Here is a 115,343-nt window from a genome sequence, read left to right on the forward strand (position 1 = left end):
GTAAATGTGCGGCAATCGCCTCTTCGTAAAACCGGTTTGCCTGACCCGGCAATTTGATTTCGCCGTGCAGCGGTTTGTCCGAAACACATAGCAAAGTGCCATAGGGAACGCGGAAACGATAACCCTGCGCCGCAATCGTGGCGGATTCCATGTCGATGGCAATCGCACGGCTTTGTGAGAAACGCAGCGCGGATGCGGAATAGCGCAGTTCCCAATTGCGGTCATCTGTCGTGACAACAGTGCCGGTGCGCATCCGCCGCTTGAGGTCCGCGCCGCTGGTGCCAGAGACATCTTCCGCCGCGCTTGCCAAGGCTTGTTGCACTTCGGCGATGGGTGGGATGGGAATTTCGGGCGGCAGGACTTCATCCAAAATATGGTCATCGCGCAAATAGGCGTGGGCGAGCACATAATCGCCAATCCGCTGCGTCTCGCGAAGGCCGCCGCAATGGCCAATCATCAACCAAGCTTCCGGCCGAAGTACTGCCAAATGGTCGCAAATCGTTTTGGCATTGGACGGACCAACGCCGATATTTACCAAGGTGATACCCGAACGATCTGGCGCGATCAGGTGATAAGCGGGCATCTGGTGCCGCCGCCATGTGCTGTCGGCGATAAGCTGCGCCGCATTGTCTGTCGGCTGATCCACATATAGGCCACCGGCACCAGACAATGCGGTGTAACGGCCATTGCCAACCTGCGTGCATGCCCAACTGACAAATTCATCCACATAACGGTGGTAGTTGGTGAACAGGATATAATGCTGCACATGCTCGGCAGGTGCGCCGGTATAGTGCCGCAAACGGGCCAAGGAAAAATCGGTGCGCAGGCCGTCAAATAATGCGAGTGGCGAACTGCTGTTACCCTTTACGCGCAATAGGCCATCGGCGATTTCATCGCCAATATCAGCCAATTCCGTTGTTGGAAAATGACGGGCTAACTCGTTCGGACTAATGGTTCCTAATTCAAGATCGGCCGAACCATCCAACACATAAGGGAAGGGGATTTCCTGCTTGCTGCGGCCAACCGAAATTTCGAGCTCATATTGCTCATTCAATAGGTCGAGCTGCTCGCCAATATAATCGGCAAAAAGTTCGGGCTTGGTAAAGGTGGTCCGGAACGTACCGATCTTCTCCAGCTTGCCAAATGCGAGGTTCGATTTGGTCTCGCGCGTCTTGCCGGCATAAGTGATGACGAGTTCGGGATAGCAGAAGTCATTGCGTGCACGCTGCTCTGCGCTTGGCGGCGTTCTGTCCTTCAAATAACCCGCAAGCGCGGATTGAAGGCGTTTTACCGAAGCTTCATATTCAGTAACGAGTTGATTAATGATGTTTTGAGATTGTTCACTAGGCATAAGCACGCTTCACCGAATTTGACCATTTTGGCAACAAAAAAGGGAGGGTAACCCCTCCCTTTCATCTAGCATTTAGTCAGACTTTAGTAAAAATCAGAGCTGTCCCAACATATATTCAGCCGAACTCACGTTGAAATCGCCCGGTGCTTCGACATTGACTTGCTCAACCACGCCATCGTTGACGACAAGCGAGAAACGCTGGCCGCGCTTGCCCATGCCAAATGCGCTGCCGTCCATTTCTAATCCGAGCGCAGCCGCGAAATCGCCATTGCCGTCTGCGAGCATAGTGATAGCGTCTGAGCCGCTCGCCTTATTCCAAGCGCCCAAAACAAATGCATCGTTCACAGCCGTGCAAGCGATTTCGTCTATCCCCTTGGCAGAAAGTTCGTCGGACTTTTCGACAAAGCCGGGAAGGTGGCGTGCCGAGCATGTTGGCGTGAATGCGCCTGGGACAGAGAATAATGCAACGCGGCGTCCAGCGAAATATTCTGCAGCCTGAACAGGCTGGGGGCCTTCCGCGGTTGCCTTGACCAATTTAACGTCAGGGATTTTGTCGCCGATAGAGATGCTCATGAGAAATTTCCTTTAGGAAGAAAGAATGTTGCAGCTTCATCCGTGACCAACTGAGCCAAGTCAAGCGGGGGGATGTTCAACGATTGATTTTCTGAGGTAAATTACAAGCTTCAGGGTGTGTTTTGCCTAAAAATCCCACCTTATGGCATATCATATAAAGCAATCTTTATATTTGATTTCGCCAAAATCCGTCGCTATGACGTGCATCATCTAAAACCTCCCGGAGAATAAGCCTGTGGCTTTTAACGATTATGTCATTGCCGATATCGGCGAGGCCGATTTTGGCCGTAAAGAAATCAATATTGCCGAAACCGAAATGCCTGGCCTGATGGCATTGCGTGAAGAATTTGTTGCGTCACAGCCTTTGAAGGGTGCGCGCATTGTTGGTTCTTTGCACATGACGATTCAAACCGCAGTTCTGATCGAAACGCTGACGGCGCTTGGCGCGGACGTGCGTTGGGCGACGTGTAACATCTTTTCGACCCAAGACCATGCCGCTGCTGCCATTGCGGCGCAGAACATTCCAGTGTTCGCAGTAAAGGGCGAAAGCCTTGCCGATTATTGGGACTATGTCGGCCGCATCTTCGATTGGGGTGATGAGACCACGGCCAACATCATCCTTGACGATGGCGGCGACGCAACGATGTTCGCATTGTGGGGCGCAAAGCTTGAGCGCGGCGAAAGCTTTGGTGAGCCAGAGAATGAAGAAGAAGTCGAATTCCAGCGCGCGCTGAAGGCATTTGTTGCCAAAAAGCCCGGCTATTTGACGCAAACGGTCAAGAATTTGAAGGGCGTTTCGGAAGAAACCACCACCGGCGTTCACCGCTTGTACGAAATCGCGAAGAAGGGTGAACTGCCTTTCCCCGCCATTAACGTCAATGATAGCGTGACTAAGTCGAAGTTCGACAATCTGTATGGCTGCAAGGAATCGCTCGTCGACGCCATTCGTCGCGCCACAGACGTCATGCTCGCGGGTAAAGTTGCTTGCGTCGCTGGCTTTGGCGATGTCGGCAAGGGATCGGCCCAGTCGCTCCGCAATGGAGGCGCGCGGGTTATGGTCACGGAAATCGATCCGATCTGCGCATTGCAGGCCGCGATGGAGGGCTTTGAAGTTGTGACTATGGAAGAAGCCGTGCAACGCGCGGACATCTTCTGCACAGCAACCGGCAATGCTGACGTTATCACGGCCGAGCATATGATGAACATGAAACCCATGAGCATCGTGTGCAATATCGGTCACTTTGACAGCGAAATTCAGATTTCGGCTTTATCCAATTATAGCTGGAACGAAGTGAAGCCAGGAACCGATCTCGTGCAGTTCCCGGACGGAAAGCAGATCATTGTTCTTGCGAAGGGACGCCTGGTCAATCTGGGTTGTGCAACCGGACATCCAAGCTTTGTGATGTCGGCAAGCTTTACCAACCAAGTGCTCGCCCAAATCGAGCTATGGACTAACGGCGACAAGTATAAGAACGAAGTCTATGTTCTGCCAAAGCATCTCGACGAGAAGGTTGCGACACTGCATCTCGAAAAGCTTGGCGTGAAGCTAACCAAGCTGACGGACAAGCAAGCGGGATATATTGGCGTATCGACCGAAGGTCCGTTCAAGCCAGACCATTATCGTTATTAATCGCATTTCATAATGTGATAAAAAGAGAGCCTGCTGCGGAAACGTGGCAGGCTTTTTTCGTTGCGTGTACCCAGCATTTGGGCATTTCATAGGTCCTGACCCTAATGACAAGTGATGGCGCTGTGGCCCATGAATCACGCTTTGGCACGGCAGATAATTGAATTGCGTGGTGGCACTTTTCATTTTCATTCTGCAAAGGGTAAGAAAACCACAATCATCATGGCGCTACCAAAGAAATGATTATTACAAACGACGAAGATATGCGCGCTTTCGGTCATGCGCTCGCCCAAAATTTACAGCGTTCAGATTGGGTCGCGATTAACGGTCCGCTGGGTGCGGGCAAAACCGTGTTATGCGCGGGGATATTGGCGGGCCTTGGTTTTAAGGGCGAAGTCGCCAGCCCATCTTATGCCATCGTGCATAGTTATGAACCGCCAGATGTTTTGGTTGCCGTTGCCCATGTCGATTTGTATCGCCTCGATGATGCGGATGAATTGGATGAATTGGGGCTGGCGGAGGAACGCAGTGAACGCATCACGCTTGTTGAGTGGGCCGAACGCTTTGGGGACGCCTATGTGGTCCCGAGCCATATAATCGACATAACGCCGCAAGCGGACGGAAGCCGCATATTGACTTTGAAAATGGATACGGATGACACAATTAACTAACATGGCACCGCCCGCAGGATTGGACGAATTTCTGCGATTGCATGGTTGGGAAGGCGCAATAGTGGCGCCGGTTGCGGGCGATGCATCTTTCCGTCGTTATTTCCGCGTGGAGTCCGCGACGCGCGGCAAGGCGATTTTGATGGACGCGCCGCCACCGCATGAGGACCCGCGTCCTTTCATACATATCGCACAATATTTGAACGGGCATCAGTTCCGCGCACCCGAAATCTTCGCCACCGACCTGACCCGCGGACTGTTGCTGATAGAAGATTTTGGCGACCGGCGGATGCGGGAGCATCTGGACGAAAATCCCGAAGATGAGGCGGCGGTCTATCGCGCGGCTATCGATGCGATTGTCCGGTTGGCGCAGACGCCTGCGGTGCAAGCGCAGCCTTATGACATGGCGACGTACATGCGCGAAGTGCAGCTTTTGTCGGAATGGTACATGCCGGCGATGGGTATATCGTTTGACGCAAGCGCATTTGATCAGCTTTGGACCGACGCGCTGGCCCCGCTTGCGGATTATCAGAAAGTCACTGTGCTGCGCGATTACCATGCTGAAAACATCATGCTGCTGGACGATGGTCAACAGGGAATAATTGATTTTCAGGACGCTTTGGTCGGACATCCGGCCTATGATTTAGTGTCCTTGCTGCAAGATGCACGGCGCGACGTTTCGCCTGCGTTGGAAGCCGAGATGCTGGCTTATTATCATGCTGTGGCAAAACCCGGTGCTGATTTTGACGCGCATTACGCCTTGCTGGGTGCGCAGCGGAATACCAAGATTATCGGTATCTTCACGCGTCTATGGAAACGCGATGGCAAGGAACGGTATTTATCTTTCTTGCCGCGCATGTGGGCGCTGCTGGAACGCGATTTGGCCCATCCAGACCTTGCGCCTGTCAAACTTTGGTTCGACACGTTTATTCCTTCGGACGTGCGCCATAAATTGCCGACGGAATTGAATATCGATGGTTAAGCATGTGGATACAGCGATGATCATGGCGGCGGGCAAGGGGACGCGGATGATGCCCCTGACCGCGGACCGGCCAAAGCCCCTGATCGAAGTGGGCGGTGTTGCATTGCTGGACCATGTGCTTGATCATTTGCGCGATGCTGGTGTCGGCAAAATCGTCGTAAACGTGCATTATCTTGCACAACAAGTGGAACAGTATTTGGCCGTTTCAGCGGCGGATTTGGATGTGCGCATTTCCGATGAGCGCGCGTTGTTGCGCGACACAGGGGGCGGCTTGGTGCACGCGTTGCCGCTCATTTCCGATGATCCCTTCATTTGCGTCAACGCCGACAATTGGTGGACCAATGCGGGCGACAATGCGATCTCGCAGCTTATGGCGCATTGGGATGATGCCCGCATGGATGTACTCATGCTCCTCATTCCGTTGGAGACTGCGTATAATAGCCAAGGCATTGGTGACTTTAATATGGATGCAGATGGCCGACTGTCACGTCGTCAAGGTGATGCGCCTGCATCTTATGTGTGGACCGGTATTCAAATGCTGTCGAAGCGCCTCATTGTCGATGCGCCTGCAGACGTGTTCTCAACCAATATATTCTGGGATCGTGCAATAGCCCAAGGCCGTTGCATGGGTATCGTGCATGACGGCCTGTGGTTCGATGTCGGCTATCCAGCGGCAATAGCGGCAACCGAAGCGAAATTGGCAGAACAATATGGCGGATAAAGGCTCCGCGCCCCGCGCTCATGTGTTCAATGTACCGCTGGGTAATGACCTATGCGATGTAACCGCGCAATGGATATTGCAGTCCGCTGGCGCAGACCCGCTGGCGATTAGTAACAACATACTCCTCTTGCCGAATAACCGCGCGATTAAGGCCATGACGGAGGCTTTTGTGCGGCAGGCGGCGCCGGGTATGCTTTTGCCGCGTATGGTTGCCGTGGGTGACATGCAGATGGACGAAGCCTTAGGCCCGATGCTTGACCCCATAGAGATGGGTAGCACGATATGGCCATCTATCGCGCCCTTTGAACGGCTGATGTTGTTGGCGAAGCTCGTCAAAGACTATCAGCCCGGTGATGCGCCGCTTTCGCCTGCGGAAGCATTACGACTTGCGCGCAAATTGGCAGAATTGATCGATGCGCTTGAGGTTGATCTGGTCGACTTTGCCGCTTTCGCAGATATTAAAGTTGAGGCTGATTTGGCCGGACATTGGCAAGATGCTTATGCGCGGCTTTTGCAGATATTGCCTGCCTATCGGGCGGCTTTAACCGCGCGCCAATTGCTGGGGCCAGCAGAACGTCGGAACCATTTGTTGGCGGCGCTTGAGCAGCGTTTAGCGCAAAATGCCGGTGAAGCTCCGATCATAGCGGTGGGGATTACAACCTCTGCAAAGGCTGTCGCCCGCGTGCTGCGCCGTGTCGCACTTATACCAAACGGGCACGTCATCTTGCCGGGCGTGGATATTGATATGCCGGATGCGCGATGGGACAATCTATCGCCACCCAATTTGGATAACCCAAGCTTTGGCCGCCGTCATAATGTCGAGGTGCATCCGCAGTTTCATTTGAAACATTTACTGGAACTCATGGGCATAGATCGCAGCGAGATTACGGTTCTCCCAACCGCTAAGTCGGTACCAGAAGCCACAACGATTTCGGAGATATTCTGCCTTCCAGAACATAGCGTATATTGGCAGGAACTGCCACCGGAGCGCAAAAGCCTTCCGCATGCTAAATGGTTGGAGGCGGAAGATAGCGCCCAAGAAGCCAAGGCCATTGCGGTGCGTATTCGTGGGGCGTTGGAAACCGCGCAAAAGCGGGTTGCGCTGATTACCCCAGATCGCGAATTGGCGGTGCGGGTCGCTGGGCAGTTACGCCGCTGGGGTATAGAGGTTGACGACAGCGCGGGTATACCCTTGCTGCAAACACCGCCGGGCACGCTTGCGCTGGCGCTGGTAGACGCGATTTGGAGCCGATTTTCCGCGTCGAGCATCTTGGCCATTGCCAAGCATCCTTTGGTATTTGCCGGTACGCAAAGGCTCGACTGGTTGGACCATGTGCGGCAGCTTGATCTTGCATTGCGGGGCACAGCTACTGGCATTGGGCTTGCGGCGATCACGCGGCGGTTGGAGACAGCGCGCAAACCAAATGAAGCGCTTATCGCGTGGTGGTCTGGCGTTGTCACCATGTTGGCACCGCTAGAGAATGCCGATGGCCAGTCATTTGAATATGTTCTTGCGACACTGCGCGATGTGGCCACGGCGCTTACCGATGGTGGCATCTGGCGGGGCGCAAGTGGCCGCGAACTGGCACGCAATTGGGAGGAGATCAGTTCGAGCAATCTGTCGACGCTTGGCCGTATCGATACAACCGGCTTGGTTGGGACGTTTAAGGAAATTTTCTCCGGCGCGGTTGTTCGTCCGCCTTATGGTGGGCATCCGCGCGTCGCGATTTACGGCCTGTTGGAGGCGCGGCTACAACAGGCAGACTTACTGATTTGTTCCGGCTTGAACGAAGGCACATGGCCACAAATCGCGCAGCCTGATCCATGGTTGGCCCCCGCTATCCGACGGCACCTGAAACTGCCAACCTTGGATAGAAATATTGGCCTATCGGCGCATGATTTGGCGACGGCCTTGGGGGCGCAAGAGGTGTTGCTGACCCGCGCGCGGCGGGATCGTGGCGGGCCAACGGTGGCGTCGCGCTTTCTGTTACGGATCAAAGCGCTGATGGGAAAGGCGCTTGCGGTTGATGATGCATTATTGGACTGTGCCGATGCGCTGGATCGTCCTGCCGAAAAGGAACCGTTCGCTACGCGGCCAGTGCCAATGCCAAATGCAAAACAGCGTTTGGTTTCCTTGTCCGTTACCGATTTCGATCAGTTGAAATCTGACCCTTATTCCTTTTACGCTAAGCGTATTCTGGGGCTGCCCGTGTTGGAAAAGGTTGATGCCGAACCCAGTTTTGCGTGGCGCGGGAGCCTCGTCCACGACATATTGGAAAAATGGTTCACCCACGACGCTTGCGCGGTTGATAAGCTTGTTGCACGCGCCGATGCCTTGCTGGCGCAGGAAGCGAGCGATCCCTTGCTGCGCACATTATGGCAGCCACGTATTGCCGCTGGGTTGCGCTGGGTGGCCGAAGAAACCAAGCGCCTAATGACCGAACAAGGTCGCGTCGTGGCGGTTGCCGAGCAACCCGGCACTGTCCATCTCAAAGGTATCGCCGTCAAAGGGCGGGTGGACCGTATTGATCGAACCGCAGATGGCGACTTGGTTATCATTGATTATAAAACCGGATCACCACCAACGGCCAAGCAAGTTAAGGCGGGCTTCGCGCTACAACTGGGCCTCATCGGTTACATGGCGGAAGAGCTGGCCATCAAAGGCGTGTCAGGCGAAGCGAGCCATTTCGAATATTGGAGCCTTGCCAAAAACAAGGAAGCTTTCGGCCATATTGTTATGCCGACAAGCACACGTACAGGCGATAAAAAACCTGATCGCAATGAATTCATTGCCTTTGCGGTTGAACACGCGGAAGCGGCGATTGGTAAATGGATATTGGGTGACGCGCCCTTTACCGCAAAGCTGCACCCCGAATTCGCTCTTTATGGCGATTATGACCAATTGATGCGCTTGCAGGAATGGAATGGGCGTCAGGCAATAATCGAGGACGCGGCATGAGTGCAGAACCTAAAAAGCTGCATCCCTTAATCTCCGCGCAAGCCAGCGCTGTTGTTCCGCGCGACAATATTTGGCTTAGCGCATCGGCTGGTACGGGTAAAACGCAAGTGCTGACGGCGCGTGTCATCCGGCTGTTGTTGGAAAATGATGTTGAGCCGGAAAATCTGCTGTGCATCACATTTACGAAGGCTGGCGCGTCCGAAATGGCGGACCGCATCAATCAGCTTTTGGCGACATGGGTGCAGATGGACGGCACCGCGCTAGGTAACGACCTAAAAGCAATTGGTGCAGATTTTGGTCCCGAGGCGCGCAGAAAAGCACGGCAATTGTTCGCAAAGGTTCTGGATGCGCCCGGCGGTGGGTTGCAGATTTTGACCATCCACAGCTTCTGCCAATCCTTGCTTGGTAGCTTTCCAGAAGAGGCTGGCCTTGTGCCGGGGTTCAAGCCGGTTGAGGGGCGCGAGCAGCGCGAATTGCTCGACGCGGCGCTCGCGAATTTGGTTTTGGATGCCGAAGCGCGTGGTGACGGCAGGATGATTGCCAATTTGCAGGAACTGAGCGTCAACATGGGCGAGGAAGCGGCGCTGCGCTTCTTGCATCGCACCGCGGCGGCCCCTGATGTGATGGCCGGTATCCCCGATGATGCAGGGGCCGTGGTCTGGGCGCGGCGCTTGGCGGATGTCAGCTTTTCCGGATCCGTTGAGGATATGTTAGCGGCCGCGTTTGCTGACGAACACATTCCGCGCGCGGACCTGCAATCCATTATCGACGCCAATCTTTCATGGGGCAAAAATAAAGCCGATAGCCGTGGTGGCAAGCGTGCGGCGGTGCTTCAAAACTGGTTGTCCCGTTCTCCGGCAGAGCGGGCAGTTTTATTCGCGGATCTTCATGGTTGTTGGTCAACGAAGGACGGCGAAGTGCAGAATGCGTCCAAGAACTTTACCCCACTGACGGATGAATATGCCGCGCAAGCGTTGGCGCTGTTCGAATGGACCAACCAGTTGATGGGGCAGGTGGTGCGCGCGCAATATGCCGACAGGCTGGCGCGGGCCTTGTTGGTCGGCAAGGAATTTGCGGCGCAATATGGCAAAGCGAAGCACGCGCTGGGCGCGGTCGATTTCGATGACATGATCCGGCGCACGGCGGCGTTGCTGCAACATGGCCAGATGGCAGATTGGGTGCGGTTTAAGCTCGATCGGCAGATCGACCATATATTGGTTGATGAAGCGCAGGACACCAACGCCGCGCAGTGGGAGATTATTGGCTCACTCACGGGAGATTTTTACAGTGGTATGGGCGTGAAGCCCGACAAGATACGCACTTTATTTTCCGTGGGCGACTTCAAACAAGCCATTTACGGGTTCCAAGGGACCGCGCCGGAACGCTATGAAGCCGCAGGTGTATCTTTTGCCGACCGTATTGGTAAATCGGGGGCTGCGTTGAGCCGTCTTAGTCTATCGCAAAGTTTCCGTTCAACGCCGCCAATCCTTGAATTCGTTAATGCTGTTATCGATGAAGCGGGGCCTGAAAGTTTCGGAATAAACGGTGAAATCGCGGAGCATTATAGCGACAAGCCGCACATTGGCATGGTCGAGCTGTTGGAACCCATTTCCGCCAAACCCAATGGGCAGGATGACAGCAGTTCGGACGAAGAAGAGGATTGGTTCAGCGATGAAAAACGCGCACTGGCCGAGAAGCTCGCGGACCATGTCAAAGCGCTGATTGACGCAAAACCTTGGCTCGTCAGCAAAAATCGTCCCCTTGAGCCCGGCGATATCCTGTTTCTATTGCGCAGCCGTGGTGACATGGCGTCGATGCTGGTGGCGCAATTGCATGAACGCAATGTGCCCGTTGCAGGTATCGACCGGCTTCGTTTGTTGCAGCCTTTGGTGGTGCAAGATTTGCTGGCCGCCATCAAATTTGTGCTGCAACCCAATGATGATTTTAGTCTGGCCTGTGTGTTGGTTTCACCCATCATTGGTTGGTCGCAGGAAACGTTGCTCCAATATGGCTATGTCGGCGACCGCAAGGGCAGCCTGTGGCAGCATATTCGTGACCGGCCAGAGCTTGAACCGCACATCGCCCTGCTGCGCGATATGCTTGCGATGGCCGATTTCACGACGGTTTATCATTTCCTGGAACAGATATTGTCCGGCCCCATCGGCGCGCGGCGTAAGTTCACCGCGCGTCTGGGCAGTGAGGTTTTGGTTCCTATTGAAGAGATGCTGAATTCCGCGTTGCAATTTGAACAGCAACATAGCGGGGGCTTGCAAAAATTCCTTGCATGGTTCGACCGGGGTGACACCGAAATCAAGCGCGAGGGCGACAGCAGTAGCAAAGAGGTCAGGATTATGACCGTCCATGGCGCAAAGGGGTTGCAAGCCCCAGTTGTCATTTTGGCGGATGTGACATCTGACCCGACCAAGAAACCAGACCAGTCTGCCGAGCTGTTGATGGATGAGGGGCAGCGCATACCCTTGTTACCTATCCGCAAGGCGGAACAATCGGGGCAGTTGCTGGAAACCGTTCAGCGGCAAAAGACCCGTGAACTGCAAGAGCATAAACGCTTGCTCTACGTCGCGATCACGCGCGCAGAGGAACGGCTGATTATGGCCGGATCTTTGGGCATCAGCCGCAAGGGAGAGGCGCCCGCCGAAAGCTGGTGCGCGCTGTTGCAACGGGGCATGACAGCGCTTGGGTGCGATTGGGAAGATGATGCTCGCTGGGGCAAGGTGCTACGCCATGTTGGGCAACATGGGGCCTCCCTGACGCCGCCAGAAGACAGCCCTACTGCCTCTACGCAAACGCAAGCGCCCGTTGTGATGCCCGATTGGCTTTTTGCCCCAGCGCCAGAGGAGCGTCGCCCGCCGCGTCCTTTAGTCCCGTCGCGCCTGAACGATGATGATTATGGCGATGCACCAGCGATTTCCGCCATGCGCAAGGCCGCCGAGCGCGGCAAGTTGATCCACGCTTTGCTCGAACGCATCATGGATGAGACATCTCTGCAAAAAGCGGAGCAATGGCTAAATGCGCAGACACTGGATCATGCCATTGATGAGGGCCAGCTTATCGCTGAGGTGCGGGAAATCATCACCAACCCGCAATGGGCACCTTTCTTTAGCACGTCCGCACGTGCGGAGGTCCCATTGGTCGCTGTGGTAGGCGAAATGGTAATCAATGGCCGGATTGACCGGCTGTTGGTGGAACCAGGTCTGGTGCGTGCCATTGATTTCAAAACGGGTCGGCAGGTGCCGCAGGATGAAAGCGGCGTGCCCGCCCCGCATTTGCGGCAAATGGCACATTATCGTGCCGCATTGCAGACGATTTTCCCCGCGTCGCGTGTTGAAGTGTCGCTGCTATTCACTTATGCGCCGCGTTTCATCACGCTTTCAGACGACATCTTGGCCCCTTATTACCCGGCCTCTTGACGCTTCAAGCAAAACTATTGCGCATGGTCCTTGTCAGCCCTTGGCGGCAGGAATACATGGGGCACAACAAAGGAGATTGAAATGGCTACCAAAACCGTAGGCGATAATGATTTCGCCGCAACTGTGCTTGCATCAGGCAAACCCGTATTGGTCGATTTTTGGGCCGAATGGTGCGGCCCATGCAAGATGATTGGCCCAAGCCTCGAAGAAATCAGTGATGAGCTTGCTGGGCAAGTTGAGATTGTGAAGCTGAACATTGATGATCATCCTGACACGCCTGCCAAATATGGCGTGCGCGGGATACCCACGATGATCCTTTTCAAGGGTGGCGAAATTGCCGATACCAAAGTCGGCGCCGCTCCTAAGGCACAATTGAAAAGCTGGCTCGAAGCCGCGCTTTAGGGTCAGAACCACTTAAATACACCTCCGCGGTTTGAGGCCATTTTGTTCAGTGCAAGGCGGCAAAGCGCAGGCTTAGTGGTTCTAAGTCTAGCTTTGCCAACGCGGCAATGGACAAAATAGATCAAATCCGAAGGACGTCAAAATGGCCTAGATCTCGAAATAAAATGCCCTTGCAGGCAGAATAACTGCCTGCGGCGGACATTTTCCTTCGATATCTTTGCCATTTTGACGCCGCGAAGGTGGATTTAAGTGGTCCTAACCCTAACTGCGATAATCGGCGTTGATGCTTATGTAGCCGTGGGTCAGGTCGCACGTCCACACTGTGGCGTGCCCCGACCCAAGGCCCAGATCAACGCCTATTTCGATTTCCTTTTGCTTTAGGTGACGCGCCACGGGCGCTTCATCATAATCGGCCACCGCCAGTCCGTTGCGCGCGACCAAGGTCGAACCAAAACGGATGGAAAGCGTGTCACGATTTGCAGGCTCACCGGCCTTGCCAACAGCCATCACGACGCGGCCCCAATTGGCATCCTCACCCGCTATCGCCGTTTTGACCAAGGGTGAATTGGCAATCGCCAAGCCGACGCGCCGCGCGCTGTCATTGCTGGCGGCCCCCGTAACCTGAATTTCGATGAATTTCTGCGCCCCTTCGCCATCGCGCACCACAAGATGCGCTAATTGGCGGCAGACATCGCTCAGCGCGGCGGCAAAGGCGTCTGCACCGGCATCATCATATGATGTTAGCTGCATATTACCTGCTTGGCCTGTGGCAAAAGCAAGCACAGTGTCGCTGGTGGAGGTGTCGCTATCCACGGTAATGCAGCTAAAGCTTGATTTATTGGCGGCAGACAAAAGCTGCTGCAAAAACGCCGCGTCGACGGCCGCGTCAGTGAATATATATCCCAACATGGTGGCCATGTCGGGTGCAATCATACCCGAACCCTTGATTATGCCGACAATCTGAACCTTACGACCATCGACCATCGCGCTGGCGGTTGCGCCCTTGGCGAAGGTATCGGTGGTGCCAATGCCATGCGTGATATCTGCCCAACTGCATGGTGCCGCGCCAAAAGCCGCTTCAAGACCGGCCTGCGCCTTGTCGATAGGCAAAGGCACGCCAATAACGCCTGTCGAAGACACGAATATCTCGGTCACATCGCAGCTCAAATGCGCTGCAACCTGCCCAACAATAACGTCCACCGCATCTTTGCCCCGCTGCCCTGTGAAAGCGTTGCTGTTGCCCGCATTCACCACCAACGCACGCGCAAGGCCATGCCGCAAATGCGCGCGGCATAGGTCGACCTCAGCCGAACAGCATAAATTTTGCGTGGTTACACCCGCAACCGTTGTGCCCGCATCGAACCGAACATAGCTCAGGTCACAGCGGTCCCATTCCTTATACCCTGCGCGGGCAACATAGGGCGTTGCACCCGCGATATCGGGCATGATAGGAAAAGATATGGCGAGTGGAGAAGTGCTAGACAAGTATCTGTAACCTTGTGATATTCTTAGAAATCTTCGGAGGGTATTTAAATGTTACATTTCGTTTATCTGTTGGCCGCAATTGGCGCAACCGGCAATGCATTCTAAACAGCGCGCTTCGGGATAGACGCGCAGCCTTTGTATCCCTATATGCTGTGTAGCACCTCATAAGGCAGAATATGCGTTTACTGATTTATCTACTGGCGATGATGAGCGGATTTTCCGCTGCGGAGGCGGCGCGTCCGGTATCCTCTGCGTCTGCATCGGTGGATACGGCGGTTGCGCAGGCTTATGTTGCCGCTGCTGCGTTTGAGGTTGTTTCTGTTTCTGAACCCGTGGTGCGTGAGACAGCGAAGGCGCGGGTTTCCCTTGCGCCAGCCATTGGTGAAGCGCGCCTGGTGGCTGTTTCGCCCGATACGCCGATTGATCGGCACGATATCATTTTAGGTTAGGCTTTTTGCACCCTTTTGGGTGCGTTCAACAGCGACCTACCGCGCGCCGATTGTGCGCGTTTCCAATATATTTTGAAGGAATTATCCATGCTCGGCGGATTTGCCAAAGCCATATTCGGGTCATCGAACGACCGTTACGTTAAATCGATTATGAAGATCGTTGATAAGATCAACGCGCTTGAAGTCGACATCGCCGCCATGGATGATGACCGACTGAAAGGTCAAACGCAGTTGTTCCGCGACCGTCTGGCCGCGGGTGAAACGCTAGACGATATCCTGCCAGAGGCGTTTGCCACTGTGCGTGAAGCGTCAAAGCGCGTGATGGGTATGCGCCATTTCGATGTACAAATGGTCGGCGGCATTGTGCTGCATCGCGGCGAAATCGCTGAAATGCGCACAGGCGAGGGTAAAACATTAACCGAAACATTGGCATGCTACCTCAACGCGCTTGAGGGCAAGGGCGTCCATGTTGTGACCGTGAACGACTATCTGGCCCGCCGTGATGCGGAATGGATGGGCAAGATTTACGGCTTCCTTGGCCTGACCACGGGCGTTGTCGTTCCCAATATTTCCGAATATGAACGCCGTGACGCGTATAATTGCGACATAACTTATGCGACCAACAACGAGCTTGGTTTCGATTATTTGCGCGACAATATGAAATATGAGCGCGCACAAATGGTGCAGCGTCCATTCAACTTCGCGATTGTCGATGAAGTCGATTCTATCTTGGTAGATGAAGCGCGGACTCCCTTGATTATTTCGGGTCCCACCGACGATAAATCCGAACTCTATATGCAGGTGCACTCAGTGGTTCTGCAGCTAGACGACGGCGATTATGAAAAAGACGAGAAGAGCCGCAACGTCACCTTGACCGAAGATGGCACCGAAAAGGTGGAGCGCTTGCTTGAAGATGCTGGCTTGCTCACAGGCTCTAATCTGTATGATTATGAAAATACCTTGGTCGTGCACCATCTCGACCAAGCGCTAAAAGCCAATGTGATGTTCAAGCGTGACATTGATTACATCGTCAAGGATGACAAGGTCATCATTATTGACGAATTCACTGGGCGCATGATGGACGGACGTCGCTGGTCAAACGGCTTGCACCAAGCGGTGGAGGCCAAAGAAGGCGTCACGATTGAGCCGGAAAACCAGACACTGGCGACCATCACGTTCCAAAATTATTTCCGTATGTATCCCAAATTGTCCGGCATGACGGGCACCGCGGCCACCGAGGCCGGCGAATTTCATGAAATCTACAAGTTAAACGTCGTCGAAATCCCGACCAATTTGCCTGTGCAGCGTGTGGATGAGGACGACCAATTCTACAAAAACACCCAAGATAAATTCGGGGCGATCGCCAAAACGATCAAAGAGGCGAATGATCGCGGTCAGCCTGTTTTGGTCGGAACGGTATCGATTGAAAAATCCGAGCTGCTTGCCGAATTTTTGGAAAAGGAAGGCGTCAAGCACAGCGTCCTGAATGCCCGCTTCCATGAAAGCGAAGCGCATATTGTGGCGCAAGCGGGGCGTTTAGGCAGCGTTACCATCGCCACCAACATGGCGGGTCGCGGCACCGATATTCAGCTGGGCGGCAATTTCGAATTCCGGTTGGACGATGAATTGCGCGACATGCCCGAAGGTCCGGAGCGCGATGCCACTATCGAAGCGTTAAAAGCCGAAATTGCGGCAGAAAAAGCAAAGGTTATCGAAGCCGGTGGATTGTTTGTCCTTGCGACAGAACGCCATGAAAGCCGTCGTATTGATAATCAGTTGCGCGGCCGTTCGGGACGCCAAGGTGACCCAGGGCTCTCGCGCTTCTATCTGTCGCTAGACGATGATCTTTTGCGCATTTTTGGCAGCGAAACGTTGTTCTCCAAAATGATGAACTCCAGCCTTGAAGACGGAGAGGCAATTGGCGGCAAGTGGCTGTCAAAAGCTATCGAAACCGCGCAGAAAAAGGTCGAGGCGCGCAATTATGATATCCGCAAGCAGTTGGTTGAATATGACAATGTCATGAATGACCAGCGCAAGGTCATTTACGAACAACGCAGTGATATCATGGATGCCGAAGCCGTCGATGACATCATTGAGGATATGCTCAACGATACGGTGAACAATATTGTTGGTGATCACTGCCCCGAAGGGACCTATCCCGAGCAATGGAATGTCGAAGGCCTTAAGCAGAAATGCGCTGAAGTGCTTGGTCTCGCGCCCGATATCGATAGCTGGCTTCAGGAAGACGGTCTTGAACCCGAAATGATCGAAACCCGCATTGCCGAATTGGCGGGGGTACGATTCAAGGCGAAGGGCGCTGCGTTAGATGAAACCATCTGGCGTCAGGTTGAAAAAAGCATCTTGCTGCAAACGCTCGACCATCATTGGAAAGAGCATTTGTCGACGCTCGATGCCTTGCGTCAGGTAATTTATCTGCGCGCTTATGCACAGAAAAACCCCGTCAACGAATATAAGCAAGAAGCCTTTGGCCTGTTTGAACGCATGTTGTCGGCGATCCGCGAAGGCGTGACCAAAACCATTGCCACCAATGACTTCCGCGCTGAGGAAGAATTTGTTCCGCAAGATTTACCCGAACTACCCGACTTCCTAACAACGCATATCGACCCGTTGACGGGTGCAGATAATAATGACGACAATGACGGCGCTTCTCTTGGGTTGGTAACAACAAAAATACAGCGTCCAGAAATGCTATCTGCGGGCACTGACCCTTATGCTGGCGACCCTGATCTGCGCCGCAATGACCCATGCCCTTGTGGTTCGGGGCAGAAATATAAGCACTGTCACGGCGCTTATTGATAATCTGATGGGGGGAGGGCGAAGATGATCTGGTTGGCCAGCCTCTTTGCTCTTGTCGCCTTTGTATATGCATCGGTTGGCTTTGGCGGCGGCTCCACCTACACGGCGCTGCTTGCCTTATGGGGCGTGGATTACCGTCTAATTCCGGTGATTGCACTCGTCTGCAATATAATCGTCGTGACCGGCGGCAGCATTCGGTTTGCGCGTGCAGGCTTGGTGTCTTGGCGGCAAGTTCTACCTTTACTCTTGGTATCCGCACCGCTCGCCTTTGCAGGCGGGCTGGTGCCGCTGAAACAAGTTGTGTTTCTGACGATATTGGGTTGCACATTATTGGCGTCTGCAATCGCCCTTTTCCTCCAAGCGGACAAGATGACGCCGCGCACCGTTCCCAAGCCATTCTTGTTGGCGCTTTCGGGCGGCGTGGGCTTACTGGCGGGGCTGTCGGGTATTGGTGGCGGCATATTCATGGCGCCGGTCTTGCACCTGATCCGCTGGGCAGAACCGCGCCGGATTGCCGCTTTTGCGTCGCTCTACATATTGATTAACTCAGCAGCCGGTTTGTTGGGCCAAATATTGAAATCAGGGGCGCAATCGCTTGCGGAGCCCGCGCTGCAATATGGTTTGTTGCTCGGCGCGGTATTGGTGGGCGGACAATTGGGCAGTCTGTTCGGCATGCGCTATCTGTCCCCACGCTTGTTGCGTGTGCTGACGGCGATATTGGTGGGCTATGCCGCACTCCGTCTGCTCTGGCAGGCGCATGGGCCGTTTTAGCGTCTGACAAGCCAGAGATGGCACCCCAAGAGGATGCTTTGGGGGCAGTGGGTGAATTTGGGCACGCTTGTTGAGTGAAGCGAGCCGTGAATTCGGTCAATCCAGAACCAACATGTTTTTAGAGCGCACGATCCGCTTCGTAAGGCAAATTGCCATCGCTTCCTGACCGCCGACTTGTTCAATGAGCCCATTCAGTTGTTCGCTTGCGCTGTGCGCCGCGAGGTCCTGGGCTCTGGCGAACATCCAGAGCATGTGTGGCGCGCTGCCGCGCTTCATCGTCACACCGCGCCAAGGATATTCGACCTTACCGACATTTGGGTGCACTTGTGGCTGACCCGATTTCGAGACCAAATCGCCAGTCTGCTGGTGCGCGGCCCATGCATTGAAGCAGTCGGCATCAGCTTTCAATCCGGGCGTCCAGTCAGCAAAGACAATTTTGAGGACAGCGATGAGGCTTTCGGGAACTGTATCCTTGTCGCAATACTCCTCGCCATAGCCAGGATATTCGCCGTCGCTAATCGGCGCAGCATTCATCCGTTCCGTCCAGCGATATAGATTAGGTGCTTTTGTTTTCATCAGCATGGCCGGAACAGGATCGCGGCCGAGATGCGCGAATAATGGCGCCATCATGCCAAAGTCCCCGCGACACGGCCTGCCGCCCAGCAGATAAGGGTGATGCTGAAAATGATTATCCAGTGCATCGATGAGCGCCAGATAGGTATCTTCCATCGCAGCGAAGACCTCTGGTACAACACCAAGGTTGGGCAAGAAGCCGGCAAAAAACGTCATCGTCTGCGCCGCAGCTTCGCGTCGTGTGGCACGATCAACACCCGCAGCCAGCGCGCGCCCGAATTCAGCACGCAAGAATGTCTCCTGCTCACTACGGTAGGACCAGCGATAGTGCATCGCCAGCGGCAGTAGATATTCAGAACCAAATGCGTCAAAAATCAACGACACCCATTGTTGCACAGGCGATTGAGGTTCGAGCAATGGCTCAGCATGGCGCTGCTCCAGAAAATCGATGATATCGCCACTGTCCTGGATAATCTCACCCTTGTCCGTTTCCAGCACGGGGACAACAAAATGGCCGACTGCAGGCAGTATCCTGCTGCCAAACTCTGGATCGGAAGGATATCGCTCACGAAAAGGCAGGCCCTTTTTGATCAGATAGGATCGTGCTTTGCCCGAATAAAGAGAATGGGCCGAGCCCCATAATGTGTATGTCATCGTCAAACCCTAATGGATAAAAATCTTGGGTTCAACAGGCTGGATCAAACAGCTGACATGAGCGAGCATCCAAACTATATACGAGCCATGAGATAAGGAATAACAAATAAGTCATTCAATGCCATAAAAGGCATTAATGGCTCCCCGGGAGGGATTCGAACCCCCGACCAATTGATTAACAGTCAACTGCTCTACCACTGAGCTACCAGGGAACAGCCCGATATTCTCGGGCAGAGGCGCGCCTATAGCAGCGCTTTTTTGCTTTTGGCAAGCACCCATTGCCCGTTCAGACAATAAATTGTTCCATCGCAATGCGGTCATCCAAAGCATGCTCCGGATCGAACAACAAAGTGAGCGCGCGGTTGCGGTCCAAGGCGACTTCGACCTGTGCAATATCGCGGATTTCGCGTTGGTCCGCGACGGCGCTAACCGGCCTTTTGCTCGCGTCTAATATATTGATTCGGATGACATAGCGGTCCGGCAATATTGCGCCTTTCCAACGTCGCGGCCGAAATGGGCTGATCGGCGTCAATGCGAGCAGAGACGAATCCAAAGGCAAAATGGGGCCATTGGCGGATAAATTATATGCGGTGGACCCAGCCGGCGTTGAAACCAATATGCCGTCGCAGATAAGTTCAGGGATAACGGCCCTGCCGTTGACGGAAATCTCTAGCTTGGCCGCCTGACGCGTCTCGCGCAGCAGCGACACTTCGTTAATGGCGGGTAAAGTGAATTTTTGGCCACTGATTGTGGTGATCTCCGCCGTCAATGGACGAACCGAAAAGGACTTAGCGCGTTGCAACCGTCCGGGAAGGTCATGCACGTCCCAACCATTCATCAAAAAGCCAATGGTGCCGCGGTTCATGCCATAAGCGGGAATGTCGCGGCGGCTTTCCAACAATTGGTGCAAGACCTGAAGCATGTGGCCGTCGCCTCCAAGCACGATGACGGCATCGGCGCTGTCGAGCGGCACAAATTCATGCACTTCGCGCAAAAGTGCTTCGGCTTCACGTGCTTGCGGGGTTGCCGATGAGATGATCGCAAGTTGCATATGTGTGTTCATCCACCTGTTGCGTTCATATGCCGCGCAAGCCGCAAATCGGGCTGCGCAAGCTGGGTTTCGAATTCATGGCGTTGGGGTTTAAGCCGCAAAGCCTTTTGAAGCAAATAATCGACATCGGCCAGCGTGTCCGTGCGCAGCGCTTTGCGCAAATCGACGTGGAGTTCTGAGCCGAGACACATGTAAATCTTGCCATCGGTGGTCAGACGGATCCGGTTGCAATGATCGCAGAAATTATGGCTCATGGGTGTAATGAGACCCAAGCGAAGGCCCAATGGTTCGACGCGCCAATAGCGGGCAGGGCCAGCGCTTTTATGGGCTAAAGGAAGCAGAGTGTAGCGCGCACGAAGTGGCGCCGTGAAGTCATCGAGCGAAATAAAGCTCTCTTCGCGTTCCAAAATACCAGCACCCAAGGGCATGGTTTCTATCAACGTAAGATCAAGCTTATGTTCGGCGCAGAAATGCGCCATTGGCAAAAGCGCGTCTTCGTTCTGCTGCTTCAGCGCGACCATGTTGATTTTGACATCCATGCCGTGCGCGCGCGCTGCGTGGATGCCAGCCAGCACCGTATCAAGATCGCCACCGCGGCTGATGCGGCGACAGGCGTCTGCGTCGAGCGTGTCGAGGCTGACATTTATTCTTTTCACGCCCGCCGCCGCGAGCAAGGGGGCAAATTGCTCCAGCCTACTGCCATTGGTCGTCATGGTCAGTTCCTCGAGCCTACCATCGCGAACATGCTGACCCAGCGCTTCAATTAAGACATGGATGTCGCGCCGTACAAGTGGTTCGCCGCCGGTAAGGCGGATTTTGCGGATGCCATGCGCGATGAACCGTTCGACCAGAAGCATGATTTCGTCATAGGTCAGCAGGTCGCGATGTGGCAGAAAGCTTTGCTGTTCCGGCATGCAATAGGTGCACCGAAAATTGCAACGGTCGGTCACCGATATTCGTAAATAGTCGATATTGCGTCCGAAACCGTCGATCATTTTTGCGATGTAAGCGCAAAACCCTGCGGACGAAAGCTGAATCCAACAGAGGCTATATGCGGGCAAGATTATGCGTCGCGCATGGCATTTGCCGCCAAGCGCTCCGACGTTTGCGCTGATGCAGGGCTTAGCTCGATTTGCGCGCCAGACTGGCGAGGCCACGTGACAGTTGCAAACACCCGTTGAGCCGTGCCGCAGGGTCGCCCCAAACGCGGTTAATCACCAGCTTGCTATCGGGGCGCAACTTCGCCGTTTGGCCAAGCTTGTCGACATAAGCGAGCAAGCCCGCCACATTGGGCGGCGTATCCTGATGGAAGCTCACCAATGTTCCGCGCGCGCCGACCTCAATTTTGGCGACCTGCGCGATGAGTGCGTTTTGCTTAATCTGGATAAGCTTAAGCAGATTTTGCGTGGGTTCCGGAATTGGACCAAAGCGGTCCGTCATTTCCGCAGCGAAGCCTTCGACGTCCTGACCTTCTTCGAGATCGTTCAAACGGCGATATAGCGCCATGCGAACCGACAGGTCGGGCACATAGTCGTCCGGAATGAGGATGGGCGCATCGATGGTGATTTGCGGCGAGAATCCACCACGCGGTTTCGCCAGTCCTTGCGCGCCAGCACGGGCTTCCAAAATCGCTTCTTCCAGCATCGATTGATACAATTCAAAGCCGACCTCTTTGATATGGCCGGATTGTTCGTCACCCACCAAATTGCCTGCGCCGCGAATGTCGAGGTCATGGCTTGCAAGCTGGAAACCTGCGCCCAGGCTATCGAGGTCGCCCAGCACTTTCAGACGTTTCTCCGCTGTTTCCGTAAGCACACGGTTCGGCTCGTGCGTCAGATAGGCATAAGCGCGCGTTTTGGAGCGTCCCACACGGCCGCGAAGTTGATATAATTGCGCAAGTCCGAAACGGTCGGCACGGTGGATGATCAAGGTGTTGGCGCTTGGAATGTCGAGGCCGCTTTCGACAATGGTCGTTGAAAGCAGAACGTCGTACCGCTTTTCATAAAAAGCGCTCATCCGTTCCTCGACTTGGGTGGGCGACATTTGGCCATGCGCGGTGACATATTTCACCTCGGGTATTTCGGTACGCAGAAATTCCTCAATCTCGGTCAAATCGGTAATGCGCGGCACAACGAAGAAGCTTTGCCCGCCGCGATAATGTTCGCGCAGTAAGGCTTCCCGCAGCACAACGGGATCCCAAGGCATAACATATGTCCGCACGGCCAGACGGTCGACAGGCGGGGTTTGAATGACCGACAGTTCACGCAAGCCCGACATCGCCATTTGCAATGTGCGCGGGATGGGTGTCGCGGTGAGCGTGAGCATATGCACGTCGGTCTTGAGCGCCTTCAACTGCTCTTTATGATTAACGCCAAAGCGCTGCTCTTCGTCCACGATGACAAGGCCAAGGCGCTTGAACGCGAGCGATTTTGCCAGCACGGCATGCGTTCCGATCACAATGTCCACGGTCCCATCGGCAAGGCCCTCACGCGTTTGCGTGGCCTCTGCCGCCGGCACAAGCCGCGACAGGCGACCCAGTTTCAAAGGCAAATCACGGAAACGCTCGGCGAAATTCGCATAATGCTGCCGCGCCAGCAACGTGGTCGGCGCAATAACCGCGACCTGAAGACCCGCCATCGCTGCGGCAAAAGCGGCACGCATCGCGACCTCAGTTTTTCCAAAGCCAACATCGCCGCAGACCAGACGGTCCATGGGTTTGCCAGCCGATAGGTCCTGAAGCACTTCTTCGATAACGCGGAGCTGATCTTCGGTTTCCTCATAAGGAAAACGATCGACGAAGCTCGCATAAGCAGGGCCGTCCACCTCAATAACCGAACCCGCCCGCAATGCGCGTTCGGCAGCGGTCTTAAGCAATTCGCCGGCAATGGCACGGATACGTTCTTTCAGCTTTGACTTGCGCCGCTGCCATGCTTCGCCGCCCAATTTGTCGAGCGCGACATGTTCGCTGTCTGAACCATAACGCGACAGCACATCGATATTTTCAACCGGGACATATAATTTGTCGCCGCCCGAATAGGTCAGCGCTACACAGTCATGTGGGCTGTTACCGACAGGGATGGAAATCAAGCCATCATAGCGCCCGATACCATGGTCTTGGTGTACCACAAGGTCACCGGGCGTCAGCGCGGCCAATTCAGCGAGGAAAGCGTCCGCCGACTTGCGCCGTTTCTGACGCCGCACCAAACGGTCGCCAAGCATATCTTGCTCGCTAAGGACAACCAGATCGGGTGTGGTGTAGCCGTGGTCGAGCGGCAGGACGACGATTGCGGTTTGACCGGGCGCGACGCCCAAGGCCTGCTGCCAACTGTCGACTGCGACAAGCGTGGGGGCCTTATGGTCGGCCAGCAGGCCTTTCAATCGTTCGCGCGCGCCCACCGAGTAGCTGGCGATGATGGTTTTGGTTTTGGCGGTATGCAGCGATTTAAGGTGCGCGGCTACCGCTTCATACACATTCGCCTTTTGCGCCCGTTCCGGCGCAAAATCGCGCGCGGCACCAATGCCAAAGTCGATGATACTTGCCGAGTCCGGCTGTGCAAAGGGTGTGACGAGATGCGCCGCGTTATCCGCGAATAATTTCTCAAGCGCATCCCCGCTTAGGTATAGCATTTCGGGCGGGAGCGGACGATAGCTGCCGGGCTCTGCCGCCTGTGCTTTTACCCGGTTTTCGTGATAGTCGGTGATGGAATCGAGCCGCGACTGCCCCGCGGCAATTGCACCACTGTCACGGATAACGAGTGCGTCCGCGCCAACATGGTCGAATATCGTCGCCATGCGCTCTTCGAACAAAGGCAACCAATGGTCCATGCCGGACAGTCTGCGGCCTTCGGAGACCGCTTGATATAATGGGTCGCCCGTTGCGGTGACGCCAAATCGTTCGCGATAACCGACACGGAAGCGTTTAATCGCCTCTTCATCCATTAAAGCTTCGACGGCAGGTAAGATGTCGAAATGTTCGACCTGATCAATGCTGCGTTGGTCTGCTGGATTAAAGCGGCGGATGCTTTCAATTTCATCGCCAAAGAAATCGAGGCGAAGGCCGACTTCGCTTCCGGCGGGAAACAGATCGACAATGCTGCCACGTATCGCGAATTCGCCAGCGTCGGCGACGGTGTCGACGCGGAAATAGCCGTTGGATTGCAGCAACGACGCAAGCCGTTCGCGGCTAATCTCACGGCCAGCGGCTAATCGCTCGCCCGTTTGCCGAATACGAAATGGCGTCACATATTTTTGAATAACCGCGCCGATGGTCGTAACCACAAGCTGCTTCTTTTTCGCAGGTTGCTGCAGCGCTTGCAGCGTCGACATACGCTGTGATGTGACCGCGACGGATGGCGAGGCGCGGTCGTAAGGCAGGCAATCCCATCCGGGTAAAATGAGAATTTCGATTTCAGGCGCAAAAAAGGGCACCGCATCGGCAATGGCGCGCATCGCCGATTCATCGGGCGCAATATAGAGCGCGCGCGTTTTCGCCGCTCGCGTCAGGTCCGCCAACAATAATGGCGCAAAGCCATTGGGAACCGACGCCAGCGTCAGCGCTTGGCGGCTGTTTATGATACGTTGCAGGTCAATCATGACTTATGGGTGCTTAGCCCTTCGGGAAGGACAATGAAATCCAGCTGCATCAACTGGTCTATTAACGGGCCAGCAAAAGCAGGGTCGGGCTCCGCCGTGCCAAGCGCCCATGCCATGATGTCGACATCCTGTTCCTCCAGCAGCCGTTCGAACCACGCATATTCCGCTTCGCCCCATTCGGCGGAACAATGATCGAAAAATCCACCGACCATAGCGTCGGCCTCACGCGTGCCACGGTGGTGCGCGCGATAATGCAGTTTGCGACGATAGGGGTCAGCGTCCATGGCGCGCGTCCTTTAAGCTTGTGGTGGAATATGAATATCGGGTTATAAGCGGCCCTAATCATGCGCCCCGATATACTCAATCCGTTATTTACAGACATACGTGCCCTAAAGGGGGTCGGTCCTGGTCTTGCCAAGCCGTTAGAGCGGCTTGGGTTGGAGCGGGTGAAGGATGTGCTGTACCATTTTCCCAACAGTTGGACCTATCGCAAGTCTGTGTCCTGTTTGGATGCGGCCGATGTGGGCCAAAACATCATTCTAACCGTTACAGTCATGGATCATCGGGGCGGCAATAGTCCGCGCGCGCCATTACGCATCTTCGCGGCGGACGCGGAACGCAATTACATCACGCTGACCTTTTTTGGTCGGAATGGCGGATGGGCGCGAAAACAGCTTCCTGTTGGGGAAAAACGCATCATATCGGGCAAATTGGACCATTATGGGGACGAGCTTCAGATGGTGCATCCCGACCATATTGTTCCCCTCGACAGTGACTCTTCGCCGGGCTTGGCCGAACCGATTTATCCGCTGTCCGATGGGCTGACAAACAAGCGTATGGGCCAATTAGCGGCGACATCGTTACAAGCTGTGCCGGATTTGGCGGAGTGGATTGAACCGACCTTGTTATCCAGTCGAGGATGGTCAAGTTGGTCGAAGTCTATCAACCTACTACACAACAAGGATGACCAAGACGCGCGGGATAGGCTGGCTTATGATGAGCTATTCAGCAACCAACTTGCGATGCGTTTAATCCGTGCGGCGATGGATAAACGCGCCGCGGTGCCGATATGCGGCGACGGGTCTTTGGTGTCAAAATTAGCATTGCCCTTTGCGCTTACAGGGGCGCAGCAGCGCGCGATTGCGGATATTGAGGGCGACCTTGCGCAGTCGCGGCCCATGCTCCGCTTACTGCAAGGGGATGTCGGCGCCGGCAAGACGATGGTCGCATTAATGGCGCTTTTGCGCGGTGTTGAGGCAGGGATGCAGTCGGCAATGCTCGCCCCCACTGAAATTTTGGCGCGGCAACATTATGCCAGTCTGCAAAAATTACTTTCGGGGCTGCCGATTAACATCGCGATTCTTACGGGGCGCGAAAAGGGCAGTCTGCGTGAGGCAACTTTGATGGGTTTGGCCGACGGATCTATCCACATCTTGGTCGGGACACATGCGATATTTCAGGAAGCGGTGACCTATAAGGCGCTTGCGGTCGCCGTGATTGATGAACAGCACCGCTTTGGTGTTTCGCAAAGGCTGATGCTGTCCCGCAAGGGCAGGGGTGTTCCGCATTTGCTGGTTATGACCGCAACACCAATCCCGCGCAGCCTTGCGCTCGCGGCTTATGGCGAAATGGATAGTTCGATTCTCGACGAGCTTCCTCCAGGTCGTACGCCGGTCGAAACCCGCGTGATGTCACAGGACCGGCTATCGGAGCTCGTCGATGGCGTCGCACGGCATCTTGCCGCTGGGAAACAAGCATTTTGGGTGTGCCCATTGGTGGAGGAAAGCGACAAAAGTGACCTTGCCGCTGCCGAACAACGTGCTGAACAGTTGCGTTTGCGCTTTGGTGATCAGGTCGCGTTGGTGCACGGACGGATGCGCGGGCCTGAAAAAGACGCGGTCATGGAACGTTTCGTTGCGGGAGAAACCCGCTTGTTGGTTGCCACAACGGTAATTGAAGTTGGCGTTGATGTTCCAAACGCGAGCCTCATGGTGATTGAGGCAGCAGACCGTTTTGGCCTCGCGCAACTCCACCAATTGCGCGGGCGCGTTGGCCGTGGATCGGAAAAATCCGTCTGCATATTGGTACGCAGCACGCAAATTGGGGAAACAGCTCGTGCGCGCTTGGCGTTGGTGCGTGAGACAAATGACGGTTTTCGAATAGCTGAGGAAGATTTGAAATTGCGCGGTGCGGGCGAATTGCTGGGCACACGGCAGTCCGGAGAAAATCCATTCCGCGTCGCAACGCCCGAACAGGTCCGCGCGCTGATTGGCGTCGCTGCCGATGACGCGCGCCTGCTGCTTGATCGCGATGGCGGGCTTGATGGCGCACGCGGCCAAGCGGCGCGGGTGGCGCTTTATTTGTTTGAACGAGACGCAGGCGTAGCGACGTTGCGCGGCGGTTAGCAGCCGTGTCTTATACGAAATTGATTAACCCGTGTTTCTTCTTTCCTGCTGAGATTTTGACTGGCCCCGCCTGCGTCGGGATGACCGCGTCTTCGTCTGTCACTGCATCACCATCGACACGCGCGCCGCCGCCTTGAATCATCCGGCGTGCTTCTTTCTTTGACGTAACGAAGTTAAGGGCAACCAACGCATCAATGACGGAAATTTCACCCGACGCGTCAAAGCTTGGCAAATCGCCGCCGGATGCGCCTTCTTCAAATGTTTTCCGCGCGGTTTCTGCGGCAAGTATCGCCGCTTCGGCGCCACGGCACAATTCGGTCGCGGCGTTTGCCAAGGCAATCTTCGCCACATTGATTTCCGAACCCCCCAGCGATTCAAGTCGCTGTATTTCGTCAATCGGCAAATCGGTAAACAAGCGCAAAAAGCGGCCAACATCGCGGTCGTCGGTGTTCCGCCAGAATTGCCAATAATCATAATCGGGCAATTGATCACGGTTTAACCAAATCGCGCCAGACACCGACTTACCCATTTTTGAACCGTCGGCCTTAGTAATCAGCGGGGTTGTTAGACCAAACACCTCCGCACCATCCATTCTACGGGCGAGTTCCATGCCGTTGATGATGTTGCCCCATTGGTCCGACCCGCCCATTTGCAGGCGAACGCCCATTGTCTTGCTCAAGTGGCGAAAGTCATAGCCTTGCAAGATCATATAGTTGAATTCGAGGAAGGTCATCGGCTGTTCACGCTCTAGGCGCAGTTTCACCGAATCAAATGTCAGCATGCGGTTGATGGTAAAATGCGTGCCAACCTGCTGCAGCAGTTCAATATAACCCAGCTGCCCCAACCAATCATGGTTGTTGACCATTACGGCGTCAGTGGGGCCGTCGCCAAATGTTAGAAATTTCTCGAACGCTGTTCGTATCGAAAGGATATTCGCTTCGATCGTGTCGTCGGTCAGCATTTTGCGGACTTCGTCCTTGCCCGTCGGGTCGCCAATCCGCGTTGTCCCGCCGCCCATAACCACCACTGGTTTGTGCCCGGCCTGCTGCAAGCGACGCAGCAGCATGATCGAGACAAGATTGCCGACATGAAGCGATGGCGCCGTCGCGTCGAAGCCTATATAGCCAGGCACAATCGCTTGTGATGCCAATGCGTCCAGCGCCGGAGCGTCGGTTGTTTGGTGAATATAGCCACGTGCATCGAGCAGGCGGAGGAGATCGGATTTATAAGCGGTCATAACGCGTTTGCGCCTAGCATGGAGTTTCGACATTGGCCAATATTTCAATGACTGAAGTGCCTTTGATTTGTCACGCCCAATCAGATTCGGGCGGCATTGAGGAAATTGGCGTCACCATTACGCATGTGGAAAACGGCGAACTTATATTGGCTTATCGCGTATCTGGCGAAGTCAGCGCACTAAAAATTCCGGTCCAATCAAATCCAGGTCGCATGGAAGGGTTATGGAAAAATACATGTTTTGAGATATTTATAGGAAATTTTGAAGATGATGGTTATTTAGAATTTAATTTTTCGCCATCGCGCCAATGGGCTGCATATCAATTTGCCGGCTATCGTTCGGACATGGATGATTTGGACACAAAAGCTCCAATCATCACAGTAGCGCAAATGGCCGATGCGCTTACGCTTATCGCGACGATCATGTTACCCGATGCGTGGCAGGGGCGCAGCCTGCGGGCAGGCATAAGCGCAGTTATTGCTACGAAAACTGGTGATATTTCTTATTGGGCTGCAGCGCACTCCGCGGGCAAGCCGGATTTTCATCATAAGGATTGCTTTGCCCTGCAACTGTAGGCACGAAGCGCTACATGAAATTTGGAATTGATCGCCTTCTGGCAGAACCCGATCTGCGCGCGCCCTTGAAAGGCAAGCGCGTTGCTTTGTTGGCGCACCCCGCATCCGTTACGGCGGACCTTACGCATTCGCTTGATGCTCTCGCGGCGTTAAGGGACATCAATGTTACGGCCGCCTTTGGTCCCCAACATGGCCTGCGCGGTGACAAGCAGGACAATATGATGGAATCTCCGGATTTCATGGATCCTACGCACAAAATACCCGTATTCAGCCTATATGGTGAAGTGCGTCGTCCAACCGCAGATTCTATGGAGACTTTCGATGTCCTCCTCATTGATCTGCAGGATCTGGGTTGCCGCATTTACACGTTTATCACCACATTACTTTACATGCTGGAGGCTGCTGCTGTGCATGGAAAGTCAGTTTGGGTACTGGACCGCCCAAACCCCGCCGGACGCCCTGTAGAAGGCCTTACGCTTCGTTTGGGATGGGAAAGCTTTGTCGGGGCAGGGCCTATGCCTATGCGGCATGGTCTGACACTGGGCGAGATGGGGAAATGGTTCATCGATCATTATAAGATTGATGTCGACTATCGCGTGATCGCAATGGAGGGCTATGCTCCGGAAGCTGCCCCAGGGTTCGGTTGGTCTGCGGACCGGCTATGGATTAACCCAAGCCCCAATGCGGCTAATGTCAATATGGCGCGGGCTTATGCGGGAACCGTTTTGCTTGAAGGCACGACCTTGTCCGAGGGCAGGGGCACTACGCGTCCGCTCGAGATATTCGGCGCACCTGATATAGATGCGCGCGCCGTCATCGCTGAAATGCAAAGCTTCGCACCTTCATGGCTGAAAGGCTGCAGCTTGCGCGAAATCTGGTTTGAACCGACATTCCACAAGCATGTACACCAGCTTTGCCATGGCGTGCATATCCATGCTGAAGGAACGGGTTACGACCATCAAGCCTTCCGGCCTTGGCGCCTGCAGACATTGGCGTTCAAGGCTATCCGGCGATTGTATCCGGACTATGATCTTTGGCGCGATTTTCCATATGAGTATGAACTGGGCAAGCTAGCCATTGATGTCATCAATGGCGGACCAGCTTTACGCGAATGGGTTGATGCTGCAGACAGTACACCAGAAGAATTTGACGCCTTATCGTCTGTCGATGAGCTTGCTTGGATCGAAGAACGGCGAAAACATTTGCTATATTAATGCCCGTGCTTGCGGCTGAGTTCGCGCATTGCGTCATCTAAGCCTTCGAGCGTGAGCGGATACATGCGGTCGTTCATCAGTTCCTTGATGATCTTCGTCGACTGTGAATAACCCCATTGCTTTTCCGGCACGGGGTTCAGCCAAACGGTCGCAGGATAGGTGCTGGTGATACGGTTCATCCAAACCGCGCCTGATTCTTCGTTGAAATGTTCAACCGAACCGCCCGGATGCGTGATCTCATAAGGGCTCATGGAGGCATCGCCGACCATCACTACCTTATAATCATGTGGGAATTTGTGCAGCACGTCCCACATTTGTGTGCGTTCGCTAAAACGGCGCTTATTGTCTTTCCACACGCCTTCATAAGGACAGTTGTGGAAATAGAAAAATTCTAGGTTTTTGAATTCACTAGTGGCCGCACTAAATAATTCTTCGCAAAGTTTGATGAACGGATCCATCGAGCCGCCAACGTCCAACATCAACAGCACTTTGATGGCATTGCGGCGTTCAGGCCGCATTTTGATGTCTAGCCAACCTTGGCGCGCAGTGCCATTGATTGTGCCGTCAATATCCAGCTCTTCCACCGCACCATCGCGGGCAAAGCGGCGTAGGCGGCGCATTGCGATTTTGATGTTCCGTGTGCCCAATTCCTTGGTGTTATCAAGGTTTTGAAACTCGCGCTTGTCCCAGACCTTCACTGCGCGCTTGTGCTTCGACTCGCCGCCAATTCGCACGCCTTCGGGGTGGTAGCCAGAATTGCCATAAGGCGATGTCCCGCCAGTGCCGACCCATTTATTACCACCTTGATGGCGCTTTTCCTGTTCTTCGAGGCGCTTTTTCAACGTCTCCATGAGCTCGTCCCAACTGCCCATTTTCTCAATCTTCGCCATTTCTTCGGGCGAGAGATATTTTTCGGCAATGGCCTTCAACCAATCCGCAGGGACATCGACGGGATTTTGTCCATATTCCGTAAAGACGCCTTTGAACACTTTACCAAAAACTTGGTCAAAACGGTCAAGCAACGCTTCATCTTTCACAAGTGTCGCGCGCGCCAGATAATAAAACTCTTCTGGGCTTTGGCCAATCACGTCAGCATCTAACGCCGCAAGCAGTGCCAGATGTTCCTTCAGTGATGCCGAGATGCCGGCAGACCGCAACTCTTCCATGAATGAGAAAAACATCGGCTGGATCCTGTCTATAGTGACCGATTAGGTTTTTGGCGAACGAGCGATTCTAGAGGTAAAAAGCCAGCGGACGAATTCTAGCTGTTGGGGCGGCGGGCCATGAATGCAAGCCGTTCAAACAACATGATGTCCTGCTCATTTTTGAGCAGCGCGCCGTGCAAAGGCGGGATGGCCTTGGTCGGATCGCGCGATTGAAGAACATCCAATGGCATATCTTCGTGTAGCAGTAGCTTCAACCAATCGAGCAATTCGCTTGTGCTTGGCTTTTTCTTTAGGCCCGGCACATCCCGAACCTCATAGAAAATGTCCATTGCCTTTGAAACGAGCATTTTTTGAATGCCGGGAAAGTGGACATCGATAATTGACTGCATCGTCGCACGATCGGGAAATTTGATATAATGGAAGAAACAACGGCGCAGAAACGCGTCCGGTAGTTCTTTTTCATTGTTGGATGTGATGATGACGATGGGGCGCTCGACCGCTTTGACGGTCTCTTGCGTTTCGTAAACGAAAAATTCCATACGATCGAGCTCTTGCAACAAATCGTTCGGAAATTCGATGTCGGCCTTATCGATTTCGTCGATTAACAGCACGGGCAATTGGGGGGCGGTAAAGGCCTCCCACAATTTTCCCTTTTTGATATAATTTTTGATGTCATGCACACGCTCATCGCCCAATTGGCTGTCGCGTAGACGAGCAACGGCATCATATTCGTAAAGGCCTTGATGCGCCTTGGTCGTGGATTTGATATTCCATTCGATGAGTGGCGCACCCAGCGCGGTCGCTATTTCCTGAGCAAGAACGGTTTTGCCGGTGCCGGGCTCACCCTTGACCAGCAAAGGCCGACGCAATTTTGTGGCGGCGTTAACGGCGACCTTCAGGTCATCAGTGGCGACGTAATTATCGGTGCCTTCAAAGCGCATGGACGAACCCTTTTTGTTAATCGAACGATTAATTCGTTAAGTGGGCTCATCATTATATGCAACAGGATACTGCGCGACAATATATCCAGCCTGATGCCCGATGATGGCGCGAAGCAGGATATACAAAAAACGGGCCCTATCCTGAGAGTAGGAAAGGGCCCAGTTTTGCATGATTGTTTAGGGATTATTGGTCCAGGAAGCTCCGCATTTTGCGGCTGCGGCTTGGATGCTTAAGCTTGCGCAACGCCTTAGCTTCAATCTGGCGTATGCGCTCACGCGTCACGCTGAACTGCTGACCGACTTCTTCAAGCGTGTGGTCGGTGTTCATGCCAATACCAAAGCGCATACGCAGGACGCGCTCTTCGCGTGGGGTCAGGGACGCCAGAACGCGTGTCACTGTTTCCTTCAAATTGGCTTGAATTGCGGCATCCACCGGAATGATCGCATTTTTGTCTTCGATGAAATCGCCCAAATGGCTGTCTTCTTCGTCGCCAATCGGTGTTTCAAGGCTGATAGGTTCCTTGGCGATTTTCATCACCTTGCGCACTTTTTCAAGCGGCATGGAAAGGCGTTCAGCCATTTCTTCTGGTGTAGGCTCGCGGCCCTGTTCGTGCAGGAACTGGCGGCTTGTGCGCACCAGTTTGTTGATCGTTTCGATCATGTGCACAGGGATACGGATGGTCCGTGCCTGGTCGGCAATCGAGCGGGTTATTGCCTGACGAATCCACCAAGTTGCGTAAGTGCTGAACTTGTAGCCACGGCGATATTCAAACTTATCGACCGCTTTCATAAGGCCGATATTGCCTTCTTGAATAAGGTCGAGGAACTGCAAACCACGGTTGGTGTATTTTTTGGCAATGGAAATCACGAGGCGCAAATTCGCCTCAACCATTTCCTTTTTCGCGATGCGCGCTTCGCGTTCGCCCTTTTGCACCATGTTCACGATACGACGGAATTCGCCAAGTGACATGCCGGTATTGGCGGCGATGTCGGCTATCTCGCTGCGGATGCGCTCAACGCTTTCAGCTTCGTTTGTTGCGAAAGCAGTCCATTTCTTGTCGATGTTAGCCACTTCGGCGAGCCAATTTTCATCCAGCTCATGACCCATATAGCTGTCGAGGAACGCCTTGCGGGGAACCTTGTGCCGTTCGGCCAAACGCAGCATCTGACCACCAAGGGCGGTCAGGCGGCGATTGAATGAATATAATTGATCGACGAGATATTCGATCTTGTTCGCGTGGAATTGAACGCTTTCAACTTCTGCGGTCAATTCTTCACGCAATTTGTGATATTTGTTTTCCGACGCTGTGGAAAAATCTTCACCGGCGTTCAGCGCGCGCATACGCTCAAGCTGAATGTTTGAGAATTTCTTGAACAGCGACGTGATTTTGGCGAAGCGCTCAAGCGCTGCGGGCTTCAACGCCTCTTCCATTTGCGCGAGGCTGAGGGTGTTATCTTCTTCCTCTTCCTCGACAGGACGCGAGCGCCGCTCCGTCAGATCTTCATCATCGTCGCTAGCCGCTTCAGGTTCGTCGTCGACTTCATCTTCCTCTTTATAGGAAGGGCCAGCTGTCTTCTCGCTGATTTCACCATCGCCTTCTTCTTCGCCATCTTCGGTCAGCGATTCTGGGGCGGGCTCTTTCGAAAGCATGGCATCGAGGTCAAGAATTTCGCGCAACTGCATTTCGCCGTCATTGAGCGCATTGGACCAGTCTATGATAGCGTGGAACGTGATCGGGCTTTCGCACAAGCCCAAAATCATAGTGTCGCGACCCGACTCAATTCGCTTGGCAATAGCGATTTCGCCTTCGCGTGACAGCAATTCCACCGCGCCCATTTCCCGCAAATACATGCGGACTGGGTCATCAGTACGTTCGCCCGTGCCTGTTTTCTTAGTTGTGTTTGTCAGCGAGCGGGGATCATTTTCAGAAATATTGTCGATGGTTTCGACTTCTTCCTCGGCATCGTCCTCGCTGTCGTCGCCAGCTTCGTCATTCTCGACGATTTGCACGCCCATGTCGTTAATCGCCGACATGACATCTTCAATTTGTTCGGATGACATCTGATCCTGCGGTAGGGCCGCATTCAGTTCATCATATGTCAGGAAACCCCGGCGCTTAGCTTTAGCGAGCAGTTTTTTTACAGTCGCATCATTCAGGTCAATCAGCGGTGCATCACCGTTTTCGCCGATATCGTCTTCGTTCTCATTTGCGCGACTTGCCAAAATAATTCCCCGATAAACTTACAAACTATCCGTATCACGCCGAAAAAATTCGATGATACGGTCGTCAAATGCCTTTTTCTCGTGTCGCAACCTTTGCTGTTCAGCAAAAGTCTCTTCAGTCATCTCTGAACTCGCCAACTGCGTAGCGCGTTCCAGAGCTTCTTCCAGCGCTGGGCGCTGCTTCATAAGCCTGATTGCTTCACCCAAATCTTTTGAAGCGCTGGACAATCCATCGCTCCCTGTTCCGAACTCTCCGCGGTTAAAGGCGAAAACCTTACCGTTGCTGTGGAGTAGTCCCGAAGCGACATTATACAACTTCTCGCCCAATATGGTAATTAGCCCCTCGGTATCAAGCGTTTCTTTGCCAAAAGATTCGTTGAGCATTGCATTGAGCAAAGCTGCATGATTCGGGTCCGGCGGAACAAAGTCGCTCAGCGCCTCATAATGTTGGGAAATAAGGGAAGGATGGCGCAGTAACGCTGCCAATACACCCTGGATAAGAAAGTCCGAATCTTTGGCATTGAAGCTTTTTGTTTCTGCGCCCGGCGGTAAAATTTGCGGCTTGCCCCACACGGGCTTGCGTCCGCGCACGAAGGTTGTGGGTGGCGTAAATGACGCGCGTGGTCGCTGCGCGAAGAGATTGTCGAACCGTTCGCGAAAGGCATCGGCATAATGGCGACGAATTTCCCCGTCCGCGATATTTGCCATATGTGCCCCCAGGCGCTGTTTAAGCCCCGCACGGTCCTCTGGTGTGTCTAGTGAGCCAGCAGACATTTCTGCCCTCCATAGCCTTTCTACGAGCGGCTGAGAGGATTCTAAGAGTACTGTAAGCGCCGCGGGGCCAGATGCCTTCACAAGGTCGTCGGGATCTTGTCCTTCCGGTAAGGTCACAAACTGAAGACTATGGCCGGGCTTTAACAATGGAAGGGCGCGTAAAGCTGCACGCATGGCTGCTTTTTGACCTGCAGAGTCACCGTCAAAACACAATAAAGGCTTTTCGGTCATCCGCCACAGCATCTGGATTTGCTGTTCGGTTAATGCTGTTCCTAGGGGCGCCACGGCGTCGGCAAAGCCCGCCTGCGCAAGGGCAATGACGTCCATATAGCCTTCGACGACAATTACGCGGCCTGTCTGGCGCGAAGCTGGCGAACATTTGTCGAGATTGTAGAGCGTGCGGCCCTTGTCGAACAACGGCGTGTCGGGTGAATTCAGATATTTCGGTTCGCCTTCACCTAAAATCCGCCCACCAAAGGCAATCACCCGGCCACGTGGATCGCGGATCGGGATCATTAATCGTCCACGAAAACGGTCATAGGGCGCCTTGCCATCGACCGAGATGAGCAATCCAGCCTCAATTAACATCGGGTCGCCAAATTGCTTTAACGCGGTTTTTAAACCCGTACGGTTGTCGGGCGCTAGGCCGAAGCCAAAGTCGCGGATCGTTTGTTCCGTAAATCCACGTTGCTTCAGATATCCGCGTGCAGCGGAACCCTCAACACCAAGCAATTGTGTAACAAACCAGTCCTGCGCCGCCGTCATGACGTCATATAGGCTATTTGCCTTCTCGGCCCGCTGGGCTGCCTTCGGATCCGGGGCAGGGACTTCCATCCCGGCCTCTGCCGCCAGCTCCTTTATCGCATCCATGAAAGACAGGCCGCGCTGGTCGGTCATCCAACGAATGGCATCACCATGCGCGGAACAGCCAAAACAATGGTAAAAACCTTTTTCGTCGTTGATCGTGAAACTAGGCGATTTTTCGTTATGGAACGGACAGCAGGCCTTAAACTCGCGGCCAGCCTTTGTGACCTTAACGGTGCGGCCAATCAACGCAGAAAGCGTAATCCGCGCGCGTAATTCGTCCAACCATTGCGGGGTAAGTGCCACCTTAACCCAACGCGGCCTTCACCAAAGCACTGGCCTTGCTCATGTCGAGTTGTGGGCCATGACGCTCCTTCAGGACGGCCATGACGCGGCCCATGTCTTTCAAGCTTTCTGCGCCAAGCTCTGCCTTGATGCCTTCGATCGCCGCGCTGGTTTCCGCATCGCTAAGCTGTGCAGGAAGAAAATCCTCAATAATTGCCAGCTCAGCAGCCTCAACTGCCGCAAGCTCGGCACGACCACCTTGCTCATATAAGGCTATCGATTCGCGGCGTTGCTTGATCATTTTCTGCATAACCTCAACCACCATCGCGTCATCATCGGGCTGCTGCGATGCAGTGCGAAGCTCTATGTCGCGGTCTTTGATCTTGGCGAGGATCAGGCGGACGGCGGCTAAGCGATCTTTATCGCCGGCTTTCATTGCGGTGATTTGGGCGGCTTTTATGGTGTCACGAATCATATATGGTTCCGATTTTTGATATTAAATGCCGTTAGACGAACATCCAAATTCCGTCACCCTGAAACAAGTTGAGTGTGACGGTTGAAAACGCATTGTATGAAACATTCCACAGCTTTCTCGATTTCCGCATTGACGCTATGGCTCACCATCTCTAGGCGCGATGCCTTAGCGACATTGCTGTAATCTGTTTATCAGGAGCGACCCCATCATGGCCGACCCCAACTCTTCGCGCGCGCCTTCTGGAGCGACGGGGGTATTGGTTTTGGCGTCCGGGGAAATCATCTGGGGCCAGGGCTTTGGCGCTGAGGGGCAAGCCGTTGGAGAAGTCTGCTTCAACACCGCGATGACGGGTTATCAAGAGGTAATGACTGACCCGTCTTACGCTGGACAAATCATTAACTTCACATTTCCGCATATTGGTAATGTTGGCACGAACGCCGAAGATGTAGAGGCGTTGAACCCGCATGCCTTGGGCGCGATTGTCCGGCAAGATGTGACGGACCCGTCCAATTTTCGGAGCACCCAGCATTTCGATGCATGGATGAAGGCCAATGGCCGCATCGGGATCTCTGGCGTGGACACACGCGCAATGACGCGGCTGATCCGCATTGCGGGCGCGCCAAACGCTGTGATTGCGCATTCCGCCAGTGGCGATTTTGATGTGACCGCTATGTTGGCGCAGGCAAATGCTTGGGCCGGATTAGAAGGCATGGATCTCGCCAAGGATGTAACGACGTTTCAAACTTATGGTTGGGATCAAGGGCTTTGGAAGCTGGGTGCAGGCTATGCAACGCCAGCCAATGGCCGCAAAAAAGTTGTCGCCATTGATTATGGCATCAAACACAACATCCTACGCAACCTTGTTGACGTAGGTTTCGACGTGACCGTGGTGTCGGCCACCGCAACTTTCGAAGAAATCATCTCCCACGCGCCCGATGGATTGTTCTTGTCCAATGGACCCGGCGATCCTGCGGCAACTGGTGTATATGCCGTGCCGGTAATCCAAAAATGGTTGGAAACCAAAAAACCTTTATTCGGCATTTGCTTGGGGCATCAAATGCTTGGCCTCGCGGTCGGCGCGAAGACCGAGAAGATGCATCAGGGCCATCGTGGCGCGAACCATCCGGTCAAGCGCCTCAGCGACGGCGCGGTTGAAATCACGAGTATGAACCACGGCTTTGCTGTGGACGCAGATACCTTGCCCGCCAATGCAAAGGCAACGCATATCAGCCTCTTCGACGGGAGCAATTGCGGTTTCGAACTCGCGGACCAGCCAGCCTTTAGTGTCCAATATCATCCCGAAGCCTCACCCGGCCCGCAGGACAGCCATTATCTGTTCGAAAAATTCGCGGGGATGATGGGATGATCGCTCCGAATGTTCCACAAAAATGGGAATATAAAGCTGTTCATCATGTGGGAGTTTTATCGAATAGCATCTTGGCTACGGCCTGTATTCTCAAGCGACAGGTAGTCTAATGCCCAAACGCACTGACATCAAATCCATCCTCATCATCGGCGCCGGCCCCATCATCATCGGGCAGGCGTGCGAGTTTGATTATTCGGGGACGCAAGCTTGCAAAGCGTTGCGCGAAGAGGGCTATCGCATCATCCTCGTCAATTCCAATCCGGCGACGATTATGACCGATCCGGATATGGCAGATGCGACCTATGTTGAGCCGATTACGCCCGAAATCGTAGCCAAGATCATAGAAAAAGAACGTCCCGACGCGGTGTTGCCGACCATGGGCGGGCAGACCGCGTTGAACGTGGCTTTGGCATTGTTCAACGATGGCACGCTGGCGAAATATGGGGTCGAAATGATCGGCGCGGATGCAGAAGCCATCGACAAGGCCGAGGACCGGATCAAATTCCGCGACGCGATGACCAAAATTGGTCTGGAATCGGCGCGTTCAGGCATCGCCCATTCGATGGATGAGGCTTTGGAGGTGCTTGAGCGCACGGGCCTGCCATCAATCATTCGCCCCAGCTTCACCATGGGCGGCACCGGCGGCGGAATTGCGTATAACCGCGACGAATTTATCAAGATCGTCACCGGCGGACTGGATGCGTCGCCAACCACTGAAGTGTTGATTGAAGAATCTCTGCTCGGTTGGAAAGAATATGAGATGGAGGTTGTCCGCGACCGCGCTGACAACGCCATCATCATCTGCTCCATTGAAAATGTCGACCCGATGGGCGTGCATACCGGCGATTCCATTACCGTTGCTCCCGCATTGACGCTGACCGACAAAGAATATCAGATCATGCGCAATGCGAGCATCGCGTGCTTGCGTGAAATTGGTGTAGAAACAGGTGGTTCGAACGTACAGTTCGCAGTCAATCCGAAGGATGGCCGTCTTATCGTCATTGAAATGAACCCGCGCGTCTCGCGTTCCTCGGCGCTGGCGTCAAAGGCGACGGGTTTTCCTATCGCCAAGGTTGCGGCAAAGCTGGCCGTTGGTTTCACGCTCGATGAAATAACCAACGACATCACTGGCGCAACGCCAGCATCGTTTGAACCAACGATTGATTATGTCGTAACCAAAATCCCGCGCTTCGCCTTTGAAAAGTTCAAAGGGGCCGAACCATTGCTGCATACCGCTATGAAATCGGTAGGCGAAGTGATGGCGATAGGCCGCAATATCCACGAAAGCATGCAGAAGGCGCTTCGTGGCCTTGAGACTGGCTTGTCGGGCTTTAATTATATCGATGCTTTGCGCGGCGCATCTCAGGACGAATTGTCTGCCGAACTAAGTCGTGCAACACCCGACCGCTTACTGGTCGCGGCACAAGCGTTGCGTGAAGGCATGACCGTCGCCGAAATTCACGCAATCGCGAAGTTTGATCCATGGTTCCTCGAACGGCTACAAGAAATCATCGCCGCCGAGAATGACGTTAAGACCAATGGCCTGCCTAATAATGCCGACGCGCTGCGCCGTTTGAAGGCCATGGGCTTCTCAGACAAAAGGCTTGCCTATCTTGCGGTGGAATCGGTCAATATGCGGCCGGGTATGGAAACGGCAGTCCGCCGTGGTTCTGGTATTGCGATGCAGGCTGCCCGCGCAATGGCAGGCGCCGTGACCGAGGACGAAGTGCGCGCGTTGCGCCACAAATTGGACGTCCGTCCGGTGTTCAAGCGCATCGACACCTGTGCTGCGGAATTTGAGGCAAAAACGCCGTATATGTATTCCACGTATGAGGCGCCAAGCTTTGGCGCGCCGGAATGTGAGAGCCAGCCAAGCAATCGCGAGAAAATCCTTATCCTGGGCGGTGGGCCAAACCGTATTGGGCAGGGGATTGAGTTTGATTATTGCTGTGTCCATGCCTGCTTCGCGCTTGCGGATGCTGGCTATGAAACAATCATGGTCAACTGCAACCCCGAAACAGTGTCGACGGACTATGATACGTCCGATCGCTTGTATTTCGAGCCTCTAACTGCCGAGGATGTTCTCGAAATTCTGCATGTCGAACAACAAAATGGCACACTAAAAGGTGTTATCGTTCAGTTCGGCGGGCAAACGCCGCTAAATTTGGCGAAGGCACTTGAGGCGGCAGGCATTCCTATTTTGGGAACGTCACCCGATGCCATTGACTTGGCCGAAGACCGGGAGCGTTTTGCCGCGTTGGTCAATAAATTGAAGCTCAAGCAGCCCGAAAACGGCATCGCGCGCAGTCGCGATGAGGCGATCAAGGTCGCAGAAAATATTGGCTATCCTGTACTGATGCGACCGTCTTACGTGCTGGGTGGTCGCGCGATGGAAATCGTCGATACGCAAGCGCAACTGGAAAATTATATCCAGACGGCAGTTATCGTATCCGGAGATTCGCCCGTTTTGATCGACAGCTATCTGCGCGATGCGATTGAGGTCGATGTTGATGCTTTATGCGATGGCGACGAAGTTGTTGTTGCGGGTATCTTGCAACATATCGAAGAAGCTGGCGTTCATAGTGGCGACTCAGCGTGCACAATTCCGCCATATAGCCTACCTGCCAGTATCATTACGGAAATCCGTCGTCAGACTGAATTACTGGCGATTAACCTGCATGTGCGCGGCTTGATGAACATCCAGTTCGCCGTGAAAGACGGCGAAGTTTACCTGATTGAAGTTAATCCTCGGGCGAGCCGCACCGTGCCCTTCGTTGCGAAAGCCATCGGCGCGCCCATCGCGAAGATCGCCGCGCGCGTTATGGCAGGCGAAATGTTGAAGGACTTGCCGCCCATCAATCTTGATATTGATTATATAGCGGTGAAAGAGGCGGTATTCCCGTTTGATCGCTTCCCTGGTGTTGATCCCGTGCTGTCGCCTGAAATGAAGTCAACGGGTGAAGTTATGGGCATTGATCGTGATTTTGCGACGGCCTTTGCCAAATCGCAAATCGGCGCGCGTATGCCTCCTCCGATGAGCGGGAAGCTATTTGTATCCGTGAAAGACACGGACAAGCCAGTGATTGTTCCGGCGGTCCGTCAAGCTATCGCATGTGGCTTTACCGTCTGTGCAACTGGCGGCACTGCCGACTATTTGCTGGCACAGGGTATAGAGGTCGAACGCGTAAACAAGGTCGCCCAAGGTCGTCCACACATCGTTGACAAGATTAAAGATGGCGAAATTCAGCTTATCTTTAACACGACGGAAGGTTGGCAAAGCTTGAAAGACAGCGAAGAAATTCGCCGTTCAGCGTTGGCTGGCAAGGTTTCGCAATATACGACTGCTGCGGGAAGTGTTGCGGTTGCACAGGCAATTGCCGCGCTGCAACAACGGCAACTTGAAGTTCGGCCACTTCAAGACTATTATTAATAAGAGCAGTATCTTTCCCAGACAACTGAACTGCATATCGGACGGGTGGTATCCGCCTTTACGGTCGGGATATTTTTGTGACGAAGGGTTTTTGCCTGATGGCGAGTTTTGAGAAATATCCGATGTTGGCCGAAGGCTATGAAAAGCTGACGAGTGACCTGAAGCGCCTTCGTGACGAGCGTCCGTTGATTGTGGAAGCAATCGAGGAAGCGCGTGCGCATGGCGATTTATCGGAAAATGCCGAATATCACGCTGCAAAAGAACGCCAGGGGCAGGTTGAGGCCGCGATTTCGGAAATCGAGGACAAGATTGGCCGTGCACAGATTATTGACCCTTCGACGCTGTCGGGCGATAAAATCGTCTTTGGTGCGACTGTCACATTGCTAGATGAAAATGATAAGCCCGTGCGTTATCAGCTTGTTGGTGAAACCGAAGCGGACGCAAAAGCTGGTCGCATTTCGTATAATTCGCCATTGGGTCGCGCCCTGATTGGTCGCGTCGTTGAGGATGAAGTCGAATTAACGGTGCCATCCGGCGACAAATATTATCTTGTATCGAAAATCGAGTTTATCTGATCATGCGCTTCGGTGGGAAGCGCCTAACGACCTGACATGCAGTTTCCGCGTGGCCCTGTTACCAATGCATTGGTTGCCATCAATTTGGCGATTGCTGCAATATTGTTGGTTCCATCTTGGTGGCAATATGCGGTGATATCGGGCGGACTATTCCCCATCCGCCTCATCAGCTCTAGTGCTGCATTTGCCGATATTGGTTTCCTTGTGCCTGCGTTTTTAACGCCCCTTTCGGCGGCATTCCTGCATGGCGGTGTCGCGCATGTGGTGATGAACATGCTGATGCTTTTGCTTATTGGTAAGATGGTGGAGCGTGTATTGGGTAGTAGGCTCTATCTCGCCCTCTACATCGGATCGGCATATATTGCAGCAGCTATGGAGTGCCTCGCGTCAGTCATGGCTTGGCCTATGTCCGTGGACATGATGGCGCCAGCTATTGGCGCAAGCGGGGCGATTTCTGGTGTTATTGGCACTTATGTGCTGCTTTTTCCGAACAAAAAACCGAAAGCTTGGGGAGCAATTCCTGCAGAATATGCCAGGCCATTGCAGCTAACCATTGCTTGGGTAGGGTTAAATCTCGCGCTTGGTTTTGTTGGGCCTGGTTTGGGAATATCTATCGCAATATGGTCACATATTGGCGGGTTTGTTGCCGGATTATTCTTAGCGAGGCCATTATTGTTGTGGCGGTATCGGCACGCCTAATCGACGTTGCGTGCCGTTATCAGCTTTCCGGTTGTAAAAGCTTGTGCAAATGCACCACAACATATTTCATTTCGGCATCATCCACCGTACGCTGGGCCGCCCCGCGCCATGCTTCCTCAGCACTTGCATAATCGGGAAACATCCCGACGATGTCTAAATTTTCGAGATCAGTAAATTTTAACGTTTGCGGGTTGTCAACGCGTCCACCAAAAACGAGATGTAATTTCGTATCGCTCAAACGACTATCCTTAATTCTTTTCTTTAGCTGCTTCTGTAGCGGCCTGACCGGCAGCCTTTACAGCGAGAGCAGCCTTGCTGACAAGCTCTCTGAACTGCGCACGCAATGTGTCTCCATTTAGCCCAAGCGTATCGACTTGGCTCATACCGGCAACCTTTGCCGCTTCTGCTATCTTGCGGGCTTTTTTGTTCAATTTCTTGCCTGCTTTACCCAAGACTTTTGTCTCACGTTCGGTCCCTGGTAAAAGTGCACCGACGATCGCACCGATAGCAATTCCGCCCATTATGATTGCTAGTGGGTTTTTATCCACTCCTTCTTTCGTTTTTGCTTTTGCTTGGCGTGCAATTGCCTTCGATTGATCTATTCCGATAACGGCAGCATCTTGACCTCTTTTAACTGCTACCGAAGCTTTTTTACGTGCCGCAGCGCTTGCCTGTGAGGTTTTTGTTTTCGCGCTATCAGCTGCAGATGTGATGGTGTCGCCAATCTTGCTCATATATCGTTCCTATATTATTTGCTGGGGGGCGTTTTGGTTTTACTGTTTCGCAGCTTTGAAATCCAACGCGAAATCGGTCCGCGAGCCGCAATCAATATGGCGCTTACTCCAATGGCGCCAATGATTGGGGCATTTTTTTTTGCAATTTGAACTGTCTCGTCTGCGAACTGCTTGGCTTGGGTAGATTGGCGTTTGACAAACCGTCGAAGTTGATTGTGTGGATGAAGAATATTGCGCGTGACTGCCAAGCTGTCCTTGAACTTACGCCGCAAATACCGCCGCTCAGCGTCGGACAGGATCACGCTTTCTCTGTCGGTGACAACAGGCTCTTCAGGCAACATCGTCGACATTTTTTGGCATTTCCGGGAAGTAAACTTTCCGCATCCATCTTCGGGCCATTGCGGCGAAAACGATGCCGATCATCGCAAAGCTTATGGTGACAAGCAAAGTTGCCGCCAATGGACCAATTAACGGAGAAAGAGTAAGAACCAGTCCTAGCACCAGCGCAATGGATGCCCCGCTAAATGCGAAAGCCGCGATAGCTCCATAGCGGAATGACCAGCGAAATACGTGGCGCGTGTAAGCTAATCGCGACCGGTGATAGTGCATCTCTGCCTTCACCATCGCACGCAGATCCTCCATCACCAACGCAATCTGTTCGCTCGCGCTTGGTTCAATCGTTGGCGTTAGGTCTTCTAACGCTTCCAGCTGTGGCTCTTCAATCTTCATCATGCCTGCTTATCGGCCATTGGCGGCAATTTGCAATGCCGCCTGTGTTGGTATTCAAGCGTCTTTGCCACCCGAACGGACGAGCCTTGCTAAAACAAAGCCGATTGCAGCGGCGGCACCAATAGCGACGGCAGGGCTTTTGCGGATAAATTGCCGTGCATCTTCTGCCAACGCATCGACATCCTTGGCGTCCATCTTGCCAGCAAAGCCTTCAACCATGTCGGCTGCGCTGCGTGCATAGTCGCCATATTGCTTACCTACATTCTCGTCGATGGTACCAGCGCTATCACGGATAAGCTTGCCGATGCTGCCAACTGCCTCAGTGGCGCGATCTTTACCTTTGGTTGCTGCCGCGCGGACACTTTCGGTGGCTTGGGCTTTAAAGTCATTCATGTCGGATTTGACTTTCGATTTGACATTATCATTCTTGCCTTTGGCTGGCTGTACCTTGGCGACTGCCTTTGGTGCAGGGGATTTCGCTTTGGAAGGCTTGGCGACAGCCTTTGGTGCTGCTGATTTAGATGCTGCTTTCTTAGCGACTGCGGGCTTTTCGGTCTCGGCCATAAGAATGACTCCTTTTGAACAACTGGGGCAAAATAAATGGACTTGCTAAGGATGGATATTTGTATTGCGGGTGCCTTAGTCAACTATAGCACCGCAAATTTAGTTTTAAAATCGATATGTCGGTGCATCGTTGCCAAATCCCGATCACGAGGATAGATGCGCTGACATAACTCCTCACACGTACAAACGGACCCTAGTTATGACCGCTATCCTCGATATTCATGCACGCCAGATCCTCGACAGCCGCGGAAACCCAACGGTTGAAGTGGATGTTGTGTTGGAGGACGGCAGCTTCGGTCGTGCAGCGGTCCCATCGGGAGCGTCTACGGGCGCGTATGAAGCTGTCGAAAAACGTGACGGCGATATGTCCAAATATATGGGGAAGGGCGTGCTTCAGGCGATTGAGGCTGTTAACGGCTCCATTTTTGAGGCGCTGGTTGAACTGGACGCTGAGGATCAAGAAAATATCGACGCGGTCATGATTGACCTCGATGGCACCGATAATAAATCGAACTTGGGCGCGAATGCGATATTGGGTGTCAGCCTTGCGGTAGCAAAAGCTGCTGCCGACGCACGTGGATTGCCGCTGTATCGCTATGTAGGCGGTGTAAATGCCCATGTTCTACCAGTGCCGATGATGAATATCATTAACGGCGGTGAACATGCCGACAACCCGATTGATTTTCAGGAATTCATGGTCATGCCGGTCGGCGCTGGCTCCATTGCGGAAGCTGTTCGCTGGGGTTCCGAAATATTCCATACGCTGAAGAAGGGTCTGCACGAGAAGGGACTAGCAACCTCGGTAGGCGACGAAGGTGGTTTTGCCCCTAATTTGGCATCAACTCGTGATGCGCTGGATTTCATCATGGCATCGATTGAAAAGGCTGGGTTCAAGGCAGGCGAAGATGTGGTTTTAGCCCTGGATTGCGCCGCAACCGAGTTTTTCCGTCACGGTAAATATGAAATATCAGGTGAGGGGCTTTCGCTGACGCCGCACCAAATGGCCGATTATCTTGCAGCGCTTTGTAAGGACTATCCAATCCTATCGATTGAGGACGGCATGAGCGAAGATGATTTTGAGGGTTGGAAAGCAATCACCGACAAAATCGGCCAAGAGGTGCAATTGGTGGGTGATGATTTGTTCGTCACTAATCCGGAGCGCCTGTCGATGGGTATCGGCAAGGGGCTTGCAAATTCCTTGCTCGTTAAAGTCAATCAGATCGGTACTTTGACCGAAACATTGGCGGCCGTTTCTATGGCACATCGTGCGTCCTACACAGCCGTTATGTCGCATCGTTCGGGGGAGACAGAGGACGCGACGATTGCCGATCTAGCCGTAGCAACCAATTGCGGTCAGATTAAAACGGGAAGCCTAGCGCGTTCTGACCGGTTGGCAAAATATAACCAGCTGATCCGCATCGAAGAAGAGCTTGGTGCATCGGCGATCTATGCTGGTCGGGATATTTTCCGCTGACCCTGATTTCCTTGCCAACTCGTGTAAAATATGATTCAGTCTGATCATGGTTCGAGGGAATAAAAAACCGGAATATATGAAATCGGTTGTCGGACCTGCTCTGGGGCTTCTGGCGTTGCTCGGAATTGCATCATACGCTTTGTTGGGCCCGACGGGTATCATCGCGTGGACCGACTATCGCGCGGCATTAAGCGAGCGCAAAATTGAGCTGGCAAAGTTACAGAAAGAACGGGACGCTTTGCGTAATCGACAACTCCTGTTGGACCGAGACAATGTAGACCCGGATCTTGCAGGTGAGCTCATGCGCAAAGAATTGAACGTTGTCGCCCCTGATGAAGTTGTCGTTCCGTTAAAGTAAGTCACTGGCCGCCAAATGAATAGCTATGCAGTGCTTTTCGACACGGAAAAGCGCTTTTCAGCTTTGCCGAATTTGGCTAGGCGCCATTCCAAGCGCAAATAAAAATTCCAACAAAGGAAATGATTTTGGCCACCACCCCAGCGAAAAAATCTGCTTCCAAGAAGGCAAGCGTCAGCGAAGACGCCGCACGCGCCAATCGGGAGCGTCCAACCGAACCGGTGCCGTATAAAGCGACCAAGGAAGAGCTTTTAAAGTTCTACCGAGATATGCTGTTGATCCGACGGTTTGAGGAGAAGGCGGGGCAGCTGTACGGTCTGGGTCTGATAGGTGGCTTTTGCCATTTGTATATCGGACAAGAAGCCGTTGCGATTGGACTTCAATCTGCTCTTACACCGGGTAAGGATAGTGTTATTACTGGGTATCGCGACCATGGCCATATGCTGGCTTATGGTATCGACCCAAATGTCATTATGGCCGAACTGACTGGCCGCGCCGCTGGAATATCAAAAGGCAAGGGCGGTTCGATGCACATGTTTTCGACCGAGCATAAATTTTACGGCGGACATGGTATTGTTGGAGCGCAAGTATCGCTCGGCGCTGGGCTTGCGTTTGGACATAAATATACCAATGATGGTGGCGTGTGCCTCGCTTATTTTGGCGACGGGGCATCTAATCAGGGGCAGGTGTATGAAAGCTTCAACATGGCGGAGCTTTGGAAACTGCCCATTATCTTCGTGATTGAAAATAACCAATATGCCATGGGCACTAGCGTTAACCGAGCCTCTTCCGAAGACCAGCTTTACCGCCGTGGTGAGAGCTTTCGCATTCCTGGGATTCAGGTCGATGGCATGGATGTGCTCGCTGTACGCGGTGCGGCAGAAGTCGCACTGGACTGGGTACGCAGCGGTAAGGGACCTGTATTGTTGGAAATGAAAACCTACCGTTATCGGGGGCATTCCATGTCCGACCCTGCCAAGTACCGCAGCCGTGACGAGGTCCAGTCGGTCCGCGACAACAGCGACCCTATTGAAGGTTGCAAGGCCTATCTCGCCGAAATGGGCGTAACCGAAGACGCGCTGAAGGTGATTGAAAAAGAGATACGGAAAATTGTGAATGAGTCGGCCGACTTTGCGGAAACATCCCCTGAGCCCGATCTTACCGAACTCTATACTGACGTGCTGGTGGAGCAATATTGATGGCAATCGAACTTAAGATGCCGGCGCTTTCGCCAACGATGGAAGAAGGCACCTTGGCCAAATGGCTGGTTAAAGAAGGCGATCACGTCAAATCTGGCGATATTCTTGCCGAAATAGAAACCGACAAGGCGACGATGGAATTCGAAGCCGTCGATGAAGGTGTGATTTCGTCGATTACCGTTGCCGAAGGGACCGATGGGGTCAAAGTCGGCACAGTGATTGCCGTAATAGCCAATGATGGGGAGGATGCTGTGCCTACGCCCTCGCTCAAACCAGTGGCACCGCGCCCGGTCGAGACAAAGGCACAGACTGCATCTTCTGTGAGCGTACCGGAGGCTAAGCCTAATCCGTCCATCTCTGTCGCCGCAAACGGCGCGTTGCAAACCCTTACCTTGCGTGAAGCTTTGCGCGATGCAATGGCCGAGGAAATGCGCCGTGATGACCGTGTGTTTGTTATGGGTGAGGAAGTCGCCGAATATCAAGGGGCCTATAAGGTCACGCAAGGCTTGCTCGAAGAATTCGGCGCGCGTCGGGTTATCGATACGCCAATTACGGAATATGGATTTGCTGGCGTTGGCACCGGGGCCGCAATGGGCGGCTTACGACCCATCATCGAATTCATGACCTTTAACTTTGCCATGCAAGCGATTGATCACATCATAAATTCGGCCGCCAAGACGAATTATATGTCGGGCGGTCAGATGCGGTGTCCCATCGTGTTCCGTGGCCCCAATGGTGCCGCGGCGCGCGTTGGCGCGCAGCACAGCCAGAATTATGCGCCATGGTATGCTAGCGTGCCCGGCCTCATCGTAATCGCGCCTTATGACGCTGCCGATGCCAAAGGTCTTTTGAAAGCAGCCATCCGTTGCGAGGACCCTGTCGTATTCCTCGAAAACGAGTTATTGTATGGCCGCAGCTATGACGTTCCCGTGGACGACGATTATGTTCTGCCTATCGGTAAGGCGCGCATCATGCGCGAGGGAACCGACGTAACCATTGTCAGCTACTCTATCGGCGTTGGTTTATCGCTGGAAGCCGCGGACAGATTGGCCGAAGAGGGCATTAGCGCCGAGGTCATCGATCTGCGCACCATTCGTCCGCTTGATAAGGCGACGGTTTTGGCAAGCCTTGCCAAAACCAATCATTTGGTTGTTGCAGAAGAGGGCTGGCCAACATGCTCGGTCGGTAGCGAAATTCTGGCGATATGCATGGAAGAAGGTTTCGACGATTTGGACGCACCGGTTTTGCGCATCACAAACGAAGACGTTCCTATGCCTTATGCGGCGAATCTGGAGAAGGCGATGCTGGTGAACGCAGACAAGATTGTGGCCGGCGTTCGCAGAACACTCGGGCTCTAATCCTGCTGTGACCAGATTGTCGCGGCTTTGGGGCTTGCATGCTGATTGTCGCATAGCGGTATCAGAAGCTGGCATATGACGATGAACGCTGTTTTGGATTTGGATCCGCCCACTCGCTTGGCAATTGCCTATGCGCGGTCAGACATTCGGTCTGCATTTGCGCTGCTTCTGCAAATTGACAACCGCTTCGCCGATATATTGCGTAATTCGCGCGAGCCGATGATCGCGCAAATCAAAATGGCGTGGTGGCGCGAAGCATTTGCAAGTGCAGCTGAGACGCGACCGAAAGGGGAGCCATTGCTGCAAGCGCTCAACGAAACGGGGGGCCGTATCCCGTTAAGCGCGTTGGAGGCACTGGCTTCAGCTTGGGAGCATCTCTTGGGTCATGAGCAGTTTAGCCAAGAGGCCATCGACACTCATTCTGAATTACGCGCTGAGGCGATTTTTAAGACCTATGCGACTTGGATGGGCAGCATGGATGATATGCATCCCATTGGACGGAGCTGGGCGTTTGAAACGCTGCGTATGGGCTTTCCCGAACGCTTTGCAGACTGCACTATGCCATCTGCGCCGCTGCCCAAAGCGCGGGCCTTGCGTCCATTGTCTATTTTGACAATGTCGGTACGGACGGGATCAGGTCTGCGATTAATTTTACATGCGTTAACAGGTGTCTAAGTATAAGAACGGCATGCGAGGTATCCATAAGGGGCGATTGCAATGCAGCGTATCTTAATTGGTGGTGTTGCTGCCTTACTCATGGCGGGCGGGGGATTATTGGTCTGGCAAAGCATGGCCTATCAACCGCAGCTGATTCCTGCGCCGCCACCGCCTGAAGTCATTTCCGACAAGCTGCCGGAAGCAGGGACCGATGCGCCAGCCTTTGGTCCCGCGCCACCTACCCCGCCAGAGGCACCCAAAGCCAGTCGCGAGGAAATGCGGTTCAACCGTTATGACCGCAACAAGGATGAGCTTATTTCTCGCCTTGAAATGATGGGCAGCCGCACCAAGGCGTTCAAGGCGCTGGACAGAGATGGGAATAATTTGCTGACGTTTGAGGAATGGGCCGCCGCCACGGGGCAGCGCTTTGCGAGTGCTGATGGTAACAAAGATCAGCTTTTAACACGCAAGGAATTTGCAAAAACCCGTCCTAAAATAACGGCAAAGCCTGGGTGCCGTTGCTAGAGCCTGTTCCTAGGCTGCGATGGCTTGGGCGGCGATCCAGCTGCTTAAATCTGTCCGCGCCCTGCCTGTCATCGCGGCCTTGCGCGATTTCTTGTGCACTTTCTCGTCCAACGGAGCGAACAGGCCAAAATTAATGTTCATTGGCTGATAATCGTCGGCCAGCGCGTCGCCCGTGATATGGCCAAGCAATGCACCAAGTGCGGTGGTCGATGGTGGTGCTGTAATTGAGCGTCCGGCCAACTCCGCGGCCGTCATAATGCCAGCCATCAAACCGACCGCACTGCTCTCCACATAGCCTTCGCAGCCGGTGATCTGTCCTGCAAAGCGGATATGCGGCGCAGATTTCAACCGTAGCTGACGATCCAATAATATGGGCGAGCGGATGAAGGTGTTACGGTGCAAGCCACCAAGCCGCGCAAATTCAGCTTTTTCGAGGCCCGGAATAGTGCGGAGTAGTTCGACCTGTGCGCCGTGCTTCATCTTTGTTTGAAAGCCGACCATGTTCCACAAAGTGCCTTGCTTATTATCCTGCCGCAATTGCACAACGGCATGTGCCCAACGGCCTGTTCTGGGGTTGTCGAGGCCAACTGGCTTCATAGGGCCAAAGCGCAGCGTGTCTAATCCACGCGATGCCATGACCTCAATCGGCATGCAGCCTTCGAAATAGGGCGTGTTGGTTTCCCATTCCTTGAACTCCGCTTTATCTGAGTCCAGCAAACCTTGATGAAAGGCACGATATTGCGCCTCATCCATCGGGCAGTTGATATAATCCTTGCCATCGCCCTTGTCCCAGCGTGAGGCATACCATGCAATGTCCATGTCAATGCTGTCATGATAGACAATGGGTGCAATTGCATCGAAGAAAGCGAGGCGGTCCTCACCGGTCTTGGCCATGATGCTTTCGGCGAGATTTGTCGCCGTCAGCGGGCCAGTGGCGACAATCACGGGGCGGTCGGATGGAATGACGTCCACGCGTTCGCGCACGATTTCAATGTTGCTGTTGTTCTCAAGCTGTTTTGTGACTGTTTCAGAAAACACATCGCGATCGACGGCCAGGGCGGAGCCCGCTGGTACTTTGGCGACTTCAGCTGCCTGCATAATCAGCGAACCCAAATCACGCATTTCCTGATGCAACAGGCCAACGGCATTATTTTCGGCGTCATCTGACCGGAAACTGTTGGAACATACCAGTTCAGCCAAGCCATCTGTTTGATGGGCGGGCGTCATGTCCCCTGAGCCACGCATTTCCGATAGCCGCACACGGATACCGCGTTGCGCCAATTGCCACGCGGCTTCGCATCCCGCGAGGCCGCCACCGATAATCTGCACATCATAATTTTTGGTCATGTTGGCGCGGCTATCAAAAATCTTTGGCGCTGCACAGGCAAAAGCGCCAAGATGGGCTATGGGATTTACACCTAACTCTTCAAGTGATGGGACTATCTTGCGGCCATTGCTCGTGCCGCCGCCATCTGACGCACACAAATATAGTCGTGGGCACGCGATGGTGTGGAGCGGTCCGGTCCTGCATACAGGCGCGTCTAGGCTCAGTGCGCAAGCGGCATTGGCTGTGGGGGCTGGTTTGGTAACTCTTATAGGCGAAAGGCCTGCGTTGGCTGAACACGCCGCGCACGTAACCGCAATCATGTTGCGCGAAGCGGATATGACCTTAGCCTGTGTAGATGATCGCGTTACCGCTTTGGCCATTGGTCCAGGGGCAGGGGCGTCTGTGCGGCAGGCTGTTCTTCAAATCTTGGACCGGAATGTCCCTACGATATTTGATGCGGATGCCCTGACTGCTTTTGAGGGGAACTCCGCCAGCTTGTTCGGCGTAACCGGACCGACGGATGTGATGACGCCGCATATTGGTGAGTTCCGAAGCCTTTTTCCAGACATATCGACCGATAATCGTGCGGAGGCCGTGCGTAGGGCGGCGGATCGTGCGCAATGCGTTGTGCTGCTTAAAGGTTCGGAAACATGGGTAGCTGCGCCTGATGGCCGTATGTTGGTGAATCACCATGCGTCACCTTGGCTGGCAACAGCTGGATCGGGTGATGTGCTCACCGGACTGATTTGTGGGTTGATGGCGCAAGGGGTGACGGCGTTTGACGCGGCCTGCATGGGGGCATGGCTGCATGGTGATATTGGCGTACGCGGCGGCCCTGGGCTAACCGCGGACAATATGATTGGTCATATTCCGCTTGTTTTGCGCGGGTGTTTGCACGATGCAAAGAAACATGGCTCAGGATCTTGCACATAAACGCCCCTATTTGCTCGGCAGCTTGATTGCTGGCATAAGCTTCCCTGCGACATGGTTGTACCTACCGATTGATGGCGGGTTATATGCCATGGTCTGGAAAATGGCGGCAGTCGGGCTACTTGTGCCATTTGCGTTGCGTCGCCACCATCAGGGTGAATTTATTTTGTTGGCGATAATGCTGGCATTTTACGCGCTTGGTGACGGGTTGATTGAACTCAGCATGGTTGCAGGCGCCTTGGCATTTGCCGTCGGTCATTTGGTAGCCATGCTCATCTATTTTCGTCACCGGCGCGTCAAACCGGTGCTCAGCCAAAAGTTGCTGGCCGCGACAATATTTTTGGCCACGCCAGTTATTGCATATTTTCTTCCGCCTACCCAAGACGAAGGCATTCAAGTGGCGGCGTATAGCGTCATCCTCGCCGCCATGGCGGCTATGGCATGGAGTAGTAATTTTCCGCGTTACCGCGTCGGTTTTGGGGCAATATTGTTTGTGGTTTCCGACCTTTTGATCTTTGCAGAGCTTGGTCCGCTGGCGGGATCAACCATGACGGGCATCGCCATCTGGTATCTCTATTATTTCGGTGTGCTGATGATTGCCGTTGGTGTCGCGCAGACATTAGTAAAGCGCGGGCATTTTGCCGATGGTGAAGAGCGCGACTGAACAGGTAAGAATTCAGCTTAAAAATAAGAGAAGATGTTTCCCGTCAGCTCCGCCTTTCCGTCACCCTAAGAACGAGCCTTTGGGTGACGGCAGTTTGCTTTACTCAGCTATCGGCGTATCAGCTACGGCGCCTTCGCCATCGCCTTCAGTAGCATTTTCATTGGCGGTTTCGGCGTCATCCTCATCACTCTCGTCAATCTTGGCCGCGCCAACCACATGTTCATTGTCACCAACATTGAACAAGCGCACACCAGCGGTTCCGCGACCCAATACGCGCAAGCTGTCGAGCGGCATGCGGATCAGCTTGGCCTGATCCGTCACGAGCATCAACTGGTCGCCCTTCGTTGCGGGGAAGCTGGCTACGACGGGGCCGTTACGCTCAATATTGTCGATATTTGTGATGCCTTGGCCACCGCGACCGGTGCGGCGATAGGCGTAAGCGGATGACAATTTGCCATAGCCATTGGCGCACACGGTTAGGATGAACTGTTCACGTTCCGCCATTTCCGCGATTCGTTCGGCGGACATTGTCGGTTCGCCTTCCTTCTCGGGCTTCCAAGGGGCAAAACGCAGATAATCCTCGCGTTCTTCTGGTAAGGTACCAACGCGCTGGAGGATCGAAAGTGATATAACCTCGTCACCCTTTGCCAATTTCATGGCGCGCACGCCCGTCGACGCACGGCTTTGGAATTCGCGAATATCGTCGGCGGCAAAGCGGATCGCCTTACCATAGCGGCTAGCGAGCAGGACATCATCCTCCGCGCTTAACAATTCAACGCCAATCAACTTGTCGTCGGCATCATCGCCTTCGAACTTCATTGCGATTTTACCATTGCTGGGAACATTGGCAAAAGCGTCCATGCTGTTGCGGCGGGCATAACCCTTTGCTGTGGCAAATACGACGCTGAGGCCGCCCCATTCGGCTTCATCCTCGGGCAAGGTCAAAACATTGGATATGACTTCGCCTTCACCCAATGGAAGTAAGTTGACCATAGGCCGACCGCGTGTTGACGGGCCGCCTTCGGGAAGCTTCCAAACTTTCAGGCGATAGACCTTACCGATATTGGAGAAGAACAATACGGGTGTATGTGTGCTGGTTACGAACAATTCGGTAACAGCATCCTCATCTTTAGTCGCCATGCCCGCGCGGCCCTTGCCGCCTCGGTTTTGTGCGCGGAACGTGGCTAAAGCGGTGCGCTTGATGTATCCACCATGCGTAACGGTCACGACCATTTCCTCACGCTCCATGAGGTCTTCGTCGTCCAAGCCATCCCAGCTTGCCGTGATTTCGCATAGGCGCGGGGTAGAGAATTCGGCGTCAATAGCGACCAGTTCTTCACGCAGCACGGCATATAGCTTTACGCGGTCACCCAAAATCGCGAGATATTCTGCGATGTTTTCCGCAAGACCTTGAAGTTCCTTGCCAATCTCATCACGGCCAAGGGCAGTTAGGCGATGTAGGCGCAATTCAAGAATGGCGCGAACCTGCAGTTCCGACAATTGGTAGCTGTCGCCGGTGATTTCGGTTTCGACGGCTTCCACCAATTTGATGTAGGATGCGATTTCGGCGATGGGCCATTTGCGCGCAATCAATGCTGCGCGGGCTTCGGCGGGGCTAGCGGAACCACGGATGATCCGCACCACTTCGTCCAAATTGGTGACCGCAACGACGAGACCAAGCAACAAATGCGCGCGTTCGCGCGCCTTGTTCAGTTCAAACTTTGTCCGGCGGGTAATTACTTCCTCACGGAAACGAATGAAAGATTCGATGATGTCCCGCAGGTTTAAGACTTCGGGACGGCCGCCACGAATGGCAAGCATATTGGCTGGGAAGCTGGATTGCGCCTGCGTGTGGCGCCACAATTGGTTCAGAACGACGTCTGTCGTCGCATCGCGCTTTAGGTCGATGACGATGCGCACGCCCTTGCGGCTCGATTCATCGCGAATGTCGGATACGCCTTCAATCCGCTTGTCCTTCGCGGCTTCGGCGATTTTTTCGACTAGAGCGGATTTACCGACCTGAAACGGAATACTGGTAAGGACTATGGAGCGGCGGTCGCCTTTTCCTTCTTCAATCTCATGCCGCGCGCGTTGCATGATGGAGCCTTTGCCGTCGCGATAAGCAGCACGTGCGCCGCCTGTGCCAAGGATCAGCGGACCAGTGGGGAAATCAGGGGCAGGGACGATTTCGATGAGTTCGTCGATCGTAATCGCCGGATTATCGATGTAGGCCAAGCATGCCTTGATCACTTCGCCCAGATTGTGCGGCGGGATGTTGGTCGCCATGCCTACGGCGATACCGCCAGCGCCATTAACCAACAGATTGGGGAAACGGGCAGGGAGAACCTGTGGCTCTTCACGGCTGCCGTCATAATTGGGCTGGAAATCAACCGTGTCCTTATCAAGATCATCCAAAAGTGCATTGGCGACCTTGTTCAACCGCGCCTCTGTGTAGCGCATCGATGCGGGGGGATCAGGGTCCATCGAACCGAAGTTACCTTGACCATCGATCAATGGCACGCGCATGGACCAATCCTGAGTCATGCGCGCCAGTGCGTCGTAAATCGCGCTGTCGCCATGCGGGTGATAATTGCCCATCACATCGCCGACGATCTTTGCTGATTTGCGATAGGGACGGCCAGCAACAAAGCCACCTTCTTGGCTGGCAAATAAAATCCGGCGGTGAACGGGCTTTAAACCGTCGCGCACATCGGGAAGGGCGCGCGATACAATGACCGACATTGCATAATCGAGATAGCTCGACTTCATTTCATCGACAATGTCGACGGGTGAAATGTCTGATGGGTCCAAGGTAACTGTGTCGTCGGTCACGCCGCGATAATCCTTATATTTTTATAATGAAGTTACCCTAGACCCAATGGGTCTAAATGGCCACATGTGACTGGCCAAATTGCGCACTTTTCACCAGCTTATCCACAGATTCACGCTATGGTGGAAATTAGGGTGTAATGAGGCTTCCATCATAAGCAAAAATTTGCCCGCTTTGTTCAGGTTTCAGTCGCTGGAGCACATTGAGCATGTCCTGTGCTGCCCGCGCTGGGGTGAGGCGTTCATGCGCAGGATTGCCCTTAAATGGGGCGCTAAGTGCCGTCTCGACAGTGCCAGGATGCAGACCGACAACAACGGATTGCGAATTTTTGCGCTGCCATTCGATCGCGATATTACGGATAAACATATTCAGTGCGGATTTAGACGCACGATAGCTATGCCATCCACCCAAGCGATTGTCGGAGATGCTGCCCACCCGCGCAGACAAGGCCGCAAAGCAGATAGGACCTTGCTTGGCCATGATCGGCAAGAAATGTTTCGCAACGAGCGCTGGGCCAACCGCGTTGATGCGAAAGTTTTCCATCATCCAGTCCGGATCAAGCTCGCGAAGGCTCTTTTCTGGACCTTTACTTGTCGAATGCAGCAGCCCAGTTGCAACAATGACCAAGTCTATCGGCGGATATGTGGTCATTAGGCTTGCTGCGGCTGCCGCGATACTCGCCTCATCGCTTATATCACAGGGCGGGGCGCTCTCGCGATGCAGCCGGATAACCTGCGCATAATTTGGATCTTGTTCCAAAGCATTTGCCAGCGCCGCGCCAATGCCGCCACGCGCTCCGATAATTACTGCACTGCGATCACCCACTTGTTTTTTGCTCCGGTTCGTTCATCGGAAATATATTCAATCGCGCTATGGTAATTGCACTGACGATAGCAAGCTTCTATAAACTAAGCTTTAGCATGCCCAAGGCTTATTAATTTGCGGAGAGTTACATGAAATTGGTTTCAAAATTTGCCCTCGCTTTGTCGTTGGTAGCGGTTTCAGCCGCTCCTGCTGCATTTGCGCAGTCCAATGAAAAGCCCAAGAAGGAAAAAAAGGGTAAGGAAGCGGTCGCCCCTAAGAGAAATTACTCAAAACCATTTATTGCCGCTTATATGCCTGTGTCGGATTTGTTGAACAAAGCAAAAAACGCTGCAGCAGCTAAAGCAGAATTTCCTAAGGTTGTCGCGGCTATTGGCAATGACGATGATCGTTATGAAGCGGGCATATTGGCCATAAATATTGGCGCGCCGTTGAAGGATTTGGCGTTTCAGGAGCAGGGCATTGATTTGTTGATTGCTTCAGCCTCCACCCCGGCCGATTTGAAGAAAGAATATACGTTTCGTAAGGGCGCCATCGCATATGATGGTAAGCGATTTGCAGACGCCGAAAAACATATGGTCGACGCCTATAACTTGGGGCATCGCGGCAATAATATAGAATTTCTGATTTCCAATGCCATGTCGCAACAGAGCAAAGATGCAGATGCAGTCTCATGGATTAGCAGGGCAATTGATGCTAGCAAGGCCGCTGGTTCTGTGAACAAAACCTATATCGTACGTGCCGCAATACTTTCGGCTAAGGCGAAGAATTACGCAGGTGCGGCCAATTTTTACAAAGACTTGATCATAGCGGAAAATAATCCTGATTACTGGCATGATGCGCTCGCATTTTTTGACCGCTCGCGTGATTTCAATCCAGAAGAAACACTCGACATCATGCGTTTGATGCGCGCCACCGATGGTCTTCGCTTCCAACAAGAATATGCCGCATATCTCGACAGCCTTAGCTATATCGGGGTGCGTTACCCGGCAGAGGCAGTTTCTTTGCTGGATGAAGGCTTTGCCAAGGGGGTAATTTCGCGCAACAATGTGACGTTCAGTGAGCGGTATAATGAAGCGAAGGCGCGGCTTGCAGAAGATACGCGTACACTGGCTGGAACAGTTGCACCCGCCAAGGCTAGCCCGAGGGGCATGTTGGCCTCGCTTACTGGCGACTCCTTTTTCTCGCACAAGGATTACAAAACAGCGAAGGAATTGTATGAATCTGCGTTGAGCAAAGCGCCCATTTTAGACAAGGATGGCGGTGACCAGACCGAGCGCACGCGCTTCCGTCTTGCCATGTCAAAGGCTATGCTTGGTGATCATGAAGGGGCGAGGGCGGACTTCGCGATGATCAAAGGCGCAAACCGTAAGGCAATAGCCGAATATTGGTTGATGTTTATCAACCATCGCGCAAATGCCGCGGCGGCAACTGTTGCCGCAGTACCAGCAACCTAAGCTTTGATACATAAATGGAAAAGGGTCCGCGTAACCGGGCCCTTTTTTATGCCTGGGGAATAGGCACGCCGGGTTCGTCTTTCGCTGTGCGGATCGTTAAAGATGTTTTGACGCTGCTCACATTAGGCGCCGACGTAAGGTTAGAGGTCAGAAATTCCTGAAATGACTGAAGGTCACGCGCTACAATCTTCAGAATAAAATCTATTTCGCCATTAAGCATATGGCACTCGCGCACATCTGGTAATGCGCGGACATGTTGTTCGAACGCTTTAAGGTCATCCTCGGCCTGGCTTTTGAGGCTGACCATTGCGAAAACGGTAATAGTATACCCTAATGCGCTAGCGTCTACATCGGCATGGTAGGATTTTATCGTCCCCGATTGTTCGAGCGCACGCATACGGCGTAAACAGGGAGGTGCGGTCAGACCAACCTTTGTAGCGAGCTCAACATTGGTAATGCGACCATCAGCCTGCAATTCGGCCAAAAGCTTCATATCTATCGCATCAAGGTTCGTATTAGCCATGATTTGGTAATTTCCATTTCTATTTTGCCCAATGCTTATAATATAATTATGCTGCATTGCAATTGTCCCATATCGTCATGCTCGCCAATAGATGCATTTATAGGGGGTGTATTGCCCCGGGGAACATGTATCTTGTGGGCGTTTATAGCCTCTTTCTAAGATTGGCGCATTTTGACACTATGCTTTCCTTTTCAAATTTACATGGTTTATGTCAGATAAGGACTTGCGCATTCTGCTAAAGTTCGGCTATCGGCGCGCAGGTAGTTGGCGAGCCGGTTAGGGCCTGTAGCTCAGTTGGTTAGAGCTGGCCGCTCATAACGGCTAGGTCGGGGGTTCGAGTCCCTCCGGGCCCACCAGTTTCGCATCGCGAAGTTGGCAGGCAGCCAGCCGCGAGGACATTGTTATACCAGTGATCCCATGTCGGGGAGTAGCGCAGCCTGGTAGCGCATCTGGTTTGGGACCAGAGGGTCGCAGGTTCGAATCCTGTCTCCCCGACCATTTTTTTCAGTTACTTACGCTCTGCATCAGCCTTATTTCTGATCAGGCATGTTTTTCAGCAAGCACATAGCAATCACCGCGCGACGCTGCGTTGCGTCCTCGGCTTACCTTATTTGAGTTCGGGAACGCCGCACGAAACCGAAAACGCATACGTCTCGTCATAAAAAGCGGGCGGTCGAGTGGGGTCGTTTGCGTCGCCGTGCGGCACTAACACGAACAGCGGCTGCAATTGGGCCGTGAGCGGACGGTCTGCTTGTGGCCAGCCTGATCAAAAACGGTCGGTCAGGTGCAAGCTGACGGATGTCTATTGTCGGCCAAAAAATGCTGTTCTTGAGTAACAAGTGTAATCTTCTGGAGGCCATTCAGACATTGGCGATATCTTCGCGACGTGAAATCCGGATTGCCTCTTGTGCGGTGGTATAACCGGCGAGGACAAGCTTACGAGCCGCTGAACTCAGATTTGGCTTATTTATGAATGCGTGCCGCGCCAAAATAGCTTCGTCGCCACCGTCGTTAATAAGACGACGGATGGTGGCATCCACCCGCACGGCCTCAAAAACGCCAATTAGTCCCTGAAATCCAGTATTATCACATTCGCCACAACCAACGGCCTGGTACATTGCTGTACCCTTGTCGAGCCCGAGCAAGGATGCCGCATTACCGTCCGCTTGAATAATTTCTCGACACGATGAGCAGAGGCGGCGGACTAACCTTTGCGCGATCACGGCGCGCAGCGTCGACGCGAGCAGAAACGGCTCAACCTTCATATCACGGATACCTGTAATCGCCCCGACGGCGTCATTCGCGTGCATAGTGGTTAGCACCAAATGTCCAGTCAAAGCTGCTTGGAAAGCGACTCGTGCCGTTTCACTGTTCCGAATTTCACTGACCATAACCACATCTGGATCCTGCAGTAGTATGGCGCGCAAACCGTTTACAAAAGTCACGCCTAGATTGGCACTAACCTCCGTCTGACCGATCCCTTCCACGGGATGTTCAATGGGATCTTCGACTGTCAGTATGTTTCGGGTTCCGTCATTCAGACCCTTCAACCCAGCATATAGCGTTGTGGTTGTCCCTGACCCAGTTGGGCCAGTTACCAGAATGACGCCATTCGGCTCGGAGAGCGCATCTCGCAATGTCCTCAGTGTGTCTGCCGACATCCCCGGCAGCTCAAGGGGAATATTTGCACTTTCCTCGTTCACTATACACAGCACTATCCGCTCTCCAGCGCGGCTAGGCAATGTCGAAACGTGCACGTCGACCAGCTTTCCGGCAAGCGTCAGCCCAATCCGTCCATCTTGTGGAATTCGATGCTCAGCGATGTCGAGCCGTGCCATGACTTTGATGCGGCGAACGATCATAGGCACGATATTGGCGGGTAAACGCAGGCACTGCTTCAAAATACCATCAGTACGCGTCCGAACGACCAAGCCTGTTTCATAAGGTTCGACATGGATGTTGGACGCGCCCTGCCGCACAGCTTCCGCAATGATGCCGTAGATTAGCCTGATCACGAGGGTATCATTAGCACTATGGGGCAGATCGTCTGCGCCGGGCAACATATCAGAAAATAAGTCGCTATTGCCCGCGGTAATTGTTTCGACCATGGCGGAAGCCGAGCCATCCATTGCATATTGATCGGACAAATAACGGTCAAATGTTACGCTATCGGCGATTTCGACATCGGCGGGGATCGCAAAATACCTGAGGACTCGTAGCAGCGTCAGGGGGTCGGCTCCCTCCCGCATGGCAACTACCATCCCACTTTCATTTACATTTCGCAGAACTATCCCATAGGTTTTCGCAAAGCTTTGAGGCAGATCAATCAATGGGGGAGTTGGCGCCCTTGCTGCGGCTCCTCCGTCAACGATCGCTGGGTCAGCAACACTCGCGTCGCCTCGACGAACTATCACTGGCCGCCCATTTATTTTCAAAATATTACGGGGTGGAACGTCCGCACGTTGCAATCCGCTATCGATTGTCGGACGCTAAGCTTGGCTCGTAGTACTAACGGCAACGTCATTCGGTCCGACGTCTGCTAGAACCGGGTATCCGTACAGCGGCTGCTGTAGAACAAATGATCCTGCACAATTTTTGGTCTGGCATGCTTATTTTCCGCAACACATATAAACTTCCCGTAATAGGTAGCTGCGACGGTCCAGATAATAAGTTACCTGTCGTCTACGGTGCGAATAGAAATGATCTGTGACATGGTGATGTTTATTATATTGCAGTTAGGAGAATATTTTGCGTCAATGATATGGCGCCGCGTAGTTTATCAACGTCTGTTCTTTACAACCCCACAAAAAAAAGGGCAGGCACATTGCCCACCCCGTTTTAATTTGTGCAGTAATTCGGTGAATTTAAATCAGCGCGACGCCATCCGCGTTTGTAAACCGGCATAAGCCATCTTTGCCGCATCCTTAGAATTCATTACACGACCGTCGGCAAGTACCAGTTCGACATTATCACGGCTATGCAAAGCAGCCTTGAACAAAGTCGCCGCCTCTTCTGTTCGACCGGTGCGTGCGTAAGCCCGCCCAAGGTTGAGAAGCTTGGCAGGGTCGTGGCGGCTGATTTTCTCACTTCCGAGAATGTCAGTGATGGCGCGCTCATTATCACCACGCACGAGCGCTTCGTAACCGATCGATCCTACGGGATAAACTACTTCACTAGTAGCCGGCTCCTGCGCGTAGGAAGTTCCGCCGACCAAGGTGGCAATCAAAGCACCAATAACTTTCAGTTTCATAGCATCTCTCCTCATCTCTCCTTTGAATGTTACACTTATATGACACCACTGCAATATATTTGTAATATATTTGCCATTTTTCAAAAAGCGAAAAATTGTCATTCAAATCTAGAAATATTCCAGACACATAACTTCTATCAAAGTAGCGCAGTAAGTGCATCAAAGTGCCACCGATCTTCCCTAATTCCGCGCTGTAAACCTATGCAGGGAAGGTAAAAAAATGCGTAAGATAACAGTGGTGCTTTTAGTCGGAGTCGCGGCCGGATCCGGGCCGGTTATGGCACAACAGAATATTGCGCCGATCAGCACCGGCTCCGATGAAACCGAAATCATTGTATTTGGCAAAGGCGAAACACGCCAAGTACAAGAGGTATCCAGCCAAGAGTTTCTAATACTCGCCCCGGGCACAAGTCCGTTGAAAGCGATTGAGAAGCTGCCAAGTGTCAATTTCCAATCTGCCGACCCGTTTGGCACATATGAATGGTCAAGTCGGGTGTCGATCCGCGGCTTTAACCAGAACCAACTCGGTTATACGCTTGATGGCATCCCGTTGGGTGATTCAAGCTATGGTAACAACAACGGGTTGCATATCGGCCGCGCCATCATTTCCGAAAATATCGGTGTTACTCGAGTTTCGCAGGGATCGGGATCAATCGGCACGCAAGCTACCAACAACCTTGGTGGAACCCTCGAGTTTTTCTCGGCTGATGTAACCGATGGTTTCGGCGTCGACGCCAACCTGACATATGGTTCGTCAAACACAATGCGCGCGTTTGGCCGCATCAATTTTGGTGAAGCTGGCGGTATGCGGGGGTTTCTTTCCGGCGTGTATCACAATGCCGACAAATGGAAGGGCGGCGGCGAACAGCGCAGCATGCATTTAAACGCCAAGGCAGTTATTCCAGTGGGTGATGCGGAATTTGACGCCTATTTCTCTTACTCCGACCGTGCAGAGCAGGATTATCAAGATCTATCGCTCGAGATGATCAATCGCCTTGGGTATGACCATGACAACTACTTTCCCGACTATGCCAAAGCGATCGCCGCGGCACGTGGCGTGTTCGTTGCACCCATCAATAACCTCGATGACAGTTATTATGATGCGTCTGGTCTCCGCAAAGACACGCTTGCTGCTTACGGGCTCACCGCGCCGCTGGTCGATGGGGTAACCTTCAAGATCAAGGCATATTATCACGACAACACCGGTCAAGGCACGTGGGGTACACCTTATGTTGCAAGCCCGAATGGCGTGCCAATGTCAGCGCGCACGACAGAATATGACATTCAGCGTGGCGGCGTATTCAGCTCGCTTAACGCTCAAGTTGGTGATCATGAAGTCACTCTTGGTGGGTGGTACGAGCATAATGATTTCACGCAAGCGCGTCGTTTTTATGCCTATGAGAGCAATACCAATCCTGGCCTTGACCACAGTAAGTTCCTGCGCAACCCATTTTTCACGCAGTGGTTGTTCGATTTCAATACTGATACGTTGCAATATTATGTGCAGGACAAAATCAATCTTGGCGATCTGACAATCAACCTCGGATGGAAGGGGTTTCAGGTTAACAATGAATCTGATCCACGCATTCAGGGTTCTTTGGCAGCCGGTAAAATCAAGTCGCAAGACTGGTTCCAGCCGCATGCCGGTGTTGCATACAAGCTGACCGATAAGACTGAACTCTTCGGCGGCTTCACGCAAGTTACCCGCGCGTTTGTGTCATCGGCAACAAGCGGACCATTTTCCACGACGCAAGCTGGCTTCAATGCCTTGATTGCCCGCGGCCTCAAACCAGAAAGCTCAGATACCTTTGAACTTGGCGCACGCTATAATGACAATATTTTCAATGGCGTTATCGGCGTTTATTATGTCAATTTCCGCAATCGTCTGCTTGGTGTACAAACTGGTGCAGGCATTGTGGGCAATCCGGCCATTCTTCAAAATGTCGGCAGCGTCCGCTCGATCGGCTTTGAGGCAGCCGGCGATTTACGCTTGGGCGGCGGCATGACACTATTTGCGTCATACAGCTACACTGGCGCAACATATCGTGACAACGTCATTACCCCGACCGCAGTTATTGCCACCAAGGGCAAAGACGTAGTCGATACGCCAAAACATCTCCTGCGCGGCGAAATCGCTTATGACAGCGACGCATTTTTTGGACGCATCGGTGCCAACTATATGAGCAGGCGTTACTTCAACTATTTGAACGACCGCTCCGTACCCGGCCGTGTCCTTGTTGATGCCACCGCCGGTTATCGCTTTGATGCGGGGCTTCGCACCCCGCTTGAACTGCAGTTGAACGCCACAAACCTGTTCGGCAATGATTATGTCGCAACCATTGGTTCAAACGGCTTCGGCAACAGCGGCGACAATCAAACCTTACTTGCAGGCTCTCCGCGCCAATTATTTGTGACGTTGAAGGCGGGCTTCTAATGAAATCTGCTTTGCTGATTGGCAGCGCGCTCCTCGTGAGCGCGCTGCCATCGGCGGCATCGGCCGAGCCGGTGCTGCTGATCTCGATTGATGGTTTGCAGCCAGCGGACCTTTTGAAGTCTGAGGAGCGCGGAATACAGGTTCCCAACCTCAAACGATTCATCACAAATGGCACGTATGCTGAACGGGTAAAGGGCGTTCTTCCGACTGTTACCTATCCGAGCCATGCAACTTTGTTGACTGGCGTTGGCCCTGCAAAGCATGGGATAGTCGGTAATAACAGTTTCGACCCAATGCAGATCAACCAAAACGGTTGGTATTGGTACGCCACCGACTTGAAGGTCCCGACCTTGTGGGATGCTGCTGCAAAGGCGGGACTGAGTTCGGCAAATGTACATTGGCCGATCAGTGTTCAAGCAAAAAATGTTACGTGGAACATCCCGCAGATTTGGCGCACCGGTCACAAGGATGACGCAAAGCTGCTAAAGGCACTGGCTACGCCGGACCTTATTGAATCGCTTGAAACTGATCTTGGTAGCTATGCGCCCGGCATTGATGAAAGCATTGAGGCTGATGAAACCCGTGGTCGCTTTGCATCTGCTCTCATTTCCCGCGAAAAACCATATTTCACAACGGTTTATCTTACTGCTCTCGATCATGAGCAGCATGAAAAAGGTCCGGACACCGCCGCAGCCTATAATGTTCTCGCTCGAATTGATAAGGTGGTTGGGCAGATTGTTGCCGCGCAGATGGCATCCCACCCCGATAGCGTCATCGCCGTTGTATCCGACCATGGCTTTTCCAAGGTCGACACTGAAATAAACCTGTACCGCGCGTTCATCGATGCCGGACTGATCGTGCTCGACAGCAACGGCAAAATCAATAGTTGGGAAGCTAGTCCGTGGAATTCAGGCGGATCGTCTGCCATCGTTTTGGCCCGTCCAGCCGACGCAGCGTTGAAAACCCGGGTGGCCCATCTGCTTGCTGGACTCCAGAAAGACCCAAAAAACTGCATCACGGAAATCGCCGAGCGACCTGAAATAGCGCGTCTTGGGGGAAATCCGGAAGCTAGCTTTTATATTAGCTTTAGCCCAAATGCCTATGCGGGTGGTTTCAAGGGGCCGTCTGCCCCCTTGGTGAGCAGGTCAACAAGCAAGGGAATGCACGGGTACTTTCCCCATAGCCCGCTAATGCTATCAAGCTTCATGATGATGGGCAAAGACATTGCAAATGGACGAAACCTTGGCGAAATCGATATGCGTGCGATTGCGCCGACACTTGCAAAAGCAATGGGCATTACGCTGCCGGATGCAGAAATGGTGGCAGTGCGATAATTACATGCAACAAATTTGAATGGCAAAAAATCTGTCATCCTGCTGCCATTTGCACGACCAACTCAAGGTCTAAGTCTTAGTTGAGTTATGGGGGATGGATAATATGACCACTGCGAAGTTGAGCGATAATCTACTGTCGGAACGCCCTGCCGCATCGGGAAATCTTCCAACCTGGTTCGAAAAGCCGGAGCCTAGAAGTTTTCAACCCAAAATGCGCCTGCGGACGGTATGGATATCCGATGTCCATCTGGGCACTGCAGGTTGTCAGGCAGGGCTACTGAGCGATTTTCTGCATTCGGTCGAATGCGAAACATTATATCTGGTCGGTGACATCGTTGATGGCTGGCGGCTGCGCAAGGGATGGTATTGGCCTGACCAACATAACGAGGTCATCCGTCGGCTACTTAAAATGGCCCACCGCGGTACGCGCGTTATTTATATACCCGGCAATCATGACGAAATGTTCCGTGATTATGCTGGCCTAACTTTCGGTGGCATCGAAGTGCAGTTGGAGGCCATTCATACCACAGCAGACGGGCGGGCATTACTTATAACGCACGGTGACGCGTTTGACGGTATTGTTCTTTACGCCCGGTGGCTGGCGTTTCTCGGCGATCAGGCATATACGTTGTTGCTTAAGGCAAATGTCATTTTGAACGCCGTACGGCGCCGTTTTAACCTGCCCTATTGGTCGCTGTCATCCTATCTGAAAAAGCGGGTCAAAAACGCTGTTCAATATGTTGGGCAATATGAAGAAGTCGTCGCGCGCGAGGCATCGATGCGGGGAGTGCAAGGTGTCGTCTGCGGCCACATCCATTGTGCCGAGATACGGCAGTTCGGCGATATCACTTATTACAATGACGGTGATTGGGTCGAAAGTTGCACAGCACTCACCGAGGCGAAAGATGGCACGATGTCGATAATCGACTGGGCCGCGCATGTGCGGGCAAAATCCGCGAAGTCAGCGATGGCCACAGCGTGAGGCTTGCCATAGCAACGGACGCTTGGTTGCCGCAGGTCAATGGCGTGGTCCGCACCATGACGGAAACCGTCAGCCGACTGACGGCGCGGGGCTTTGAGGTAGAAGTTGTTGCGCCCGACCGTTTTACCACCATCCCTTGCCCCGGATATTCGGAAATAAGGCTGGCGCTTGCGCCCCGTTTTGGCCTTCGAAAGGCGCTACACAGCTTTAACCCAGACATCGTTCACATCGTGACTGAGGGGCCAATTGGTTGGAGCGCACGGGCATGGTGCATAAAACACCATATTCCGTTCACGACCGCCTTTCATACGAGATTTCCCGACTATGTGGCGGAACGGACGCCGTTTTCGTCAAACGCCATTTGGCCGATAATGCGGAAATTCCATAGCCGTTCCCACGCTGTGCTGACGGCGACGCAAAGCCTGCGTAACGAACTACATTCTCGTGGTATCGAGAGTACGCGGCTCTGGTCGCGCGGGATAGATCACGGACTTTTTCATCCCCGACACGCGATGCACCCGCAAATTGCCAATCTTCCGAAACCCGTTTTATTGTCAGTTGGTCGCGTCGCCGTTGAAAAGAACCTGAAAGCTTTTTTGGATGCAGACGTCGCGGGCACGAAAGTTATCGTCGGTGATGGCCCGGCGCGCGCCGGACTGGAGGCGCAATACCCAGATGCCTTATTCTTGGGGACGAAGCGCGGCGCAGAACTTGCCAGCATATATGCGTCGGCCGACTTGTTTGTTTTTCCAAGCAAGACAGACACATTCGGGCTCGTCATCGTCGAAGCCCTCGCCTGTGGTTTACCGGTTGCCGGCTATCCTGTTCCCGGCCCAATCGACATTTTGGGCGTCGATGGGCGCAGCCCCGACGGGAGGTTATCAGAACCTGTCGGGTGCCTTCATGAAAACCTTGTTACGGCTATCAATCAATCGCTTAAAATGAGCAGGGCGAGCGCAGCACAATATGGCGCACAATTCTGCTGGGATGCATGCACCGACCAGTTTGTTGCCGGAGTTGAGGACGCCTTTATAAATACCCGCGAACAACGACAAGCCACCGCGGCGTAATGAAAGTGTGCTAAACTATGACGCGTCTCATGCCCGCCATGGGCCGGTGATAGCAAGAGTCCGCGTCGGGCTGTAGATATTGAGAAACAAAGTCCGCCCGTCCGGTGCGTAGCAAGCGCCTGCCAGCTCCGTTTTCATCCTCAGTCGTCCCAGCGGGTAGGCGACACCATCGGTATCGACGCCGCGCAGATAGTTTACGGCGTCATCGGTATATTGGTCCTCGCACACAATGAGATGCCCATTTGGTGCAACGGTGAGGTTGTCGCCATAATTAAACTGTTCAGGATCAGTGCTTTCGAAAAACAATTGCAACTGATCTTGCGTGCGGCCGGGCTTCAGCCGGAAAATCTGGCCCAATTTTGCAGCACCCCCATTTGTGCAGGCAAAATACAGCTCGCCGCTACCCATCCAGATGCCTTCGCCGCGCGCAAATAATGACCCACCGGCAGCGGCTCCACGAATACGCAAATCGTCGTTCGGTGCTTCGACATCGTCGACATCAATCCACCGGACGGGCAACCAAGAACCGCCTGTCACGGTGATGGCGGACCAGTTGCGGGTATCGCGCGCGTTTTCCAGCGCGAGCGCTTGCAGGCGGCCGCCAGCTGCAAGTTTGCCCGTACGCGTCGGGATAAAGCGATAGAAGAGACTGTCACTACGATCTTCCGTCAGATAAACAATCCCAGTGGCGGGATCGACCGCAGCAGCCTCGTGATTGAACCGGCCCATGGCTTTCAACGGAACGGGATCAACAGGTCCAGGTGAATCGGCTGGAACTTCGAACACATAGCCATGGTCTTTGTTGATACGGCCATCCGCCCTACTGACATTTTCTTCGCACGACAGCCAGCTACCCCATGGCGTAACCCCGCCCGCACAATTCCGGATCGTGCCGGACAATGACCGATACTGCCGTTCGACCGCCAACGTATTGGCGTCCAAGATGATCGTCGTTGTGCCGCCAGGAAGCGGAACCATCGACCGCGCCACTGTATCATAGGCTAGTCCCGTTGCACCGCCGCTATCGTTACCGGGGCTAAGTTCGTGGTTACGGACAAGCGCCCATTTGCCATTCCGCAAATCAAAACAGCCCATACCATCGGCCTTGTCGGGCACGGATCCGCCGTCGGTCATAGCGTCGCCAAGGCTGGAAATCACGCGGTAGGAAAACCCGGGGGGCAAGTCGAGCATGCCAGCGGGGTCAGATATGAGATCGCCGTAACCAACTACTTTATCGCTGGCTATGCCGGACAGCGGCGCACGCACGCATCCGCTTGCAGCCAGTGCAGCGAACGCCGCCCCTGTTGCACGGAGAAAATGGCGGCGATCAGCAGACATGGCTTTTGCTCCAGTTTATTATAGACCCAACGCGGATTTGATAGCAGCCCACGACACAAGTTTGAAGTTCTGCGCATGCGGTGCATTATGCCCGTCTTGCGCAATGAATAGTCCGTCGGGGAAATTGGGTCCAAAATCTCCGGACTTCAGTTCAATTCCGTCGGTTTCCTCAACCGCCCCGTGCACGCCAGCTCCAATGCGAAATCTACCTATCGGTGTCATGTCAGGTAACCGAAATACTGCAAACGCGTTATCGCCCTGGCTGGATGCCAGCAGGTATCCGCCTTTGTCACCTTCTGCGACCAAAGCGAGACCCTCAACATCGGCTACCAAGTAGCGATTGTCGACCGCGGACACCAATGTGCCCGACGATGCTCTGTCTGCGAACCGCCAAATTCCAGCTGTTTCCTCACCGACATATAGCATCCCGTCCCGGGGATCGACGACACAACCTTCGGTCTGGGTTGGTAACTTCAATGTCCGCAATGCCGTGGCCGTGGGTTGGCCTGCAGCAATGGTGATACGGCTTTCCTGAACGGTCCCGTCTTTCAATACCGAAAACGCAATGATGTCAGCATCCGCCCGTCGCAAGCAAAGTCCATAGCCTTCACCCGACGCCACAGCTACTTTGCCTAGCAAATCCAGTGTGGCGCTTTGCGTATTCAAACGGAATATCTGAAGCTTTGCACTAGCGATGTCATTACGGTCGCTGGCAACAACAATAACGCCGGCATCACCCATGTCTACTAAGTCGACGTTGTTGACCAAACCGGCGTTGTAAAAGCTGCGCACCTGGCCATCGAGGCCATACACATAAAGACCTGCTTTTTTGTCGGTAGCCACAATCAGGCTGGCCAATGGGTCGGTTGCATTACGCCAAATAGACGGGTCGTCGGCAGCGTCGAGATTATCACTCCCAACTGGTACCGTTTCGGCAACCGCAGAGACCGCCACAGGAGGCAGCCCCCTTGGCGTTGTCGTGCAGCCGCACAGTAAAAGGCCAAGTACGGCTGCAGCAACGCGCATTAGAAATTGACCCGGATACCGGCGGCATAACGACGCCCGAAACGCTCCCATTCAATGGTCTGGGTGGTGCTGCTTGCTGTGGGAATGCCGGTGGCGGTCAAAAGATTGCCAGGCTCCGAATAACGGCGGCCGGGGTTATCGAGCAAATTAGTGGCGTCAAAAAAGATTTCGAAGGCATCGGAGAAGGCATAGCGCGCTGAGAAATCCAACTCGTCATCTGCAGCCCAATAGGTATCGCCTGCGTCAGCCAAATCGTCTGCAATGCCATCCAGCCACGTGCTCCGCCTCTGATATTGTAGACGCATCGACAGATTATATTTCTCGTAATAGGCTCCCAGATTGTAAACCACGTCGGACGTGCCGGGCAAGCGTACGTCGCGTGCCGGTACCGTCCCAAGCGCCGGTTTCGCAACGCGGCTATCATTCACAGTCAAGTTTGCAGTGATACCAAAGCCGCCCATCCAATCGGGCAAGCCAAGATCTTGCGTCCAAGGCTCCAACTGCAACTGCGCAGCAACTTCGGCACCAAATACCCGGCCAGATCCACCGTTGGTGATTCCGGAGAATGTGTATCCGGAGCGGTCAGTGCCATTGCTGTCCAGTGCGTTGGATCCAAAGGTGCGTGTCTGGCGATAGAGCACGTCTTTGACCTCTTTGTAAAAAACTCCTGCCATCAGATAACCTTGCGGCTCGACATACCATTCAAAATAGGCGTCGACGCCATAGGCACGCTCAGGCTTAACCGCCGGGTTACCACCCGACACAGACTGATTGCTGTCATTGACGGTCACATTGGGCCGCAATTGATCGTAGTCGGCCCGCGCCGCACCACTGTTGAACGACACGCGCAGCTTTTTGCTGTCGTCGAGATTATAATTGAGGTGAAGGCTGGGGAAAGCCAGTGTCTGGCTTTCCGTGGCTTTGACCGGACCAGAGACACCCGCCACAGTAGCCACCGCGATCCCACGGTTCTTAACATGCTCGACGCGGGCGCCACCGAGCAGCGACCCCCAGTCATATTTCACACTGGCCATAAGGAAGCCGGCGTAAACCTGCTCGCGAACATCGTAAATGTTACCAGTATTGGGAGCGAAAGTGAAATTCTCCCGCGCAATCTTTGAAACGGCGCGCATTTTGTCCGTATCGAAATAGCCAAAGTCGTAGCCTAATGGAATTGCACCCTCAAACGGCGTCGCAACCGAAAACTGGTTATAATCCGGCGATATGCCTACCGTGGCGAACTGCGCCGCTGTGTTCAGCAATATCTGACTTTCGTCGACTGTCTTCGTGCGCTGATCAAACTGAAAACCGGCCTTGAAAGTGGCATCACCACCCAAAAACATCGTTTCTCGGGCAAGCACCGCTTTTGCAGTATAGGCTTGCGTGGTGTCTACGGCATCCAACACCGTTAGCTGGCTCAACGACTTGGCAAATGAGTCAATGTTCGTAACACGCGCGCCTGCCTGATATCTTGTAGGTGTGCTTAACTGAACGGTCTGGAATAGCTGCAAGTCACCCCGGTTCGGGTTTGTAAAGTCGTATGCGACCGTCGGACGCAGGCTGCGTGTGCTTGGGCTGTCCCAGCTTGCCTCGCCTACGACTGAACGATCATCTTTGGACTCCGTGTAGTTGCCGATCCACGAAAACTGCCAGCCATCGGCAAAAGCGTGCCCGCCCGAAATGCTGTTGGTGAAGATGGATTGGCGAAACGCCCGCAGCGTCGACCTTTGGCGAATATCTATACCATAAACGACGCCCTTGGATGGCGTGTTGCCGATGCATATATCCGAATACCCGGTGGTTGTCGGCGAGTTGTTTACGGCTGTGGGGCAGTCGGTCGTATTTGCCACCAAATCAGACTGCCTATCATCCAGATCGAAACGATAATTGTCGCGCGCTTCGTCGTCGGTGAAAATCGTATAGATAGACCGCAGCGAAACAGTGTTGTCGCTATCTGGCTTCCAATCGAAGCGGCCGGACAGAGACCAGTTCTTTCGCGTCAATCGATAGAGCTTGTTTTCGGTTTCATGAGCCCAGAAACGCGTCAGGTTTCCGGGGCGCTGATCCTGCGACACACGCTCATAATCTGTCTCGAAATTGTCAGTGATCATTCCGCGCTGGTAATAACTGCCTGAAACGATGACGCCAATTTCGCCGTCGCCCGCGTTGAAACGATCCGATAGCACAGCCGATCCTTCATATTGCTTGCGGTCACCCAGTTCCGCCAAACCAAAGCCAGCCTTACCCGCGAAGTGAAGGCCGTTGTAGTCGAACGCCGAACGCGTGATGATGTTCACATTCCCCGACACCGTTTCACCCGGCATTTCCGGCGTCACCGCCTTCGACACGATGATTTGCGATGCAATAGCCGAGGGGATAGAGTCAAAGCGTGCATCACGCCCCTCGGGGCTAACAATGTTGATGCCGTCAAACGATAAGGTCGTCCAGTAATTTGGCGCTCCGCGCAAGCTGATGTAGCGAGCTTGCCCTTGGTCACGTTCAACGGCGATACCGGGCAGACGCCCTGTGGCCTGCGCCACGTTCTGGTCGGGCAAGCGACCGACCGAGTCCGACGCTACAACTGTAACAATGGAATCAGAATTCTTTTGAACCTCCAGAGCGGTAGCTTCTGACTCCGCTATCGGGCGTGTACCCGTGACCACGATCGCTTCCGAATCGTTTGCTTCATCAATCGGTGCCGATTGCGCGAAAGCTAATGATGGGATGAAAGCAAGACCCGCTGCGCCTCCGAGCGTTGCTGCTTTGAATACCACACGCGACAATTTTAACCGTGATGCCATGCAATTTACCCTCTGGAATGTTTTTAACTCTGGGTTGCGTTAGCGGTCGATTGTGATGGCGCAGCGAAGCATTCATTACAGAACAGCGACTCATTTATTACGTTTCATCAGGAACGGCTCTGAAATTGCGGGCGAAGTTGCTGCTCTGCAACATTCGGCTTACGATGAAAGGGATATGCCTGATGCTATGTCCGCTTATGTAAGTGCTAATTAGCGCCCAGAATGTCGTCAATTGGGCGCAAAGCAGACTGTCTGTTTGTGTGCGTAGATAGATGAATAGCTGCCCCGTTGGCCCGTTGGCAGCTTTAGCCAACGACGGGGGCTGATGGCCTGCACTTCATAGTCCCAAGCGGGCCTAGCTTGTTGGAGCAACCAACACGTGAGCTTGGCAGGAAACCTTCAAAATACCACCTGCGCCAGCTTGTCGATCTGCTCATCAACAAACACCTGCTGCTTGATCAGCCGATGTACTAACCGTTCCCGCGTCGGCGAGTACCCGCTGCGGCATCGCATCGAAACACCATCTCCATCAGCCTGTCGATCTGCTCCTCTACAAACACCTGACGTTCGATCAGCCGATCCAGTAACCGTTCCCGCATCGGCTTGCGGGTATACTTAGACAGCGCCTTGCGGCGCGCCTGAGCCTTCTCGATGGCGCGGTGGCCTCTGTGTATCGGGCACTCGCGCTGAGAGCCATAGGCCACGTTCCAGCCCTTCACAGACGCGAAGTGGGCCTGACCCGGCGGCAGCACAAGCGCGGTGCACCTGCGGCCTGTACGCGGGCACAATGCGTACCAACGCTCCCCACCGTAGGGCAGGGGCTGCTCCTCCAGCCACACAACGCAATCGATGACCTTGCCGAACGCGCGTCCCGTGATCCTCAGACATGGCGAAGGTTCAAGGCAGTGAACGTCGGTTACCAGCGTTAAATCGGCGATGGCCTCGCCGTATTGGCTCCACACTTGCTCATGTCGGGTCATACAGTGCCGCTGCAACATGCCGTGCTGCTTTAGGTTCGACAGGTTGATGCGCAGGCAGTCATCGGTGGTCCAACGGTTGCTGCGTCGTCCAGATCCAAAGCCGCCCATGTTCGCCTCCGCAGATTAATCGAAATACTCTGCGTAAATGATATATTTGATCGATTTTATCAATATTTACTGTTCGAGGTTTGTTTGACGACGGCTGGTAATTCGCACGGATACGCGATGCGGCAGAGTATCCCCTGATGTCGGTTCAACTCTGCCATCGGCGCTACAAGTTCACCAGCTTGCTTCTGCTTCAATTGCTTCACCTATAAAGGGTGGTGAAGCATTGAAGCATTGAAGCAGCATTTGCTCGAAATACTTCAAATGTCTTCAAAGTCTGATTTGAAACAGTTTGAAGCTGAAGCATCGAGTAGGGAAACCGTATGTTCACTGGTGTAGTGCGGTTCGAAACCCTTTACGTACAACCTGTCGTTACGCGTTATCAGATAGCCCTGATTGCAAAGCGTTGTCACCGCCCGAGTAACATTGCCGCGCCGCTGATCCCGGGGTTTCTTTTCCCCCTCAGCTTGCACGGGATCGAATGGTATCGTACCGACAGACGCGTCGATAACATCCTGCATCAGTGCCCCCTCGGGTGTGCCGGCGCCGCAATGTCGCGCGCGTTCCATGATTGTGGCCTGAATTTTACCCTTCGGCCCGCTTGATTTTACCGGCTTTGGCGGCGCTTCGACGTACTCAACGACACAACTCGTCTCAATGTCCCCATCATTGTCGATACCAACCTGAACTTGGTTAAGCCGGAAGCCCCACTGCTGGCTGTCATCCCCGTCCTTCATCTTCGTGATACTGATAAGATGACCGGTGTCATTGCGGCTGATTTCAATCTCAGCGTCAGCCGCAGCCCGTATGCCGGACCAGCCGCGCGCGCCGCGCGTGGCATCCTTGCCTGCGTGATGGACGACCAACGCCGTAGCGCCCGTGGCTTCGGTTATCAGCCTAATGTTCCGAATGGCTTTCCCCATGTCATCACTGGAGTTTTCATTTGCGCCGGGCGTCACCTGTGCAAGCGTGTCGATCACGAAGATATCAGCTTGAACAAAAGCGAGGGCAGTGCACAATTCCTTCACGTCAACTTCTTCAATGACGTTGGGTGGTACACGGATAATGCCAATATCTAGATCTGCTTCGTTCAGCCCGTAGTGCTTACAATATGCCCTTATGCGTTTCCCAACCCCCCCGGAACCCTCGGCGGCAATCAGCACGACCTTTGCCTTTTTTACACGGCATCCCTGCCACTGCTTGCCGCGAGCGACTGCGCCAATCATATCGAGTGCGACAAAGCTTTTCCCGCTACCCGATTGACCATATAGAACGATCAGATCTGCCTTCGGCAATACGCCTTTGATGTACCATTCAGTACTCTGGTGCAGCGCGGGATCGCTAGCACCATGAACGGGAAACTTACCGGAATAGCCGTCGGGCGTACGAACGCCGTCCACGTGCGATAAATTGCTAGTTGCCTCTTGAGCTTGCTGTCGCAGATCGGAACTGTCGACGCCAGTATCGCGGTAGCCAGCCTCCTTTGCCATTTTCATCACCGTCGCCATGGTGATGTTAGAATGCCCGGAGCCTTTACGCCGATCGAAGCTCTCCCACTGTGTCCGCAGCGCTTCCTCGCTTGGGTACTTCTCCCCGTTCTGCGACCAATCGTTCCACAAATAGAAGCCGGTGTCGTCGCCGTCGGTCTCGTGGTGCGCCGCCATGCCGACCCTGATCCAGTCCGCACGCGGCATGTCAGGGTCGAGGACGGACAGCAACCCCTCCATCTGGGAGAGGGTCTGGCCAGTCTTCGGTTCACGTCCAATCATGAAGTCGTCGGGGTCAAAACTCCGCTGCGTGGTGGCCTGGAACCGCGCCGCGCAGAGCGGCGCGATCAATGCGTCCAGATCCGCAATGGTGTCCTCAAGGCCAAGGATGTCCGTGTACGGCATGGCGTTACCGGTGAAGGTCACGAAGCCGTTGCTGGAGAAGACTTCGAAGCCGTAGGGGTTGCCTTCGCTCGGCGACTTGCGGTTGCCGTAAGAGCCACGCACAAAGGCACGGATGCCCTTGCCGCTGGGTGAGTACTCGGCGTAGGTCTGGCTGGCGATCTGCTCGATCTCTGGCGGCAGACGGCCATCCTCGTCAACGCAGTTATCGAAATCCAGTGCGGTGATACCAAGTTCAGGCATGAGTGCCAGTCCAACGCCAGTGAAGCCACGCCGCACAGCCGCGTCACGCGCAGCGGCGAACGTGGTCATGCGACCGCGATCGTCAATGCCGCCCTGCTTTCCGTGACGCTTACCGCCGTTGGCGTAATATGGCACCTTCAGCGGCTTGCCGTTGGAGCTATCGGGGTCTCGCTCTTTCCGCCAGATCAGCCAAACCGGCTGCTCCCGCAGTTCGGCTGGGGGCGGTAGGATTGATCGGTCTGTTGCGTTAATTGTGATGTTGTCCATTACGCTTAACTCCACTGTCTGGGTGCCAAAATAGCAACAAGCTCTGGCTTAAGCAGGGCTTCGCGCGGCACACCGAAGAGGCTCTCAATCTGGATCGCGCGCTGGATAGGCACCCAGCCGCGGTGAGACCATGTGTATATTGCTTGGTGGGTTACGCCCAACTTATGGGCGAGCGAATTAGCGCCCCCAGCAAGTTCGATGACTTTCTTTATACCCGTTGGTTTTGGCGCACGTGCCAACAAAGCGGCCCGTATCGCATTTTTGAGTTCGTCTCTGTTTGATAAGGTCATATCTCTTACTCCGAGTGGGGCGGGGCGTATTGCTACGCCGCCCGCTTCTGTTTAGATTTAAAAGGGGTTCAGGCCGCAGGCCTAGGGTGTTTGCGGTGGACACTTGCTTCCGAGCGCAGCCGCAAAGACTGGCGCAAGAATAGCGTCGTATTCCTCACCAAAGCCCTCAATCTCTGCATCGGTCGGCTGGAAAGGCTGCCAGTCAAAACTCATGTACATGCCCCTCCTGCCAAGATCGTGCAGTTTGACTTCTACGCTGAAGCCGCTGCCAACTGTCCCCGAACTACGCATGATTACGCGCCCCTTCTTCGCCGCTTGGCGAACGCTTTTAGGGCGGGTCATATACTTACACCATGTGTAAGGTTCTGCTGGTAACTAGCAGATTTATTTGCTATAAAAATCATTGGAAATACCTTCTTGGCCAGCATCTCCTTGCACGGGAGGCGCTGGCTTTTCTTTTATGCGTCTGCGGCGGCAGCTTGGGCGGTGGATGAGAAGCGGCGCTGTGCGCGCCACTCCAAAATGTCTGCCTCTGCGTAAGAAATTTTACCGGTCTTGCCAGGTGTCTTTATGAACGCAGGGCCTTCGCCACGAACGCGCCAGTTTTCAAGAGTTGCGGGGCTTACCCCGATAAATGCCGCTGCTTCGCGGCTGGGAATTAAAACGTCCATTAACTATACTCCGCTGGCCACCGCGGGTTGCGATGACTTCGGGGTACGTATGGCCGAAGAGCATAGATCAACTCACGACACCAATTGGGAGAAATAGGGAGAATTCAATTACCCCCCGAAGTGTCCTTCGACTTTATTGTTTTTTATCCACAAGATCGTTTTTTCGATCATGGGTTTCACCGTCCGGATATCGAGCGGTTGCCGATCTGCGTTCGCCAGCATATCAGCAACCGCCTCATAGATCGCGCCGCTGTCTTCCTGTTCGGTCATATCCACGTCGTAAACAAACCGCGCTAATGCAGCGCCAAAGTCCGCCCAACCCTCTGCGTTCGGTCTGCGACCGCGATTTGACGGAGCTGTTTTTGTCAGCTTCACTTCGACTTGCGGTTCGCCAACTCCGTTAAGCAAAGCATCAAGGTTATCCGAATTAAAGGATACACCGTAAAGCTTGATGTGCTCAGTGTCGCTGTGGCTCCCTATCTCCGGATCCAAAACAACCAGCGCGGCAAATATTCCAGCTTCATAGTGGGCTTCTGCATTGCCATGCTTCACATTAACGTAGTGCCAGAAGTCGCTCGGGATATTCGGCCATGGAGTTGCGGCCCCAAGCCCATCGGGATCGGCGGGCGATTCGTCTGGGAAAGTTAGCTCGTCAGTTCCCCCGTCATTACTGAACCGACCCCAGATCGCCCGTGCCCGCAAAAACCCTGCCTCGGCCCAAAGGCCAAGCGTTGCCTCCGGGGCATTCAAACCTGCGTCCCGCAATCGCTTCACCGCGTGCAAACTCGAAATCCATTCACTCATGCCCTTAACTCCGAAAATTGGACCACATTGGTCTGGTCCGCGCCAGTCAGAAGACCGGAAACGTGGTCCGCCCATGCTTCGAGCGCTGCTGCCTTCTCCTGTGCCCAGTCGTGGCGCTGATAAATGCCAGCTACGCCGCTTTTTGAGCCGCTGACGTGGTTAAGAACTGCCTCGGTTACCTCGAACCGCACGCCCAGCCGCTGAAGCCCTGTGGCCAGCGTACGGCGCAGGTCATGCAGCCGCCACGGTGGTGGGGGGAGTGCATTCTGCTTTTCAGCAAGGGCAGTTATAGCCTTGTCCAGACGGGTCTTGGCGCGGCTGTAGCCGCTGACGCTGGTGTTGCCTGTCGTACTGAAAACAAGCCCCAACTTGGGCCAGCCGGCTGCAATGCCGTGCCGTTTGGCGAGTATGTCGAGTTCAGCCACAGCAAGGCTCGAAAGCGGCTGTCGCGCAGCCACGCCATTCTTTGACCGGCTGGGAGGCAGCACCCAAACGGAAGCGTCACGGTCAAGTTCTGCCCATTCCAACGCCGCGACTTCTTCCCGTCGCGCGCCGGTCAGTATCAGCAAGCGGATCAATGGCCCGAAGGGGTAACGCAAAGCGTCCGAAGCCTTCCAAACCAGCAACAGTTCTGCATCTTCCAGCACTCTATCGCGAGAAGGTGGCGGCTTTGGACCTTTAACGCCCTCAATCGGCGAACGCTCCAAATCCTCCTGTTCGACTGCCCATCTCAGGAGCCGCCGAATGACGCCGAACAGGTTCGCTGCCGTCGCAGCCTTACTCTTAACGGGCGCAAGAACAGCATTGATGTCTTTACGTGTAATTTCGTTAAGTGGCTTATTACCAATCACCGGCACCGCATAATTAACAAGGAGCGAATAGACGTAGCGGTGGGTGGCCGGCCACTCTGACTTAAGGCATTCCGCCGCGAACCTCTCGACATAAGGCTTGAACGCCAAATCAACCGCGGCACGAGCCGTCTCGGACTTCACTCGTTGCGGATCTGTGCCCTGTGCAACTTTTAGCGCTAGCATCTCTGCCTCGCGTCGTGCTTGGTCGGCTGTAAGTGCGCCGTACTTCCCAATGGTGAAGCGCCGTGCTGGGGAACCCCTGCCGCCTAAGCGGTATTGGTAGATGAAGATCTTCGACCCCTTGGGCGTGACCTTACAGCCGAAGCCCGGCAGTCGGTTATCCCAATACAGTTGGTCTTTCTTGTCCGGCTGGATTGCGTCGACCGCCGCCTTCGTAATGCGTAGTGTTGGCATGTGCTTGCTAGAACCTCTCTTAGCATGCACGTTAACGGGAAATGGGGTTGTTTACAAGGAGCTTGAGTGAATATAATTTACAGAAATATGTCTGAATACAGCGTGATAAGCCGGCATCTCCCATAGCGGAGCATCTACTTTGGGACCAGAGGGTCGCAGGTTCGAATCCTGTCTCCCCGACCACTTTCTGAAGAAATCAGACATTTATAATTTTCATTCCTTTGCGATTGAAGAAGGTCACACAATTTACGCACGGCGTCTATGGTCGGTGCCACGCTGTGATAACACGTTTTCTCCTAATCCGGCTGTCGCAGCTGCCTTGAAGTCCATTAAGGTAGCAGTGTCACATTAGTGACGTAAAACTTTCTTCCAACTGCAATGTGATACGCACAGCCATGTCACAGGCGCCCCCTATCCTACCAAAAGTCAACGGGTAGGGCGTCAAGTTGATTCGTCCATGCTCCGTTGCATCTGTCCACAATCGGGCATGTCATATTTGTTGCGGAGAATGAGAATGTTTGACCCTAAATTGCGCGGGATCGTATATGCGACAGCAGCAGCCGTCCTTGTTACTGGTTGTGGCGCAGACGATATCGCGTCACCAGGTACTGGTGGTAACATCACCATCAATAATCCAGCTGCTCCACCTCCTCCGCCACCTCCACCACCGCCGCCTGCGACAGTAACGGCTGCGACAGGTTGCCCAACCATTTCCGACGCTCAAGGTTTGACGGACAGCGGCACGATCACGGGCCCAACTGGTACGTATCGCGTATGCACATTGCCAGCGCAGATAAACACCAGCAGTACCTTGCCGAAGGTCGCAGGTCTTCTCTATCGTTTGGGCGGTCGCGTTGATGTGGGAACTGACCAAGGCGCTGCATCTACGAACACTGCTGTTACATTGACAATCGCTCCTGGCGTTGTCGTTTTTGGTGGCACTGGCGTATCATGGCTGAACGTCAATCGTGGTAACCGCCTCAATGCAATCGGTACTGCTGCACTGCCCATTATATTCACCAGTCGCGATAACGTGCTTGGCCTCAACACTGATAGTTCTATCGGCCAGTGGGGTGGTGTTGTTCTCAACGGACGTGCGCCCATTACTGATTGTATCGCACCGTCGGCCACGCCTGGCACGGTAGCATGTGAACGTCAGGTTGAAGGTGCCGTCGATCCAGCGCGTTATGGCGGAGCGAACTCAGCAGATAGCAGTGGCCGTTTGAGCTACGTTCAAATCCGTTACTCTGGCTTTGTCCTTTCCGGTGACTCTGAACTTCAGTCGCTTACTACTGGCGGCGTAGGTACGGGTACAGTGTTGAACAACATTCAGTCATTCAACAGTTCGGACGATGCTGTGGAATTCTTCGGCGGCAACGTGAATATGAAGTATTTCGTCGCTGTGGGTGCGGATGATGACAATCTCGATACCGACACGGGCGTTAAGGCGAACATACAATATGCGATTGTAGTGCAACGTCAGGGCGCTGGCGACTCTATGATTGAAGCAGACTCGGACAATGCTCTGGACGGGAACACCCCGCGTCAGAACACGCGGCTTGCCAACTTCACTTTCATACAGCGCAGTAACATCGGTAACCAGTCGGCTATCCTCTTGCGAGGCGGCACGGACTATTCATTGGCCAATGGTGTCATCGTTAGCCCGAACACCACTTGCCTGCGCATTAGCCGACCGCAGACAATTTCGGCATCAGCAGACGCCGGCATAGATGAAGCAGGTGCGCCAGTCATCCGCTCTGTCGTCGCACAATGTGGCACGCCAGCATTCCGTGGTTCCAACGGTGTAACAGATGCAGATGTTGCTGCCGTCTTCGGTTCGGGCAGCAATGGCAATAACAGCGCATTCACGCCAAGTCTGACATCGTTGTTCATCAACGGTACCAATGAAACGGCTGTATCTGCATTTAATCCAAGTACGTGGAATGCCTTCTTTGACGCTACCACCTATGTCGGTGCTGTTAAGGATGCCAATGATACATGGTATGCAGGTTGGACTTGCAACAGCGCGACTGCCACATTTGGTACAAGCGTCACCGGTCTTTGCACCTCACTCCCTACCTATTGATAGGCAGCCATTGAATGGGGTGGGGTGCAGGCTTGGCCAAGCACCCCGCCCCTTTTTTAGAATAGAAAAAGGGAATGAAAATGTTGAAGCCATTGGGGGCAATCAGCCTGTTGCTTTTAACGTCCGCACTTGTCTCACCATCTTTGGCAATCGCACAAAGCGCTGAGCTTGCGGTAGCCGAAACTCCAGAACCAACGCTAGAGGGCGCAACTGCCAATCAACCCGCGGAAGAGGAAGAAGTTGATGTCTCCGTCGGCGGCGAAGAAATTGTTGTCCGCGGATATCTGGATCGCAATATTTCTAAAAATGCACCGCAAGTCGTATCGGTTCTATCTGCAGCAGATATAGAACGGACGGGCGAAGGTGATATCGCTGGTGCACTTTCACGCGTAACGGGTTTGAGCGTTGTTGGCGGCGGCTTTGTGTATGTGCGCGGTTTGGGTGATCGCTACTCTTTGGCTCTTCTAAACGGGTCACCATTGCCGAGCCCTGAGCCATTGAAGCGCGTTGTTCCCCTTGATTTGTTTCCCACGAGCGTCATCGCTTCTTCATTGGTGCAGAAAACCTATTCCGCGAACTTCCCCGGCGAATTTGGCGGCGGTGTAATCAACCTGACTACCAAGGCAATTCCGCGTGAAACGTTCTTAACTATCAGCGCTGACGCGAGCGGCAACACTGAAACAACCAATCAGCTTGGCTACACTTATTATGGTAGCTCAATGGATTGGAGCGGCTTTGACAATGGTAACCGTGATTTGCAGCCTGCTCTTGCCGCTTATCTGGCAAGTGGACAGCGCATAAGTGCTGGTGGCGTCGACACGCAGGCCATTGCAAGTCAATTGGTTACTGGACGTAACGCTGTTGTGCAGCGTTACAACAACTTACCCGCAAACGGTTCCGCAAACATCACTGGCGGTACCAATTTCGACCTCGGTGATGATGCCACAATGGGTATTCTATTCACCGCAGGGTATAGCAACAAATGGCGCTCACGCGACACGTTGCAGCAAACAGCGTCGACTTTAGACCTAAGCCAGAAAGAACTCGATTTTAAACGCGTCATCACCGACAATCGCATCGTCGTAAATGGCTTGCTCGGTTTTGGTATTGAGGCCGGCGAACAGAAAGTGCGTTGGACTAATGTCTTTATTCGAGACACGCTGAAGCAAGCACGTCTGGGCGTCGGCACGCGTCAAAACCTCTCGCCGACTGCGACATTGATGCAGCAGGATACGGCTTGGTATGAACGACAGTTGATCAATACGCAGCTTGTGGGCGAGTTTAAGCTTTCGCCTGACGTCAACTTTAGCTTCCGTGCTGGATACGCTAATTCAAAACGTGAAGCGCCGGACGAGCTGAGTTTTGAATATTATCGTAGCAATCAGGAGTCTGATCCATTTGGTCAGGTCTTCATTAACCGCCTTAACAACGGTCAGCAGGGTAGCGCTGAGGTAAGCTATTCTTACCTTAGCGAGGACCTCTGGTCGGGAAGCGCTGATCTGTCATTTAAAATTACGCCCGATATGACCGCTACTGTTGGCTATGCTTATGCCGACACAGTGCGTCGTACTGAGCGTCGTGACTTTTTGTTTACAGCGCCAGGCGGGACACCAATCGTTTCCGCATTGTTCCGTCCAGATTTCTTGCTGCAGCCAGATGTGATTGATTTTTATGACATCACATTAACCGATACTAACGAAGCCAACCCAGTGTTCGATGCAGGTTTGCGTACGCATGCTGGTTATGGGCAGATTCAGGCATTCATTACACCTGAAATCAGCCTGAACATGGGCGCGCGGTATGAAAAGGCGGAACAAACGGTCTCTCCGGTTCAGGTTTTCACTGTACCGACAGCGTCTTTGGCGTCCACCAGTCTGGAGCGGGCTTATTGGCTGCCCGCTGCAACAATGACATGGGATATCAATGACCAGATGAAGTTCCGTGTGAGCGGTTCAAAGACAATTGCACGTCCGCAATTTCGCGAACTGATTTTCCAGAATTTCTATGACACAGATTCCAACCGCTTGTTCCGTGGTAACCCGTTGTTAACCGACAGCCAGTTGTATAACGCAGAAGCACGTTACGAATATTATTTCGATCGTGACCAACGCTTTACTGTCGCGGCGTTCTTCAAACGGATTGATAGTCCCATCGAGTCATTCTCAAGCTTTGATGATAACTCGGTTGTGACCAGCTTTGCCAACGCGCCAAAGGCGAATTTATATGGCGTCGAAATCGAAACCCAGAAATATTTTGATTTGTCGGGATTAGGTGAAGATGGCTTCTTCGGAACCCGTCGCGCAGTGGCCATTGCCAACTATACCTACACGCAATCAAAATTAAATGTGAAGGCCGGTGACTCTGTTGCAGTGTTCAACTCGTCGTCCACAAGCGCACTCGATTTCTTTACGAATGGCTCGCCATTGACAGGGCAGTCAGATCATTTGGTCAATCTGCAATTTGGCCTGGAAGATACAGAGCGCCTGTCGCAGCAGACGATTTTGTTTACGTTTGCAACTGATCGGGTCACCAGTCGCGGTGCATCAGGTCAACCCGACATTAAAGAGCGCCCTGGCATCCAGTTGGATTTCGTTGCGCGTGAAGGCTTCAAGGTAGGCGACAAGGACGCCGAGTTAAAGTTTGAAGTCCGCAACCTGACAAATACAAAATATCAGGAACTGCAGGAAAGCGGCGAAAATATCATTTTCTACAATCGTTATAAGCAAGGTATAAGCGCCTCAATTGGCCTCGAAATCAATTTTTGACGGGTTTACAGCCCCGGACTTATGGCGGCATGTTCTAATCTACATGCCGCCATTATTTTACAACTCGCCCAACAATCAAAATAGACGTCATGGAACTGTCATTTTAACTTCACTTTTAGGTCACAACGGGGTCTTAATCCTCAGATCAAATGGCGGAGTCGCCATAGCGGAGGACTTGTGGGAAAATCATTGGCAGAAAGCGCAAAAGTGCAATTGCGCGCGCTGACGTTGCTACCTGTTGGCAATATACTCATTGCCTTGACTGCTATCCTTTTGGTTATTCAGGTTGCTCGGCTTTTTTGGATTATTGTAACGCCGGTTGGTCCGTTAGATGGATGGCGCGCGCCATCAGTCAATTTAGTATCACCTTCGGCACGGCTGGCGCTTTTTAGCAGCTTTGATCCTTTATATCGCACCGAGGCATCCACTGGTGCTTCACAGAATGTGACATCCTTAAGCTTGGTTTTGTTCGGTGTGCGCGCAAATGAAAGTTCAGGCGGCGGTTCTGCTATCATTGCCGGCGAGGACGGTATCCAAAATAGCTTTGCCGTTGGTGAAGAAGTCGCGCCGGGCGTGATATTGGACGCGGTTGCGTTTGACCATGTGATTTTATCCCGTGGCGGGGTAAAGGAATCGCTCTATTTGGATCAGTCTGTTCCGGCGGAAACCATAAACCCTTCCGGAGCCTCGCCGCAGGCAGCGTCCACAGGGCCTACGGCAGGGGGGCTGAACGCACAAACGTTACAAAAGTCCATAGGCTTTGCGCCGCGTAACGAAGGGGGCAGGGTGACCGGCCTTGTTTTGAAAGCGCAGGATGACGGCACAATGCTTCGGCTCGCCGGTTTTCAAGCTGGCGATGTTGTTGTTGCCGTTAATGGACGTCCTGTTTCATCCGCCACTGATGTCATAGCCCAATTCCGACCTGGAGCTCGTATTAGCGTTGAAGTTGAACGCGGCGGTTCAAAGGTCCCCATCGCTCTAAATTTGGAACAATAGTGATCCGGAAACTCTCTTTATGGTTGGCGTGCAGCACGCTTGTTTTCACAACGCCAGTAACGGCGCAGCAGACTTTAAATGTCCGCGACGCTGATATCCGTGCCTTTGTGCAGGATGCCGCGCGCGTTACGGGACAAACCTTCATTGTTGATGGCCGCGTAAGCGGTAAGGTCTCAGTTGTAACAGACAGGCCCTTGTCGCGTTCGGAATATTTCGAAGTGTTTTTGTCCACGCTCCGCGCAAATGGCCTTGTCGCTATTCCTATGCGCGGCGGCGGGTATCGCATTCAGCCGTCCGATGGTGCTGCAACGCAACCAACGCGGGTAGGTAGTCGGGCCGAGTCCGCCAGCCAGTTTGTCACCGAAGTGTTCCGCTTGCGGTCTATTGACGCGACAACGGCTGTGGAAACATTGCGTCCCTTAATCAGCCGGGAAGGATCACTAACGGCCAACCGCAGCGCCAATAGCTTGGTGGTCGCAGACTATGCCGACAATATCCGCCGCATCCGCGATCTTATTCGTCAGATCGACCGAGACAGTGCCGCAACACAAATTGTGACTCTGGACAATGCTGGCGCGCGTGAAATTGCGACGGCATTACAAGGATTGGCTGGCCAGGGCGGCGGCGAGGGTGCGCGCGCGCCCGTATCTATTGCGGCTATCGACAGCAGCAACGCCATTGCCTTGCGCGGTGATCCAACGTCCGTTGCCCGCTTTGCCGCCATGGCAAAGCAATTGGACGAGCGCGCCCAATCCGGCGCTGAAATTCGCGTCTACCGACTTGAGCATGCAAATGCCGAAACTTTGTTGGAAACGGTCCAGTCGCTGATTGGTGGGCAAAGCAGTGGAGCGCGAGGCAGTGAGATAGCGCCTGTGGCGGCACCAGCAAATGGCGGAGCGTCTGCTGCTCCAGCTGCGCCCATTGTTGCGACATCGTCTGGTACGGCCACGAACGGCATTGGCGGGCGCGGACCCATTGTTGTCACGCGCTATGAAGGCACAAATGCCCTTATCGTTGCGGCCAATCCGGACGTGCAACGCAGCTTGGGCGAATTGATCCGTCAGTTGGATACACGGCCTGAACAGGTTCTGGTGGAAGCAATTGTCGTGGAAATCGGCAATGAGGCCGCCAAAAAGCTTGGCGTGCAATTCCTCGTGGGGGGTAAAGACGCACCCTTTGCAGCAACTAATTATTCCAATGCTTCGCCTAATATACTGACCATAGCAGGCGCCGTTGGAGCCGAAGAGTTAACGCGCACGACGACGACAGTGAACGGCAACACGACCACCACCGCGACTAACAGCGCCTTGGGTGATAGCCTGCAAGAGGCTGCGGCAGCATCTATTTTAAGCGCGACAGGTGGCTTTGGCGGCTTTGCGCTTGATATCGGTAACAATGCGATTTTCGGTACCATCATCAACGCAATTGCAGCGGATACGGAATCCAACCTTTTGGCGACGCCGCATATTGTGACCTTGAACAACCAAAAGGCGAAATTTCTTGTGGGTCAGGAGGTGCCTGTCAGCACCGGCGAGCAATTGTCCGCGAACTTTGAAAATGCATTCCGCACCGTGCAGCGGCAGGAAGTCGGCATCAAGCTGGAGGTTACCCCGCAGGTCAACGCGCAAGGCGATGTGAAGCTGTTCCTCAAGCAAGAAGTATCGAGCGTTGCGGGCCCTGTATCTTCGCGGTCCAACGACCTTGTTCTTAACAAACGCGAATTCGAGACCACATTGACGGTCGGCGACGGCCAATTGTTGGCGATAGGCGGACTACTTAATGATGATGAGCGTCGCACGATTGAGCGTATTCCGTTGCTCAGCGACATCCCCCTTATTGGTGAGCTATTTAAGTCGCGCAGCCGCAGCCGCAGCAAAACCAACCTGATGGTTTTCATCCGGCCTACAATTTTGCGCAGCCGCGAAGACGGTGATCGATTGACCGCGCGTCGTTATGATTATGTGCGCGATATGCAGAAGGTGCGTAATCCCGATGTCGAACCAAGCATTGATGAATTGCTTCGCGATTATATGGGCGCTAAGCCGCCAACCGAACCAAATGCGCGGGCGAACGATATTATGATCGGCGCAGACGGCAATCTTGCGCGCCCAGCCGCAGCTGGTCCGCTTAAAGCGGCAGATGTGCCCGAGAGCGCGGTATCTTTGCCCCGCGGGGATGTGCAATAATGACCGATCCGCAAGCCCCGTTTGAACAACAGGGGACGGCTGGCGTCGAACCTGACGCAGCTTCTACTGCTGCCCAAATCACGCCATTGCTGGATCTGCCCTATGCCTTTGCTAAGGCACATGGCTTAGTTTTGCGTCATGAGAATAATGACCGTTTAATCGTCGCCATGCGCGAAGGCGCAGATCCTGTGATGTTGCTGGAGGTCCGGCGCTATCTGGCGATGCCGTTTGATGTTGAGATAGCCGATAACCAAACTTTCGACCGATACTTGTCCGAACATTATGCCATGGATGGAAGCGCAGCGGCAATGGCGGGATCAATAGGCAGTAACGACGGCGATCTGTTATCGGATATGTTACCAAGCGCCGATGATTTGCTCGACAGCGCAGATGACGCCCCCGTCATCCGGTTAATCAATGGCATCATAGCAGAGGCTGTACGCCAAGGTGTCTCCGATATTCATATCGAGCCTTATGAAACTGGCCTTGTAATTCGCATGCGCGCCGATGGCGTGTTGCAGGAACGGCTTCGTCTTCCCGCCAATGTCGCGCCTGTTGTCGTTAGCCGTATTAAAGTCATGGCGCGTTTAGACATTGCGGAACGTCGTATCCCGCAAGACGGCCGTATTGGACTGACGCTTGGCGGAAAGATGGTCGATGTCCGAGTGTCGACCTTACCCAGTCGTGCTGGCGAGCGTGTCGTCATGCGTATCCTCGACAATGAAAATGCAGGCATATCGCTTGATCTGTTAGGCATGTCTGAAGACACGCTCAAAATCCTGCGCGAAGCTTTGGCTGAACCCAATGGTATCATTTTGGTAACTGGGCCAACAGGTTCGGGTAAGACCACCACATTATATGCAGGCTTAAAGCGCCTGAATGACGGTTCCCGGAATATATTGACGGTCGAAGATCCGGTTGAATATGCCGTGGAGGGCATTGGCCAAACGCAAGTAAATGCGAAAGTCGGTATGACCTTTGCTGCTGGCCTGCGCGCCATTTTGCGGCAGGATCCTGACGTTGTCATGGTCGGCGAAATCCGCGACCGTGAAACCGCAGATATCGCCGTGCAAGCCGCGCTGACCGGCCATTTGGTTCTCACTACAGTGCACACAAATGATGCGCTTGGGGCCATCACACGCATGCGCGATATGAAAGTGGAGCCATTCTTGCTCGCGTCAACTTTGCGCGCGGTGATTGCACAGCGGCTTGTGCGCCGCCTGTGCCCGCATTGCCGCGAAACTGTCCAGGCCGACGGCAATGCCGCATCTTTGCTTGGTTTTGATAAAGGTACTGCGGTTTATAAAGCTGTTGGTTGCCCTGAATGCAATAATACCGGCTTTATGGGACGGATTGGTGTGTTTGAGGCTGTCCGCGTGGATGATACTATCCGCCGCTTGATTAACGATGGCGGCGATGAAGCCATATTGGCGCGGCATGCATTTGTGAACCAACCCAATTTAAGTGCCGCGGCGCGTAAATTGGTGCGGAGCGGTGACACCACGCCAGAGGAGGCTATCCGCATTTCACGTCGTGAAGACATTGACGATGCCTGAGTTTGCCTATCACGCCATTGACCCGGACGGGCGTGAGCGGCGCGGACGGATATCTGCCGCCAATGATGATCTGGCGCGCGAAGCATTGGCGTCGAAAAAGCTTTATATTGTGAGCGTTGCGCCTGCCGAAGTGCGTGCATCGGCTTTCGCCAATTTGCCGTTGAAACGGCAGCCTCGGTTGAATGCAAAGCAACTCACATTGTTCACGCGGCAATTGTCGTCGTTGGCACAAGTATCGCCCTTAGAAGAGGCGTTGCGGACGATTAGCCGGCAAAGCGAGCAGCAGCATGTTCGTCATATATTGACAGCGGTTCACACAGGCGTCGTTGAAGGCCAGCGCTTGTCCGACGCCATGCGGCGCGAAAGCAACAGCTTTCCACCCCTCTACCGCGCAATGATCGCGGCAGGTGAGGGCGCTGGTACATTGCCGCTCATTACGGAGCGGCTTTCTGTATTGCTCGAACGGCAAGCGGAGATGCGGGGTAAGTTGATTGGCGCGCTTGCGTATCCAGCAATTTTGTCGCTCGTCGCAATTCTGGTAGTGATGGGGCTGATGGTCTCGGTCGTGCCACGCGTGGTCGAACAATTCGACAATGTGGATCAGCAACTGCCCTTGATCACGCAGGTGGTGATTGGCATTTCGGCGTTTTTGGCGAGTTATTATTGGGTGTTAATTATCCTCGCCCTGATGGGCGCGTTGATTTTTATGCAAGCCATGAAACAACCCGCTTTCCGCCTGGCGGTGGACCGCAATATCCTGCGCATTCCAGTAATTGGAAAGCTTTTGAGGAACCTGCACGCCGCACGGATGGCGCGGACACTGGCCACAATGGTGGCCAGCCGCTTGCCCTTGTTGGAAGGCTTGCGCCTGACGGGTGGCACTATACGAAATAAAGTTTTGTCCGAGGCCAATGATGAGATTGTGGAAGCGGTGCGCAGTGGTGGCAGCCTTTCTGGCGCAATGCGCGCCAGCGGCGTTTTTCCGCCTTTGCTTGTATATCTAACGGCAAGTGGCGAGAGCGCTGGGCAGTTGGATATCATGTTGGAACGCGCTGCTGAATATCTGGAGCGCGAATTTGATACTTTCACCAGCACCGCTTTGTCGTTGCTAGAACCCTTGATCATTGTCGCTATGGGCGGCGTGGTTGCGGTCATCATCTTGGCAATATTGCTGCCAATTCTTCAACTTCAGAACTTAACGGGACTATAAAATATGCTCCGCTTATTTTTCAATCTTTTCACAGATACCAGCCGGGCACCAGCGCGGTTCCGCCGCAAGGCAGTTCGGGCACACCGCAACGGTTTCACCTTAGTTGAAATGATGGTGACCCTGTTCATTTTGGCGCTTTTGACGACGGTCGTGGCCATTAACGTGCTACCCAATCAGGACAAGGCCATGGTACAAAAGGCGAGGGCGGATATCGCAGTTTTAGGACAGGCGATGGAAACCTATCGCCTAGATAATCTGACCTACCCTGACGCAGGTGCGGGTCTCCAAGCATTGGTTTCGCCGCCGACGACTGGAACGCGGAGTGAGGGCTATATCAAAAAACTGCCTATGGATCCTTGGAACCGTCCATATCAGTATAATATGCCTGGAAAGAACGGCGCCTTTGATATTTATTCTCTGGGTGCGGATGGTGCGCCTGGCGGTGAGGATGAAAATGCCGATATTTACGGCGACTAAGCCGTCCGCCGATAAAATCGTTCAGGATAATGCGCGTGGCTTCAGCTTAGTGGAGCTTATGGTCGTGTTGTTTATTATCGGCATAGCAAGCACTGCGGTTGTCATGACTATTGGCTCGCCTGAGCGCGGCGTGCGGGATGAAGCAGAGCAATTTGCTGCACGCGTTGCTGCCTTGCGCGATAACGCCATATTACAATCCCGCATTATGGCCGTTACCGTGCGTCCATCGGGTTATGGCTTTGAAACGCGCAGTGACGGGAACTGGGTCCCATTGTCTGAGCCTCCATTTACAACAACCGACTGGAAAAGCGGCACACGGGTTCAAATGTCTGGCGCCCGGCAAATGCGGATAGCATTTGACAGCACTGGCCTGCCATCAAGCCCCGCGAATATCGCGATCACACATGATGACGTGACGGTCACTCTAAAGTTGGCAGCAACTGGGGACATGCGCGTTGTCCGTTAAGCCTTCATTACCGCGCAATGGCTTCACGCTATTGGAAATCATGGTCGCATTGGCGATTTTTAGCCTCGCGGCCTTAGCTATGGTGCGCTTGCAGGGATATTCGGTGCGCTCGACATCCAATTTGGGTGATAGCAATATGGCGTGGCAAGTGGCGCGAAACGTAGCCGTGGAAATATTGTCCAACCCTACACCGCCAACCCTTGGAGAAGCGCGCGGCGAAGAATTAAACGGCGGTCAAAATTGGAAATGGACGGCCACAACCAATTCCACAGATGACAGTCGTCTCGTAATCGTCGAAATTGATGTGGTCGGGACCGGCAACGCGGCACTACGCAAGGCGCAGCTAACGATTGCAAGGCCGGTTGAGCAGTGACCGAAACGCGGCATTCTGAAGCAGGATTTACTCTGATTGAGCTCCTCGTGGCGCTCGCGATTTTTGCTCTGATATCGGTGGCTGGGGTAATGCTGCTGCGTTCTGGCAGCGATACCCAAATCGCCGTAAAAAAGCGCCTTGAGGAAATGGCTTTGTCAAATCGTCTGACCAATAGTTTGGAAGGCGACTTAGCGCAGGCGATCGCCCGGCCTGTGCGAGATCAATCCGGCCAACCTGTGCCGGCCTTCACGCAAAGCGAGGTAAGCATGCCTAATGTTTTATTTGCTTTTGTGCGGGCAGGGTGGTCAAACTTGGATTCGGCACCAAGGGCAGGGCTCCAACGCGTAGCTTATATATTGGAAGGCGGTGCACTCAAGCGCTTAAGCTGGCCCATGCTTGACGGCACTGCCCCAACAGATTCTGCTGTTTTGTTGGAGGGGGTAACGTCTGTAACGGTCGAATTTCGCGATGACAAAGGTGCTTGGCGCGATGATTGGACAGCGACTGATGCGGATGCTTTGCCACGCGCCATTGCCTTAAACGTCGATTTGGTAGGTGAGCCACGGCAACGTATGCTTTTTCTGGTTGGCCCACAAACACGTGTTGCGCCACCGAGCTTTGGAACAGGCGCCTAGCAATGATGTTGCAAAAGCCCTCAGAACGCGGCGCGGCTTTGCTGACAGTGTTGATTATGGTGGCGGTGCTGGCTGTGATTGCGGCAACGACTCTTGACCGGTTGAGTTTGTCGAGCAAATTGTCGGCCAATGGGAATGCGCTTGCGCAGGCGCGGATGTTTACTTATGCGACCGAGGCGATTGCCGCTGCGCGTATTGAGGACTTGGTTGCCCGTGACGCTGCGCAAACAACGTTATCGGGGGATTTGCTTGGTAAAGAACAAACTATTCCCATTCCGATCGGATCTGCGACAGCCTCCGTGCGTGATGCGGGCAATTGTTTCAATCTCAACAGCCTAGTGACCGAAACGGGTGGCCAATATGTGGCCAGCGCAACGGGACAGGAACAGATGACATCGTTGATGGTTGTTTTGGGTATCCAAGAAAATGTTGCGCGTGCCGTTGCCGCAGCGGGCGCAGATTGGGCGGATAGCAATATCTCACCATTACCAAATGGCGCGGAGGATGACGGATATCGCGCGGTCGCCACACCATATCTGGCGTCTAACAGGCTTTATGCGCATCCGAGCGAGCTGCGCGCGGTGAAAGGTGTAACGCCCGCTATCTATGCCAAGTTGCAGGATTGGATTTGCGCGCTACCCGATCCCGTTCTATCGCCATTGAACGTCAACACTTTGCTGCCGGAACAGGCGCCCTTGCTGGCAATGCTTCTTCCGCCCGGCAAGATGAATTTGACCTTTGCGCGCAGCTATCTCGCCAAGCGGCCATCTAATGGCTATGGCAGCCTCATTCGATTCTGGGCGGCGCCGGAAATTGCCGCGCTGGAACCGTCTCCTCTGGTTCAAGGGCAGGTAAAACTGACAAGCAATTACTTCCTTTTGAACACAATAGTGTCTTTTGGCGAACTCAAGCTTGCCGGACAGTCGATGATTGTCGCATCGCCTGCTCCAGCGCGCGTTGTCTGGCGCAGTTGGGGGGAAGAGGAATGACGTTGATCATTACGCGCTTCCCAACATCAGAGCGAGACGATCCGTCGGTTTTCCGTGTCGTTGAGGGCGTTTGGGAGGATGCAGGTGCGCTTTCCAATTTTGTGTCGAAGGTTGACGACCGGACACTGATGGCGCTTGTCGCGCCTGAGGATGTCCGGTGCCATTGGTTCACATTACCCGATGTGCAGGGACGCCAAGCGGAAAGTGTTGCGAAGCTGCGTGCAGATCAACAGTCACTTGGCCTTGTCCATTGTAGCGCTGGCATAGATTCTGACCACGTAGTTGCTACCGCGACAATCGCGTCGGATGTTATGCAGTTTGGGTTGGATAAGCTTCGCACGCGCGGGCTAGATCCCGACATCGTTCTGCCCTTTGCATTGTCGCTGCCTATGCAGTCCGGTGGAGTGGTCAGGGCGGAAATGGACGGCATGTCTGTCCTGCGTGGGCCGCAATTTGCGATACCGGACGAGGCCGTGCTGCGCGATGTATTCATCGGCGACGCGGATATAGAAACGATAGATGAAGTATCGCTTCGATCGAAGCTGCTTTCCGCCAGCGCCGCGCCTTTGCTGAACTTGCGTGAAGGCAACTTTGCAAAACGGGTGCAGACAGCTTGGTTCACCGCAGAACAGAAGATATGGGTTCAGCGCCTTTTGTTTGCGCTTGTTATCGTTACAATGACCCTCACTCTGGCGACCTTGGCAAAATATTGGGTTGCCACTGCATCTGAAAATGATGTGGCATTATTAGCGGCACAAAAAATTGATCCCGCTATTCAAGATATTGATCAGGCCGAAGGCATGCTCACCGCATCGCTTAATCGTCAGGGGAAAACACAAGGTGATTTTGCGCAACTTTCTGCCGCGTTATGGCGTAGTGTGAAAGCATCACCAAATGTATCCGTACGGGAATTACGATACACACCGGACGGCATTTTGAGCGTGGTTCTGGCTGCCCCTACGTCGGATAACATCAACAAGGCTCTTGTCGCCATTCAGCAAGACGGGTTCCGTATCACGGCTACACCCCGTCAAGACACTAGCGGAGCAACATTGGTCGACATGACTGTGAGGATGCCATGATAGCGGCAATAGGCTCGTGGTTTGCTGCGCTCACACGGCGCGAGCAGTGGCTTGTCGGTATCGCCGGTGCACTGACCGCAGTCATGGTCGCGATTTTTGGCATTTTACTACCCATATTGTCTGCTATTGATCAGGCAAAGACCGACCATGACGAGGCTGTTCAGCGGCGTGGGCGCATAATCGCTACAGTGGATGCTGCTCAGCAGCAGAAAACGGAGCCACGTGCCGGAGCAACTGCGGATATTGATCTGTTGATTACCCAAAGTGCAGCGGAAAAGGGATTTGACCTCGTCAAATCGGCCAATGGCGCGCCAGGACAAATCAGTTTCCGGATAGATCAGGCACGGGCCCCGGCTTTACTCGCTTGGTTGACCGAGCTTGAGGGTCAGAATGTCGCTGTACGCAATGTAGCATTACGGCCCGGCGCGAACAGCACCGTAAAAGTGGATGCGCAGTTGGAGATGAGAACGCCATGAATCGGCGCTTGCTTGTTGCTTCGTTGGCAGCATTGGCTGTTGCAGCAATAATATGCATGCCATTGCGGACAATCGTCGCTGTGGACGGTATTACCGCACGTAAGGTTGATGGCATCATATGGGACGGTTCTATCCGTGACTTGCGCCTTGGCAAATTGCCCGTGGGCGACGTCAATGCACGTTTGTTATTCTCCCCGTTATTTATGGGGAAGGCGGAGATTTTGCTGTCGCGCGGGAACTCGCCATTCGTGCCGGGGATTAACGGGTCTGTATCCCGCGGTTTCAGTGGTGTGTCGGTCAACAATCTGACCGCAACCTTTCCAGTTGGCGCGCTGTTTGCGCCGTTTCCGGCCGAAAATATCCAGTTTGAAGGTTTTTCTGCGCGCTTTGCCTCTGGCCGATGCATGGAAGCCAACGGGCAGGTGCGGTTGACTTTGTCGGACACTATGCCGGGACTGAACTTACAGAATGGGATGCTTGGTCAGGCCCGCTGCAATGGCGCACAATTATTGCTTCCGTTAGTTAGCCAATCCGCGATGGAGCGCGCAGACATCCGTTTGTCGGCAGATGGGCGGTATACCGTAACCGTTATTCTGAGCGCCGACCGCGGCGACCAAGCAGAGGCTTTGAGTCTCGCCGGTTTTCGTCGCGTAAATAGCGGCTACCGCCTAGTCCTAAAGGGCGGGTTCTGATCACGTTCCCACTGTCATTGGACGATATGCTAGGCGCTTTGCCTTTTTGGTATCAGACCATGCTCGTCATGATATTTGGCCTTATATGGGGCAGCTTTATTGCGGCCTTGTGCAGTCGCTGGCCACGCGGGGAACGGGTGTCGGATGGTCGGTCGCATTGTGACCATTGCCAAACGACGCTTAGAGTAAAAGACCTCGTGCCTCTGGTGTCTTATCTATGGCTGTGCGGCAAATGCCGCTATTGTGGGCAATCCATAGCGATAAGCGCGCTTTATATCGAAGTGGCTTCCGCCGCGATTGGCCTGTTTGCAGTTATGTTTTTGTCGGGTGGTCAGGCAGTGGCCGCGGCGGTGTTCGGTTGGCTATTACTCCCGCTCATCATTCTTGATTTTCAGCAGCTTTGGTTGCCCAACCGACTGGTGCTGGTGCTGGCATTAGCGGGCGTGTTCATTGGTCCGTTTTTAGTACCCGATGTTAACTGGCCGGACCGCATCTTGGGCGGAATTTTCGGCTTTCTTGCTTTGGAAGTGATCCGACAAGCCTTTCGAAAGCTGCGTCAGGTGGAGGGCATGGGTGGAGGCGACCCAAAATTGTTCGGAGCCATTGGCCTTTGGATCGGTTGGCAGGGATTGCCGATGACGTTGCTTTTGGCAACGCTCATTGGGTTTATATGTATCGCGGTTGCTTTTGCGCTTTCCAAAAAAAGCGACACGCAGTTGCCGTTCGGGGCATATATGGGAATGGCAGCCTTTGCGATTGTCTTGCTGGCCCTAGCCTAGTGCTTTAGATTATTGCGCAGGCTCGGCGGGTGCGGGCGGTGCAGCTTCTATTTCGGCCTTTGCATCCGCTTCAATCAACTTCGTGGCTTCTTCGGCAGCTTGTTCAATCGTCAGCTTTTGCTTGGCTACTTCATCCTGTTGCGATGCCGTAGAAACTTCGCCCTCTGCCTGTCCAGTATCGGGGGTAACTGGCGCATCATTACAAGCCGCAAGCATGGCTATCGCAGAAATCAGTGAAGCAGCTTTTTTCATTGCGCTAGTTCCGGCTTTAGTTCGCCTTCATAATTGGCCAGATAGCCTAAGGCTGCGACCCAAGCGGCAACATTTTGTCGCAATTCTGCCTTGTCGATTTTGTCCAAAGTGTCGTCGGGCGTGTGATGCAGGTCGAAATACTTCGTACCGTCTTGCTGTAAATCCACGATACCAAGCTTTTGTGCAGCGATGATTGCGCCAATATCTGCGCCGCCGCCAGCGAGTTCACGGCGGGGAACCACGCCCAATGGCGCGAGTGCCGAAACGATTTGTGCGCGCAAAGCATTTGCGCTTTCAGGCAGGCGGAAATCCACCGCCCAAACTTTGCCTGCGCCAAAGTCGGATTCCATGGCCAAGGCATGCGGTTCGTTCGCATGCTTTTCACCATAATCGCGGCCACCCCAGATGCCGACTTCTTCTGCCCCAGCCCAAAGCAAGCGTACAGTGCGCTTTGGTTGGCCCATGGACTGCAAATGCTTGGCGGCCGCGCCGATGATGCCGCAACCTGCCGCATCATCAATTGCACCGGTGCCAAGGTCCCAGCTATCGAGATGGCAAGCAATGACGATGATCGGTAAGCTTGGATCAGAACCCTTTACCTCTGCCAACACATTGCCTGACGTCTGCATGCCGATATTTCGGGGAGTAAGCTTCAATTTTATCCGCACAGGCTTGCCACGCGCAATCATGCGCTGCAGGTTCTCGGCATCGGGGATGGACAATGCGGCAGCCGGAATGGGCGTGACACCAGGTTCAAAATTGGTGTTCCCCGTGTGCGGATTGCGGTGATAGTCGGTGCCAACTGAACGAATAACGATGGCCGCGGCGCCCTTCTTAGCGGCAATATTTGGTCCGACAAAGCGGGCAGGGCCAAATGCGCCATAGCTACTGCCGTCCTGCGTGGCCTTCATATTGTGGCTAACAAATGCGATTTTACCCCTCAGACTGCCGTCCGGCGCAGCCCGCAGGTCTTCAATAGTCGGGAAATAGACGATCTCCGCATCCAATCCCGCTTCACCAGTACTACCGCTATTGCCTAATGCTGCGACGGCTAGCTTCTGGGGAAACGGCGCGATGATTTCAGCGGTTTCTGCGCCGCGTACCCAAGTGGGCATCTGATATTCTTCAACACGGACATTTTCAAAGCCCAGCGCCTTTAACTTATTTACCGACCAAACCCGTGCGCGTGCCTCTGCCTCCGTGCCCGCTTGGCGTTGACCAATCTCGGTCGTGAGGCCCTCTACGATGTCATAAGCAACGGCATCGGATTGCAGCGCCTTATCGCGCAATTCGGCAACAGTTGTTGCCTTGGCGGCCGTTGGGGCGGCAACGGTGACAGCGGAGTTTAGGAACAGCGTGGAAGCTGCGGCGAACAGTGCGATGTTTTTCTTCATGCTGCGCAGGCTTAATCGCATCGCACAGTTTTGCAATCCCGCCTTGCGAGGAAAGCTGCGGATAGCTAGGGAAGCGGCCAAATCAAAGTAATGCAACACAGGAACTAATCCCCATGGCAGCGCAATATAGCTTCGTAATGAAGGGTATGACCAAAACCTTCCCCGGCGCAAGCAAGCCGGTTCTCAACAATATCAATCTGCAATTCTATCCGGATGCAAAGATTGGCATCGTCGGTCCGAACGGTACGGGTAAATCGACCCTGATGAAAATCATGGCGGGTATGGATACCGAATTTACCGGCGAAGCATGGCCCGGAGAACATATTCGCGTTGGTTATCTGGCGCAGGAGCCTGAGCTGGACCCGAACAAAACGGTACGTGAAAATGTGATGGACGGCGTGCGTCCAGTGGCGGACTTGGTCGATCGCTTTAACGAAATTTCGATGATCATGGGCGACCCGCCCGAAGACTCCGACTTTGATGCGTTGATGGAAGAAATGGGCACGCTTCAGGAAAAGATTGATGCCGTTGATGGCTGGTCGCTGGATAGCCAGCTTGAATTGGCCATGGATGCGCTGCGGTGCCCACCTGGCGATAGTCCTGTAACGAGCCTTTCCGGCGGTGAGAAGCGCCGTATCGCGCTTACGCGTTTGTTGCTTGAAAAGCCTGACATCCTGCTGCTCGACGAACCTACCAACCACCTTGATGCGGAATCGGTGGCGTGGTTGGAAAAGCATTTGGTCGATTATAAGGGCAACGTCATTCTCGTGACCCACGATCGCTACTTCCTCGATAATGTCGTGAGCTGGATACTCGAACTCGATCGTGGCCGTTATTTTGTCTATGAGGGCAATTATTCGACCTATCTGGAAAAGAAAGGCAAGCGCCTCGAGCAAGAATCGCGTGAAGATGCTGGTCGGCAAAAAGCGATCAAGGACGAATTGGAATGGATTCGTCAAAGCCCGAAGGCGCGGCAGACAAAGTCCAAAGCGCGTATCAAATCTTTTGACCAGTTGGTTGAGGCACAAGAAAATCGCGCACCCGGCAAGGCGCAGATTGTTATTCAAATTCCCGAACGGCTTGGTAGCAAGGTTATCGAGGTCAAGAATGTCACCAAGGCATATGGCGATAAATTATTGTTCGAAAATTTGTCCTTCACTATTCCGCAGGGTGGTATTGTCGGCGTTATCGGCCCGAATGGTGCGGGTAAATCAACGCTTTTCCGCCTGATTACGGGTCAGGAAGTGCCGGATTCTGGCGAAGTGGAAATTGGTGAAACCGTCAAACTTGGCTTTGTTGATCAAAGCCGCGATGATCTCGACCCCAACAAAAATGTGTGGGAAGAAATCTCCGGCGGCGCAGATTTTATGAAGTTAGGGAAGCATGAGACGCCAACACGCGCCTACGTCGGGGCGTTCAACTTCAAGGGTACGGATCAGCAAAAGAAGGTTGGTCTGCTGTCCGGCGGTGAACGCAACCGTGTGCACATGGCAAAAATGTTGAAAGAGGGCGGCAACGTGCTTCTGCTCGACGAACCAACCAACGATTTGGACGTGGAAACGCTGTCAGCTCTGGAAGAGGCGCTTGAAAGCTTTGCTGGTTGTGCGGTGGTCATCAGCCATGACCGCTTCTTCCTTGACCGCTTGGCCACACACATTCTGGCCTTTGAGGGCAACAGTCATGTCGAATGGTTTGAAGGCAATTTTGAATCTTATGAAGAAGACAAAATTGCCCGGCTTGGGGACGAAGCTACGCGTCCGCATCGTGCAACTTACAAAAAGATGACACGCTGATAATGGCATGAAGCCGCACGCCGCGTCATCAATTGTAGCGCAAGTTCAGATGTCGAGGATGTGCGGCTTTATGGTATGAGCCAGCGACCAGCCCATTGATTTTGCGCTGGGTCCCATTGCCAGTGAGCTCGTCTGTGCCCAACATTGGCAAGATACAGCCATTCAATAGTTTCAATTTCAACCATTAGAGCCGCAAAATTAGCGCGATAATTCACCAATTGTTCTTCATCAGGTTGCTTGCCCTCTATCCAATCAGGCAAGCCTGAGGAAGGTTTTACAGATGGCGTTCCCGGCGCAGCAACAGCCATGTAACAGCGCCGCGCAAATGGAGTTGAGGTTGACCAAGCGGTGTCGGCCATGTCGCCTGTGGTTTCCACATGTGCTTTGCCGGACATTCGGATTTGAACCTTTGCCGCCGTGTCATAGATCAATACGCTGGTCGCAGGGTTTTGACTGAGTTGTTCGGCCTTGATCGAACGCGAATCCGTATGGAAACGAAGCGTGCGATTATCGCGAGAAGCATCGCGCAATATCATAATCCGCATATGCGGCACGCCTAATGCATCGACCGTGCCCACCGCGGGCATATGTGATGGGCTGTTACGATTGGTTACACCAGCAACGATAAGGCTCCATGCTTCTTCAAAACTTAACGCGAGATCATCATAATAATCGGGCAAGCTATTGGGTAAGTTCATTGGACCTCAAAACTATCATTCTTATCATTGAGAACGTAAAGATTGCCATCGGATATGCCGAAATAAGCGCCGTGCAGTTTCAATTGCCCTGATTTTTCGCGCGCGGCAATAAAGGGAAAACTGCGTAGGTTAGCTAGGCTGACGCGGATAGCCTCTAGCTCCAGATCGCGCTGCGGGTCTTGCGACGCGGACGCAAGCACCTTGTCGCGGGCAGGGCGGACAATATCGACCCAGCTATCAATGAAGCTATACCCTGCTTCGCCAAGATCGCCGCCATCCAGTGATGCTTTGATGCCGCCGCATTGCGCGTGGCCCAGAACAACAATATGGCGGACCTCAAGCCCCAATACGCCAAATTCAATAGCAGCCGAGACGCCATGCAATCCACCGCCGGTTTCATAGGGCGGGACCAAGTTTGCTACGTTGCGCAGTGCAAAAACCTGTCCCGGTGTGGTGTCAAAGACCGTCGCGGGATCGACCCGGCTATCACAACAGGAAATAATCATTATGGGCGGTGACTGTCCATCACTTGCAAGCGCGTCATAGCGCGCCTTTTGCCGGACATAAGCGTCGGATTTGAAACGTTGATAGCCCTGAACAAAAACAGCAAATTCAGGCATTAGAAACGCTCTCCTCTGACGACTTGAACGTCGCCAACCGTGAGCAGCATACCATAGCTATCCAGCAGAGGCGCTATCGCGTCGATTAACCTTGCCGTGTTTGTGTCTGACGCAATAGCAAGCACGATCGTCTTTGCACTGGCGCCCGTTACATCGTCATGCTGCCATTCGCCCGCTCGACCACCGCCGGAATCGACATGGATAAGGCTCCAGCCGGATATATCTACGGCTTTCAACTTTCCGACTATACGCGGAACAAGCGGCGTATCGACTAAGATTTCTATGCGCTTGCGGGGAACGGTTTGCACCATTGGGTCATCCTAATGCTTGGGCAAGTGCAGCGAAGATGCTGATGCCGAAGATAATGTTGAACGGGAAACTGACACCGAGCGACATGCTAAGATAGATGCCAGGGTCTGCTTGAGGCAAGGCAAGTCGCATCGCAGCAGGCACCGCGATGTAGGAGGCGCTAGCCGCCAATATGCCAAGCGCCGCCGCTGAGGCAATATCAAGGCCGATGACCGTTCCAACGATGGTGCCGATGGTGCCGTTTACCAAGGGTAACAAAATCGCAAGGAACACCAGACGCAATGTCATCTTGCGCGATTGCATCAGGCGGCGTGCCGCAATCAGGCCCATATCAAGAAGGAACAGGCATAACACGCCACGAAAGCCAGTATCAAAAAGAGGTTTTACCGATGCGAACCCATCGCTCCCGGCAATGGCGCCAATCACGAAACTGCCAACCAGCAACATGACAGACGCATTGGTGAGGACCTCATGCCAAGGTGTCGTATTTCTCTCGCCTTCTGCGGATTCGCCCCTACGTGCTAGCATAAGGCCTGTAATGATTGCGGGGGTTTCCATTAAGGCCAGGACGGCAACCATATATCCAGCGGGGCTTAATCCTTCACCCGTCAGCAACTCGATAGCCGTTACAAAGGTAACAACGCTGACAGAACCATAATGCGCGGCAACCGCGCCCGCGTCGACTTTCGACAACTTACCAATGCCGCGCAACAATGCGAATGCAAGAACGGGCAAAAGGAAACTTAAGGCAAGACCCGCGGCGGCAGCCACCATGATTTCAGGGGTAATGCCGCTCTTGGATACCTCGACCCCGCCTTTTAAGCCAATGGCTGCCATCAGATAGATGGACATGGCCTTGGCGAACGCCTCTGGAATAGTCAGATCGGACTTGAGAGCAGCAGCAACAAAACCGAGTACAAAAAACAGGATCACCGGCGAAGTGAGGGTATCAGCAATCATCTTTGCCCCTTTGCGGATTTTGCAACCCATAGCAGGCAAGTTGCAGTTGGCAAGATGGCGCGCCACGTCTATTCGGGCATCATGAACGCTCCAACACATTTGCCCGAACGCCCGATGAGGGAACGTAAGCCAGACTGGATTAGGGTTAAGGCGCCAATCGGTGCCGAGTTTAATGAAACGCGCCGCTTGATGCGTGATCTCAATTTGAACACGGTATGTGAAGAAGCAGCATGCCCTAATATCGGTGAGTGTTGGACTAAGAAACATGCCACCGTGATGATCCTTGGCGATGTGTGCACAAGGGCATGTGCCTTTTGTAACGTAAAAACCGGTATGCCCCGCGCAGTTGATCCGCTGGAGCCAGAGCATGTGGCGATTGCCGCCGCAAAAATGGGCCTTGAGCACATCGTTATCACATCAGTTGACCGGGATGATCTACCCGATGGCGGTGCCAGCCAATTTGTTAAGGTAATTGAGGCATTGCGTCGAAATACGCCCAATACCACAATCGAAATCCTAACGCCCGATTTCCGGAACAAGGCGCAGGCTGCTATTGAAGCCATCGTCACCGCCCGTCCCGATGTATATAATCACAATCTCGAAACCGTGCCGCGTCTGTATCCAACCATCCGTCCCGGCGCGCGTTATTATGCGTCGCTGCGCTTGCTGGAAACAGTGAAGCGCCACGATCCGTCCATCTTTACAAAGTCGGGTGTCATGCTTGGGCTGGGTGAGGAACGGATGGAAGTGCATCAGGTCATGGACGATATGCGCAGCGCTGATATCGATTTTCTGACGATGGGCCAATATCTGCAACCAACACCAAAGCATGCCAAGGTTATGGATTTTGTTACCCCAAGTGCATTTGACGCTTATGCGGCCATCGCGCGTGCCAAAGGCTTTCTATTGGTCGCCGCCAGCCCGCTTACGCGGTCTAGTTATCATGCTGGAGATGATTTCGCGAAAATGCGCGATGCACGTGCGGTGCAGATTGCCAAAGCGCTTTAAGGTTCAAACGCACATATGCCGCACCATCACGAACGCCGCAGTCTGCCGCATAATGCCGCACAAATGTATGATTTGGTCGCAGACGTCAGCCGCTATCCAGAATTCCTGCCATGGGTCAGTGCCATTCGCATCCGGAAGGATGAGGAAAGTGAAATGCTGGCAGATATGATTGTGGGCTTTAAATCGCTGCGTGAAACATTCAGCAGCCGCGTGGTGAAAACCCCGAAGTCATCCATCATCGTCGATTATCTCGATGGGCCCATGAAACACTTACACAACGCTTGGACGTTTGAAGATGTCGATGGTGGCGGCTCAATCGTCGAGTTTACTGTTGATTTCTCATTCCGTAATCGCGTGTTTGAGGCGTTGGCCGGTCAGTTTTTTGATTCCGCTCTCCGCAAAATGACAACGGCGTTTATCGAACGAGCCGACGCTCTTTATAGTGCTGGCGGAAGCAATAGTTCCAACGCATGAAGCGTTGCAAAGGCGCGAATATCAGCGCGGCTTTTGTCTGAGCCAAAGGACTTCTGGTCTCCCATAACCTCTTCCGGATTTTGATCTTTGACCGCTACCGCAAAAACCACGGTTCCAACTGGCTTGCTTGCGCTGCCACCGTCTGGGCCCGCCACGCCGCTGATCGCAACGGCGATGTCTGCACCGCTTTTTTTCAGCGCGCCTTGCGCCATCGCCCATGCGACACCAACAGATACGGCGCCGAATGCGTCGATGATGTCCTCATTTACGCCCAAAAGCTTAATCTTCGCGTCATTGCTATAGGTGACGAAGCCATAGCCCAATACGGCGCTGCTGCCCGGAACTTCGGTAATCGCTGCAGAGACAAGGCCGCCAGTGCAGCTTTCCGCGACAGCGATTATGCGTCCGGCGGCTTTATTCTCAGCAACAACGCGCGCGGCTAGTGCGGCAATGTCGGCGGGTAAGACGGTGTCCATAATCAGATTTTCTCAAAAGTGGCGGTGACTTGCGCGGCGATACCTTCACCCCGACCAGTAAAACCAAGCATTTCGGTTGTTGTTGCCTTTACGGATATCTTATCGACATCAACAGCCATAATTTCGGCCAGCCGTTCGCGCATTTTGCCGCGATATGGGCCTATTTTGGGCTGTTCGCAAATTATGGTAACATCGGCATTTGACAGTTCAAAGCCATCTGCGCGGGCCAGCTTCATAGCATGCGCAAGGAATTGGTCGGAAGATGCGCCGCGCCATTGCAGATCGCTTGGCGGGAAATGATCGCCAATGTCGCCCTTGGCAATCGCCCCCAATATGGCATCGGTTAGCGCATGCATCGCAACATCCGCATCGCTATGGCCGTCCAGTCCTTTGTCATGCGGTATTTGCACGCCGCACAGCCACAATTCCGCGTTAGGGACCAGTCTGTGGACGTCAAAACCATTTCCGCTTCGAAATGAGGTCATATTGTTTCCTGCAAAATCGCTTGAGAAGGTAAATTTGTTGAGCGCTTCCGCCCCTGGCACGATACGCACATCGCTTCCTTGTGCCATCAGCATCCGGGCATCATCAGTGGGCTCTGCGCCCGTCCAAGATTGGTGGGCCGTGTAAATTGCCTGAAAGGCAAAAGCCTGTGGCGTTTGAATGCGCCATAGATTTTCGCGTTCGACGGTTTCAGACAGAATATCCGTACCGCGTGCTAGGCTGTCGACAACAGGGAGTGCAGGAACCGCGCCGGGCGCAAATGACAAAGCGTCGAGCAGGTCGTCAATGACCTTGGATGATAGGAAAGGCCGCGCGGCGTCGTGGATCAGCACCTGATCAACCTTTTGCGTGGCTGCAATCACCTGTAGCCCCAAATAGACGCTTTCCCGACGAGTTGCGCCACCTTGCAAGAGTATCGGCTCCTTGCAATCTGCCAGTGCCGCCATGGCCCCGGCTTCTTGCTCTGCACCAATCGCAACATATACTTGGTCGATTAAAGGGTGCGCGGCCAATGCCGCATAGCTGTGCCATAGCATCGGTTTGCCGCGTACATGTCGGAACTGCTTTGGTTGCGTGCCGCCTGCGCGGCTTCCGGAGCCTGCGGCGACTATGAGCGCAACGGTTGTTGGTTGAGATACCATATGCGCGCTCTAGCGACAGCAGACTTGCCCGCCAAGCTGAAAGCGGGTATCGGCCTGCCTAAATTTTAGGCAGTATTTGAAGATGCAACTTAAACCCATCCATATTGGTAACATCAAAATCGATTGTCCCGTCATATTGGCCCCAATGACTGGCGTGACTGATATGCCGTTCCGCAAAATTGTGCGTGAGTTTGGCTCCGGCCTTAACGTGACGGAGATGATCGCTAGCCAAGCGATGATCCGTGAGACCCGGCAAAGCATTCAGAAATGCGAATGGGACGCGATTGAAGAGCCGGTATCGATGCAGCTTGCCGGTTGCACGCCTTATGAAATGGGTGAAGCGGCCAAGCTGAATGAAGAGCGCGGTGCGGCCATCATTGATATCAACATGGGATGCCCAGTTAAAAAAGTGGTTAACGGGGATGCGGGCTCCGCGCTAATGCGCGATTTGCCCTTAGCGGCGAGCTTGATTGAAGCAACTGTGAAGGCCGTTTCTGTGCCTGTCACCGTCAAAATGCGTATGGGCTGGGACCATGGAAGCCTGAATGCGCCGGAGCTTGCGCGTATTGCCGAAGATTTAGGGGCAAAAATGATTACAGTGCATGGCCGCACGCGTAACCAGATGTACAAGGGCTCCGCTGACTGGGCGTTTGTGCGCAAGGTGAAGGATGCGGTGTCGTTGCCTGTCATCGTAAATGGCGACATTTGCACCATTGAAGATGCGCAAACTGCTTTGGCGCAAAGCGGTGCGGACGGCGTAATGGTTGGCCGCGGTGCTTATGGTAAGCCATGGTTGCTTGGGCAAATGATGCACTGGTTTCGTACCGGGCAGACCATCGATGACCCGAATATCGATACGCAATTTCATCTTATCATGAACCATTATCGCGCTATGCTTGACCATTATGGCAACGAGGTTGGCGTACGCATCGCGCGTAAGCATATTGGCTGGTATACCAAAGGGCTTAACGGTTCCGCCGAGTTTAGAAACTTTATGAACCGCATCGACGATCCCATGATTGTTATCGACGAATTAACGCGCTTTTATGAACCGTTTCTGACGAAGTCAGCGGCTTAAACCATGTCGCAAGCCGAGCATCGTCCTGATTATGGCCAGATGCTGGCAAGCCTGTCGGTTCCGGTGCTGCTGATTTCGCCTGAACATTTCATCTCTTACGCCAATGACGCCAGCGAGGCCTTTTTTGGACGAAGCCGACGGCGGCTAGAGGGGCAGCGCATTGACGATATATTGATGTTCGAAAGCGAACGCATGAATGCCGCATTATTGTCGTCGGAGAGTGACATTTCCGCTCAAGATATGGAGCTTAAAACGCCTGACGGCATCATTACAGTCGATGTAAATCTCTCATCAGTATCCAAGGATCCGGAGTGGCGCATAGCTGTCATATCGCCACGTAATGGTGGTCGTGAGCATATTGGCGATCAGCGCGACAGCGGGCAGCAACAAGCGATGGGCGCCCCTGCGATATTGGGGCATGAGATCAAAAATCCTTTGGCTGGAATTAAAGGCGCGGCGCAGCTGTTGGCCCGGATAGTCGATGAAAAAAACCGCGCGCTGACGGAATTGATTGTCAATGAGGTTGACCGAATTGCGCGGTTGCTGGATCAAATGCAAAAGCTGGGGCGCTCTGAACCAGCGGAGCTTGCGCCGGCCAATATTCATTTGTTGATTGAGCGCGCCATTCGCTCGTTAAGGGCCGCGAACCGTGCAATGCCGGAAATATCAATCAATTATGATCCGTCCTTGCCCGATGTTTTGATTGATGCCGACGGCATGGTGCAAATACTCATCAACCTGCTTCAGAATGCGACAGACGCGCTGCACGGGCGATTGGACGGTGTCATAGGCATTTCGACCCGTTATGTCATGAGCGGCGCTTTGCGAGACGCTGACGTTGATCGCCGGTCGCTTAAGCTGCCCGTTGAAATTTCTATTTCGGACAATGGACCCGGCGTGCCCGAACATATTGTAGATGAGCTGTTTTCGCCCTTTGTGACCACGAAACGCGACGGGCAGGGGCTTGGCCTCGCCATTGTGCGCAAATTGGTGCAGCAAATGAACAGCCGCGTGTTGTTTGAACGCGATGCCGTGCAGGGGCAAACGACTTTCCGGCTATTATTACCGGTTGCATCAGGGAAAACGAACGCATGACACCGCCACGGGTACTCATAGTTGAGGACGACGCGTCCATTGGTCTTGTGGTGAGCGCCGCGCTTCAAGCGGAGAATATAGAAACATCCTTATGCGATTCTGTGGCATCGCGCGATACCGCGTTGGCTAACGGCCGTTTTGATTTGATGCTGACGGACGTTATGCTGAAGGACAGCGATGGCCTTGCCACGTTGAAAGAGGCGATGGAAAAATTGCCTGACATGCCGGTCATCATCATGTCTGCGCAAAACACACTGGAAACGGCGGTGCGCGCAAGCGAAATCAATGCATTTGAATATTTTCCAAAGCCCTTTGACCTGAATGATCTCGTATTGGCTGTGAAGCAAGGCATAGAAAAGAAGCGTTCCAAAGCCGAAGATCCTTTTGAGCAGCTTTCCGCGGCTAATCTTCCCATGATTGGGCGAAGCGTGGCCATGCAGGATGTCTACCGTATGGTCGCTCGGCTTTTGCGTAATGATTTGTCGGTGCTCATTTCCGGCGAAAGCGGAACGGGCAAAGAATTGGTCGCCGAAGCGATCCATAATCTTGGTCATCGCAAAACTGGACCATTTGTTGCAGTAAACATGGCGGCGATACCAAGCGAACTCATCGAAGCAGAGCTATTTGGCCATGAAAAAGGCGCTTTTACGGGGGCTGTTGGCCAATCAATTGGTCGGTTTGAACAAGCGCAAGGTGGCACTTTGTTCCTCGACGAGATCGGCGACATGCCTATGCATGCGCAGACACGATTACTGCGCGCATTACAAAGCGGCGTAATTAGCCGTATCGGCGGTAAGGCGAGCATTCGCCTGGATGTGCGTATTGTCGCCGCGACCAATCAAAATTTGCCCGCATTGATCGAAAAAGGCGGTTTTCGTGAAGATTTATTCTATCGCCTGAACGTCGTTCCCATCGAAATGCCACCCTTGCGCGATCGGACAGAAGACATTGGCCTGCTTGCGCAGCATTTCCTGATGCTGGCGGCGAAAGATGGCCTGCCGCTGCGGAAAATTGATGATAACGCCATCAGCCATTTGATGGCCATGCCCTGGCGCGGCAATATTCGGGAACTGAAAAACCTGATATACCGCCTCGCTTTATTATGTCGGGAAGATACCATCACAGACGCGACGGTCATGCAATTTGTAGAACCAGCGCCGGATGTAGAGACGTCTATCCCGGGGGCGAGTTTCGAGGCAGCTGTCACGCAGTTTTTGCGCGATCAGCGTCAGCGTGGCGCACTACGTGAAAAATTATATCCGCGCGCACTGGCGCAGTTTGAAATTCCGTTACTGCAGCATGTAATGAAGCAAGTGAAGGGCAATCAGCTAAAAGCGGCAGCTTTGCTAGGTATAAACCGAAATACTTTGCGCAAAAAGTTAACAGATTATGGCATTGGCCCTTCAGGTGGGCGTTAGATCGACGAATTAACGCGATGCGTTGCCCGAAAACCACTATTTTGTGCTTTTCAGGCAACGCAAGGAATGCCACAGTGTCTTTATGGCAACAATGGACCTTGAGGAAGAACGTGCTTCACCTTCCGCTGTCCGTCGTCTTTTTGAACGAATAACCGACCTCCTCGGCAAAAGTCAGTCCATAAAGTTTTTGGAAATTGCCAGTGCCGTGATGTTGATCGTAGTCGGCGCTATCACTGCTATGTTGTTGTTAGGACAGGGGCTGCAATCAGAGCCATTGGCACCTGCGGCATCGGCGACAATGCTTGTCAGCAACTTGTTGCCAGCGACATTACTCCTTGTGTTGTTTGGCCGCCGCGTCGCACTCAAGCGCGCGGAAAGCAGCAGTATTGGCAGTAAGCAGTTATTGCATGTCCGTTTGGTTGCGATTTTTTCGGCAATCACTGCGGTGCCTACCGTTCTTCTCGTCATTTTCGCATCCTTGCTGTTTCAAAGCGGTATCCAATTTTGGTTTTCTGGATCTGCGCGTGGGATGCTGGAAAATGCCGGAGAATTGGCAAAGGGCTATTATGAAGTAAACGCTAAGGATGTTGGGGACGAAACTGTCACTATGGCTGGCGATTTCCGAAATGCATTAAGCCAAACCAACCCTGATGACCCAGCTTTTTTGAGCTATTATTTGGAGCAGGTATTCCGCCGGCGGTTAAGCGAATCCGCCATTGTGTCGGTAGGTTCCGATGGAATTCAGCGAACTGAAGCGGTCGCGACAGAAAATGATAGCCGGAAGCAGGACTGGATCGCTGCTGATATCTTGAAGAAACTCAATGCAGGCGAGGGGATAGTCATTGCCAACCGCGCCGACAGAATTGAAGCTGTGACTGTACTGTTCGACGCACCGCGCAGCTATTTGTACGCCAGTCGGGCTTTATCAGTTCCATCCTTTGCGCTGGGAGAAAAAGCGCAAACGGTGCTTCAAGATTATGATAAGATGGTTAGTCGGTCACGCACGCTGCAAATCCAGTTCAATCTGGCGCTCTATTTTGTGTCATTGATGATAATCGGGCTCACTCTGTGGGTCGCGTTGCGGGTGGCTGATCGTCTTGTGCGCCCGGTCAATAATCTCGTGAACGCAGCGCAATTGATTGCTGAGGGGGATTTGTCCGCGCGCGTTACCATTGATCAATATCGCAATGATGAAGTTGCCTTTCTCGCACAGTCCTTCAATCGCATGACAGAACGCCTGCAGCAACAGACAGGTGTGTTGTTAGCGACCAACCATCAACTGGGTGAACGACGTCTATTCATAGAGGCTGTTCTGGAATCAGTTTCCGCCGGCGTGGTGTCGGTTGACGGCAATGGCGTGGTGCAGCTTGCCAATTCTACGGCGGAAAAGCTTCTGAAAAATACATTTGAGACCATCGTTGGGCAAAATTTTGCAAACGTTGCACCTACATTAGCGGCATTAGCCAGCGAAAGCCCGCGTGGCGTGGTGCAATTGGGCGACGGCCCTGATCCACTGACTGTGGCTGTAACGGTTTCCTCACGGGAACAAGGAAGTGTTGTTACTTTTGAAGATATTAGCCAGCAATTGGCTGACCAACGCAGAGCCGCTTGGTCGGACGTTGCGCGCCGTATCGCTCATGAAATCAAGAATCCTCTAACGCCGATCCAGTTAGCAGCGGAGCGTCTACAGCGCCGGTTTGGTAAAAATATCACTCAGGATCAGGTTATATTTGAACAATTGACCAGCACTATTGTCCGTCAGGTGGGGGATTTGCGTAACATAGTTGATGAATTCTCGTCTTTTGCGCGCATGCCGAAGCCCTTGTTCCGCGCCGAAAATGTAAATGATATTGTCGGCCATGCTGTATTTCTGTTTGAAGTGGCGCACCCAGACATCATGTTTAACTATCGTCAAGGCGGTGCAGTTCCCAATCTCATCTCTGATAGGCGGCAGCTGGGACAGGCTATTACAAATATACTTAAAAATGCAGTAGAATCCATTGAAGAAAAGAGAAAATTAGATAAAACTCAAGGGGCGATTTCAATCGATCTATTGATGGATGGGGAGACGTTGGTGATCCGCGTTGCGGACAATGGGATCGGCCTACCACCAGACCGCCAACGTATCATGGAGCCTTATATCACCAATCGCGCTAGCGGATCGGGGCTTGGACTAGCTATTGTGAAAAAGATTATTGAAGAACATTTCGGAGAAATTTCCATGTCAGACAATAATCCCGCTGGCGCGGTCGTGACATTGAAGTTCAATCCGCAATTCGTGGCATCCAAGGTGGGGAAAGCACATTCTTCCGTACCGCTTTCCAATGTAGATGAGGTTATCGGCTAATTATGGCACTCGACATATTAATTGTAGACGATGAACAAGACATTCGGGATTTGGTATCCGGAGTGCTCGATGACGAAGGCTATGGCACAAGGACGGCATCCTCTGCGGATGAGGCGTTAGCCGCGCTGGATGAACGCTTGCCGTCGTTGATATTGCTCGACGTTTGGCTGCGTGGTTCATCGATGGACGGTATTGAGTTGTTGCGCGCCATCAAAATTCGCGATCCGCAGATACCGGTCATTGTTTTTTCTGGTCATGGAAATATCGACACTGCTGTCGCTGCCATCGGGCAAGGCGCTGCCGATTTTATCGAAAAGCCGTTTGAAGCCAGCAAGTTGCTGCACCTGGTGTCAAAGGCAACCGAAACCGAACGGCTACGTGCCGAAAATGCCGACCTTAAGGCGCGGGTAGGGCATTCGGAAGAACTGACTGGTTCATCGGTGGCGATTAACGCCGTGCGCGCGACGCTTAAGAAGGTCGCTGGCACCGGAAGCCGAATGCTCATCACGGGGCCTGCAGGTGTTGGTAAAGAGGTTGCTGCCCGGTTGCTGCATAGCTGGAGCCCACGGGCAGGGTCGCCCTTCGTGTCCGTTAGCGCCGCACGATTGTCTCCTGAACGATTTGACGAAGAGTTGTTTGGCATCGAACAGGATGGCCGTCTTGTGCAGGCAGGCATGTTGGAAAAAGCGCATGGCGGGACATTGTTCTTAGACGAAGTTGCGGACATGCCGCACACCACACAAGGTAAGATCCTGCGCGTTTTAACGGATCAAAGCTTTGTTAGGGTTGGCGGCGATCGGCCAATTCGTGTCGACGTCCGCTTTGTGTCGGCCACTGCGCGTGATCTGGCGGTCGAAATTTCTGAAGGGCGTTTCCGCGAAGATCTGTTTTACAGGTTAAACGTCGTTCCGGTCGAAATTCCGCCTTTGTCAGGGCGACGCGAAGATATTCCCGACCTCGTCAATCATTATGCCGCGCGCTTTGCCTCAGAACACCGCATTTCGCCGCCGAACTTTTCGGGTGATGCAATGGCAGCGCTGCAGGCATGTGAGTGGCCCGGCAACGTCCGGCAATTGCGTAACATCATTGAACGCACCATCATATTGGCCCCGGCGGAAGGCGTTGCGACTATTGAGGCGGATATGCTCCCCTCAGAGGTCATCAATAGCTATGAAGGTGCCGAACATAATGTAACGTCCCTTATGGGGGCACCATTGCGCGAGGCGCGCGAAGCATTTGAACGCGAATATTTAAGGGTTCAGATCAAACGCTTTTCCGGCAACATCTCAAAAACAGCGGCTTTTGTAGGCATGGAGCGATCTGCGCTGCACCGAAAGTTAAAACTATTGGGTATTTCTGTCCGCAAAAATGCAATGGATTTAATCGACGACGCAGAATCGTGAGCGCAATTGCGAAGGCGGTGTCATTGGTGTAATATTCATTTTGCTGGATGAGACAGTTGCTTGCTGAGACACCTGCGACATTTAGTGTAACGATAAATATAAACGGATAACAACAATGACTGAAAAAAATAACGGTCTTCAGGACCTCTTTCTGAACTCCCTCAGAAAGTCCAAGACACCTGTGACTATGTTTCTGGTTAAGGGCGTAAAGCTTCAAGGTGTTGTAACGTGGTTTGACAACTTTTCGGTACTTCTGCGCCGCGATGGCATGTCACAGCTTGTGTATAAGCATTCCATATCTACTATTATGCCGTCAACATCGCCCGACCGTTCATTATTTGATGATATGATGTCGCGTGCCACGCATCGACCCGGCATGCTGCAGGACGTTTTTCTGCACGCGATGTGTGACCAGAATGAATCGGTTACGACGTTTCTCGTGAATGGCGTGATGCTGCAAGGCGCTATTGTCGCTTATGATCTTTTTTCGGTCATGCTGGAACGTGATGGGACCACGCAGCTTGTATATAAGCATGCCATATCAACGATCCAGCCAGCGCATCCCGTGAACCTTGCGGATTATAATCAGGGCGTGGACGAGAGCGATATTTGAGCGGTTTTGAACGCAGCGAAACGGACGAGTTCGCGCGCGGCGCGCGCGCCTTGGTCATATATCCGGAGCTGCCTGGACGGGCCTCTGTGGGACCGGAGGCGCGTCTTGCCGAATCCGAGGGGCTTGCGCTTGCCATTGGCCTGAATGTTATCCGCAAAAAGCATTATCGGGTGCGTTCACCGCGCGCCGTGACATTGCTCGGTGGTGGTCAAGTTGAAGAAATAGCTGAAATGGGCCGCGATCTTGAGGCAGACTTGCTAATTGTCGATGCTTCGCTGACGGCTATTCAACAACGCAATCTTGAAGAACGCACCGGGCTAAAGACGATTGACCGGACAGGGCTTATTCTAGAAATTTTTGGAGAACGCGCGGCCACGGCCGAAGGACGGCTGCAGGTCGAGCTCGCGCATCTTGACTATCAAGCGGGGCGCTTGGTCCGCAGCTGGACCCACTTGGAACGGCAGCGCGGTGGTTTTGGCTTTCTGGGTGGTCCAGGTGAAACGCAGATTGAGGCCGACCGTCGTATGATCCGGGACCGCATGGCGCGGTTGCGGCGCGAATTGGAAGAGGTGAAAAGGACCCGTTCTTTACATCGTGCGCGGCGTAAACGCGCACCGTGGCCAGTAATTGCTTTGGTGGGTTATACGAACGCTGGTAAATCGACTCTATTCAATCGGTTGACGCGTGCGACCGTCCTTGCCGAAGATATGTTGTTTGCGACGTTAGACCCAACGATGCGGCAAATCACGCTACCGGGCGTAGAAAAGGCGATATTGTCCGACACAGTTGGGTTTGTTTCTGACCTGCCAATGCAATTAATTGCGGCGTTTCGTGCAACTTTGGAAGAAGTGATTTCGGCTGACATCATCGTCCATGTGCGCGATATTTCGCACCCTGAGTCCGATGCGCAGCGTGAAGATGTTTTGCACATTTTGCGAGATCTAGGCGTTTTAGATGATGAGCAGGCTGGAAATCAGCCGCGGATGGTTGAGATTTGGAATAAGCTGGATCTTCTGGACGATGATCGGCGTACCGAGTTATCCGGCATGGCCGCGCGCGATGACAATATTCTTATGATATCTGCCGAGACAGGTGAGGGGATTGATGCCTTCAAGGCCCATTTAACTGCGCTCATTGCTAAGGGTAATGATCTGCGTACCGTCAAATTGCGCACGGATAATGGCGCTGCTTTGGCTTGGCTGCATGGGCGCGGGGTGGTTAGTCGGCAATATGTCGACGGTGATATTGTTTCAGTCGATGTGTCATTAAGTCGTCAATTATGGGGCCAGTTCGAAAAACAATTCGAAAACCAGATCGAGCG

General features: G+C 53.5%; 98 protein-coding genes and 3 tRNA genes (2 of these 101 cut by a window edge). 57 read left to right on the plus strand and 44 right to left on the minus strand.

All coding sequences use genetic code 11. The annotated features are described in order from the left end of the window. Both D7D48_RS04180 and D7D48_RS04185 read right to left on the minus strand, forming a co-directional pair. On the minus strand, window positions 1-1,351 hold the 5' portion of the coding sequence (locus D7D48_RS04180; protein ID WP_125230093.1) for an AMP nucleosidase. The gene continues 95 nt to the left of window position 1, outside the view; the window shows 1,351 of its 1,446 coding nt (coding positions 1-1,351); its start codon is at window positions 1,349-1,351; the stop codon falls past the left edge of the window. 93 nt (window positions 1,352-1,444) lie between these two features. Then, a complete protein-coding gene (locus D7D48_RS04185) occupies window positions 1,445-1,924 on the minus strand; it encodes a peroxiredoxin (RefSeq protein ID WP_125230094.1) in 480 nt (159 codons plus the stop codon). A gap of 235 nt (window positions 1,925-2,159) precedes the next feature. Here D7D48_RS04185 and ahcY point away from each other — a divergent pair, with 235 nt between their 5' ends. The 7 genes from ahcY to trxA all read left to right on the plus strand — a co-directional run bounded on the left by ahcY (window position 2,160) and on the right by trxA (window position 12,711). Beyond that, window positions 2,160-3,554, plus strand: coding sequence for an adenosylhomocysteinase (gene ahcY, locus D7D48_RS04190; RefSeq protein WP_125230095.1), 1,395 nt, complete (start codon window positions 2,160-2,162; stop codon window positions 3,552-3,554). A gap of 236 nt (window positions 3,555-3,790) precedes the next feature. Further along, the gene (gene tsaE / locus D7D48_RS04195; RefSeq protein ID WP_125230096.1) at window positions 3,791-4,222 is read left to right on the plus strand and encodes a tRNA (adenosine(37)-N6)-threonylcarbamoyltransferase complex ATPase subunit type 1 TsaE; all 432 of its coding nucleotides are present in this window, start codon (window positions 3,791-3,793) and stop codon (window positions 4,220-4,222) included. 1 nt (window position 4,223) lies between these two features. Continuing rightward, complete coding sequence (locus D7D48_RS04200) at window positions 4,224-5,201, plus strand: aminoglycoside phosphotransferase family protein (protein WP_125230097.1); 978 nt, start codon at window positions 4,224-4,226, stop codon at window positions 5,199-5,201. Beyond that, window positions 5,194-5,922, plus strand: coding sequence for a nucleotidyltransferase family protein (locus D7D48_RS04205; protein WP_125230098.1), 729 nt, complete (start codon window positions 5,194-5,196; stop codon window positions 5,920-5,922). Before D7D48_RS04200 ends, D7D48_RS04205 begins: the two co-directional genes overlap by 8 nt. Further along, window positions 5,912-8,881, plus strand: coding sequence for a double-strand break repair protein AddB (gene addB / locus D7D48_RS04210; RefSeq protein WP_125230099.1), 2,970 nt, complete (start codon window positions 5,912-5,914; stop codon window positions 8,879-8,881). Before D7D48_RS04205 ends, addB begins: the two co-directional genes overlap by 11 nt. Continuing rightward, window positions 8,878-12,309 (plus strand): double-strand break repair helicase AddA, encoded by a 3,432-nt coding sequence (gene addA / locus D7D48_RS04215; protein ID WP_185739775.1) that lies wholly within the window; start codon window positions 8,878-8,880, stop codon window positions 12,307-12,309. Before addB ends, addA begins: the two co-directional genes overlap by 4 nt. 81 nt (window positions 12,310-12,390) lie before the next feature. After that, complete coding sequence (trxA, locus tag D7D48_RS04220; protein ID WP_125230101.1) at window positions 12,391-12,711, plus strand: thioredoxin; 321 nt, start codon at window positions 12,391-12,393, stop codon at window positions 12,709-12,711. A 261-nt stretch (window positions 12,712-12,972) separates the two neighbouring features. On the opposite strand, the gene argJ is transcribed toward trxA, so the two are convergent. Beyond that, window positions 12,973-14,196: a bifunctional glutamate N-acetyltransferase/amino-acid acetyltransferase ArgJ gene (argJ, locus tag D7D48_RS04225; protein WP_245964329.1), complete on the minus strand. Its 1,224-nt coding sequence runs from the start codon at window positions 14,194-14,196 to the stop codon at window positions 12,973-12,975. A gap of 176 nt (window positions 14,197-14,372) precedes the next feature. On the opposite strand from argJ, the gene D7D48_RS04230 reads away from it, so the two are divergent. The 3 genes from D7D48_RS04230 (at window position 14,373) to D7D48_RS04240 (ending at window position 18,233) form a co-directional block, all read left to right on the plus strand. Next, window positions 14,373-14,645 carry a hypothetical protein gene (locus D7D48_RS04230; RefSeq protein ID WP_125230103.1) on the plus strand — a complete coding sequence of 91 codons (273 nt, stop codon included), beginning with the start codon at window positions 14,373-14,375 and terminating at the stop codon, window positions 14,643-14,645. Between the two features lie 87 nt (window positions 14,646-14,732). Continuing rightward, window positions 14,733-17,462, plus strand: coding sequence for a preprotein translocase subunit SecA (gene secA, locus D7D48_RS04235; protein ID WP_125230874.1), 2,730 nt, complete (start codon window positions 14,733-14,735; stop codon window positions 17,460-17,462). Between the two features lie 24 nt (window positions 17,463-17,486). After that, a complete protein-coding gene (locus tag D7D48_RS04240) occupies window positions 17,487-18,233 on the plus strand; it encodes a sulfite exporter TauE/SafE family protein (RefSeq protein WP_125230104.1) in 747 nt (248 codons plus the stop codon). Window positions 18,234-18,329: 96 nt separating this feature from the next. Here D7D48_RS04240 and D7D48_RS04245 read toward each other — a convergent pair whose 3' ends face one another. The 6 genes from D7D48_RS04245 to D7D48_RS04270 form a co-directional block, all read right to left on the minus strand. After that, the gene (locus tag D7D48_RS04245) at window positions 18,330-19,460 is read right to left on the minus strand and encodes a glutathione S-transferase family protein (protein WP_125230105.1); all 1,131 of its coding nucleotides are present in this window, start codon (window positions 19,458-19,460) and stop codon (window positions 18,330-18,332) included. A 137-nt stretch (window positions 19,461-19,597) separates the two neighbouring features. Further along, window positions 19,598-19,672: transfer RNA gene (locus D7D48_RS04250), tRNA-Asn, on the minus strand. A gap of 74 nt (window positions 19,673-19,746) precedes the next feature. Continuing rightward, window positions 19,747-20,523: an NAD kinase gene (locus D7D48_RS04255; RefSeq protein ID WP_125230106.1), complete on the minus strand. Its 777-nt coding sequence runs from the start codon at window positions 20,521-20,523 to the stop codon at window positions 19,747-19,749. After that, window positions 20,520-21,506 (minus strand): GTP 3',8-cyclase MoaA, encoded by a 987-nt coding sequence (gene moaA, locus D7D48_RS04260; RefSeq protein ID WP_125230107.1) that lies wholly within the window; start codon window positions 21,504-21,506, stop codon window positions 20,520-20,522. Before moaA ends, D7D48_RS04255 begins: the two co-directional genes overlap by 4 nt. 127 nt (window positions 21,507-21,633) lie before the next feature. Then, complete coding sequence (gene mfd, locus D7D48_RS04265) at window positions 21,634-25,104, minus strand: transcription-repair coupling factor (protein ID WP_125230108.1); 3,471 nt, start codon at window positions 25,102-25,104, stop codon at window positions 21,634-21,636. Further along, window positions 25,101-25,388, minus strand: coding sequence for an FAD assembly factor SdhE (locus tag D7D48_RS04270; protein ID WP_125230109.1), 288 nt, complete (start codon window positions 25,386-25,388; stop codon window positions 25,101-25,103). The genes mfd and D7D48_RS04270 overlap by 4 nt, the downstream gene beginning before the upstream one ends. A 60-nt stretch (window positions 25,389-25,448) precedes the next feature. On the opposite strand from D7D48_RS04270, the gene recG reads away from it, so the two are divergent. Then, window positions 25,449-27,509: an ATP-dependent DNA helicase RecG gene (gene recG / locus D7D48_RS04275; protein WP_125230110.1), complete on the plus strand. Its 2,061-nt coding sequence runs from the start codon at window positions 25,449-25,451 to the stop codon at window positions 27,507-27,509. Between the two features lie 10 nt (window positions 27,510-27,519). Here the strand turns inward: recG and tyrS are convergent, their stop codons facing one another. After that, on the minus strand, window positions 27,520-28,746 hold the full coding sequence (gene tyrS, locus D7D48_RS04280; protein WP_125230111.1) for a tyrosine--tRNA ligase: 1,227 nt from the start codon (window positions 28,744-28,746) through the stop codon (window positions 27,520-27,522). Between the two features lie 32 nt (window positions 28,747-28,778). On the opposite strand from tyrS, the gene D7D48_RS04285 reads away from it, so the two are divergent. Together D7D48_RS04285 and D7D48_RS04290 are read left to right on the plus strand one after the other, a co-directional pair. Beyond that, complete coding sequence (locus D7D48_RS04285; protein ID WP_125230112.1) at window positions 28,779-29,321, plus strand: DOMON-like domain-containing protein; 543 nt, start codon at window positions 28,779-28,781, stop codon at window positions 29,319-29,321. A 14-nt stretch (window positions 29,322-29,335) separates the two neighbouring features. Further along, the gene (locus D7D48_RS04290; RefSeq protein ID WP_125230113.1) at window positions 29,336-30,535 is read left to right on the plus strand and encodes an exo-beta-N-acetylmuramidase NamZ family protein; all 1,200 of its coding nucleotides are present in this window, start codon (window positions 29,336-29,338) and stop codon (window positions 30,533-30,535) included. On the opposite strand, the gene D7D48_RS04295 is transcribed toward D7D48_RS04290, so the two are convergent. From D7D48_RS04295 to D7D48_RS04315, 5 genes are all read right to left on the minus strand, one after another. Continuing rightward, complete coding sequence (locus D7D48_RS04295; protein ID WP_125230114.1) at window positions 30,532-31,716, minus strand: vWA domain-containing protein; 1,185 nt, start codon at window positions 31,714-31,716, stop codon at window positions 30,532-30,534. The two genes, D7D48_RS04290 and D7D48_RS04295, sit on opposite strands and share 4 nt — an antisense overlap. An 80-nt stretch (window positions 31,717-31,796) precedes the next feature. After that, window positions 31,797-32,642 (minus strand): AAA family ATPase, encoded by an 846-nt coding sequence (locus tag D7D48_RS04300; protein WP_125230115.1) that lies wholly within the window; start codon window positions 32,640-32,642, stop codon window positions 31,797-31,799. Window positions 32,643-32,826: 184 nt separating this feature from the next. Beyond that, complete coding sequence (gene rpoD, locus D7D48_RS04305) at window positions 32,827-34,866, minus strand: RNA polymerase sigma factor RpoD (RefSeq protein ID WP_125230116.1); 2,040 nt, start codon at window positions 34,864-34,866, stop codon at window positions 32,827-32,829. Between the two features lie 18 nt (window positions 34,867-34,884). Next, window positions 34,885-36,750, minus strand: a complete 1,866-nt coding sequence (gene dnaG / locus D7D48_RS04310; protein WP_125230117.1) for a DNA primase — start codon at window positions 36,748-36,750, stop codon at window positions 34,885-34,887. A 1-nt stretch (window position 36,751) separates the two neighbouring features. Continuing rightward, window positions 36,752-37,204, minus strand: coding sequence for a GatB/YqeY domain-containing protein (locus D7D48_RS04315; RefSeq protein ID WP_125230118.1), 453 nt, complete (start codon window positions 37,202-37,204; stop codon window positions 36,752-36,754). A gap of 208 nt (window positions 37,205-37,412) precedes the next feature. On the opposite strand from D7D48_RS04315, the gene carA reads away from it, so the two are divergent. The 4 genes from carA to D7D48_RS04335 all read left to right on the plus strand — a co-directional run bounded on the left by carA (window position 37,413) and on the right by D7D48_RS04335 (window position 43,274). Further along, window positions 37,413-38,570 (plus strand): glutamine-hydrolyzing carbamoyl-phosphate synthase small subunit, encoded by a 1,158-nt coding sequence (gene carA, locus D7D48_RS04320; RefSeq protein WP_125230119.1) that lies wholly within the window; start codon window positions 37,413-37,415, stop codon window positions 38,568-38,570. Between the two features lie 109 nt (window positions 38,571-38,679). Next, on the plus strand, window positions 38,680-42,000 hold the full coding sequence (carB, locus tag D7D48_RS04325) for a carbamoyl-phosphate synthase large subunit (RefSeq protein WP_125230120.1): 3,321 nt from the start codon (window positions 38,680-38,682) through the stop codon (window positions 41,998-42,000). A gap of 98 nt (window positions 42,001-42,098) precedes the next feature. Next, entirely contained in the window at window positions 42,099-42,575 is a 477-nt protein-coding gene (gene greA / locus D7D48_RS04330) for a transcription elongation factor GreA (RefSeq protein WP_125230121.1), read from the plus strand. A gap of 36 nt (window positions 42,576-42,611) precedes the next feature. Continuing rightward, the gene (locus D7D48_RS04335; protein WP_125230122.1) at window positions 42,612-43,274 is read left to right on the plus strand and encodes a rhomboid family intramembrane serine protease; all 663 of its coding nucleotides are present in this window, start codon (window positions 42,612-42,614) and stop codon (window positions 43,272-43,274) included. Window positions 43,275-43,293: 19 nt separating this feature from the next. Here D7D48_RS04335 and D7D48_RS04340 read toward each other — a convergent pair whose 3' ends face one another. The 5 genes from D7D48_RS04340 to D7D48_RS04360 are packed head-to-tail and all read right to left on the minus strand — an operon-like array spanning window position 43,294 to window position 45,301. Next, a complete protein-coding gene (locus D7D48_RS04340; RefSeq protein WP_125230123.1) occupies window positions 43,294-43,512 on the minus strand; it encodes a DUF4170 domain-containing protein in 219 nt (72 codons plus the stop codon). A gap of 10 nt (window positions 43,513-43,522) precedes the next feature. Next, window positions 43,523-44,008, minus strand: coding sequence for a hypothetical protein (locus D7D48_RS04345; protein ID WP_125230124.1), 486 nt, complete (start codon window positions 44,006-44,008; stop codon window positions 43,523-43,525). A 14-nt stretch (window positions 44,009-44,022) separates the two neighbouring features. Beyond that, a complete protein-coding gene (locus D7D48_RS10500) occupies window positions 44,023-44,349 on the minus strand; it encodes a hypothetical protein (RefSeq protein ID WP_185739776.1) in 327 nt (108 codons plus the stop codon). Then, the gene (locus D7D48_RS04355; RefSeq protein WP_125230125.1) at window positions 44,339-44,740 is read right to left on the minus strand and encodes a phage holin family protein; all 402 of its coding nucleotides are present in this window, start codon (window positions 44,738-44,740) and stop codon (window positions 44,339-44,341) included. The genes D7D48_RS10500 and D7D48_RS04355 overlap by 11 nt, the downstream gene beginning before the upstream one ends. Window positions 44,741-44,791: 51 nt before the next feature. Further along, window positions 44,792-45,301, minus strand: coding sequence for a hypothetical protein (locus D7D48_RS04360; RefSeq protein WP_125230126.1), 510 nt, complete (start codon window positions 45,299-45,301; stop codon window positions 44,792-44,794). A 199-nt stretch (window positions 45,302-45,500) separates the two neighbouring features. On the opposite strand from D7D48_RS04360, the gene eno reads away from it, so the two are divergent. The 6 genes from eno to D7D48_RS04390 all read left to right on the plus strand — a co-directional run bounded on the left by eno (window position 45,501) and on the right by D7D48_RS04390 (window position 50,869). Further along, window positions 45,501-46,775: a phosphopyruvate hydratase gene (eno, locus tag D7D48_RS04365; RefSeq protein ID WP_125230127.1), complete on the plus strand. Its 1,275-nt coding sequence runs from the start codon at window positions 45,501-45,503 to the stop codon at window positions 46,773-46,775. A gap of 76 nt (window positions 46,776-46,851) precedes the next feature. Then, window positions 46,852-47,133: an FtsB family cell division protein gene (locus D7D48_RS04370; protein WP_245964330.1), complete on the plus strand. Its 282-nt coding sequence runs from the start codon at window positions 46,852-46,854 to the stop codon at window positions 47,131-47,133. A 119-nt stretch (window positions 47,134-47,252) separates the two neighbouring features. Further along, a complete protein-coding gene (pdhA, locus tag D7D48_RS04375; RefSeq protein WP_125230129.1) occupies window positions 47,253-48,329 on the plus strand; it encodes a pyruvate dehydrogenase (acetyl-transferring) E1 component subunit alpha in 1,077 nt (358 codons plus the stop codon). Then, on the plus strand, window positions 48,329-49,687 hold the full coding sequence (locus D7D48_RS04380; protein WP_125230130.1) for a pyruvate dehydrogenase complex E1 component subunit beta: 1,359 nt from the start codon (window positions 48,329-48,331) through the stop codon (window positions 49,685-49,687). Before pdhA ends, D7D48_RS04380 begins: the two co-directional genes overlap by 1 nt. Before the next feature lie 81 nt (window positions 49,688-49,768). Beyond that, window positions 49,769-50,362: a squalene/phytoene synthase family protein gene (locus tag D7D48_RS04385; protein WP_125230131.1), complete on the plus strand. Its 594-nt coding sequence runs from the start codon at window positions 49,769-49,771 to the stop codon at window positions 50,360-50,362. A 42-nt stretch (window positions 50,363-50,404) separates the two neighbouring features. Beyond that, window positions 50,405-50,869 (plus strand): EF-hand domain-containing protein, encoded by a 465-nt coding sequence (locus D7D48_RS04390; protein WP_125230132.1) that lies wholly within the window; start codon window positions 50,405-50,407, stop codon window positions 50,867-50,869. Window positions 50,870-50,878: 9 nt separating this feature from the next. Here the strand turns inward: D7D48_RS04390 and trmFO are convergent, their stop codons facing one another. Further along, a complete protein-coding gene (gene trmFO / locus D7D48_RS04395; RefSeq protein ID WP_125230133.1) occupies window positions 50,879-52,216 on the minus strand; it encodes a methylenetetrahydrofolate--tRNA-(uracil(54)-C(5))-methyltransferase (FADH(2)-oxidizing) TrmFO in 1,338 nt (445 codons plus the stop codon). A 58-nt stretch (window positions 52,217-52,274) separates the two neighbouring features. Here trmFO and D7D48_RS04400 point away from each other — a divergent pair, with 58 nt between their 5' ends. Both D7D48_RS04400 and D7D48_RS04405 read left to right on the plus strand, forming a co-directional pair. Further along, the gene (locus D7D48_RS04400; RefSeq protein ID WP_185739777.1) at window positions 52,275-53,129 is read left to right on the plus strand and encodes an NAD(P)H-hydrate dehydratase; all 855 of its coding nucleotides are present in this window, start codon (window positions 52,275-52,277) and stop codon (window positions 53,127-53,129) included. After that, complete coding sequence (locus tag D7D48_RS04405) at window positions 53,107-53,790, plus strand: lysoplasmalogenase (protein WP_125230135.1); 684 nt, start codon at window positions 53,107-53,109, stop codon at window positions 53,788-53,790. The genes D7D48_RS04400 and D7D48_RS04405 overlap by 23 nt, the downstream gene beginning before the upstream one ends. A 99-nt stretch (window positions 53,791-53,889) precedes the next feature. Here the strand turns inward: D7D48_RS04405 and gyrA are convergent, their stop codons facing one another. Together gyrA and D7D48_RS04415 are read right to left on the minus strand one after the other, a co-directional pair. Further along, window positions 53,890-56,622, minus strand: a complete 2,733-nt coding sequence (gyrA, locus tag D7D48_RS04410; RefSeq protein WP_125230136.1) for a DNA gyrase subunit A — start codon at window positions 56,620-56,622, stop codon at window positions 53,890-53,892. Between the two features lie 127 nt (window positions 56,623-56,749). Next, a complete protein-coding gene (locus D7D48_RS04415; protein ID WP_125230137.1) occupies window positions 56,750-57,445 on the minus strand; it encodes an SDR family NAD(P)-dependent oxidoreductase in 696 nt (231 codons plus the stop codon). 128 nt (window positions 57,446-57,573) lie between these two features. Here D7D48_RS04415 and D7D48_RS04420 point away from each other — a divergent pair, with 128 nt between their 5' ends. After that, complete coding sequence (locus tag D7D48_RS04420) at window positions 57,574-58,899, plus strand: hypothetical protein (protein ID WP_125230138.1); 1,326 nt, start codon at window positions 57,574-57,576, stop codon at window positions 58,897-58,899. 46 nt (window positions 58,900-58,945) lie between these two features. Here D7D48_RS04420 and D7D48_RS04425 read toward each other — a convergent pair whose 3' ends face one another. Continuing rightward, window positions 58,946-59,422 (minus strand): Lrp/AsnC family transcriptional regulator, encoded by a 477-nt coding sequence (locus D7D48_RS04425; RefSeq protein WP_125230139.1) that lies wholly within the window; start codon window positions 59,420-59,422, stop codon window positions 58,946-58,948. Window positions 59,423-59,701: 279 nt separating this feature from the next. Between D7D48_RS04425 and D7D48_RS04430 the strand changes: the two genes are divergently transcribed. After that, window positions 59,702-59,778: transfer RNA gene (locus D7D48_RS04430), tRNA-Ile, on the plus strand. A 65-nt stretch (window positions 59,779-59,843) separates the two neighbouring features. After that, window positions 59,844-59,920 (plus strand) — tRNA-Pro (locus tag D7D48_RS04435). Between the two features lie 362 nt (window positions 59,921-60,282). Here the strand turns inward: D7D48_RS04435 and D7D48_RS04440 are convergent. Together D7D48_RS04440 and D7D48_RS04445 are read right to left on the minus strand one after the other, a co-directional pair. Beyond that, window positions 60,283-61,794: a GspE/PulE family protein gene (locus D7D48_RS04440; protein ID WP_425452542.1), complete on the minus strand. Its 1,512-nt coding sequence runs from the start codon at window positions 61,792-61,794 to the stop codon at window positions 60,283-60,285. A 497-nt stretch (window positions 61,795-62,291) separates the two neighbouring features. Then, on the minus strand, window positions 62,292-62,672 hold the full coding sequence (locus tag D7D48_RS04445; protein ID WP_185739778.1) for a tetratricopeptide repeat protein: 381 nt from the start codon (window positions 62,670-62,672) through the stop codon (window positions 62,292-62,294). Window positions 62,673-62,892: 220 nt separating this feature from the next. On the opposite strand from D7D48_RS04445, the gene D7D48_RS04450 reads away from it, so the two are divergent. The 4 genes from D7D48_RS04450 (at window position 62,893) to D7D48_RS04465 (ending at window position 68,492) form a co-directional block, all read left to right on the plus strand. Beyond that, window positions 62,893-65,106 carry a TonB-dependent receptor gene (locus tag D7D48_RS04450; protein ID WP_125230142.1) on the plus strand — a complete coding sequence of 738 codons (2,214 nt, stop codon included), beginning with the start codon at window positions 62,893-62,895 and terminating at the stop codon, window positions 65,104-65,106. After that, the gene (locus D7D48_RS04455) at window positions 65,106-66,440 is read left to right on the plus strand and encodes an alkaline phosphatase family protein (RefSeq protein WP_125230143.1); all 1,335 of its coding nucleotides are present in this window, start codon (window positions 65,106-65,108) and stop codon (window positions 66,438-66,440) included. Before D7D48_RS04450 ends, D7D48_RS04455 begins: the two co-directional genes overlap by 1 nt. Before the next feature lie 103 nt (window positions 66,441-66,543). Further along, window positions 66,544-67,422 (plus strand): UDP-2,3-diacylglucosamine diphosphatase, encoded by an 879-nt coding sequence (locus D7D48_RS04460; protein WP_245964331.1) that lies wholly within the window; start codon window positions 66,544-66,546, stop codon window positions 67,420-67,422. Continuing rightward, entirely contained in the window at window positions 67,419-68,492 is a 1,074-nt protein-coding gene (locus D7D48_RS04465) for a glycosyltransferase family 4 protein (RefSeq protein WP_125230145.1), read from the plus strand. The genes D7D48_RS04460 and D7D48_RS04465 overlap by 4 nt, the downstream gene beginning before the upstream one ends. A 27-nt stretch (window positions 68,493-68,519) precedes the next feature. On the opposite strand, the gene D7D48_RS04470 is transcribed toward D7D48_RS04465, so the two are convergent. The 10 genes from D7D48_RS04470 to D7D48_RS04515 all read right to left on the minus strand — a co-directional run bounded on the left by D7D48_RS04470 (window position 68,520) and on the right by D7D48_RS04515 (window position 80,171). Further along, entirely contained in the window at window positions 68,520-69,830 is a 1,311-nt protein-coding gene (locus D7D48_RS04470; RefSeq protein WP_125230146.1) for an alkaline phosphatase PhoX, read from the minus strand. Between the two features lie 18 nt (window positions 69,831-69,848). Beyond that, a complete protein-coding gene (locus tag D7D48_RS04475; RefSeq protein ID WP_245964332.1) occupies window positions 69,849-70,784 on the minus strand; it encodes a phytase in 936 nt (311 codons plus the stop codon). 71 nt (window positions 70,785-70,855) lie between these two features. Continuing rightward, the gene (locus tag D7D48_RS04480) at window positions 70,856-73,657 is read right to left on the minus strand and encodes a TonB-dependent receptor (RefSeq protein ID WP_125230148.1); all 2,802 of its coding nucleotides are present in this window, start codon (window positions 73,655-73,657) and stop codon (window positions 70,856-70,858) included. Window positions 73,658-74,127: 470 nt separating this feature from the next. Continuing rightward, a complete protein-coding gene (locus D7D48_RS04485) occupies window positions 74,128-74,745 on the minus strand; it encodes a hypothetical protein (protein WP_125230149.1) in 618 nt (205 codons plus the stop codon). A gap of 257 nt (window positions 74,746-75,002) precedes the next feature. Then, window positions 75,003-77,141 carry an AAA family ATPase gene (locus D7D48_RS04490; RefSeq protein ID WP_125230150.1) on the minus strand — a complete coding sequence of 713 codons (2,139 nt, stop codon included), beginning with the start codon at window positions 77,139-77,141 and terminating at the stop codon, window positions 75,003-75,005. A gap of 5 nt (window positions 77,142-77,146) precedes the next feature. Further along, window positions 77,147-77,431, minus strand: coding sequence for a Cro/CI family transcriptional regulator (locus D7D48_RS04495; protein WP_125230151.1), 285 nt, complete (start codon window positions 77,429-77,431; stop codon window positions 77,147-77,149). An 81-nt stretch (window positions 77,432-77,512) separates the two neighbouring features. Beyond that, a complete protein-coding gene (locus tag D7D48_RS04500; RefSeq protein ID WP_125230152.1) occupies window positions 77,513-77,773 on the minus strand; it encodes a hypothetical protein in 261 nt (86 codons plus the stop codon). Between the two features lie 116 nt (window positions 77,774-77,889). Continuing rightward, window positions 77,890-78,102: a helix-turn-helix transcriptional regulator gene (locus tag D7D48_RS04505; protein WP_125230153.1), complete on the minus strand. Its 213-nt coding sequence runs from the start codon at window positions 78,100-78,102 to the stop codon at window positions 77,890-77,892. A 108-nt stretch (window positions 78,103-78,210) separates the two neighbouring features. Then, on the minus strand, window positions 78,211-78,906 hold the full coding sequence (locus tag D7D48_RS04510) for a hypothetical protein (protein ID WP_125230154.1): 696 nt from the start codon (window positions 78,904-78,906) through the stop codon (window positions 78,211-78,213). Continuing rightward, the gene (locus tag D7D48_RS04515; protein ID WP_125230155.1) at window positions 78,903-80,171 is read right to left on the minus strand and encodes a tyrosine-type recombinase/integrase; all 1,269 of its coding nucleotides are present in this window, start codon (window positions 80,169-80,171) and stop codon (window positions 78,903-78,905) included. The genes D7D48_RS04510 and D7D48_RS04515 overlap by 4 nt, the downstream gene beginning before the upstream one ends. A 514-nt stretch (window positions 80,172-80,685) precedes the next feature. Between D7D48_RS04515 and D7D48_RS04520 the strand changes: the two genes are divergently transcribed. The 15 genes from D7D48_RS04520 to D7D48_RS04590 all read left to right on the plus strand — a co-directional run bounded on the left by D7D48_RS04520 (window position 80,686) and on the right by D7D48_RS04590 (window position 96,939). Continuing rightward, window positions 80,686-82,257 (plus strand): hypothetical protein, encoded by a 1,572-nt coding sequence (locus tag D7D48_RS04520; RefSeq protein WP_425452520.1) that lies wholly within the window; start codon window positions 80,686-80,688, stop codon window positions 82,255-82,257. An 80-nt stretch (window positions 82,258-82,337) separates the two neighbouring features. Continuing rightward, window positions 82,338-85,022, plus strand: coding sequence for a TonB-dependent receptor domain-containing protein (locus D7D48_RS04525; RefSeq protein ID WP_125230157.1), 2,685 nt, complete (start codon window positions 82,338-82,340; stop codon window positions 85,020-85,022). A 189-nt stretch (window positions 85,023-85,211) separates the two neighbouring features. Then, the gene (locus D7D48_RS04530; protein ID WP_125230158.1) at window positions 85,212-86,018 is read left to right on the plus strand and encodes a type II secretion system protein N; all 807 of its coding nucleotides are present in this window, start codon (window positions 85,212-85,214) and stop codon (window positions 86,016-86,018) included. Beyond that, window positions 86,018-88,204, plus strand: a complete 2,187-nt coding sequence (gene gspD / locus D7D48_RS04535) for a type II secretion system secretin GspD (RefSeq protein ID WP_125230159.1) — start codon at window positions 86,018-86,020, stop codon at window positions 88,202-88,204. Before D7D48_RS04530 ends, gspD begins: the two co-directional genes overlap by 1 nt. Next, on the plus strand, window positions 88,204-89,760 hold the full coding sequence (gene gspE / locus D7D48_RS04540) for a type II secretion system ATPase GspE (protein ID WP_125230160.1): 1,557 nt from the start codon (window positions 88,204-88,206) through the stop codon (window positions 89,758-89,760). Before gspD ends, gspE begins: the two co-directional genes overlap by 1 nt. Further along, complete coding sequence (gspF, locus tag D7D48_RS04545) at window positions 89,753-90,970, plus strand: type II secretion system inner membrane protein GspF (protein WP_125230161.1); 1,218 nt, start codon at window positions 89,753-89,755, stop codon at window positions 90,968-90,970. Before gspE ends, gspF begins: the two co-directional genes overlap by 8 nt. Window positions 90,971-90,973: 3 nt before the next feature. Further along, the gene (gspG, locus tag D7D48_RS04550) at window positions 90,974-91,447 is read left to right on the plus strand and encodes a type II secretion system major pseudopilin GspG (protein WP_125230162.1); all 474 of its coding nucleotides are present in this window, start codon (window positions 90,974-90,976) and stop codon (window positions 91,445-91,447) included. Next, entirely contained in the window at window positions 91,419-91,913 is a 495-nt protein-coding gene (locus tag D7D48_RS04555; RefSeq protein ID WP_185739779.1) for a GspH/FimT family pseudopilin, read from the plus strand. Before gspG ends, D7D48_RS04555 begins: the two co-directional genes overlap by 29 nt. Continuing rightward, window positions 91,903-92,286: a type II secretion system minor pseudopilin GspI gene (gene gspI, locus D7D48_RS04560; RefSeq protein WP_245964333.1), complete on the plus strand. Its 384-nt coding sequence runs from the start codon at window positions 91,903-91,905 to the stop codon at window positions 92,284-92,286. The genes D7D48_RS04555 and gspI overlap by 11 nt, the downstream gene beginning before the upstream one ends. Next, window positions 92,283-92,921 (plus strand): type II secretion system minor pseudopilin GspJ, encoded by a 639-nt coding sequence (gene gspJ, locus D7D48_RS04565; protein ID WP_125230164.1) that lies wholly within the window; start codon window positions 92,283-92,285, stop codon window positions 92,919-92,921. Before gspI ends, gspJ begins: the two co-directional genes overlap by 4 nt. A 2-nt stretch (window positions 92,922-92,923) precedes the next feature. Further along, window positions 92,924-93,910, plus strand: coding sequence for a type II secretion system minor pseudopilin GspK (gene gspK / locus D7D48_RS04570; RefSeq protein WP_125230165.1), 987 nt, complete (start codon window positions 92,924-92,926; stop codon window positions 93,908-93,910). Then, window positions 93,907-94,992 carry a type II secretion system protein GspL gene (gspL, locus tag D7D48_RS04575; RefSeq protein ID WP_125230166.1) on the plus strand — a complete coding sequence of 362 codons (1,086 nt, stop codon included), beginning with the start codon at window positions 93,907-93,909 and terminating at the stop codon, window positions 94,990-94,992. The genes gspK and gspL overlap by 4 nt, the downstream gene beginning before the upstream one ends. Next, window positions 94,989-95,468 carry a type II secretion system protein GspM gene (gene gspM, locus D7D48_RS04580; protein WP_125230167.1) on the plus strand — a complete coding sequence of 160 codons (480 nt, stop codon included), beginning with the start codon at window positions 94,989-94,991 and terminating at the stop codon, window positions 95,466-95,468. Before gspL ends, gspM begins: the two co-directional genes overlap by 4 nt. 56 nt (window positions 95,469-95,524) lie before the next feature. Further along, entirely contained in the window at window positions 95,525-96,160 is a 636-nt protein-coding gene (gene gspN, locus D7D48_RS04585) for a type II secretion system protein N (RefSeq protein WP_185739780.1), read from the plus strand. Window positions 96,161-96,219: 59 nt separating this feature from the next. Further along, window positions 96,220-96,939: a prepilin peptidase gene (locus tag D7D48_RS04590; RefSeq protein WP_245964334.1), complete on the plus strand. Its 720-nt coding sequence runs from the start codon at window positions 96,220-96,222 to the stop codon at window positions 96,937-96,939. A gap of 9 nt (window positions 96,940-96,948) precedes the next feature. Here the strand turns inward: D7D48_RS04590 and D7D48_RS04595 are convergent, their stop codons facing one another. Beyond that, window positions 96,949-97,191 carry a hypothetical protein gene (locus D7D48_RS04595; RefSeq protein WP_125230169.1) on the minus strand — a complete coding sequence of 81 codons (243 nt, stop codon included), beginning with the start codon at window positions 97,189-97,191 and terminating at the stop codon, window positions 96,949-96,951. Then, on the minus strand, window positions 97,188-98,585 hold the full coding sequence (locus D7D48_RS04600; protein WP_125230170.1) for a M28 family peptidase: 1,398 nt from the start codon (window positions 98,583-98,585) through the stop codon (window positions 97,188-97,190). The genes D7D48_RS04595 and D7D48_RS04600 overlap by 4 nt, the downstream gene beginning before the upstream one ends. A gap of 113 nt (window positions 98,586-98,698) precedes the next feature. Here D7D48_RS04600 and ettA point away from each other — a divergent pair, with 113 nt between their 5' ends. After that, window positions 98,699-100,378: an energy-dependent translational throttle protein EttA gene (ettA, locus tag D7D48_RS04605; protein WP_125230171.1), complete on the plus strand. Its 1,680-nt coding sequence runs from the start codon at window positions 98,699-98,701 to the stop codon at window positions 100,376-100,378. A 68-nt stretch (window positions 100,379-100,446) separates the two neighbouring features. Here ettA and D7D48_RS04610 read toward each other — a convergent pair whose 3' ends face one another. The 4 genes from D7D48_RS04610 to D7D48_RS04625 are packed head-to-tail and all read right to left on the minus strand — an operon-like array spanning window position 100,447 to window position 102,965. After that, window positions 100,447-101,076, minus strand: a complete 630-nt coding sequence (locus tag D7D48_RS04610; RefSeq protein WP_125230172.1) for a pyridoxamine 5'-phosphate oxidase family protein — start codon at window positions 101,074-101,076, stop codon at window positions 100,447-100,449. After that, window positions 101,073-101,696, minus strand: coding sequence for a carbonic anhydrase (locus D7D48_RS04615; protein ID WP_125230173.1), 624 nt, complete (start codon window positions 101,694-101,696; stop codon window positions 101,073-101,075). Before D7D48_RS04615 ends, D7D48_RS04610 begins: the two co-directional genes overlap by 4 nt. Then, window positions 101,696-102,007 (minus strand): P-II family nitrogen regulator, encoded by a 312-nt coding sequence (locus D7D48_RS04620; protein ID WP_125230174.1) that lies wholly within the window; start codon window positions 102,005-102,007, stop codon window positions 101,696-101,698. The genes D7D48_RS04615 and D7D48_RS04620 overlap by 1 nt, the downstream gene beginning before the upstream one ends. A 4-nt stretch (window positions 102,008-102,011) precedes the next feature. Next, window positions 102,012-102,965: a sodium-dependent bicarbonate transport family permease gene (locus D7D48_RS04625; RefSeq protein ID WP_125230175.1), complete on the minus strand. Its 954-nt coding sequence runs from the start codon at window positions 102,963-102,965 to the stop codon at window positions 102,012-102,014. A gap of 81 nt (window positions 102,966-103,046) precedes the next feature. Here D7D48_RS04625 and lipA point away from each other — a divergent pair, with 81 nt between their 5' ends. Together lipA and D7D48_RS04635 are read left to right on the plus strand one after the other, a co-directional pair. Next, a complete protein-coding gene (gene lipA / locus D7D48_RS04630) occupies window positions 103,047-103,973 on the plus strand; it encodes a lipoyl synthase (protein WP_125230877.1) in 927 nt (308 codons plus the stop codon). Window positions 103,974-103,988: 15 nt separating this feature from the next. Next, window positions 103,989-104,447 carry a type II toxin-antitoxin system RatA family toxin gene (locus D7D48_RS04635; protein WP_125230176.1) on the plus strand — a complete coding sequence of 153 codons (459 nt, stop codon included), beginning with the start codon at window positions 103,989-103,991 and terminating at the stop codon, window positions 104,445-104,447. Here the strand turns inward: D7D48_RS04635 and D7D48_RS04640 are convergent. Both D7D48_RS04640 and D7D48_RS04645 read right to left on the minus strand, forming a co-directional pair. Next, entirely contained in the window at window positions 104,411-104,923 is a 513-nt protein-coding gene (locus D7D48_RS04640; RefSeq protein WP_125230177.1) for a CinA family protein, read from the minus strand. The two genes, D7D48_RS04635 and D7D48_RS04640, sit on opposite strands and share 37 nt — an antisense overlap. A gap of 2 nt (window positions 104,924-104,925) precedes the next feature. Continuing rightward, complete coding sequence (locus D7D48_RS04645) at window positions 104,926-106,068, minus strand: bifunctional 2-C-methyl-D-erythritol 4-phosphate cytidylyltransferase/2-C-methyl-D-erythritol 2,4-cyclodiphosphate synthase (protein WP_125230178.1); 1,143 nt, start codon at window positions 106,066-106,068, stop codon at window positions 104,926-104,928. An 82-nt stretch (window positions 106,069-106,150) separates the two neighbouring features. On the opposite strand from D7D48_RS04645, the gene dusB reads away from it, so the two are divergent. From dusB to hflX, 7 genes are all read left to right on the plus strand, one after another. Continuing rightward, window positions 106,151-107,146 carry a tRNA dihydrouridine synthase DusB gene (dusB, locus tag D7D48_RS04650; protein WP_125230179.1) on the plus strand — a complete coding sequence of 332 codons (996 nt, stop codon included), beginning with the start codon at window positions 106,151-106,153 and terminating at the stop codon, window positions 107,144-107,146. Between the two features lie 3 nt (window positions 107,147-107,149). Continuing rightward, window positions 107,150-108,241 (plus strand): two-component system sensor histidine kinase NtrB, encoded by a 1,092-nt coding sequence (locus D7D48_RS04655; protein WP_125230180.1) that lies wholly within the window; start codon window positions 107,150-107,152, stop codon window positions 108,239-108,241. Then, window positions 108,238-109,659, plus strand: coding sequence for a sigma 54-interacting transcriptional regulator (locus tag D7D48_RS04660; protein ID WP_125230181.1), 1,422 nt, complete (start codon window positions 108,238-108,240; stop codon window positions 109,657-109,659). The genes D7D48_RS04655 and D7D48_RS04660 overlap by 4 nt, the downstream gene beginning before the upstream one ends. A gap of 91 nt (window positions 109,660-109,750) precedes the next feature. Then, the gene (locus D7D48_RS04665; RefSeq protein WP_281274265.1) at window positions 109,751-112,006 is read left to right on the plus strand and encodes a sensor histidine kinase; all 2,256 of its coding nucleotides are present in this window, start codon (window positions 109,751-109,753) and stop codon (window positions 112,004-112,006) included. A gap of 2 nt (window positions 112,007-112,008) precedes the next feature. Continuing rightward, window positions 112,009-113,409: a nitrogen assimilation response regulator NtrX gene (gene ntrX, locus D7D48_RS04670; RefSeq protein ID WP_125230183.1), complete on the plus strand. Its 1,401-nt coding sequence runs from the start codon at window positions 112,009-112,011 to the stop codon at window positions 113,407-113,409. Window positions 113,410-113,524: 115 nt separating this feature from the next. After that, window positions 113,525-114,022 carry an RNA chaperone Hfq gene (gene hfq / locus D7D48_RS04675; protein ID WP_125230184.1) on the plus strand — a complete coding sequence of 166 codons (498 nt, stop codon included), beginning with the start codon at window positions 113,525-113,527 and terminating at the stop codon, window positions 114,020-114,022. Continuing rightward, window positions 114,019-115,343, plus strand: partial view of a GTPase HflX gene (hflX, locus tag D7D48_RS04680; RefSeq protein WP_125230185.1) — the 5' portion only. It continues 13 nt past the right edge of the window; only the first 1,325 of its 1,338 coding nucleotides appear in the window; the start codon lies at window positions 114,019-114,021; the stop codon falls past the right edge of the window. The genes hfq and hflX overlap by 4 nt, the downstream gene beginning before the upstream one ends.

The sequence above is a fragment of the Sphingorhabdus wooponensis genome, assembly GCF_003933235.1.
GTDB classification, from domain to species: domain Bacteria; phylum Pseudomonadota; class Alphaproteobacteria; order Sphingomonadales; family Sphingomonadaceae; genus Sphingorhabdus_B; species Sphingorhabdus_B wooponensis.

Bases quoted from the DNA above. Each gene is read 5' to 3' on its own strand.
- D7D48_RS04185 (WP_125230094.1), bottom strand. From the start codon at position 1,924: ATGAGCATCTCTATCGGCGACAAAATCCCTGACGTTAAATTGGTCAAG.
- tsaE (WP_125230096.1), top strand. From the start codon at position 3,791: ATGATTATTACAAACGACGAAGATATGCGCGCTTTCGGTCATGCGCTC.
- D7D48_RS04200 (WP_125230097.1), top strand. From the start codon at position 4,224: ATGGCACCGCCCGCAGGATTGGACGAATTTCTGCGATTGCATGGTTGG.
- D7D48_RS04205 (WP_125230098.1), top strand. From the start codon at position 5,194: ATGGTTAAGCATGTGGATACAGCGATGATCATGGCGGCGGGCAAGGGG.
- addB (WP_125230099.1), top strand. From the start codon at position 5,912: ATGGCGGATAAAGGCTCCGCGCCCCGCGCTCATGTGTTCAATGTACCG.
- addA (WP_185739775.1), top strand. From the start codon at position 8,878: ATGAGTGCAGAACCTAAAAAGCTGCATCCCTTAATCTCCGCGCAAGCC.
- trxA (WP_125230101.1), top strand. From the start codon at position 12,391: ATGGCTACCAAAACCGTAGGCGATAATGATTTCGCCGCAACTGTGCTT.
- D7D48_RS04230 (WP_125230103.1), top strand. From the start codon at position 14,373: ATGCGTTTACTGATTTATCTACTGGCGATGATGAGCGGATTTTCCGCT.
- secA (WP_125230874.1), top strand. From the start codon at position 14,733: ATGCTCGGCGGATTTGCCAAAGCCATATTCGGGTCATCGAACGACCGT.
- D7D48_RS04240 (WP_125230104.1), top strand. From the start codon at position 17,487: ATGATCTGGTTGGCCAGCCTCTTTGCTCTTGTCGCCTTTGTATATGCA.
- D7D48_RS04245 (WP_125230105.1), bottom strand. From the start codon at position 19,460: ATGACATACACATTATGGGGCTCGGCCCATTCTCTTTATTCGGGCAAA.
- D7D48_RS04255 (WP_125230106.1), bottom strand. From the start codon at position 20,523: ATGAACACACATATGCAACTTGCGATCATCTCATCGGCAACCCCGCAA.
- moaA (WP_125230107.1), bottom strand. From the start codon at position 21,506: ATGATCGACGGTTTCGGACGCAATATCGACTATTTACGAATATCGGTG.
- mfd (WP_125230108.1), bottom strand. From the start codon at position 25,104: ATGATTGACCTGCAACGTATCATAAACAGCCGCCAAGCGCTGACGCTG.
- D7D48_RS04270 (WP_125230109.1), bottom strand. From the start codon at position 25,388: ATGGACGCTGACCCCTATCGTCGCAAACTGCATTATCGCGCGCACCAC.
- recG (WP_125230110.1), top strand. From the start codon at position 25,449: ATGCGCCCCGATATACTCAATCCGTTATTTACAGACATACGTGCCCTA.
- tyrS (WP_125230111.1), bottom strand. From the start codon at position 28,746: ATGACCGCTTATAAATCCGATCTCCTCCGCCTGCTCGATGCACGTGGC.
- D7D48_RS04290 (WP_125230113.1), top strand. From the start codon at position 29,336: ATGAAATTTGGAATTGATCGCCTTCTGGCAGAACCCGATCTGCGCGCG.
- D7D48_RS04295 (WP_125230114.1), bottom strand. From the start codon at position 31,716: ATGTTTTTCTCATTCATGGAAGAGTTGCGGTCTGCCGGCATCTCGGCA.
- D7D48_RS04300 (WP_125230115.1), bottom strand. From the start codon at position 32,642: ATGCGCTTTGAAGGCACCGATAATTACGTCGCCACTGATGACCTGAAG.
- D7D48_RS04315 (WP_125230118.1), bottom strand. From the start codon at position 37,204: ATGATTCGTGACACCATAAAAGCCGCCCAAATCACCGCAATGAAAGCC.
- carA (WP_125230119.1), top strand. From the start codon at position 37,413: ATGGCCGACCCCAACTCTTCGCGCGCGCCTTCTGGAGCGACGGGGGTA.
- carB (WP_125230120.1), top strand. From the start codon at position 38,680: ATGCCCAAACGCACTGACATCAAATCCATCCTCATCATCGGCGCCGGC.
- greA (WP_125230121.1), top strand. From the start codon at position 42,099: ATGGCGAGTTTTGAGAAATATCCGATGTTGGCCGAAGGCTATGAAAAG.
- D7D48_RS04335 (WP_125230122.1), top strand. From the start codon at position 42,612: ATGCAGTTTCCGCGTGGCCCTGTTACCAATGCATTGGTTGCCATCAAT.
- D7D48_RS04345 (WP_125230124.1), bottom strand. From the start codon at position 44,008: ATGAGCAAGATTGGCGACACCATCACATCTGCAGCTGATAGCGCGAAA.
- D7D48_RS10500 (WP_185739776.1), bottom strand. From the start codon at position 44,349: ATGTTGCCTGAAGAGCCTGTTGTCACCGACAGAGAAAGCGTGATCCTG.
- D7D48_RS04355 (WP_125230125.1), bottom strand. From the start codon at position 44,740: ATGATGAAGATTGAAGAGCCACAGCTGGAAGCGTTAGAAGACCTAACG.
- D7D48_RS04360 (WP_125230126.1), bottom strand. From the start codon at position 45,301: ATGGCCGAGACCGAAAAGCCCGCAGTCGCTAAGAAAGCAGCATCTAAA.
- eno (WP_125230127.1), top strand. From the start codon at position 45,501: ATGACCGCTATCCTCGATATTCATGCACGCCAGATCCTCGACAGCCGC.
- D7D48_RS04370 (WP_245964330.1), top strand. From the start codon at position 46,852: ATGAAATCGGTTGTCGGACCTGCTCTGGGGCTTCTGGCGTTGCTCGGA.
- pdhA (WP_125230129.1), top strand. From the start codon at position 47,253: ATGATTTTGGCCACCACCCCAGCGAAAAAATCTGCTTCCAAGAAGGCA.
- D7D48_RS04380 (WP_125230130.1), top strand. From the start codon at position 48,329: ATGGCAATCGAACTTAAGATGCCGGCGCTTTCGCCAACGATGGAAGAA.
- D7D48_RS04385 (WP_125230131.1), top strand. From the start codon at position 49,769: ATGAACGCTGTTTTGGATTTGGATCCGCCCACTCGCTTGGCAATTGCC.
- D7D48_RS04390 (WP_125230132.1), top strand. From the start codon at position 50,405: ATGCAGCGTATCTTAATTGGTGGTGTTGCTGCCTTACTCATGGCGGGC.
- trmFO (WP_125230133.1), bottom strand. From the start codon at position 52,216: ATGACCAAAAATTATGATGTGCAGATTATCGGTGGCGGCCTCGCGGGA.
- D7D48_RS04400 (WP_185739777.1), top strand. From the start codon at position 52,275: ATGGGATTTACACCTAACTCTTCAAGTGATGGGACTATCTTGCGGCCA.
- D7D48_RS04405 (WP_125230135.1), top strand. From the start codon at position 53,107: ATGGCTCAGGATCTTGCACATAAACGCCCCTATTTGCTCGGCAGCTTG.
- D7D48_RS04420 (WP_125230138.1), top strand. From the start codon at position 57,574: ATGAAATTGGTTTCAAAATTTGCCCTCGCTTTGTCGTTGGTAGCGGTT.
- D7D48_RS04425 (WP_125230139.1), bottom strand. From the start codon at position 59,422: ATGGCTAATACGAACCTTGATGCGATAGATATGAAGCTTTTGGCCGAA.
- D7D48_RS04445 (WP_185739778.1), bottom strand. From the start codon at position 62,672: ATGAAACTGAAAGTTATTGGTGCTTTGATTGCCACCTTGGTCGGCGGA.
- D7D48_RS04450 (WP_125230142.1), top strand. From the start codon at position 62,893: ATGCGTAAGATAACAGTGGTGCTTTTAGTCGGAGTCGCGGCCGGATCC.
- D7D48_RS04455 (WP_125230143.1), top strand. From the start codon at position 65,106: ATGAAATCTGCTTTGCTGATTGGCAGCGCGCTCCTCGTGAGCGCGCTG.
- D7D48_RS04460 (WP_245964331.1), top strand. From the start codon at position 66,544: ATGACCACTGCGAAGTTGAGCGATAATCTACTGTCGGAACGCCCTGCC.
- D7D48_RS04470 (WP_125230146.1), bottom strand. From the start codon at position 69,830: ATGTCTGCTGATCGCCGCCATTTTCTCCGTGCAACAGGGGCGGCGTTC.
- D7D48_RS04480 (WP_125230148.1), bottom strand. From the start codon at position 73,657: ATGGCATCACGGTTAAAATTGTCGCGTGTGGTATTCAAAGCAGCAACG.
- D7D48_RS04485 (WP_125230149.1), bottom strand. From the start codon at position 74,745: ATGGGCGGCTTTGGATCTGGACGACGCAGCAACCGTTGGACCACCGAT.
- D7D48_RS04490 (WP_125230150.1), bottom strand. From the start codon at position 77,141: ATGGACAACATCACAATTAACGCAACAGACCGATCAATCCTACCGCCC.
- D7D48_RS04495 (WP_125230151.1), bottom strand. From the start codon at position 77,431: ATGACCTTATCAAACAGAGACGAACTCAAAAATGCGATACGGGCCGCT.
- D7D48_RS04500 (WP_125230152.1), bottom strand. From the start codon at position 77,773: ATGACCCGCCCTAAAAGCGTTCGCCAAGCGGCGAAGAAGGGGCGCGTA.
- D7D48_RS04505 (WP_125230153.1), bottom strand. From the start codon at position 78,102: ATGGACGTTTTAATTCCCAGCCGCGAAGCAGCGGCATTTATCGGGGTA.
- D7D48_RS04510 (WP_125230154.1), bottom strand. From the start codon at position 78,906: ATGAGTGAATGGATTTCGAGTTTGCACGCGGTGAAGCGATTGCGGGAC.
- D7D48_RS04515 (WP_125230155.1), bottom strand. From the start codon at position 80,171: ATGCCAACACTACGCATTACGAAGGCGGCGGTCGACGCAATCCAGCCG.
- D7D48_RS04520 (WP_425452520.1), top strand. From the start codon at position 80,686: ATGTTTGACCCTAAATTGCGCGGGATCGTATATGCGACAGCAGCAGCC.
- D7D48_RS04525 (WP_125230157.1), top strand. From the start codon at position 82,338: ATGTTGAAGCCATTGGGGGCAATCAGCCTGTTGCTTTTAACGTCCGCA.
- gspE (WP_125230160.1), top strand. From the start codon at position 88,204: ATGACCGATCCGCAAGCCCCGTTTGAACAACAGGGGACGGCTGGCGTC.
- gspF (WP_125230161.1), top strand. From the start codon at position 89,753: ATGCCTGAGTTTGCCTATCACGCCATTGACCCGGACGGGCGTGAGCGG.
- gspG (WP_125230162.1), top strand. From the start codon at position 90,974: ATGCTCCGCTTATTTTTCAATCTTTTCACAGATACCAGCCGGGCACCA.
- D7D48_RS04555 (WP_185739779.1), top strand. From the start codon at position 91,419: ATGAAAATGCCGATATTTACGGCGACTAAGCCGTCCGCCGATAAAATC.
- gspK (WP_125230165.1), top strand. From the start codon at position 92,924: ATGATGTTGCAAAAGCCCTCAGAACGCGGCGCGGCTTTGCTGACAGTG.
- gspL (WP_125230166.1), top strand. From the start codon at position 93,907: ATGACGTTGATCATTACGCGCTTCCCAACATCAGAGCGAGACGATCCG.
- gspM (WP_125230167.1), top strand. From the start codon at position 94,989: ATGATAGCGGCAATAGGCTCGTGGTTTGCTGCGCTCACACGGCGCGAG.
- gspN (WP_185739780.1), top strand. From the start codon at position 95,525: ATGCCATTGCGGACAATCGTCGCTGTGGACGGTATTACCGCACGTAAG.
- D7D48_RS04590 (WP_245964334.1), top strand. From the start codon at position 96,220: ATGCTCGTCATGATATTTGGCCTTATATGGGGCAGCTTTATTGCGGCC.
- D7D48_RS04595 (WP_125230169.1), bottom strand. From the start codon at position 97,191: ATGAAAAAAGCTGCTTCACTGATTTCTGCGATAGCCATGCTTGCGGCT.
- D7D48_RS04600 (WP_125230170.1), bottom strand. From the start codon at position 98,585: ATGAAGAAAAACATCGCACTGTTCGCCGCAGCTTCCACGCTGTTCCTA.
- ettA (WP_125230171.1), top strand. From the start codon at position 98,699: ATGGCAGCGCAATATAGCTTCGTAATGAAGGGTATGACCAAAACCTTC.
- D7D48_RS04610 (WP_125230172.1), bottom strand. From the start codon at position 101,076: ATGAACTTACCCAATAGCTTGCCCGATTATTATGATGATCTCGCGTTA.
- D7D48_RS04615 (WP_125230173.1), bottom strand. From the start codon at position 101,696: ATGCCTGAATTTGCTGTTTTTGTTCAGGGCTATCAACGTTTCAAATCC.
- D7D48_RS04620 (WP_125230174.1), bottom strand. From the start codon at position 102,007: ATGGTGCAAACCGTTCCCCGCAAGCGCATAGAAATCTTAGTCGATACG.
- D7D48_RS04625 (WP_125230175.1), bottom strand. From the start codon at position 102,965: ATGATTGCTGATACCCTCACTTCGCCGGTGATCCTGTTTTTTGTACTC.
- lipA (WP_125230877.1), top strand. From the start codon at position 103,047: ATGAACGCTCCAACACATTTGCCCGAACGCCCGATGAGGGAACGTAAG.
- D7D48_RS04635 (WP_125230176.1), top strand. From the start codon at position 103,989: ATGCCGCACCATCACGAACGCCGCAGTCTGCCGCATAATGCCGCACAA.
- D7D48_RS04640 (WP_125230177.1), bottom strand. From the start codon at position 104,923: ATGGACACCGTCTTACCCGCCGACATTGCCGCACTAGCCGCGCGCGTT.
- D7D48_RS04645 (WP_125230178.1), bottom strand. From the start codon at position 106,068: ATGGTATCTCAACCAACAACCGTTGCGCTCATAGTCGCCGCAGGCTCC.
- dusB (WP_125230179.1), top strand. From the start codon at position 106,151: ATGCAACTTAAACCCATCCATATTGGTAACATCAAAATCGATTGTCCC.
- D7D48_RS04655 (WP_125230180.1), top strand. From the start codon at position 107,150: ATGTCGCAAGCCGAGCATCGTCCTGATTATGGCCAGATGCTGGCAAGC.
- D7D48_RS04660 (WP_125230181.1), top strand. From the start codon at position 108,238: ATGACACCGCCACGGGTACTCATAGTTGAGGACGACGCGTCCATTGGT.
- D7D48_RS04665 (WP_281274265.1), top strand. From the start codon at position 109,751: ATGGACCTTGAGGAAGAACGTGCTTCACCTTCCGCTGTCCGTCGTCTT.
- ntrX (WP_125230183.1), top strand. From the start codon at position 112,009: ATGGCACTCGACATATTAATTGTAGACGATGAACAAGACATTCGGGAT.
- hfq (WP_125230184.1), top strand. From the start codon at position 113,525: ATGACTGAAAAAAATAACGGTCTTCAGGACCTCTTTCTGAACTCCCTC.